Origin of the sequence: Pseudomonas sp. Pdm06 (genome assembly GCF_014851795.1) — a bacterium.
Lineage (GTDB): Bacteria > Pseudomonadota > Gammaproteobacteria > Pseudomonadales > Pseudomonadaceae > Aquipseudomonas > Aquipseudomonas fluorescens_AA.
Genome location: NZ_JACVAH010000018.1, coordinates 1 through 115,343 on the forward strand (window position 1 = coordinate 1; position 115,343 = coordinate 115,343).

At 56.1% G+C, this 115,343-nt stretch carries 109 protein-coding genes, 1 tRNA gene and 2 pseudogenes (1 of these 112 running past the window's edge); 70 read left to right on the forward strand and 42 right to left on the reverse strand.

From position 1 onward, the window contains the following. Both IB266_RS24985 and IB266_RS24990 read left to right on the forward strand, forming a co-directional pair. Positions 1–266 (forward strand): annotated as a pseudogene (locus tag IB266_RS24985) (pyrroloquinoline quinone biosynthesis protein PqqE); the annotation flags it as partial. A gap of 410 nt (positions 267–676) precedes the next feature. Beyond that, positions 677–1,072, forward strand: a complete 396-nt coding sequence (locus IB266_RS24990) for a hypothetical protein (protein ID WP_060743027.1) — start codon at positions 677–679, stop codon at positions 1,070–1,072. A gap of 119 nt (positions 1,073–1,191) precedes the next feature. Here the strand turns inward: IB266_RS24990 and adeC are convergent, their stop codons facing one another. The 7 genes from adeC to IB266_RS25025 all read right to left on the reverse strand — a co-directional run bounded on the left by adeC (position 1,192) and on the right by IB266_RS25025 (position 10,989). Further along, positions 1,192–2,616 (reverse strand): AdeC/AdeK/OprM family multidrug efflux complex outer membrane factor, encoded by a 1,425-nt coding sequence (gene adeC, locus IB266_RS24995; RefSeq protein WP_060743028.1) that lies wholly within the window; start codon positions 2,614–2,616, stop codon positions 1,192–1,194. After that, positions 2,613–5,768, reverse strand: coding sequence for an efflux RND transporter permease subunit (locus IB266_RS25000; protein ID WP_060743029.1), 3,156 nt, complete (start codon positions 5,766–5,768; stop codon positions 2,613–2,615). The genes adeC and IB266_RS25000 overlap by 4 nt, the downstream gene beginning before the upstream one ends. 3 nt (positions 5,769–5,771) lie before the next feature. Beyond that, positions 5,772–6,920, reverse strand: coding sequence for an efflux RND transporter periplasmic adaptor subunit (locus tag IB266_RS25005; protein ID WP_060743257.1), 1,149 nt, complete (start codon positions 6,918–6,920; stop codon positions 5,772–5,774). 431 nt (positions 6,921–7,351) lie between these two features. Next, on the reverse strand, positions 7,352–8,530 hold the full coding sequence (locus IB266_RS25010) for an XdhC family protein (protein ID WP_060743258.1): 1,179 nt from the start codon (positions 8,528–8,530) through the stop codon (positions 7,352–7,354). A 51-nt stretch (positions 8,531–8,581) separates the two neighbouring features. After that, entirely contained in the window at positions 8,582–9,487 is a 906-nt protein-coding gene (locus IB266_RS25015; RefSeq protein WP_060743030.1) for a LysR family transcriptional regulator, read from the reverse strand. 100 nt (positions 9,488–9,587) lie between these two features. Further along, positions 9,588–9,941, reverse strand: a complete 354-nt coding sequence (locus tag IB266_RS25020) for a cyclophilin-like fold protein (protein ID WP_060743031.1) — start codon at positions 9,939–9,941, stop codon at positions 9,588–9,590. 160 nt (positions 9,942–10,101) lie between these two features. Continuing rightward, on the reverse strand, positions 10,102–10,989 hold the full coding sequence (locus IB266_RS25025; protein WP_060743032.1) for a LysR family transcriptional regulator: 888 nt from the start codon (positions 10,987–10,989) through the stop codon (positions 10,102–10,104). 186 nt (positions 10,990–11,175) lie between these two features. On the opposite strand from IB266_RS25025, the gene IB266_RS25030 reads away from it, so the two are divergent. Genes IB266_RS25030 through IB266_RS25045 form a run of 4 tightly spaced genes read left to right on the forward strand, consistent with a single transcriptional unit; the run spans position 11,176 to position 15,285 of the window. Then, positions 11,176–12,066 (forward strand): SDR family NAD(P)-dependent oxidoreductase, encoded by an 891-nt coding sequence (locus IB266_RS25030; protein WP_086936618.1) that lies wholly within the window; start codon positions 11,176–11,178, stop codon positions 12,064–12,066. A gap of 22 nt (positions 12,067–12,088) precedes the next feature. Then, positions 12,089–13,252, forward strand: a complete 1,164-nt coding sequence (locus IB266_RS25035) for an MBL fold metallo-hydrolase (RefSeq protein WP_060743033.1) — start codon at positions 12,089–12,091, stop codon at positions 13,250–13,252. A 3-nt stretch (positions 13,253–13,255) separates the two neighbouring features. After that, positions 13,256–14,572: an NTP/NDP exchange transporter gene (locus IB266_RS25040; RefSeq protein WP_060743034.1), complete on the forward strand. Its 1,317-nt coding sequence runs from the start codon at positions 13,256–13,258 to the stop codon at positions 14,570–14,572. After that, complete coding sequence (locus tag IB266_RS25045) at positions 14,569–15,285, forward strand: NADPH-dependent F420 reductase (protein WP_060743035.1); 717 nt, start codon at positions 14,569–14,571, stop codon at positions 15,283–15,285. The genes IB266_RS25040 and IB266_RS25045 overlap by 4 nt, the downstream gene beginning before the upstream one ends. A gap of 187 nt (positions 15,286–15,472) precedes the next feature. Here the strand turns inward: IB266_RS25045 and IB266_RS25050 are convergent, their stop codons facing one another. Genes IB266_RS25050 through IB266_RS25070 form a run of 5 tightly spaced genes read right to left on the reverse strand, consistent with a single transcriptional unit; the run spans position 15,473 to position 20,599 of the window. Continuing rightward, positions 15,473–16,246 (reverse strand): L-iditol 2-dehydrogenase, encoded by a 774-nt coding sequence (locus IB266_RS25050; protein ID WP_013692788.1) that lies wholly within the window; start codon positions 16,244–16,246, stop codon positions 15,473–15,475. A 57-nt stretch (positions 16,247–16,303) separates the two neighbouring features. After that, on the reverse strand, positions 16,304–17,401 hold the full coding sequence (locus IB266_RS25055; protein WP_060738036.1) for an ABC transporter ATP-binding protein: 1,098 nt from the start codon (positions 17,399–17,401) through the stop codon (positions 16,304–16,306). A 57-nt stretch (positions 17,402–17,458) separates the two neighbouring features. Beyond that, positions 17,459–18,292, reverse strand: a complete 834-nt coding sequence (locus IB266_RS25060) for a carbohydrate ABC transporter permease (RefSeq protein ID WP_013692786.1) — start codon at positions 18,290–18,292, stop codon at positions 17,459–17,461. A gap of 10 nt (positions 18,293–18,302) precedes the next feature. Next, on the reverse strand, positions 18,303–19,229 hold the full coding sequence (locus IB266_RS25065; RefSeq protein WP_013692785.1) for a carbohydrate ABC transporter permease: 927 nt from the start codon (positions 19,227–19,229) through the stop codon (positions 18,303–18,305). A gap of 59 nt (positions 19,230–19,288) precedes the next feature. Beyond that, positions 19,289–20,599 carry an ABC transporter substrate-binding protein gene (locus IB266_RS25070; RefSeq protein ID WP_060738037.1) on the reverse strand — a complete coding sequence of 437 codons (1,311 nt, stop codon included), beginning with the start codon at positions 20,597–20,599 and terminating at the stop codon, positions 19,289–19,291. 292 nt (positions 20,600–20,891) lie between these two features. Between IB266_RS25070 and IB266_RS25075 the strand changes: the two genes are divergently transcribed. Together IB266_RS25075 and IB266_RS25080 are read left to right on the forward strand one after the other, a co-directional pair. Next, positions 20,892–21,842: an AraC family transcriptional regulator gene (locus IB266_RS25075; RefSeq protein WP_060743036.1), complete on the forward strand. Its 951-nt coding sequence runs from the start codon at positions 20,892–20,894 to the stop codon at positions 21,840–21,842. Positions 21,843–21,903: 61 nt separating this feature from the next. Further along, on the forward strand, positions 21,904–22,818 hold the full coding sequence (locus tag IB266_RS25080; RefSeq protein ID WP_060738038.1) for a carbohydrate kinase family protein: 915 nt from the start codon (positions 21,904–21,906) through the stop codon (positions 22,816–22,818). A gap of 207 nt (positions 22,819–23,025) precedes the next feature. Here IB266_RS25080 and IB266_RS25085 read toward each other — a convergent pair whose 3' ends face one another. Further along, positions 23,026–23,943, reverse strand: a complete 918-nt coding sequence (locus IB266_RS25085) for a LysR substrate-binding domain-containing protein (RefSeq protein ID WP_192263086.1) — start codon at positions 23,941–23,943, stop codon at positions 23,026–23,028. Between the two features lie 168 nt (positions 23,944–24,111). Here IB266_RS25085 and IB266_RS25090 point away from each other — a divergent pair, with 168 nt between their 5' ends. From IB266_RS25090 to IB266_RS25165, 16 genes are all read left to right on the forward strand, one after another. Continuing rightward, positions 24,112–24,975, forward strand: coding sequence for a glycine betaine ABC transporter substrate-binding protein (locus IB266_RS25090; protein WP_192263088.1), 864 nt, complete (start codon positions 24,112–24,114; stop codon positions 24,973–24,975). Positions 24,976–25,123: 148 nt separating this feature from the next. Beyond that, positions 25,124–25,867: an HAD-IA family hydrolase gene (locus tag IB266_RS25095; protein ID WP_192263090.1), complete on the forward strand. Its 744-nt coding sequence runs from the start codon at positions 25,124–25,126 to the stop codon at positions 25,865–25,867. An 11-nt stretch (positions 25,868–25,878) separates the two neighbouring features. Next, positions 25,879–27,180: an NAD(P)/FAD-dependent oxidoreductase gene (locus tag IB266_RS25100; protein ID WP_192263092.1), complete on the forward strand. Its 1,302-nt coding sequence runs from the start codon at positions 25,879–25,881 to the stop codon at positions 27,178–27,180. Positions 27,181–27,248: 68 nt separating this feature from the next. Further along, positions 27,249–27,539 (forward strand): hypothetical protein, encoded by a 291-nt coding sequence (locus IB266_RS25105; RefSeq protein ID WP_013692777.1) that lies wholly within the window; start codon positions 27,249–27,251, stop codon positions 27,537–27,539. 723 nt (positions 27,540–28,262) lie between these two features. Beyond that, positions 28,263–28,943 carry a class I SAM-dependent methyltransferase gene (locus IB266_RS25110; RefSeq protein ID WP_192263094.1) on the forward strand — a complete coding sequence of 227 codons (681 nt, stop codon included), beginning with the start codon at positions 28,263–28,265 and terminating at the stop codon, positions 28,941–28,943. A 932-nt stretch (positions 28,944–29,875) separates the two neighbouring features. Then, the gene (locus tag IB266_RS25115) at positions 29,876–30,625 is read left to right on the forward strand and encodes a hypothetical protein (protein WP_192263096.1); all 750 of its coding nucleotides are present in this window, start codon (positions 29,876–29,878) and stop codon (positions 30,623–30,625) included. Between the two features lie 110 nt (positions 30,626–30,735). Continuing rightward, positions 30,736–30,966, forward strand: coding sequence for an AlpA family transcriptional regulator (locus IB266_RS25120; RefSeq protein ID WP_192263098.1), 231 nt, complete (start codon positions 30,736–30,738; stop codon positions 30,964–30,966). A 4-nt stretch (positions 30,967–30,970) separates the two neighbouring features. Beyond that, positions 30,971–31,813, forward strand: a complete 843-nt coding sequence (locus IB266_RS25125; RefSeq protein ID WP_192263100.1) for a ParA family protein — start codon at positions 30,971–30,973, stop codon at positions 31,811–31,813. Between the two features lie 306 nt (positions 31,814–32,119). After that, a complete protein-coding gene (locus IB266_RS25130) occupies positions 32,120–33,691 on the forward strand; it encodes a ParB family protein (protein ID WP_192263102.1) in 1,572 nt (523 codons plus the stop codon). After that, positions 33,688–34,236, forward strand: a complete 549-nt coding sequence (locus tag IB266_RS25135; protein ID WP_192263104.1) for a DUF2857 domain-containing protein — start codon at positions 33,688–33,690, stop codon at positions 34,234–34,236. Before IB266_RS25130 ends, IB266_RS25135 begins: the two co-directional genes overlap by 4 nt. Continuing rightward, positions 34,233–35,420 carry an STY4528 family pathogenicity island replication protein gene (locus IB266_RS25140; protein WP_192263106.1) on the forward strand — a complete coding sequence of 396 codons (1,188 nt, stop codon included), beginning with the start codon at positions 34,233–34,235 and terminating at the stop codon, positions 35,418–35,420. Before IB266_RS25135 ends, IB266_RS25140 begins: the two co-directional genes overlap by 4 nt. Before the next feature lie 144 nt (positions 35,421–35,564). Next, the gene (locus tag IB266_RS25145; RefSeq protein WP_060738050.1) at positions 35,565–36,320 is read left to right on the forward strand and encodes a PFL_4669 family integrating conjugative element protein; all 756 of its coding nucleotides are present in this window, start codon (positions 35,565–35,567) and stop codon (positions 36,318–36,320) included. Then, positions 36,317–36,835 carry a DUF3158 family protein gene (locus IB266_RS25150; RefSeq protein WP_060738051.1) on the forward strand — a complete coding sequence of 173 codons (519 nt, stop codon included), beginning with the start codon at positions 36,317–36,319 and terminating at the stop codon, positions 36,833–36,835. The genes IB266_RS25145 and IB266_RS25150 overlap by 4 nt, the downstream gene beginning before the upstream one ends. Then, positions 36,832–37,299, forward strand: a complete 468-nt coding sequence (locus tag IB266_RS25155; RefSeq protein ID WP_081015298.1) for a single-stranded DNA-binding protein — start codon at positions 36,832–36,834, stop codon at positions 37,297–37,299. The genes IB266_RS25150 and IB266_RS25155 overlap by 4 nt, the downstream gene beginning before the upstream one ends. A gap of 207 nt (positions 37,300–37,506) precedes the next feature. Then, positions 37,507–38,517, forward strand: coding sequence for a hypothetical protein (locus tag IB266_RS25160; RefSeq protein WP_146042600.1), 1,011 nt, complete (start codon positions 37,507–37,509; stop codon positions 38,515–38,517). 152 nt (positions 38,518–38,669) lie between these two features. After that, entirely contained in the window at positions 38,670–40,637 is a 1,968-nt protein-coding gene (locus IB266_RS25165; protein WP_192263108.1) for a DNA topoisomerase III, read from the forward strand. 43 nt (positions 40,638–40,680) lie between these two features. Here IB266_RS25165 and IB266_RS25170 read toward each other — a convergent pair whose 3' ends face one another. After that, complete coding sequence (locus IB266_RS25170) at positions 40,681–40,938, reverse strand: hypothetical protein (RefSeq protein WP_060738055.1); 258 nt, start codon at positions 40,936–40,938, stop codon at positions 40,681–40,683. A gap of 208 nt (positions 40,939–41,146) precedes the next feature. Between IB266_RS25170 and IB266_RS25175 the strand changes: the two genes are divergently transcribed. The 12 genes from IB266_RS25175 to IB266_RS25225 all read left to right on the forward strand — a co-directional run bounded on the left by IB266_RS25175 (position 41,147) and on the right by IB266_RS25225 (position 50,714). Beyond that, positions 41,147–41,488: a helix-turn-helix domain-containing protein gene (locus IB266_RS25175; RefSeq protein ID WP_060738056.1), complete on the forward strand. Its 342-nt coding sequence runs from the start codon at positions 41,147–41,149 to the stop codon at positions 41,486–41,488. 899 nt (positions 41,489–42,387) lie between these two features. After that, positions 42,388–42,969: an STY4534 family ICE replication protein gene (locus tag IB266_RS25180; protein WP_060738057.1), complete on the forward strand. Its 582-nt coding sequence runs from the start codon at positions 42,388–42,390 to the stop codon at positions 42,967–42,969. 70 nt (positions 42,970–43,039) lie between these two features. After that, positions 43,040–43,297, forward strand: a complete 258-nt coding sequence (locus IB266_RS30800) for a hypothetical protein (RefSeq protein WP_060743037.1) — start codon at positions 43,040–43,042, stop codon at positions 43,295–43,297. A 99-nt stretch (positions 43,298–43,396) separates the two neighbouring features. Beyond that, on the forward strand, positions 43,397–43,891 hold the full coding sequence (gene radC / locus IB266_RS25185) for a RadC family protein (RefSeq protein ID WP_192263110.1): 495 nt from the start codon (positions 43,397–43,399) through the stop codon (positions 43,889–43,891). A gap of 54 nt (positions 43,892–43,945) precedes the next feature. Continuing rightward, positions 43,946–44,692, forward strand: coding sequence for an ABC transporter substrate-binding protein (locus IB266_RS25190; RefSeq protein ID WP_192263112.1), 747 nt, complete (start codon positions 43,946–43,948; stop codon positions 44,690–44,692). Positions 44,693–44,798: 106 nt separating this feature from the next. Then, positions 44,799–45,341, forward strand: coding sequence for a PilL N-terminal domain-containing protein (locus tag IB266_RS25195; protein ID WP_192263114.1), 543 nt, complete (start codon positions 44,799–44,801; stop codon positions 45,339–45,341). Further along, a complete protein-coding gene (locus IB266_RS25200) occupies positions 45,338–46,009 on the forward strand; it encodes a chemotaxis protein (protein ID WP_192263116.1) in 672 nt (223 codons plus the stop codon). Before IB266_RS25195 ends, IB266_RS25200 begins: the two co-directional genes overlap by 4 nt. A 9-nt stretch (positions 46,010–46,018) precedes the next feature. Further along, positions 46,019–46,738, forward strand: a complete 720-nt coding sequence (locus IB266_RS25205) for a TIGR03759 family integrating conjugative element protein (RefSeq protein WP_192263118.1) — start codon at positions 46,019–46,021, stop codon at positions 46,736–46,738. Further along, entirely contained in the window at positions 46,720–47,268 is a 549-nt protein-coding gene (locus IB266_RS25210) for a lytic transglycosylase (protein WP_192263120.1), read from the forward strand. The genes IB266_RS25205 and IB266_RS25210 overlap by 19 nt, the downstream gene beginning before the upstream one ends. Next, positions 47,265–47,780 carry an integrating conjugative element protein gene (locus tag IB266_RS25215; RefSeq protein ID WP_192263122.1) on the forward strand — a complete coding sequence of 172 codons (516 nt, stop codon included), beginning with the start codon at positions 47,265–47,267 and terminating at the stop codon, positions 47,778–47,780. The genes IB266_RS25210 and IB266_RS25215 overlap by 4 nt, the downstream gene beginning before the upstream one ends. Positions 47,781–47,788: 8 nt before the next feature. Further along, complete coding sequence (gene traD, locus IB266_RS25220; RefSeq protein WP_192263124.1) at positions 47,789–49,888, forward strand: type IV conjugative transfer system coupling protein TraD; 2,100 nt, start codon at positions 47,789–47,791, stop codon at positions 49,886–49,888. A gap of 94 nt (positions 49,889–49,982) precedes the next feature. Continuing rightward, a complete protein-coding gene (locus IB266_RS25225) occupies positions 49,983–50,714 on the forward strand; it encodes a TIGR03747 family integrating conjugative element membrane protein (RefSeq protein WP_192263126.1) in 732 nt (243 codons plus the stop codon). 95 nt (positions 50,715–50,809) lie between these two features. Here IB266_RS25225 and IB266_RS25230 read toward each other — a convergent pair whose 3' ends face one another. The 11 genes from IB266_RS25230 to IB266_RS25280 all read right to left on the reverse strand — a co-directional run bounded on the left by IB266_RS25230 (position 50,810) and on the right by IB266_RS25280 (position 62,866). Continuing rightward, positions 50,810–51,808, reverse strand: a complete 999-nt coding sequence (locus IB266_RS25230) for a LysR family transcriptional regulator (RefSeq protein ID WP_192263128.1) — start codon at positions 51,806–51,808, stop codon at positions 50,810–50,812. Positions 51,809–51,960: 152 nt separating this feature from the next. After that, positions 51,961–52,908 (reverse strand): arginase family protein, encoded by a 948-nt coding sequence (locus IB266_RS25235; RefSeq protein WP_225613649.1) that lies wholly within the window; start codon positions 52,906–52,908, stop codon positions 51,961–51,963. Between the two features lie 37 nt (positions 52,909–52,945). Then, a complete protein-coding gene (locus IB266_RS25240) occupies positions 52,946–54,754 on the reverse strand; it encodes an ABC transporter ATP-binding protein (RefSeq protein ID WP_192263130.1) in 1,809 nt (602 codons plus the stop codon). 5 nt (positions 54,755–54,759) lie between these two features. Further along, positions 54,760–55,590, reverse strand: a complete 831-nt coding sequence (locus IB266_RS25245; RefSeq protein ID WP_192263132.1) for an ABC transporter permease — start codon at positions 55,588–55,590, stop codon at positions 54,760–54,762. Positions 55,591–55,621: 31 nt separating this feature from the next. Further along, entirely contained in the window at positions 55,622–56,581 is a 960-nt protein-coding gene (locus IB266_RS25250) for an ABC transporter permease (RefSeq protein WP_192263135.1), read from the reverse strand. Positions 56,582–56,658: 77 nt separating this feature from the next. Then, the gene (locus IB266_RS25255) at positions 56,659–57,903 is read right to left on the reverse strand and encodes a M20 family metallo-hydrolase (protein WP_192263137.1); all 1,245 of its coding nucleotides are present in this window, start codon (positions 57,901–57,903) and stop codon (positions 56,659–56,661) included. Positions 57,904–57,917: 14 nt separating this feature from the next. Further along, positions 57,918–58,679 carry an SDR family NAD(P)-dependent oxidoreductase gene (locus tag IB266_RS25260; RefSeq protein ID WP_192263139.1) on the reverse strand — a complete coding sequence of 254 codons (762 nt, stop codon included), beginning with the start codon at positions 58,677–58,679 and terminating at the stop codon, positions 57,918–57,920. Beyond that, positions 58,676–59,956 (reverse strand): aspartate aminotransferase family protein, encoded by a 1,281-nt coding sequence (locus tag IB266_RS25265; protein WP_192263141.1) that lies wholly within the window; start codon positions 59,954–59,956, stop codon positions 58,676–58,678. The genes IB266_RS25260 and IB266_RS25265 overlap by 4 nt, the downstream gene beginning before the upstream one ends. Before the next feature lie 2 nt (positions 59,957–59,958). Next, positions 59,959–60,969: a phosphotransferase gene (locus tag IB266_RS25270; protein WP_192263143.1), complete on the reverse strand. Its 1,011-nt coding sequence runs from the start codon at positions 60,967–60,969 to the stop codon at positions 59,959–59,961. Between the two features lie 18 nt (positions 60,970–60,987). Next, entirely contained in the window at positions 60,988–62,277 is a 1,290-nt protein-coding gene (locus IB266_RS25275; RefSeq protein WP_225613650.1) for an aspartate aminotransferase family protein, read from the reverse strand. A gap of 1 nt (position 62,278) precedes the next feature. Next, a complete protein-coding gene (locus IB266_RS25280; RefSeq protein ID WP_192263145.1) occupies positions 62,279–62,866 on the reverse strand; it encodes a carboxymuconolactone decarboxylase family protein in 588 nt (195 codons plus the stop codon). 267 nt (positions 62,867–63,133) lie between these two features. Here IB266_RS25280 and IB266_RS25285 point away from each other — a divergent pair, with 267 nt between their 5' ends. The 11 genes from IB266_RS25285 to IB266_RS25335 all read left to right on the forward strand — a co-directional run bounded on the left by IB266_RS25285 (position 63,134) and on the right by IB266_RS25335 (position 74,084). Beyond that, positions 63,134–64,699 (forward strand): ABC transporter substrate-binding protein, encoded by a 1,566-nt coding sequence (locus tag IB266_RS25285; RefSeq protein WP_192263147.1) that lies wholly within the window; start codon positions 63,134–63,136, stop codon positions 64,697–64,699. Positions 64,700–64,730: 31 nt separating this feature from the next. Next, the gene (locus tag IB266_RS25290) at positions 64,731–66,026 is read left to right on the forward strand and encodes an OprD family outer membrane porin (RefSeq protein WP_192263149.1); all 1,296 of its coding nucleotides are present in this window, start codon (positions 64,731–64,733) and stop codon (positions 66,024–66,026) included. Between the two features lie 593 nt (positions 66,027–66,619). After that, the gene (locus tag IB266_RS25295) at positions 66,620–66,958 is read left to right on the forward strand and encodes an RAQPRD family integrative conjugative element protein (RefSeq protein WP_192263151.1); all 339 of its coding nucleotides are present in this window, start codon (positions 66,620–66,622) and stop codon (positions 66,956–66,958) included. Further along, positions 66,955–67,194, forward strand: coding sequence for a TIGR03758 family integrating conjugative element protein (locus IB266_RS25300; protein ID WP_192263153.1), 240 nt, complete (start codon positions 66,955–66,957; stop codon positions 67,192–67,194). Before IB266_RS25295 ends, IB266_RS25300 begins: the two co-directional genes overlap by 4 nt. A gap of 17 nt (positions 67,195–67,211) precedes the next feature. After that, positions 67,212–67,583 (forward strand): TIGR03745 family integrating conjugative element membrane protein, encoded by a 372-nt coding sequence (locus IB266_RS25305; protein WP_192263155.1) that lies wholly within the window; start codon positions 67,212–67,214, stop codon positions 67,581–67,583. A gap of 7 nt (positions 67,584–67,590) precedes the next feature. Continuing rightward, the gene (locus tag IB266_RS25310; RefSeq protein ID WP_192263157.1) at positions 67,591–68,004 is read left to right on the forward strand and encodes a TIGR03750 family conjugal transfer protein; all 414 of its coding nucleotides are present in this window, start codon (positions 67,591–67,593) and stop codon (positions 68,002–68,004) included. Then, entirely contained in the window at positions 68,001–68,642 is a 642-nt protein-coding gene (locus tag IB266_RS25315; RefSeq protein WP_192263159.1) for a PFL_4703 family integrating conjugative element protein, read from the forward strand. Before IB266_RS25310 ends, IB266_RS25315 begins: the two co-directional genes overlap by 4 nt. Beyond that, on the forward strand, positions 68,639–69,451 hold the full coding sequence (locus IB266_RS25320) for a TIGR03749 family integrating conjugative element protein (protein ID WP_192263160.1): 813 nt from the start codon (positions 68,639–68,641) through the stop codon (positions 69,449–69,451). The genes IB266_RS25315 and IB266_RS25320 overlap by 4 nt, the downstream gene beginning before the upstream one ends. Continuing rightward, entirely contained in the window at positions 69,441–70,958 is a 1,518-nt protein-coding gene (locus tag IB266_RS25325) for a TIGR03752 family integrating conjugative element protein (protein ID WP_192263281.1), read from the forward strand. The genes IB266_RS25320 and IB266_RS25325 overlap by 11 nt, the downstream gene beginning before the upstream one ends. After that, on the forward strand, positions 70,921–71,337 hold the full coding sequence (locus IB266_RS25330) for a TIGR03751 family conjugal transfer lipoprotein (RefSeq protein WP_103308188.1): 417 nt from the start codon (positions 70,921–70,923) through the stop codon (positions 71,335–71,337). Before IB266_RS25325 ends, IB266_RS25330 begins: the two co-directional genes overlap by 38 nt. Then, entirely contained in the window at positions 71,337–74,084 is a 2,748-nt protein-coding gene (locus tag IB266_RS25335) for a conjugative transfer ATPase (RefSeq protein ID WP_060738075.1), read from the forward strand. Before IB266_RS25330 ends, IB266_RS25335 begins: the two co-directional genes overlap by 1 nt. Before the next feature lie 24 nt (positions 74,085–74,108). On the opposite strand, the gene IB266_RS25340 is transcribed toward IB266_RS25335, so the two are convergent. From IB266_RS25340 to IB266_RS25350, 3 genes are all read right to left on the reverse strand, one after another. Then, positions 74,109–74,855: a zeta toxin family protein gene (locus IB266_RS25340; RefSeq protein WP_060738076.1), complete on the reverse strand. Its 747-nt coding sequence runs from the start codon at positions 74,853–74,855 to the stop codon at positions 74,109–74,111. Beyond that, the gene (locus tag IB266_RS25345; protein ID WP_017529804.1) at positions 74,852–75,100 is read right to left on the reverse strand and encodes a hypothetical protein; all 249 of its coding nucleotides are present in this window, start codon (positions 75,098–75,100) and stop codon (positions 74,852–74,854) included. The genes IB266_RS25340 and IB266_RS25345 overlap by 4 nt, the downstream gene beginning before the upstream one ends. Before the next feature lie 187 nt (positions 75,101–75,287). Further along, a complete protein-coding gene (locus IB266_RS25350; protein WP_081015300.1) occupies positions 75,288–75,545 on the reverse strand; it encodes a LasR-specific antiactivator QslA in 258 nt (85 codons plus the stop codon). A 159-nt stretch (positions 75,546–75,704) separates the two neighbouring features. Between IB266_RS25350 and IB266_RS25355 the strand changes: the two genes are divergently transcribed. The 5 genes from IB266_RS25355 (at position 75,705) to IB266_RS25375 (ending at position 80,275) form a co-directional block, all read left to right on the forward strand. After that, on the forward strand, positions 75,705–75,959 hold the full coding sequence (locus tag IB266_RS25355; RefSeq protein WP_047703579.1) for a helix-turn-helix domain-containing protein: 255 nt from the start codon (positions 75,705–75,707) through the stop codon (positions 75,957–75,959). A gap of 116 nt (positions 75,960–76,075) precedes the next feature. After that, on the forward strand, positions 76,076–77,032 hold the full coding sequence (locus tag IB266_RS25360; RefSeq protein WP_060738077.1) for a TIGR03756 family integrating conjugative element protein: 957 nt from the start codon (positions 76,076–76,078) through the stop codon (positions 77,030–77,032). A 32-nt stretch (positions 77,033–77,064) separates the two neighbouring features. After that, positions 77,065–78,411 (forward strand): integrating conjugative element protein, encoded by a 1,347-nt coding sequence (locus IB266_RS25365; protein ID WP_109791026.1) that lies wholly within the window; start codon positions 77,065–77,067, stop codon positions 78,409–78,411. A 3-nt stretch (positions 78,412–78,414) separates the two neighbouring features. Then, a complete protein-coding gene (locus IB266_RS25370; protein WP_060738079.1) occupies positions 78,415–78,723 on the forward strand; it encodes a hypothetical protein in 309 nt (102 codons plus the stop codon). A 10-nt stretch (positions 78,724–78,733) separates the two neighbouring features. Beyond that, on the forward strand, positions 78,734–80,275 hold the full coding sequence (locus IB266_RS25375) for a conjugal transfer protein TraG N-terminal domain-containing protein (protein ID WP_192263162.1): 1,542 nt from the start codon (positions 78,734–78,736) through the stop codon (positions 80,273–80,275). On the opposite strand, the gene IB266_RS25380 is transcribed toward IB266_RS25375, so the two are convergent. Beyond that, complete coding sequence (locus IB266_RS25380; RefSeq protein ID WP_060738081.1) at positions 80,264–80,659, reverse strand: hypothetical protein; 396 nt, start codon at positions 80,657–80,659, stop codon at positions 80,264–80,266. The genes IB266_RS25375 and IB266_RS25380 overlap by 12 nt on opposite strands. A 460-nt stretch (positions 80,660–81,119) precedes the next feature. Here IB266_RS25380 and IB266_RS25385 point away from each other — a divergent pair, with 460 nt between their 5' ends. Together IB266_RS25385 and IB266_RS25390 are read left to right on the forward strand one after the other, a co-directional pair. Next, positions 81,120–81,449, forward strand: a complete 330-nt coding sequence (locus IB266_RS25385) for a hypothetical protein (protein ID WP_060738082.1) — start codon at positions 81,120–81,122, stop codon at positions 81,447–81,449. A gap of 130 nt (positions 81,450–81,579) precedes the next feature. Beyond that, complete coding sequence (locus IB266_RS25390; protein ID WP_060738083.1) at positions 81,580–82,542, forward strand: ArdC family protein; 963 nt, start codon at positions 81,580–81,582, stop codon at positions 82,540–82,542. 132 nt (positions 82,543–82,674) lie between these two features. Here IB266_RS25390 and IB266_RS25395 read toward each other — a convergent pair whose 3' ends face one another. Beyond that, positions 82,675–82,869 carry a hypothetical protein gene (locus IB266_RS25395; RefSeq protein WP_060743038.1) on the reverse strand — a complete coding sequence of 65 codons (195 nt, stop codon included), beginning with the start codon at positions 82,867–82,869 and terminating at the stop codon, positions 82,675–82,677. Between the two features lie 229 nt (positions 82,870–83,098). Between IB266_RS25395 and mobH the strand changes: the two genes are divergently transcribed. The 9 genes from mobH to IB266_RS25440 all read left to right on the forward strand — a co-directional run bounded on the left by mobH (position 83,099) and on the right by IB266_RS25440 (position 92,739). Then, positions 83,099–84,823 (forward strand): MobH family relaxase, encoded by a 1,725-nt coding sequence (gene mobH, locus IB266_RS25400; RefSeq protein ID WP_192263178.1) that lies wholly within the window; start codon positions 83,099–83,101, stop codon positions 84,821–84,823. Positions 84,824–86,149: 1,326 nt separating this feature from the next. Continuing rightward, entirely contained in the window at positions 86,150–86,770 is a 621-nt protein-coding gene (locus tag IB266_RS25405; RefSeq protein ID WP_047703588.1) for an SLATT domain-containing protein, read from the forward strand. After that, entirely contained in the window at positions 86,763–88,046 is a 1,284-nt protein-coding gene (locus IB266_RS25410) for an SMODS domain-containing nucleotidyltransferase (RefSeq protein WP_060738085.1), read from the forward strand. Before IB266_RS25405 ends, IB266_RS25410 begins: the two co-directional genes overlap by 8 nt. A gap of 111 nt (positions 88,047–88,157) precedes the next feature. Further along, positions 88,158–89,363 carry an FRG domain-containing protein gene (locus IB266_RS25415; RefSeq protein ID WP_225613651.1) on the forward strand — a complete coding sequence of 402 codons (1,206 nt, stop codon included), beginning with the start codon at positions 88,158–88,160 and terminating at the stop codon, positions 89,361–89,363. A gap of 11 nt (positions 89,364–89,374) precedes the next feature. Then, the gene (tnpA, locus tag IB266_RS25420; RefSeq protein WP_192263179.1) at positions 89,375–89,707 is read left to right on the forward strand and encodes an IS66-like element accessory protein TnpA; all 333 of its coding nucleotides are present in this window, start codon (positions 89,375–89,377) and stop codon (positions 89,705–89,707) included. After that, positions 89,704–90,039: an IS66 family insertion sequence element accessory protein TnpB gene (tnpB, locus tag IB266_RS25425; RefSeq protein WP_192263180.1), complete on the forward strand. Its 336-nt coding sequence runs from the start codon at positions 89,704–89,706 to the stop codon at positions 90,037–90,039. The genes tnpA and tnpB overlap by 4 nt, the downstream gene beginning before the upstream one ends. A 61-nt stretch (positions 90,040–90,100) precedes the next feature. Continuing rightward, positions 90,101–91,648: an IS66 family transposase gene (tnpC, locus tag IB266_RS25430; protein WP_192263181.1), complete on the forward strand. Its 1,548-nt coding sequence runs from the start codon at positions 90,101–90,103 to the stop codon at positions 91,646–91,648. A gap of 25 nt (positions 91,649–91,673) precedes the next feature. Further along, positions 91,674–92,132: a GNAT family N-acetyltransferase gene (locus tag IB266_RS25435; protein ID WP_192263182.1), complete on the forward strand. Its 459-nt coding sequence runs from the start codon at positions 91,674–91,676 to the stop codon at positions 92,130–92,132. A 178-nt stretch (positions 92,133–92,310) separates the two neighbouring features. Further along, positions 92,311–92,739 (forward strand): DUF4304 domain-containing protein, encoded by a 429-nt coding sequence (locus IB266_RS25440; RefSeq protein WP_130903563.1) that lies wholly within the window; start codon positions 92,311–92,313, stop codon positions 92,737–92,739. 432 nt (positions 92,740–93,171) lie between these two features. On the opposite strand, the gene IB266_RS25445 is transcribed toward IB266_RS25440, so the two are convergent. The 9 genes from IB266_RS25445 to IB266_RS25485 all read right to left on the reverse strand — a co-directional run bounded on the left by IB266_RS25445 (position 93,172) and on the right by IB266_RS25485 (position 104,373). After that, positions 93,172–95,637 (reverse strand): DEAD/DEAH box helicase, encoded by a 2,466-nt coding sequence (locus IB266_RS25445; protein WP_060738087.1) that lies wholly within the window; start codon positions 95,635–95,637, stop codon positions 93,172–93,174. 1 nt (position 95,638) lies between these two features. Further along, positions 95,639–96,439, reverse strand: coding sequence for a hypothetical protein (locus IB266_RS25450; RefSeq protein WP_032875176.1), 801 nt, complete (start codon positions 96,437–96,439; stop codon positions 95,639–95,641). A 1,339-nt stretch (positions 96,440–97,778) separates the two neighbouring features. Continuing rightward, positions 97,779–99,620 (reverse strand): tyrosine-type recombinase/integrase, encoded by a 1,842-nt coding sequence (locus IB266_RS25455; RefSeq protein WP_048392768.1) that lies wholly within the window; start codon positions 99,618–99,620, stop codon positions 97,779–97,781. A 222-nt stretch (positions 99,621–99,842) separates the two neighbouring features. Beyond that, positions 99,843–99,918, reverse strand: a tRNA-Gly gene (locus IB266_RS25460). A 63-nt stretch (positions 99,919–99,981) separates the two neighbouring features. Then, entirely contained in the window at positions 99,982–100,542 is a 561-nt protein-coding gene (gene pgsA, locus IB266_RS25465) for a CDP-diacylglycerol--glycerol-3-phosphate 3-phosphatidyltransferase (RefSeq protein WP_018608070.1), read from the reverse strand. A gap of 32 nt (positions 100,543–100,574) precedes the next feature. Further along, the gene (gene uvrC, locus IB266_RS25470; RefSeq protein WP_192263183.1) at positions 100,575–102,398 is read right to left on the reverse strand and encodes an excinuclease ABC subunit UvrC; all 1,824 of its coding nucleotides are present in this window, start codon (positions 102,396–102,398) and stop codon (positions 100,575–100,577) included. A 2-nt stretch (positions 102,399–102,400) separates the two neighbouring features. Next, entirely contained in the window at positions 102,401–103,042 is a 642-nt protein-coding gene (uvrY, locus tag IB266_RS25475) for a UvrY/SirA/GacA family response regulator transcription factor (protein ID WP_003200277.1), read from the reverse strand. Between the two features lie 127 nt (positions 103,043–103,169). Continuing rightward, positions 103,170–103,604: a GNAT family N-acetyltransferase gene (locus IB266_RS25480; protein WP_192263184.1), complete on the reverse strand. Its 435-nt coding sequence runs from the start codon at positions 103,602–103,604 to the stop codon at positions 103,170–103,172. Between the two features lie 7 nt (positions 103,605–103,611). After that, complete coding sequence (locus IB266_RS25485; protein ID WP_192263185.1) at positions 103,612–104,373, reverse strand: carbon-nitrogen hydrolase family protein; 762 nt, start codon at positions 104,371–104,373, stop codon at positions 103,612–103,614. A gap of 614 nt (positions 104,374–104,987) precedes the next feature. Here IB266_RS25485 and IB266_RS25490 point away from each other — a divergent pair. Continuing rightward, the gene (locus tag IB266_RS25490; protein WP_192263186.1) at positions 104,988–106,058 is read left to right on the forward strand and encodes a 3-deoxy-7-phosphoheptulonate synthase; all 1,071 of its coding nucleotides are present in this window, start codon (positions 104,988–104,990) and stop codon (positions 106,056–106,058) included. Positions 106,059–106,215: 157 nt separating this feature from the next. Here the strand turns inward: IB266_RS25490 and IB266_RS25495 are convergent, their stop codons facing one another. After that, positions 106,216–107,277, reverse strand: a complete 1,062-nt coding sequence (locus tag IB266_RS25495) for a hypothetical protein (RefSeq protein WP_225613652.1) — start codon at positions 107,275–107,277, stop codon at positions 106,216–106,218. 323 nt (positions 107,278–107,600) lie between these two features. Between IB266_RS25495 and IB266_RS25500 the strand changes: the two genes are divergently transcribed. The 6 genes from IB266_RS25500 to IB266_RS25525 all read left to right on the forward strand — a co-directional run bounded on the left by IB266_RS25500 (position 107,601) and on the right by IB266_RS25525 (position 114,606). Then, positions 107,601–108,470, forward strand: a complete 870-nt coding sequence (locus IB266_RS25500) for an esterase/lipase family protein (RefSeq protein ID WP_192263187.1) — start codon at positions 107,601–107,603, stop codon at positions 108,468–108,470. A gap of 96 nt (positions 108,471–108,566) precedes the next feature. Next, on the forward strand, positions 108,567–108,848 hold the full coding sequence (locus IB266_RS25505; RefSeq protein WP_072405155.1) for a peptidylprolyl isomerase: 282 nt from the start codon (positions 108,567–108,569) through the stop codon (positions 108,846–108,848). 208 nt (positions 108,849–109,056) lie between these two features. Then, positions 109,057–110,925: an extracellular solute-binding protein gene (locus tag IB266_RS25510; RefSeq protein ID WP_060738095.1), complete on the forward strand. Its 1,869-nt coding sequence runs from the start codon at positions 109,057–109,059 to the stop codon at positions 110,923–110,925. Next, positions 110,925–111,983 carry a microcin C ABC transporter permease YejB gene (locus tag IB266_RS25515; RefSeq protein WP_192263188.1) on the forward strand — a complete coding sequence of 353 codons (1,059 nt, stop codon included), beginning with the start codon at positions 110,925–110,927 and terminating at the stop codon, positions 111,981–111,983. Before IB266_RS25510 ends, IB266_RS25515 begins: the two co-directional genes overlap by 1 nt. After that, the gene (locus IB266_RS25520) at positions 111,983–113,005 is read left to right on the forward strand and encodes an ABC transporter permease (RefSeq protein ID WP_092170264.1); all 1,023 of its coding nucleotides are present in this window, start codon (positions 111,983–111,985) and stop codon (positions 113,003–113,005) included. Before IB266_RS25515 ends, IB266_RS25520 begins: the two co-directional genes overlap by 1 nt. A 26-nt stretch (positions 113,006–113,031) precedes the next feature. Continuing rightward, positions 113,032–114,606, forward strand: a complete 1,575-nt coding sequence (locus tag IB266_RS25525) for an ABC transporter ATP-binding protein (RefSeq protein ID WP_192263285.1) — start codon at positions 113,032–113,034, stop codon at positions 114,604–114,606. A gap of 21 nt (positions 114,607–114,627) precedes the next feature. Here IB266_RS25525 and IB266_RS31280 read toward each other — a convergent pair whose 3' ends face one another. Then, positions 114,628–115,074: a methyl-accepting chemotaxis protein gene (locus IB266_RS31280; protein WP_371128533.1), complete on the reverse strand. Its 447-nt coding sequence runs from the start codon at positions 115,072–115,074 to the stop codon at positions 114,628–114,630. Positions 115,075–115,182: 108 nt separating this feature from the next. Beyond that, positions 115,183–115,343, reverse strand: a pseudogene (locus IB266_RS31285) (PAS domain-containing protein); its annotated part runs 619 nt beyond the window's last position; the annotation flags it as partial.

The window sequence follows — 115,343 nt, forward strand, 5'->3', positions numbered from 1 at the left end:
CGTTCGGTTTCAACCGTTTCCGCGGTTATGACTGGATGCCCGAACCGTGCCGCTCCTGCGATGAAAAAGAAAAGGACTTCGGTGGCTGTCGCTGCCAGGCGTTCATGCTCACGGGGGACGCCAGCAATGCTGATCCGGTGTGTAGTAAATCCGCACATCACGGGATAATCCTGCAGGCTCGCGAAGACGCAGAGTACGCCACGCAAACCATTGAAGAACTGGCCTTCCGCAATGAACGAAACTCGCGCCTCATCGTTAAAGGCTGATCGTCTCAGCGACAGAAACAACTGATTGGTCGACGATAGATTCGATGACGGTAACGTCCAACGCGCAGCAAATATCACCTGCAACACCTGAGGGATTCAGGCGCCCGGCGTCGTGGATGGCTCATCATTAGTGAGTAAAGCTCAGCACTGCATCAATAGCTCACAGGCTAATCAATTAAAAATCAGCCTGTAGAATATCCCCATACCGACAACAAATTCATTCCGGATATCGAGTAGGCATCTTAACCCTTGCCGCCCTCGATCATCTCGCGTCATCCACAGAAGCAACGGGCGCACGTTCCCAAACCAATGCGTTATTAGGCGGGAACAGCTTGCTTAAAACCTTCCCTATTTAACGGTTCAGAACAAGCTTATAGCTATTCTCGACCCCCAAAGAACTCAGGACACTTATGAACCTTGCCAAACTTACAGCTTCTATCATTTTAATCACCGGCCTGGCTGGCTGCGCGACTGAACTTCCGACGCTTAAGGATGGCGAATCCATTGTCAATCTTCACGAGCAGATCGGTGATGAAATGCTGGCCAGACGCCTGGATACGCAACGTGCAGAGAACCTGACTTATTTCAAAGTATCGCCAGGGGCGCATACGATGGAAGTTGGGGTAGTTACCAAGGGCTACCAGGAAAGCCAACACCGCTGTGTTGCCACCCTGTCCTATGACAATTTCTTACCGAATGAACGTTACACCTTGATGGAAAGTAGTGCGGGAAAAGAGGTAAAAATTGAACTTATTGACAGCAAAGGTAATACCTTGGCTCAAACTGACAAAATGCCCTGCTTGTAATTTCCCGCAGAGCAGGTGACAGCGAGGTACCACCTAAGTACACAGTAATCATGACAGTTTCACTCCACGCTAAAACAATAACGCCCGGCCTATCGCCGGGCGTTTTTGCTTAGTCGCCCTCAGAGTTTATGCGTGCCCCGCTCGTTCCATCCCCCACCCAGTGCACGATACAAGCTCACTTCAGCCTGCAACTGCGCAAGACGATCGTTGATCAGCCCTTGTTGGCTGCTAAACAGCGAGCGCTGCGCGTCCAGGAAAGTCAGGTGGCTGTCCACGCCGATTCGATAGCGACGCTCGGCAAGCTGATAATAATCTTGGCTGGCGTTAACGAGATCCTTCTGTGCCTGCAACTGGTCGACGTAAGTTTTACGTGCAGTCAACCCGTCGGAGACCTCCTGGAAAGCAGTCTGGATAGCTTTCTCGTAGTTGGCCACACCAATGTCTTTCTGGATCTTTGAGTAATCCAGACTAGCGCGTAACGCGCCAGCATTGAAAATCGGCAAGCTGATGGTAGGGGAAAACGCCCAACTGCCTGAGCCACTTTTGAACAGCCCATCCAGATTCGCGCTCGAGGTGCCAGCATTTGCCGTAAGGCTGATGCTAGGAAAAAACGCCGCTCGCGCCGCACCGATATTTGCGTTAGCCGCCAGGAGCGAATGCTCGGCAGCTAGGATGTCAGGACGGCGGACGAGTAAATCACTAGGCAGTCCGGCCGGTACGTTGGCGAGCAAGTCGCCATCCAAGGACTGTGGCTCTGGCAAATCGGCGGGCAGTCCTGTACCGAGAAGAAGCACCAAAGCATTCTCGTCTTCGGCTACCCGGCGCTGGTAGTTTGCCAAGCTCGCCCGCGCACCTTGCACCGAGGTACGCGCCTGTGCGAGATCAAGCGCAGAAGCCACACCCACCTGATTGCTCCGAGCGGTCAGACGCAAGCTCTCTTCATAGGCGCCCAATGTATTCTCGGTGAGCTTGAGCAATTCACGGTCAGCTTGCCAGGTGAGGTAGGCATTGGCCACGCTCGAAACGATGCTGATCTGGGTCGAGCGTCGGGCCTGGGCGGTAGACAGATACGTTTCCAATGCCTGCTGGCTGAGACTGGCGATGCGACCAAACAGATCCAACTCGTACGAACTGATTCCCAGGTTGACGTCATATTGGCTGGAAATACTGGCCTGACCGGACTGCGTCTGAGCACTCGGCAGTCGCTGTCGTGTTCCGCTGGCGTTGGCGCCAATCGCCGGAAACAGGTCAGCTCTCTGGATTCGGTATTGCGCCCGGTACGCCTCAACGTTCAGTGCCGCGACCTTCAGGTCGCGGTTATTGATCAAGGCAGTCTGGATCAATCGCTGCAATGCCGGATCGTGGAAAAACTCGCGCCACCCCTGCTCCACAGCGGCCTGGTCGGCAGCGTTGGTTGCCTGATAGGCAGGACCCTGCGGATATTGCGCCGCAACTGGAGCCTGCGGTCGCTGATACTCAGGGATCAGTGAGCAACCACTCAGAACAGCGGCGCTGATCGCGAGACCGATTAAAGAGCGAGTCATTGGCCTGCCTCCTCACGCATAGCAGTTTCGTCCTGCTTCTTGCGGCTGCCTTTAAACAAGGTTGAAACGGAAACGAAGAACAGGGGAACCCAAAAAATCGCCAGAACGGTGGCCGTTATCATGCCGCCGATCACCCCCGTGCCGATGGCGTGCTGACTGCCAGAGCCGGCTCCGCTGGAAATGGTCAGAGGCAGCACGCCGAGAATGAATGCCAAGGACGTCATCACGATCGGACGCAGACGCATACGACAAGCCTCGACCGTCGCTTCCAGCAACGGTGTACCTTTTTCATTCAATTCCTTGGCAAACTCGACGATCAGGATCGCATTCTTCGCCGCCAACCCCACAGTCACCAACAGACCCACTTGGAAGAACACGTCGTTGGACAGTCCCCGCAATGCCGTGGCCATTAGCGCGCCGATTACCCCAAGAGGCACGACCAAGATGACCGCAATCGGGATCGACCAGCTTTCATAGAGTGCCGCCAGACATAGAAACACGACGAGAATCGACAGCGCATACAGAGCAGGCGCTTGTGACCCTGAAAGACGCTCTTCATAGGACAACCCGGTAAAAGAGATGCCTACGCCGGGCGGCAGTTGTTCTGCAATTCGCTCGACCTCCGCCATCGCCTGGCCAGAGCTGTAACCCGGGGCGGGAGTCCCGAGAATTTGCTCGGCAGGAACGCCGTTGTAGCGCGACAGTTTTGGTGAGCCGAAGATCCACTCGGCACTCGCAAATGCCGAGAACGGGACCATCTGACCCTGGTTGTTACGCACGAACCATTTACTCAGATCCTCTGCGGTGCTGCGCGAGTCAGGCTGGCCCTGTACGTACACCCGCTTAACTCGGCCGCGATCAACGAAATCGTTCACATAACTACTGCCGTATGCCACTGACAGCGTGGTGTTGATATCGGCCAGAGAAATACCCATCGCCCGCGCGCGCTCGTCGTCGATGGTCAGGTGGTACTGTGGCTCGTCGGCCAAGCCGTTTGGGCGAACACCGGCGAGGACCGGGCTCTGGGCAGCCAGCTCAAGAAACTTGCCGCGCGCTTCCATGAGTTTTTGATGGCCCACGCTATCCTGGTCCTGCAGGTAGAAATCGAAGCCGGTGGCGTTACCCAACTCCAGTACCGAAGGCGGAACCACCGCATATACCAGGGCGTCGCGGTACTTCAGGAACTCTTGCTGGGCACGCTGGGCAATTTTGAACACAGTATTGTCACTGTCTCGTTCATCCCATGGCTTCAGGTTGACGAACGCAATCCCTGAATTCTGCCCGCGGCCGGCAAAGTTGAAGCCGTTAACGGTGAACACCGTCGCAACGGCTTTACCTTCTCCGTGCTCTTTGTCCAGCAAGTACTGACTCATGCGATCAAGCACTTTTTGCGTGGTCTCAGCCGAGCTGTTGGCCGGCGTCTGCACCTGCGTAAAAATCAAACCCTGGTCTTCATCGGGCAGGAACGAGGTCGGTATCCGGGCGAACATCCAGATCGTGCCGGCGACGATTACCAGGTAAACCATAAAGCCCGGCACCCTATGCCGAATGATCTGGCCTACGCCCTGCTCATATCCGTTGACGCAGGCATCGAACCGTCTGTTGAACCATCCAAAAAAACCGCGCTTGGGCTGACCGTGCTTTGTCGGATCGATGGGCTTGAGCAGCGTGGCGCAAAGCGCCGGGGTGAATACCAAAGCAACAAATACCGAAAGCGCCATGGCCGATACGATAGTGATCGAGAACTGCCGGTAGATCACGCCAGTGGAGCCACCAAAGAAAGCCATGGGCAACAGCACCGCCGAAAGCACCAAGGCAATACCCACCAGCGCTCCCTGGATCTGCCCCATCGATTTGCGCGTGGCCTCCCTGGGTGACAGGTGCTCCTCCGCCATCACCCGTTCGACGTTTTCAACCACCACAATCGCATCGTCGACGAGTAATCCAATCGCCAGGATCATGCCGAACATGGTCAAGGTATTGATAGAGAAGCCGGCCGCGGCAAGGACGCCGAACGTACCCAACAACACAACGGGCACTGTCAAAGTCGTAATGATGGTGGCGCGCAGATTTTGCAAAAACAGCAGCATGACCAGAAAGACCAGAACTACCGCCTCGCCCAGTGTATGCATCACTCCGCTGATGGATTCGGTGACCACCGGCGTCGTGTCATACGGGTACACCGCTTCAATCCCGGCCGGGAAGAATGGTTTCAGTCGGTCGACCGTGGCGCGAATCGCCCTGGCGGTATCAAGGGCGTTGGCGCCTGTGGCCAAGCGGATGGCGATACCCGAGGCAGGCTTGCCATTGGCTTGGGCGTTGATGCTGTAGTTTTCACCGCCCAAACTGATATCAGCCACATCACTCAGGCGCACCTGGGAGCCGTCGCTATTGACCTTAAGCAAAATGTCACCAAATTGCTCGGAGGTCTGCAGTCGCGTCTTGCCGATGATAGTTGCGGTAAACACCGTACCTTTGCGCGCAGGAAGACCACCGATCGTGCCCGAAGCTACCTGTACGTTCTGCGCCTCAATCGCCTCGGTCACGTCGACTGGCGTCAACTGGAACTGGTTCAGTTTGGCCGGGTCCAGCCAGACTCGCATGGCGTATTGCGTGCCCCAAATCTGAAAGTCACCAACACCTGAAGTCCTCGAAATCGGGTCCTGGATATTTGAGACGATGTAGTTGGATAGGTCCTCCTTGGTATGTTTTCCATCGGTGGAAACCAGACCGATGAACATCATGAAATTCTGTTGGAATTTTGTGACGCGCAGCCCTTGCTGCTGCACTTCCCGCGGCAACAGCGGCGTGGCCAGGTTCAGCTTGTTCTGTACCTGAACCTGGGCAATATCCGGGTTGGTACCCTGGTTGAAGGTCACGATGATTCGCATGCTGCCATCGGCATTACTCTCCGAAGAGATGTAGCGCAGATTGTCGATGCCGTTCATCTGCTGCTCGATCACTTGCACGACCGTATCTTGCACTGTCTGCGCGGAAGCACCGGGGTAAGAAACCTGAATCGCGACAGCGGGCGGTGCGATGTCAGGGTATTGATTGATCGGCAAATTGAGGATCGACAATGCCCCAACGAGCATGATGATCAGTGCAAGCACCCACGCGAAGATCGGTCTATCAATAAAATACTTCGACATGGTCTACTCCGCCTTAGCGCTGGTGTTTAGCGCTACAGGGGCTCTGTTCGCCTCATCTGTCATCGCTTCCTGAGCGACCACGGTGATCCCCGGCTTAATGAACTGAAGCCCTTCGACGATGATTTTGTCTCCGGCGCTCAAGCCGCTTTCCACCAGCACATTCGCACCGACGGTGCGGCCAACCTTGAGCTGGCGTTGCTCGACTTTGTTATCGGCGGTAACGACCATGGCGGTCGGGGTGCCCTTGAGATCCCGGGTCACACCAATCTGTGGAGCAAGAATGGCCTGCTCGGCGACCCCCTCCTGCAACCGCGCATGCACAAAAATCCCGGGCAGCAGCAAGTGATCGGGGTTGGGGAACACGGCGCGCAGGGTGACCGAGCCGGTTGCTTCGTCGACGGAGACTTCTGAAAACTCCAGCGAACCCTGCAGCGGATACTGGCTACCGTCCTGAAGTGTCAGGCTGACTTTCGCAGCCCTGTCAGCAGTTTTCTGCAACTGCCCGCTTTCAAGAGCCCGACGCAGTTTGAGCACCTCGCCATAAGGCTGAGTGACATCGACATAAATGGGGTCGAGTTGCTGGATAATCGCAAGGGGGGCTGCTTGGCCATTAGAAACTAGCGCACCCTCGGTCACAGCCGAACGTCCAATTCGCCCGCTGATGGGCGCGAACATTTTGGTATATCTCAGATTGATCTGGGCGCCCTTGACTTGTGCCTCTGCCTGCATCTGCTGAGATCGAGCGGTGTCATACTCCTGCTTGCTCACCGCCTGCTCATCGATCAGTTGCCGATACCGGGTGGTCAGCGAGCGAGATTGCTCCAAACTGGCCTGCGCACTGGCGAGCGTCACCTCGTAAGTTGATGGATCGATCTGATAAAGCTGCTGACCAGCCTTGATATCTGCGCCTTCCTTGAACAAGCGTTTCAGGACGATGCCATCCACCTGCGGCCGAACCTCAGCAAGGCGGTAGGCACTGGTACGCCCGGGCAGGTCGTTGAACAAGGTCACCGCCTGAGGTTTCAGGGTCACCACACTGACTTGAGGGGCTTGCGCCGGGGTAGCAGCAGCCTGCTCCTTGTTGCATCCACTGAGCATCGTGGCAAAAGCAATGGCGGTCACCAAAGCAGGAAAGATAGGCTTGAATGGCATAAAGTCCTCGAACATCGCGCTGAAAAATGCGCGCATGAGTTTGCAAACTGCCGCAGCACAGGCTGAAACAGCTGCTGACGGCAATGGGGAGACAGAGTTCGGCAAGTACGCGCAAGAGGCGCGGTGCGAAGATCAAGCTTATTGACCGGGTTAATAAACCCGATGAGCCAATGCGCTGCGCATTGGATTGTTATGTGAGCATGCTAACAATGGAGGGGCCTGAGGATTAGCCCGACTTTACTGAAATCACCAATGAGTGATATTCAGCAATAAAATGTTTTCAGAATTTTGCAGATTACTCACAACGCTCTATATCCAGCGATTAACGGAGGACAGCATTTCGATTAGTGAGTTTTTATCAGTTTTGGCCTCGAATGCGTGCAGCGCATCGGCGAGGCTCATATCCTGCCGGAGCTTCCAACTCAAGCCTTCTACGACTCTGCCATGGATAATTCACGGGAACATCTGGGCTCAAGCTGACAAGTTTCGTGGATCGTTGACGTCCGCAACTTCAGACTTCCACCCGCTCGCCCATTCAGGACGGCCTGCATCTCCCCAAGCACCGCCATCGCCACACTTTCCGGGGTGTCTCCACCCAAATCCAAACCCATTGGATAGTGCAATCGGTCCAGCGCAGGCAGGCTGTTTGTCTGTCGCGTTATTTCATCAAGCAGACGCTCGGTTCGATCACGCGGCCCGAGCTGACCGACGTAACGGGGATTACCTTGTAACGCGCCTTTCAACCAATGCGCATCCTGGCTCAGGCTATGGGACATTACCGCCACACACGCCCCCTCCACAAATTTTCGAAATTCGAAAGGCCCGCCTATATCGGCGCTCAACACCCGATCCGCTTCGGGAAAACGTTCCGGACGGGCGAAATGTGGGCGACTATCAACAACGGTGACATGCCACCCCAAGATTTTTGCGATCCGTACCAACGGCTGCGCATCATGGCCCGCCCCAAAGATCATCAGACGCGGTGGTGGCGCGACGTATTCTAGAAAAACCTCTACCTCTGCGTAGCCTTCGGTATAGCGTTGCCGCGTAGATTTTTGCTGGTCCAATGTGAGACGCAGATCAGCGGTAATTCGCTCGTTCAGTGCAGGATGGTAGAGTCCCCCGAAGGGCGCCGCGCCAGATTCCAGGAACACACGGTCTCCAACATCTGCACGGCTATTGCGTGAGCCCGCTATTACCGTTGCGATTGCTACGGGTCTCTGGTTGCTTCTTACTTTGCGTAAAGCATCAAGCACAGCGCATTGCTTTGTAGCTGGTATTCGCTCAAACAACACATATACCTTGCCGTTGCAGCCCAGCCCGAAACCAAGGGACTCTTCACCGCCCTCTTCGTCTGTGGCCTCGGCCGTGCTGTAGCTACGAATCACCGGGCCCGACTCACTTAGCCACCAGGCCTTTCGCACCACATCAGCCTCCAGACAGCCACCACTGATAGTGCCCTCCGGACGTCCATATTGTGAAACGAGCATGCGCGCCCCCGGACGGCGATACGCCGAACCCTCGACTTTCACAACGGTGGCGAGTACAGACTCTCGACCCTCGTTCTGTTCGACGTGGATGGCATCGAGCAATGCGTTCAAACTGGACATATCAGATCTCTCTCCCAAAGCGAATCCGGCAAAGTCGCGGTCGATCGCCAACTATCCAAGCGGGTGCAACTCTCTGATCAAGTCGATCAGCAAACGCAGCGTGATCGGCACCTGCCGGTAGCTTGAGTAATAGATATGGAAGCCTGGACCAACACTGACCCAATCCTCCAAAACCACTTGTAAAGTTCCTTCCGCTACAAGCGGCGCGACAATGGGTTCGGCACAATAAGTCAGCCCAGCGCCCTGGGTGACCATGGCGAGCATCATCCGCGTCTCATCCAACACGACATTACCGGACACTGGGATCTCTAATTTTTCACCCTCTTTCTCAAACTCCCAGTTGTACATCCGACCGTTGCCTAGCCGAAACCTTAAACAACTGTGCTGTTTCAAATCCTCTGGGTGCAGAGGCATGCCACATCGGTCGAGGTAATCGGGGGTTCCTACCACGACCCATCGAACAGGGGGGGAGAGGCTTTGGGCAATCATGCCTTCAGGTACGGTAGCGCCATACCTGATCCCAGCGTCGAAGCCTCCTTCAACAATGTCGACCATACTGTTGGTGGTTGAGACTTCCACTTCGATATCGGGATAACGATGGGCAAATGTCGATAAAACGGGTGCCAACAAAAGAAGCGCCGCGTCGCTGAAAACATTCAGCCGTATACGACCCGTGGGCTCATCACGGAACTTATTCAACAGCTCAATGGCCTGGTCGATTTTGTCGACAGGTTCGCTTATCAGTGCCAGCAGTTCTTCACCGGCTGCCGTCAGGGTGACGCTGCGGGTCGTGCGATTGAGCAAACGAACCCCCAATCTCGCCTCCAGCCCCTTGATAGCGTGGCTCAGCGCAGACGCACTTATCCCCACCTCAACACCCGCACGACTGAAGCTGGAATGGCGGGCGACGGCTAAAAAGTAGATAAAATCGCCAAAGTTGGCACGAGTCAGCTGCATTGGTTCTCTGCCATTGGTGTGAAACGTATGAACGAAAAGACCTCACCGCCCCCTACGCCACAGACAGTTTTACCGGCATGGTTCTGATCGCTTTGGGGGATCACTCATCGACCAATGTGATCTTCACTTCGAGGGGGCCTGGGCGCGCGAGTATGTCCAGACCGGAATCAACTCTGCCGAGTTTGATAAGGCCGCTCGAATACTTGAAGCCTTTATAAAAAATGGCGAGATTTCCCCATGGCACATAGAAGGCAATGTCACCCGCCGAAGGCGTGAAGCCAGCTGGCGCGCCCTGTGTCGATAATGGCTCGGGCAGGACGCTGATCTTCTCGGTCGAGGCGTAGTCGTCCAGTGTCAGTTTCATCGGCAGCTGCTTAACGAAATCTATGGAGGAATCGTTGTTGTCGAGCGTTGCCGTAACCGGGCCGCCTGAAACATCGATGCGTATTTTCATAGTTGCTCCACTTTGCTCCGATGGGCTGCGGGGCACGCCCTACCCCCGACCCGAATTGATCTGACAGCCAAATTGCTTTCCTGCCAGAAGGTATCAGCTGACAGAAAAACTGAAATACCTTACAGCGATTGAAGTCATGAATGAGATTTATCAATCTTCCTTACACACGCAGTGCATTCATGACGAGCGTGAAAGCCCGCGATGGCTGCCTGCGACTTGGGTAATACAAATGGTAACCCGGGAATGGAGCACACCAATCCTCCAACACACGAACCAGGCGGCCATTTTCCAGATGCGGTGCGAATTCTTCTTCAGGAAGATAGGCGATGCCTAAGCCAGCCAAAGCCGCATCCACCATGCTGGGAGAGGTGTTGAAAACGAGTTGGCCATCCACCCGTACATTCAACGGTTGACCGCGACGTTCAAACTCCCAAACGTACAACCCCCCTGCTGTTTGCATACGCTGATTGATACAACTGTGCTTTAGCAGGTCACGTGGTTTTTTGGGCGTTGGATGCCTTTCGAAATACTTCGGGGAGGCCGCAGCGGCCATGCGCAGTTGAGGACCGATGGGTACCGCAACCATATCCTTGTCGATGGTATCGCCCAAACGAACGCCTGCATCGAAACGGTCGGCGACGATGTCTCGAAAACCATAATTGATATCGAACTCTATCTTGATATCCGGATAATCGAGCAAAAGCGGCGTGAGCTTGGGAAGCAAATGTGCCCGAAGAATGTGCTCACCACAGGTAATACGCACGGTGCCGGCAGGCTTATCACGCATCTCAGTCAGCTCGTCGAGTTCTGCCTCGATTTCGTCAAAGCGATGACCAATGGCTTTTAGTAAACGCTCGCCAGCTACCGTAGGTGATACGCTACGCGTGGTTCGTGTAAGCAAGCGAATCTCCAGCCTGGCCTCTAACCCACTCATTGCCTGGCTGAGGGCAGATTGAGTCACCCCTAGTACGGAAGCAGCCCGAGTGAAGCTGCCTTCACGGGCGATCGTTACGAACGATAAGAGATCATTGAGGTTACGTCTGACCATCGTCCAAGTCTCTCATGAATCATTAATTAGCAGGCCTTATAGCCCCTTTAAGGACTGATTAGCTAGTGGCGCCGAAGCGGGACGGTTACATTAACAACCTCGTTAACCAACACTTCGTTATATTCAACGCGAGCAATCGCCATGGCGCTCGGGACGAAAGGCGCGAAGTAGCCCGAGGGGACGCCCATGGATCGTAGAGACTTTCTCATCAGAGGCGCCGGACTGGGTTCGGCGTTGGTCGCAGGCTCCCTTCTGGAAGCAGCGGCATCCTGGGCAGAGACCCCAGCCAATTCCCGAAGGAAAGCTCCCGCGTCCAGCGCACAACGGGACAACAATACAGGCGGCAAAGCCCGCGTATTCATTACCGGCTCGGCAGATGGACTGGGCCATGCCACCGCCAAGACTCTGCTTGCCCAAGGCCACGATGTTGTCGTGCATGTGCGCTCACCTGCTCGGTTGTCTGCCGTGCAAGAACTCGTGGACCAGGGCGCCATCGCGACAGTCGGGGACTTGGGCGATCTTGAACAGGTTCGCGATCTTGCCCGTCAGGTCAATGCCATCGGCGCGATGGATGCCATTGTTCACAACGCAGGCATCCTTAGCGGGGCGCAACTGCTAGTCGTCAACGTCGTCGCCCCCTATATGCTGACGGCCCTGATTCAGCGCCCCAAGCGTCTGATCTACCTGAGCAGCAGCATGCATAGGGGGGGACGAGCCAGCCTGACGGGATTGGACTGGTCGGGCAGCACCCCCACAGGCAGCTATTCGGACAGCAAACTCTTTGTAACCGCACTCGCAGCAGCCGTTGCGCGGTTGTACCCCGATGTCCTCAGTAATGCGGTCGATCCGGGCTGGGTCCCAACGAAGATGGGAGGTCCCAACGCACCTGACGACCTGCGCCTGGGACACCTGACCCAGGAATGGCTTGCCACCAGCAATGACCCTGAGGCACTCACCAGCGGCGGCTATTGGCACCATCAGCGACGCGAACAGCCGCATTCCGCGGTCCAAGACTCCCGATTCCAAGACTTGCTGCTGGCTGAACTCACGCGCGCCAGCGGCACGAACCTGTCGTGACCACCTCCACGGTAACTACTGCATGAAATTATTCTGGGGTCGTCTTCTCATGGCCGTTGTCGGTATCGCTCTGCTAGGCATCGTTGGCGCCTTCGCCTATTTACAGCAGCCGGTCTTCGGCGACCTGCCCAGCGGCGAGCGGCTGACGCGCATCGAACATTCGCCCAATCATGCCGACGGAGTGTTCCGCAACCAGATCGACACGCCCATGAAGACCACGGACCAATCCGAGATATCGATGTGGATGCAGACCCTTTTCGGGCAAGAGGGGCAGCCTCGACCGCCAAGCCCGATTCCCGCCGTCAAGACCGACCTCAAAGCACTCGACCCTACACAGGATATAGTCGTTTGGCTGGGCCATTCCTCCTACTTCGTGCAACTGGGCGGACAACGCATCCTGATCGATCCGGTGTTCAGCACTTACGCCGCGCCGATCCCCGGAGTGAACAAGGCATTCGAGGGCACCAGCCTCTACACGGCCGATGACATACCCGAGATCGACGCTTTGTTGATCAGCCACGATCATTACGATCACTTGGACTATCCAACCGTTCTGGCGCTTCAGCCCAAAGTCAGAAAGGTTATCGTGGGGTTGGGTGTAGGCGCGCATTTTGAGCGCTGGGGCTACGACATGGGAGTCGTACGCGAAGCCGACTGGAACGAAGTCATCGCGCTGACACCGAACGTCAGAGTCCACGTCACCACAGCTCGACACTACTCTGGACGCACCTTTACCCGCGATCAGTCGCTGTGGGTCGGCTTTGCACTTGTGTCTCCTGAGCAGCGGTTGTTCTTCAGTGGCGACTCGGGTTATGGCCCGCACTTTGCCGAGATCGGCCAGCGAATGGGGCCGTTCGACTATGTCGCCATTGATGCCGGTCAGTACGATCCGCGCTGGGCGAATGTCCACATGAATCCGGAACAGGCCGCGCAGGCAGCCAAGGACCTGCACGCCCGAGTGCTGATGCAGACGCATGTGGGCCGCTTCTCCATCGCCCCTCACGATTGGGATGATCCGTTCAAGCGCATGCAAGTCGCCAGTCAGGGGCAAACCTTCGCGCTGTGGACGCCCGAAATCGGCCGAACGGTCTACCTTGACGGCCGTGCGCAGTCGTTCACGGCATGGTGGGAAGACGACGTGGTGAAGACTCCGCCTCAGCTCGCGGCTGGAGCCAGGGAGGAGTAAGTCGTGCAGTCTCCCTTATCGCTGTTGCAGCGCCAGGCCAAGGTGCGCCCCGAAGAAGCTCCCGCAGTCCTGTGGTCGATGCTCTACGTCATCGCGCTGTTTCTGGCGTATTACTTGTTGCGACCTATTCGCGACGAGCTCGGTGTGGCGGGCGGAGTCCAGAACTTGCCCTGGCTATTCACTGGTACGTTGTTGGCGATGCTGGTAGCCAGCCCGTTGTTCGCGCTGGCCGTGCGCAAACTGCCACGCAAGCAGTTCATCGTCGTGTCCTATCGCTTCTTCGCTGCCAACCTGATGTTGTTTGCACTGCTGCTGCATCTCGCCGATCCACAGTGGCAGATCTGGCTGGGACGTGCCTTTTTCATCTGGGTCTCGGTGTTTAACCTGTTCGTCGTCTCGGTGTTCTGGTCGTTCATGGTGGATATCTTCGACAGCGAGCAGGGCAAACGGCTGTTCGGGCTACTCGCGGCAGGAGCAACGATTGGCGGCCTCTTGGGCTCGGCTATCACTTCCAGCCTGATCCAACAGTTGGACCGCTCCTGGCTGATGGTGATTGCCATCCTGTTTCTGGAAGTGGCGGTGCTTGCATCACGCCGTTTATCTCGCCTTGCTCCGATGTTCAGCCACACCACGCACAAGGAAAACCCGGACCAGCCCTTGGGTGGCGGCATCTTTACCGGCATGGTCCACACGCTGCGTTCGCCCTACTTGGTCGGGTTGGCACTATTCATTCTGCTGTACTCGGTCACGTCGACTTTCTTGTATTTTCAGCAGGCCAGCATCGCCGAGTCCTCGCTCCCTGATCGTGCGACCCGCACGGCGTTCTTTGCCAATATCGACCTGATCGTCAATGCGATCACACTGGTATTCCAGCTGTTCATCACCGGCAGGATGATCGCCACCGTGGGCATCGTGGCAACGCTGTGTGTCCTGCCGCTGGTCAGCCTGTTCGGCTTCGCTGCCTTGGCCGCCAGCCCTAGCGTCGCGGTCATCGTGGCCGCGCAGGTCGCCCGCCGGGTAGCGAACTTCGCACTGGCCAGACCCGCCAGGGAAATCCTGTTTACCTCCAGCACACGTGAAGATCGCTACAAAGCCAAGAACTTCATCGACACGGTCGTTTATCGTGGCGGTGACCAAATCGCCAGTTGGGGATACGCAAGCCTGATGGGCCTTGGCCTGACCCTGGCGCAGATTCCCATGATCTCGGTCCCCCTCTCAGCTATCTGGCTGGGCTTGAGTGTCTGGTTGGGACGAACCCACCTGAAGCAGGAACAGCGAGATGCTACGGTCTCACCATCATTGATTGAGGACAGGACATGAAGTCTACCCGCCGCTCCATAGTGAAATCCCTTGGCGTATTGGCCGCTCTGCCTTGGCTCATCCCCGCGAGTCGCGCCTTTGCAGTCGCGCCAACACGCATCGGCGTGATCGGTAGCGGCTCGCTGGGCGGCACGGTAGGTCGGCTGTGGGTCGAGGCTGGACATGAGGTCATGTTCTCTTCCCGCCATCCAGAGCAATTGCAAGACATGGTTGAGGAGTTAGGGCCACGCGCTTCGGCCGGCCTGCCGATGGCGGCAGCGGAGTTCGGCACCGTGCTTCTGTTGGCTATTCCGTTTGAGGCGCTGCCCCAGGTCGGGCGAGACCTGCACAGTGCCTACCGCGGCAAGATCGTTCTGGACTCCACCAATCCTTGGGGCACAAGCAGCAGCGATGTATACCGCGAAGCGCATAACCTGGGTGTTGCTCAAACCGTCGCGAAGTACATGACCGGCGCGCGACTGGTGCGCGCATTCAGTGCCGTCGATGCCACCGTAGTGGCAACGTCTGCCTCACGACCGGGCGGGCGCATTGGCATGCCCATCGCAGGAGATGACGCCGAGGCCATGCGGGTCGCCGCCGACCTGGTACGCGATGTCGGTTGCGATCCAGTCGTCGTGGGCAACCTGGCTGCCTCCACCTCGTTCCAGCCCGGCAGGCCGGGCTTTCGCGCCCATCTGACCGCACCGGAACTGCGCCGCCTCCTCGGCCTGTAGCGCAGAGCACGGGTGGCCGCGCAGATAAGCAAGAAACCTTGCTGCTAGCACCCACCTCAACAATCGGCCGGTGGATCACACTGCCGGGCTCTCATGAGTCGGGCAGTATGATCGCGAGGAAGCTGAATTGAACCGCCGGGTGATCGGAAATATGCCGCTCTCCTGTCACCCGAACACCCTTCTGCACTCAGCTCATCCAGTTCCCGCCATCAACGTTGTACGTTTGTGCGACGATGTAATCGCTCTCCGAGCCCGCCAGGAAAATAGCCATTCCTACCAGATCCTCTGCCGTCCCCATTCTCCCATACGGAACTTCAAGGCCGACGAGCCGCTTCTTCTCACCTAGAGGTCGGTTCTCGTGTTTGGCGAAGAGCGCGTCGACACCGTCCCAGTGTTCGCCATCGACAACCCCCGGGGCGATCGCATTGACATTGATTTTGTGCTTGATGAGGTTGAGGCCAGCAGACTGCGTAAGGCTGATGACCGCCGCCTTGGTGGCGCAGTAGACGCCTACCAGCGCCTCACCGCGGCGACCCGCCTGGCTAGCCATGTTGATGATCTTCCCGCCATGCCCCTGACTGATCATCTGCTTCGCCGCTGCCTGAAGCGTGAACAGCGTCCCGCTGACGTTGATTGCAAAAAGCTTGTCGTAGCTTTCCCGAGTGATCTCGGTGATCGGTGCAAGATCGAACAACGCCGCATTGTTCACAAGGATGTCCAGCTTTCCTGCGTGGGCAACGACCTCAGCGATTGCTGCATCAATGGACGCCTGGCGGGTAACGTCCATCTCCACCGCGTAAGCTTGCGGCCCTAGCTCGGAGGCCGTCGCTTGAGCTCTTTCCAAATTGATGTCGGCTATAGCGACCGTAGCGCCTTCACCGATATAGGCCTGGGCAAACGAGCGGCCAATACCGCGTGCGGAACCCGTGATCAAAGCGCTTTTACCTTCGAGACGTTTCATTGAATCTACCTTTGTGGTTCGTGGCGCGCTTCATCGAAAGAGCGCGCCTGATGGAAGTCAGGCCGCGCGTGATGCCGCAGGGCTTACTGAAAGACCGCTCTCATCAAATAGATGGCAATGAGCGACATCGAGGGTGAGATAACGCCGGGCGGCGTACGGCACTTCGCAATCCCCCTGGACACGTACCGTCAGGCTTTCTCCTGAATCGACATTCACGTGGCAGAAGGTATCGCTGCCCAGGCGCTCGGTGACATCCGTCGTGACCAGCACTTGGCCTTCAGCGCCCAGGGTCAAATGCTCCGGCCGTATCCCGATCGTCACGGATTGCCCAACCGACAACGCACTGCTGTCGCGTGGAATGAGCAAAGTGGTTCCAGAGGCGAATCTAACCTCCACCCCCGATGCATGCACGGCATGCACAGTCGCCTGCAAGAATCCCATTTTTGGTGTCCCAAGGAAGCCGGCAACGAACAGGTTAGCAGGGTGATGGTAGAGCTCGAGCGGCGAACCAATCTGCTCGATCCGCCCAGCGTTAAGCACAACGACCTTGGTGGCGAGCGTCATGGCTTCGACCTGGTCATGGGTCACGTAGATCATGGTCGCCTGCAGCTCCTTATGCAGTCGGGACAGCTCCAAGCGCGTCTGTACACGCAGCGCAGCATCAAGGTTCGACAGTGGTTCATCGAAAAGGAAAATTTTCGGGTTTCGGACAATCGCACGCCCAATAGCGACTCGTTGGCGCTGACCACCTGACAACTGCTTAGGCTTGCGGTCGAGCAGAGAACCAAGTTCGAGAATCCTTGCGGCCTCGGCGACCTTCCTTTCCACATCCGGCTTCTTCTCACCGGCCAGATCCAAGGCAAATGACAAATTCTTGCGTACCGTCATGTGCGGATACAGAGCATAGGTTTGGAATACCATGGCCAGGTCTCGTTTGGCAGGAGTCACCTCAGTGATGTCTCGGCCGTCGAGCTCGATCGTGCCGCTCGTGACGTCTTCCAAACCTGCAATCAGGCGCAACAGGGTCGACTTTCCACACCCCGACGGCCCTACGAACACCACAAATTCCTTGTCCTTAACCTCGAGATCGATGCCCTTGATGATGGACAGTCCCTCGAAACCTTTCTTGAGATTTTCTATTTTCAAAGTGGCCATGCGTAAAGTCCTGTATGAAATTGGAGCCTTCGCGAAATCATTGAATGCTCGACGTCGTCATTTGACGGCGCCAAAGGACAGCCCACGAACCAATTGCTTCTGACTGATCCAGCCGAAGATCAAGATAGGTGCGCAGGCCAATGTGGAAACCGCGGAAAGCTTCGCCCAGAACAGACCCTCAGGGCTCGAGTAGGAAGCGATCAGCGCGGTCAGAGGTGCGGCGCTGGAGCTCGTCAGGTTGAGCGACCAAAAGGCCTCGTTCCAGCACAGGATCATCGAGAGCAGCATGGTCGAGGCCAGCCCACCCTTGCTGATGGGCAGCAGCACGCGCAGCATCTCCTGCCCCAGAGTCGCGCCGTCCAGCCTGGCCGCCTCCAGAATCTCCCGGGGAATATCTTTGAAGTACGTGTAAATCATCCACACCACGATGGGCAGGTTGATCAGGGTGTAGATCACGATCAGCGCGATCCGGGTGTCCAGCAACCCCGCCCCCTTCGCCAGAAGGTAGATAGGCATGAGCACCCCAACTGGAGGAAGCATCTTGGTCGATAGCATCCAAAGCAGCGTCTGCTTAGTGCGCTTGGTCTCATAGAACGCCATCGAGTAGGCCGCCGGCACCGCGATCAGCATGCACAACGCTGTAGCGGAGAAGGAAATCAGCACCGAGTTCCACGCAAAGTGGAAGTAGTCACTGCGCTCCTGGATGTGCAAGTAATTCTCCAGCGTAGGCATGAAGATGAACTGTGGCGGCGTAGCGAAGGCGTCGATCTCGGTCTTGAAACTGGTAAGCACCATCCAAAAGATCGGAAAGAACAACAGCAAAGCGGTGACCCAGGCCAAGGTGCCGAGCAGTACGCTTTGCAGAGACCGGGATTGTTTAAGCGTCATCATGGCGTTGTCCTCAGGCTTTGTCGGTCAGGTTCTTGCCAATCATGCGCACCAGCACAATCGCCGCGATGTTGGCGATCACCACCGCAATCAGACCACCGGCCGAGGCCATGCCCACATCGAACTGCACCAGTGCCTGGTTGTAGATCAGATAGGCGAGGTTGGTCGAAGCGAACCCAGGTCCGCCATTTGTCGTGGTGAAGATTTCTGCAAATACCGACAGCAGGAAAATCGTCTCGATCATCACCACCACCGCGATGGGCCTGGCCAAATGTGGCAGGGTCAAATGCCAGAAGATGGCCAGGGCACCCGCCCCATCCAATCGAGCGGCCTCTTTCTGCTCTTGATCGAGCGACTGCATGGCTGTCATCAGCAACAAGATCGCAAAAGGCAGCCACTGCCAGGAAACGATGACGATGATCGAGAAGAGTGGGTAATGAGCTAGCCAATCGACGGGCTGTGCCCCGAAGAACTTCCATACCGCCGCGAGGATCCCGGAGACAGGGTGGAAGATCAGGTTCTTGAAGATCAGCGAACCCACGGTCGGCATGATAAAAAACGGCGAAATGAGCAGCACCCTGACTATACCGCGTCCAAAGAACTCGCTTGCCTCAAGCAAGGCTGCAATCAAGACACCAAAAATCACGCTGATCAGCAGCACGCTGCCCACCAATATCAACGTGTTAAGCGCTCCGGGAAGAAAACCCGAATCTGTCACGAAATAGGCAAAGTTCTCCAGGCCAACGAACTCGTTTTCCCCTGGATTGAGCAGGTTGTACCGGATCACCGAAAAATAAACGGTCATGGCCAGCGGCACGATCATCCAGAGCAACAAAAGTGCAACCGATGGCGACACCAGAAACCATCCTGGATTGATCAAACGGCGTGCGCGTGATGGCGCCGAGGCCGCAAGCTGGGCTCGAATAATGGACGTGTTCATGATTATTTACCTGTGCGGCTGTGACCGCCGGCGCTAAGCCGGCGGAGGTAAGGGGCTATTTATTTTTTGGGATAGCCCGCACGCTTCATCTCGCGCTCGGTTGTGGACTGGGCAGAAGCCAGCGCTTGCTCAACCGACATTTGTCCTGTCAATGCTGCGGAGAAAAGCTTGCCTACCGATGTACCGATCGACTGAAACTCGGGGATCACCACGTATTGAATGCCCACGTACGGAACAGGTTTGGCTGAAGGCTGCGACGGGTCAGCGTGCTTCATCATCTGCAACGTTACCTGAGCAAACGGCGCGGCCTTGAGGTAAGCGTCACTGTAGGTCGAGATGCGTGTACCGGGTGGCACGTTCGTGATGCCATCCTTATCGGTAACTAGCTGGATGTACTCTTTGGAGGTGGCCCAGGTGACGAACGATTTGGCGGCCTCTTTGTGCTTGGAGGTGGCAGGAATTGCCAATGACCAGGCGTACAACCATGAGGACCCCTTGTCGGTAACCTCAATAGGCGCAGGAGCGAAACCTACGCTGTCCACCACCCGGCTCTGCTCCTTATCGGTGGTGAAAGATCCAGCCACGCTTGCATCAACCCAAATCGCGCATTTTCCACTGTTGAAAAGGGCCAGTGTTTCGTTGAACCCGTTACTGGATACTCCGGGAGGGCCATATTTCTTCAGGGTATCAACATAAAACGTCGCTGCTGCCTTCCACTCAGGACCATTGAGTTCAGGCTGCCATTTCTCATCGAACCAGCGCGCCCCGAAGGCGTTGGCCATCGTGGTAAGCAAAGCCATGTTTTCGCCCCAGCCAGCTTTGCCACGCAAGCACATGCCATATTGATCCTTCGAAGGATCATTGAGCTTGGCAGCGAACTCGCCCAGTTGCGACCAGGTCGGCTGCCCCGGCATCGTCAGCCCAGCAGCCTTGAACAGATCGGTGCGGTAGTACGTGATGGTGCTTTCGCCGTAGAACGGCAGTGCGTAGAGCGTATCGTTAACAGAAAGGCCCTGACGCACGGCAGGAAAGATATCGTCGACGTCGTAGCCGGCCGGGAGGTCCTTCATCGGCTCTAGCCAGTTCTTAGCACCCCACATCGGGGTCTCGTAGGTGCCAATGGTCAACACGTCGAACTGACCACCTTGAGTGGCAATGTCAGTGGTCAGGCGCTGACGCAGAACGTTCTCTTCGAGCACGACCCAGTTCAGTTTGATGTCGGGATGCTGCTGCTCGAAGACCTTGGATAGCCGTTGCATTCGGATCATGTCACCGTTGTTGACCGTCGCGATGGTCAGCGTCTCAGCGGCATGGCTAGCAAGGGCGAATGACAGACCAGTAGAAAGAATTAGCGCATTCGTAATCTTCATGGGGCTCTCCACTCCAAGCCAGATGACCGGAGCTATTATTGTTGTTGTTCACCACTTGTGAGCAAAACAAGACCGCATTGCAGTGGTGGGCGAATTGATTAGATCACCTACCCGCCCCGCCCTCAAACGAATCGCGGACGCCGAATCGATACTTTTTTGATCGCGACAACCGGCGGCCACAAGAGTTAAAAAAGTATCAACAATCTGCAATAGTTGGGCTAGCAGTCCCGGACGAATTCGGCGTATGGTTGGCGCATTCGATCCACCGCATAACTATAAAAAGGGGCACGAGATGCCTGATAACCGCGCTGCTTTGTTCGAGCACCGACCAGCCGACCTTGAAGTCATCCTTCCTGAACCCGATCAGAGCTTTCGATGGTACGAGCACGACTATCCATACGCCCTCGCCCGCTGGAACCACCATCCAGAATATGAAATCCACCTGATTCGACAAGGAAGTGGCAAGCTTTTGGCTGGGGATTACATCGGGCCCTTCACCGCAGGACATGTCGCACTGATTGGCCCAGGTCTTCCCCATGATTGGATGGGAGATATCGCGCCGGGAGAACAGCTCGTAGGCCGCGACGTGGTGCTGCAGTTTGACGGCGCTGCCCTGCTCGACCTCCAAGGTTCATTGCCTGAGCTATCGGAGCTGAAAACGCTGTTTGAGCTGGCACAACGTGGGATCGAATTTACTGGGGGGACGGCCGCCGAGGCCGCTTTGCTGCTTGAGAGAATCGGCGAGGCGACGGGGCTTCAGCGCCTGATCATGTTCCTGCAATTGATAGGCACCCTCGCAAGGGCGCCAAAGCGCGAAATTCGGGTATTGGCCAGCGCCTGCTACTCGCCTTCGTTGAACGAGCGCAGCTCGGAGCGAATTAATCAGGCATTCGACTACTTGATCAATGAGCTCACGTCTGACGTCCGGCTATCTGTCATCGCCGAGCGAGTTGGGATGAGCGAGGCCGGTTTTTCACGCTTTTTCAAACGAATCACTGGCCACGGATTCATGGACCTGATGCGCAAGCTGCGCATCCAGCGTGCATGTCGGCTACTCGTCCAGACACAACTCTCGGTCGCCGAAATCTGCTTCGAGGTAGGCTACGAAAACGTCTCCAATTTCAATCGCCACTTCCGTCATGAAATGCATCAGACCCCGAGCGACTACCGGCGTACTACTGCCGTGAAGCTCTTCAACCGAGACAGTCTTCACCCATCGCTACCGATCACGCAGGTGCGGTGAGACCGCGCCTATTCATGTGACGCACGATAGTGTCCCCAGCCCGATACAAGAGAGAATGAATATGCAATTGCCGAGCGTTGTTGTGTTTGGTGAAGCACTGACCGACGTGGTTCAACACTCGCCCGGACGATGGCAGGGCTATCCAGGTGGCGCGCCCTGGAACGTGGCCCGCGCAATGAGCCGCCTCGGCGTACCCACTGCATTCGCCGGCTCGATCAGTACCGACTCATTGGGCGATGAGCTCGCACAGCAATCGAAGGCTGCCGGCCTGGACATGAGATTCCTCCAGAGAGTTGACGCTGACCCTCTGGTAGCGATCGTGCCCTCCAGCCACCCTCCCCGGTATTTCTTTGCGGGCGAGGCCGATCTACTTTTTGATGTGGACCAACTCCCGGCAGGTTGGTTGGATGCGGTTCGACTCTGTCACTTCAGCTGTATCAGCCTTGCCCGTCAGCCATTGGGGGACAGGCTTGTTGAGGTGGCCAGGAGGGTGAAGGAAGAAGACAAGCTGATTAGCTATGACCCGAACTGGCGCAACCTGATGGACACCCGCTACCGCGAGCTGACTTTCCCGGCCATGGTGGAGCTTGCAGACATCATCAAGCTCTCGGATGAAGATCTTCGCCAGATATACCCTGGATTGAACGAAGAACAGGCGCTTCACACGTTGCGGACGATGAATGCTAGTGCGCAGATTCTTTTCACCCGTGGAGCGAAAGGTATGGCGTTGTATGCTGCCGACGTGAAGTTTGAACAGCCCGCGATCGCCGTTGAGGTCGCTGATACGGTGGGTGCCGGCGATTCGAGTATGGCCGGATGGCTGGCCTCGACGTTGTTAGGCATCCAAGAGCCCCATGCACGATTGGAGTTCTCCGCTGCTTGTGCCTCGGTGTCTTGCTCGCATGCCGGGGCTTACGCGCCTAGTCGTGAAGAGGTGGAGGATTTGCTGTCAAACCGCATGCAACATCAGCGCTGAAGTTCGCATTGCGTACCGCCATTTTGTCAGGAAGGCGGGACTCAAGAAGCACTGGATGGACTTTAGATCCCGAATGACGACTACCCCCCTGCACGGGGCGTTTAATCCAAAATCATTCGAATCGCACTGTTCGTGCCAGGCAGCCGTCCAGAGCGTTTTGCCAGGGCTGTTGCTTCTAAGCGGCCACCTGTTTCGCCCAATGCTTGCTCAGATCACCACTGAGCGTTCCCACCACCCCAGAAATACCTGCAAAGCCGCCTCGTTAGTGCTGGCCTGATTAACCGCCATGTAATAACCACGCGCGGTTCTGTGCTCCAATGCCAGAGGCTGCACCAATTGGCCACTGTCCAGATACGTCTTGAGCATACCGATACATGCCAGCCCTATGCCGCGCCCATCCAGGGTCGCCTGAATCTGCTGCGCGTAGTTATTGTAGGCCATGCGCGAGGGCGGCAACGGGCCTTCATAGCCCATCTGGTTGAGCCAGGTGGACCAGTCCACCACTGGCCAGTTGAAGCCGCGCCAGTGTTCGTGGTCCAAGTGCAACAAACGCTCCCCCACCAGTTGCTGCAAGTTCTTGATCTGGCGCCCAGCGAGGTAGCCAGGGCTACACAGCGGCACCATATTTTCATCGAATAGGCGGGTCATGCGAATATGCTGCGACTGCCCCTCATCGCCGCAGGTGAAGGCCACGTCAATTTGTTCCTCGCGTAAATCCACCTCCCGGTCCAGCGCCAGCAACCGGATCGCCACCTCAGGGTGCTCGGCCTGAAAGGCCTCCAAGTGGGGCATCAGCCAATAGGTCGATAAGCCAATGGTGGCCGTGATCGTCAACGCCTCCTGCGTGCCGCTGCGGATATCACCGGCTGCCTGGGCAATGCGCTCCATTCCTTGATCCACCGCTGCATACAGACGCCTCCCAGAAGGGGTAAGGCTGACCCGACGGTGTTCACGCACGAATAGCTCGTGACCGAGAAACTCTTCTACGAGCCGAATTTGCCGGCTGACGGCCGCCTGAGTAATACATATTTCATGGGCCGCCGCAGTAAAACTCAGCAGCCGCGCGGCGGCTTCGAACACCACAAGACCGTTGAGAGGAGGAAGGCGCCGCCGAAGCTTTTCCATTACAAAAAGTTATCCAAAGGTCGTGAATTAGTTGTTTGTTCCGCCCGCAGAATCATGGCCATATGGCAACCAGGCCGGCGTATACGACCGTCCATGTCTGCGATGACCAGTCTTGATCTGCCTCTATTCCATTACCTAAGCTTTATCGTAATTTCAGGAGAGACGCAAATGCGCTTGATGCACACATTCAAGGTTCTGATGGGAGGCTTGGCGCTTTCCCTTTTGCAGGTACTGCCGGTCTCCGCCGAGCAGGCACCGATCCGTATCGGCTGGATCAACTGGGCAGATGCAGAAATCACTGCAAAACTGGCCGCCAAGGTGATCGAAGACGTGACTGGCCATCCGGTCAAACTCGTCATGGCCGACCTGGGCATCCAATTCCAGGCATTAGCCAACAAGAGCGTCGACTTCATTCCAATGGTCTGGCTGCCAGGGGCGCACAAAACCTTCTGGGACAAGTACAGCTCTCAAGTTGAAGACTTGGGGACCGTGTACGACGGCAAGATTGGCTGGGCGATTCCAGACAGCATTCCGGCCAGTGAGGTGTCGAGTATTGAAGACCTGAACAAGCCGGGCATTGCGGCGAAATTCGGCAACCGAATCCTGTCGGCAGGAGCGGGAAATGGGCAATACAAACTGTCCGAAAAAGCCATCGCCGAATATGGCCTCAAAGACTACAAGCTGGTGGCTTCCTCCGAAGCCGGCATGCTCTCGGAATTAGCGCGGGATCAGTCCCGTGACAAATGGTCGATCATCAACGCCTGGAACCCGCACTGGATGTTTGCTAAATGGAAATTGCGCTATCTCGTCGACTCGAAGAACATCTTCGGCGGCACTGAGCATATCCATGTGGTTTCCCGCCTGGGCTTCAAGGCGGACGAGCCGAAGATCGCCACCTTCCTCGAGCATTACACGTTGCCTTTGAACGATCTGGAAACCATGCAGATGCAAGCCAAGGATAGTTCGGTCGATGAAGTAGTGAACGCTTACTACTTGAAGAACCGCGCACGCTTCGCTGCCATGTTCCAGTGACCTGACATTTGCGTCCAGTTTCAAACGCTGCGTTTTATCCCACTACCTGAACCTGATCCACCGCATGCGGCAACCCGCCTGTGCGCAGATATGTGCCCGTCATTTGCTGAATTGCCATTTAACTAATAAAACACCCTGGAGAACCGCAATGAAACTGACTGATTTCAAAGTCCTGACCTTTGACGTAGTAGGCACCCTGATCAATTTCGAAGCCGGCATCTTGGCGGCCGTACGCAGTATCGGCGGACCTGAAGCCCATAACGTTTCTGACGACGCCATTTTCGACGCTTACAAAACCGCAGATGACGTGTACCGCGGCGACATGCGTGCTCCCAATCGATTCATGTACACCATGAGCGATATTTATCAAAAGTTCGCAGCCGAATTGGGACTGATCAGCGATAAGGCCGCCGGTGATCGCTTTCAGGCTTCAGTGGTCTCCTGGCCAGCCTTTGCCGATTCCGTGGATGCCCTGGCTCGCCTGCGCAAGCATTTCCGTCTAGTCGCCATGACCAACGTCGATCGCACTTCCTTCTCCGCTTACCAATTCACCCTGGGCTATCCGTTCCATGACTCGCTCACCAGCGAAGAGACCGGCGTACATAAGCCCGACCCACTGTATTTCGCTTACAACCAAGGACGTCAGTCGGCTTCAGGTTTCCAGAAACGTGACATTTTGCATGTCGCTCAGAGCCAGTATCACGACATCGGTGTGGCGCACGAGGCGGGCTATACCACTTGCTGGATCGAACGTCGTCACGACATCCTGGGCTATGGCGCCACGCCCGTGCCTGAAAAGGTCACTCAACCCGACTTCCACTTCCACTCAATGAAAGAGCTGGCTGACGCAGTGGAAGCCGAGTTGAGCAACCCAGCCATGAAATATTCCTGAGGAAGCGAGCCATGGCCGTCAGTCCTTTTGCAGCCGAAATTGCTTCACTGTGGCAATCCACGGCCGTTGACGCTCCGTCATTTCCAGCGCTGGAAGGTGATCGAAGCTATGACGTGGTCGTGGTGGGGGGAGGCTACACCGGGTTGTCCACGGCGCATTATTTGGCGAAAAAAGGGCTGGCAACAGTGGTGCTGGAAGCCAGTCGCATCGGCTGGGGGGCGAGCGGTCGAAATGGTGGCGTGGTGTCGGCCAAGTATCGTATCTCGCTGAGCAAGGTGGCGGCGCGATACGGACTGGAGATGGCTCAGACTATGCGTCGTCTATCCCTTGAGTCGGTGGAACACCTTGAGGAGCTGGTGGCGGTTTATTCGCTGGAAGCGGCGCAATATCGGCGTAGCGGCAGCCTGCATTGCGCGCACAACGAGGCCACGCTGGACTACTGTGTGCGGGAGGCGCAGTGGTTGCATGAGCATTTGGGGGATAGCTCCTTCGAAGTGCTTTGCGCCGGTCAGATGCAGGAGGAAACCGGCTCTGGCGATTTTGTCGGCGGCGTCCTCGACAGAGGTGGAGGCTTGTTACACCCGTTGAACTTCGTCCGGGGGTTGGCCGACGGTGTGAGCGCGGCGGGAGTCAGTATTCATGAGGGAGCGCCCGTCATGGGCATTCGGCGGATGGGGACGGGCGTCAGGGTGGAGACACCTACTGGCACTGTCCGTGCCAAGCAAGTCGTGTTGGCTACTAACGGTTACTCGAGCCTAACGCCAGCTACTGCGCCTGTGCGCAAATCGGTTGTGCCTTTTCGTTCGGCAATGCTGGCCACCGAGCCTCTCACCGGCCCGCAGCTGGAGTTGTTGCGCCACGGCCGCAGCTACACCGAAACGCGGCGGATGATGCGCTGGTTTCGGATGGCCGAGGACCGTCTGTTGTACGGCGGTCGCGGTGCGTTCGGCACGGATGACTCCGAGGCGGCTTTCAATGCCTTGCACGAAGCGATGGTCAAGCAGTTTCCCCTACTCGCCCGGGCGACCATCACCCATCGTTGGTCGGGGCTAGTGGCGCTCACAATTGACAGTGTGCCGCACGTCGGACGGATTGATGACCGCGTGGTCTATGCCATGGGTTACAACGGCACGGGAGTGGCCATGTCCTCATACATCGGTAAGCATGTCGCAGATGTCATTGTTGGGCGGAAACCAGAATTGGGGTTGATGTGGGCGGACAAAATACGCCGTATACCTTTTTATTCGCTGCGAGTACCCGTGGTTCGAATGGTCGCCGGTTGGTATCAGTTTTTGGACGCCATCGGACGCTGAACGTATCCCGAAAGAAATGACAGTCCCAGGCAGCTACACAGCCTCGGTCCGGAAGGAGTGATACTGCCATGCTGTTGGAGAATGAAATTCAATGCTTGAAACTAGGCCGGGAATTATCGACCAAACTATCGAAGTGCCGGGATGACCCTCTCGCCATGTGGCTGGCCAGTTACATTCGCAGGTTGATGTGCGAATTATTGGAGGCTGAAGATCCGAGCCAGCTGGCGCGAGCAAGTAGCGCCTGCATGGACGCCATATTGAAGCTCTGGGAGCACCGCGGGTTGCTGCCCTGCGCGAATCAACGTCGTCCTGCGGACGGTGTCACGAGCCAGAGTTTTAAAGCGAAGTCAGACAAATGAATACATAGATAATCTCGCCATTGACCGCTCTAGGACTTGGCAAAAGTCCTTTGGCGCTCAAGATTTTCTCATAGAGCCCAGTGAGCATGTGCTCTCTGGTCACGCCACGTCGTAGCGTCGTTTAATGCTCAAGTTGATCAAGTGGGAGAACGTAAGGCATTCGGTCGGTCAGGACCAAGGCCAAGGCCAGGCCTGCTCCGTGCGGGAAAAACCCGAAGGTTAAAAACAGTGTACCGGCCCCCAACTGTCAAACCCTTATCCGTCAGATCTCTTTGCTTACTCCGTCTGTCGACGTCAAAAGCCGCCTTTCTTTCAAAGCTGACATCGCCAAAATTGATTCTCAGCAAGCAGGTATCAGTTGACAGTAAAACTTGAAGTACATCGCAGCGATTGAAGCCATGAATGAGAGTTATCAGTCACCCCCGGCAACGCGATGGCGTTATTGACGCCCAGCCATCAATACAGCTCATGGTTATATGCGATCACGCAGCTAGCTCTTCGTCATCCCTGTCGTAAAATCACGCCACGGTTACGCAGCCCCCTGCGTCATCGTCAATAGGCTCCACGCCCATTCTGATAGAAGCCATAAGGTTTTTTGATTGACCTGAAAGCTCCCATAGTCAAGCAGCCCCCCCAGCCAGAGCCATGACCGCACCAAGTCAGAATGAGGATTACAGTTCATACCCTCTGGAATTATTCGCCGCAACAAATGGAGCCCCATTGATGCCCGATCCGATCAAGCTTGAATTTTCCGAAAAGTACGACGATAAGCACGCGCAGAGTTATTTACTCAAGCATCAGGACAATCTGTCCCGCCGTTTATCCCACAAACGCGACGAGCAATTGGCGCGTAGTGCGTTGGTCGCCGCTGGCGAACCTGGCTTGGTGCTGGACTTGCCGTGTGGGGCCGGGCGTTTCTGGCCGTTACTGGCGCAAAAGCCTGGTCGCGTGATCATCGGCGCAGACAATTCTGAGTCAATGTTGAAGGTCGCAACCATCGCCCAACCGGCGGAGGTGGTGAAACGGGTTCGCCCGTTGCAGACCTCTGCCTTTGCTATCGATTTACCGGACAACGCGGTCGACAACATATTCTGCATGCGCTTGATGCACCACATCGGTGCCCCCGAGCATAGGCTGGCGATACTGCGTGAGTTTCAGCGTGTTACCCGCGACAGCGTAATTATCTCACTATGGGTGGACGGAAACTTCAAGGCCTGGAAACGCAAGCGTACCGAAGTGCGTCGTCGCAACAAAGGAGAACAGGACGGCTACCAAAATCGGTTCGTGTTACCGGCTACTACTGTCGAGGCAGAATTTGAACAGGCCGGGTTCCGCGTTCAGAAATCGCTGGACTTCATTCCGCTGTACGCCATGTGGCGAGTGTATGTTTTGCGCAAAAAATAATAGGATGGCTATCGGTCGCTTATTCAAGCTTGATGGTGTTTATAGTTCACGCCCCCTCGAATCATAGGCCACATGATCAGCTCCGTGGATGGGCGCCTCGTGTCTTTCCGATGTACATTTCTCCCCAACGGAGACAGTGAGCGAACGATTAGCAACCATTACGAGCGGATTGCAGCCGGTGTGGGCGAAGACGGTTTCATCATAGGTCGAAAGACCATAGAAGGTAACAGCAGGATTACCGGACAGCGCATAGAGGCCTCGGGGGTCTGCTTCTCAGAGCCAACGGTAGAGGTGGAGGTGGAGATGGCAGGTGTCTGCCACTTTCCACTTGCGCGCAGCGTCAACGACTTATTCGTCAGCGCCTGGGCAAACGATGGCTTACAGCGATAGTAGTTTAGGGAGCGCACCACGTGCGCTGCACGTAGGTCTGCGCAGCACGTAGTTCGCGTATTATCGCTACGATTGATCTGCGGCCCACACATTCGCAATTTATCTTTTTCGTGCATAGCAGTATTCTGCCCCACCAACTTTCAAGAGTAATCCCGCCCAGCTATTATCTCCGCGCGAAGCCACAACCACCATGAAGCCAGGCTGCACAACACTTATCCACCATCAAATAATGATCCAAAGACTCGTCTGGACGCATTCAGAATGTGGGATCGTTACATAGGAGCCACGCAATTAGGCTTCTCAGCCACATTCTTCCACATCTGAAAATAACACGACGGTTCTGGATCATAGAGCTATCCAACAAATAGAAGTTAATAATAGCTAAAAGCTCTTCGTTAGATCTCCCCGGCCCAGACCAACATCAGGACGGAGGTTATCAAGGGATCGATCTGAACCAAGAGACAGGCACCGCAAGGAAGCAAAGGCCAGTACAGGCGTCTGAAAAGGTACCTAGCGGTTGCATCCCGGATGAGGCCGCTAGCATGTACACAGCTCACAGTTTCAATCCATGGGAAAAATCGTTTTACCGGCCGATTGATGCTGCCATACGCTGGTGTGGGTTAATGGATCACGAGGCTCGAATTCTAGACAGCGCCTGGGATTGTCCAGGTTTGCTGTCAAAGCAATTTCCCCAATGGCCATGTCTGCATATCAACATGGGGAAAATTCTCGATGCCATACGAAACGACGAGATCCCTTATGGTTATTTCGGTGTGACGACTCGGCCAGGTAGCCCCGTCGACTACAGACTCGTAACTGTCAGGCATACGGATCTCAAATATTGGATGATTCACCATTATCCAGACCAATGCCCCGCATTTCTATTTGGAAGGAAGACGTCTGATGAGTCAAAAATAACTATTGATACATACCTGACGCTTCGAGCTGATCGAGATGCTCTCGAAGTCAAGCTTAGGGCGATAGAGATCGCTCATGAGGCCCTTCTGGAGGAGCTCAAGGCGATAGGCCTAGAAAGAGAACGCTTACACTATCTAGTTGAGACACGAGGCGAGCTAAATGACCGTAGCGAGGCTGGATATCTGTGCGTCATCGGCGCTTTACTCGAAACCCTTCTTGGATCATCACCAAGAGGAATACCTAACTCGGTGTTTAAGTCGCAAGCCGCTATCGTTGACTCAATCACTGCGCACTTTGAAGGTGTTCCAGGATTGAGCAAACGCTCCCTTGATAAAAAATTTGCTGCAGCAAAACGTAGCCTCTCTCAAGGTTGAAGCATTGCATTGCAATCTTATCTATTGCAATGCAATGACACTCTCCCATTAGTACTATTCAATTCAGGTCACTTCCCACTATGCGCCAACCCCCGCCAGGAGTGACCACTATGCCCAGCCAGCCTTTCCCAATAGCTGAAGCGCCTCAACCACTTAACGAGCGTCACATCATGCGACGTGAAGAAGTGGAGCGGAAAACCGGGTTCAAACGAGCACACATTTATAACTTGATGAAAGAAGGTAACTTCCCTCAAGCCAAACGCATTGGATTGCGCGCAGTCGGCTGGGATTCGCTGGAAATCGAGCAGTGGGTCACCGAGCGCTTGGCGCAGCAGAGCTGATGCCATGCGCGTGGTATCGGTGGTTTCCACTAAAGGTGGAGTTGGCAAAACCACGGTCGCCGCCAACCTCGGCGGGCTACTAGCCGATGCTGGCCTGCGTGTCTTGCTACTGGATCTGGATAGCCAACCCACCCTCTCGAGCTACTACTCGTTGCGCCACGAGTCTGCCGCAGGCGCGTATGAGCTCATTGCGCTAAACCTGACAGACCCCGCACAAATAATTTCCACGACTACGGTTGTCGGGCTCGACCTGATCCTCTCCAACGACGATCACGGCCGACTGAGCACCTTGTTGCTGCATGCCCCTGATGGTCGACTGCGCCTACGCAATCTACTGGACTCCTTTCGCCCGAGATACGACCTGCTTCTGATTGACACCCAAGGCGCGCGCAGCGTTTTGCTGGAGATGGCTATTCTCGCCTCCGATCTCACTCTCTCTCCTATAACGCCGGAAATGCTCGCCGCTCGCGAACTGCGCCGCGGCACTTTGAGGCTGCTCAGTGAACTCGAACCATTCCGTCACTTAGGTATTACACCACCACCGTTGCGACTGCTGTTAAACCAAGTAAATAACATCCGGATAGACACGCGAATGATCATCCGTGGCCTGCGGGAGACCTCTGCCGAGGCGATCAACATTTCGGTACTAGACACCATAGTTCCAGACCGAGTGGTGTATCTCAATGCTGCCTCCCTCGGCCTTCCCGCCCATCGAATCGAGACAAACCGGTCACGCGAACGACGATCACCATCAGCGCTGGAAACCATGCAAGCGTTGGCCATCGAGCTGTTTCCGGAATGGCGCGAAGCGATCTCTACGGTCAGCAGCCGCACTGGGATTCAATGAGTCGAATCACCAAACAGGCACTTCTCGCTCGGTCATTTTTTATCGGCCTGAAAGCCAACAGCGTTTAGCAAGGAGTGTTGCGATGTTCAATCAGCGTCCCATCAGCATTCAGCCATCCATTTCCCCCCACTCCCCGCCTTGCGAAGAGCACTGCACCGTGGTCTTTCGTCTGCAAGGTGGGAGCTCCGCTACGGGTTGGTTTCTCGCAGAACTGTCACAACACTTCGAAGGTTCAGGCACTGCCAAGATCGTCAAGTTCGAGGTTGGTGACCATTTGCGCACCCGGCGTTAACTGAGGTTGCTCCAATGAAGAAGCTCACTCAGGAGGACATTACCGACAAACTGCACCAGGACCACTTCCCTCGCGGTCCGGAAATGGAGCGACTGTCCGATCCACTCACTGACACACCGATGCTGGTCACTCTGGAGCAGCTACGTCCCTATGAGCACAACCCGCGGTTCGTCCGTAATCCCCTTTATGACGATATCAAGGCCTCGATCCGTGAACGCGGGCTGGATCAACCGCCGCCGATTACTCGCCGCCCAGGAGAAACCTATTTCATCATCCGCAACGGCGGCAATACACGCTTGGCGATTCTCGGCGAGCTATGGCAGGAAACCCGCGACGAGCGTTTCTTCCGCATCCATTGCCTGTTCCGGCCGTGGGCCAATGAGATCACTGCCCTACTCGGTCATCTGGCTGAAAGCGACCTGCACGGTCAACTCATCTTCATCGAACGTGCTCTGGCAGTGGCCAAACTCAAAACCATGTTCGAATCAGATGGAGCAACACTCTCGCAACGAGAGCTGGCAAGACATCTTGCCGCTGGAGGCTACCCCATTTCACAGTCGCACATCAGCCGGATGCTCGACACCCTCGAACACCTACTGCCCGCCATTCCACAAACCCTGTATGCCGGATTAGGTAAACCCAAAATTGAACGCCTGATCGGTCTGCGTAGCCAGGCTGAACGAACCTGGAATCGTTATCCAACCGACAACATTGCGTTCCCCGAATTTTGGCTCGACACCTTGGGCCAATTTGATGCGGATCCCGAGTCCTTCGATCTTGAGCAAATCCAGGATGAACTGCTCGAACGCATGAGCCGCTTACTCGGACAGTCCTATCGCATGTTGGCCTTGGAGCTGAGCGCCACACAACGGCCCGGCATTGTCATCACGCCCTCAGAGGCCAGCCATCTGCCGAGCGTTGATGAAACCGCCGCAGAACCTCCCACCTCCGAGTCCCGCCCCCCATCAGTTGAAACTAGAATCCGGACCGAAAAAGCGCGAGAGGAGAAGCTCACGCTGCCCGAAACGAATGTCGCATCAGAAGTCAGCCCTCCGTCACGTATCCAACAGATTCGCGAACAGATTGATCGCGCTACTGCCACCGAACCAGCACCGACCATCGAAACCTGCACGATCGACGACATCTGGATCATCGCACCAGCACTGGATACCCCTGAACACTTGCGTTCAGCTATAGCCGGCCTGGCTCGGGAAATGGCGGCCTATGCCGGACAGCCCGAGTGCATCATCGACCAGAAGCAAGGCTTGGGCTTCGCCCTCAACATCGAGCAACTTGATCTTGCAGCGCCTCGTGCGGCCGGCGTTCACCTATTGCTCCTGGCCCTGCTGCGTGCTCAAGACGAAGTGAACTGGGAGGATCGCAAGCAATTACCCTCAGCTTTGTTTGGACAACTGCTATTAGGGGTTTATCAACTCCCGCTGACAGATCGCCCCGCCGTGAACATAGGTCTGGAGAGACTACCCGATGGTCTGTTAATCAAACTGTATCGCCTTATACGCCTATCCCGACGTTTGATCGACTTAACGCTTCCCCCTGAAGGTGGCTCAACAAGGGAGGTGCCATGAACCTGTCCTTCAATGTCCTCAACCAGGCCATGCTGACCCAGGTCCTTCACGAGTTGCGCCTGGGTAATCTGCAGCGCTGCAAAGCACTCGGGTTGGATGAGGAAGACATCTACCTGCTGCAATCCCTACCGCCCACCACACTGTCACGCCTGGCCCACGCCACCGTCCCCTGGGTTGAGGTCAAGATTGATTCGCCGGTGCTGCACCGGTTGATCGACCAGGCCGAACGCGACGAACAGAACGAGCGCCTGATCAACCGAGCTCTCAAACTCGGTGCCAGCAGTACCATCATGTATCAATGCTTCGGCTTGGCGCATTCGGAAACCGCCCTGCGCCGACGTCTGCTCAAGATAGAAACCCGTAAGGGGCGCCCCCAGAACTTAAGCGAAGCGCAGGAACATGCACTCTGGCAGCGTTGGTGCCAACTACGCGCTCAGGAAGGTGCTGAGGATCAGCTCGACGCCATGATGATGTTGGCGGAGGAACAACAGATCAGCTTGACCATTGTTTGGCAGCAGATCGACCAGTACAGCAACGGAACATGAACACTTCCACTTTCGGTCGCTGGCAGCGCGTCCTGCAGCAATGCACCCAACAGCTGAGTGAACGCTGGCCCGCACGCCAGACCACGGAACCACCCTCCAACCAGACTCTACAGGCAGGCTTTCTGTTCAGTGGCCAATCACACGAGGTCGTGCCGCGTCGCCTGCTGCTGGATTGTCGGCTGACTCCGTTGGAACGTAATGCATGGCAAGTATTTCGACTCATGCTGCAGGGCCAGGGGGTGGTCACCCCGCGCTATGAAGATCTGCAACCTTACCTGTCGAGCGTGCCCTATGGTGTATCAGCATCCCGTGAAACCATCGCTCGCGCCTTGACGATGCTCAGGTTGACGCGCTGGCTTAGCTTGGTGAGTCGTGGCCGCGATCAGCTCAGCGGGCGCCTACAAGGTTCTCTGTATGTCCTGCACGATGAACCGTTAACCCCAACCGAAGCCATGGAGCTGGATCAGAACTATCTGGAGCTGGTCGGACATGCCCTCGGTCATGCGACCAAAGCTGTACGTATTGTCGCGCAGCACATAGTGGAAGAAATCCGCCAAGACACGGATATCGATCTGGGTCGACTCCCCACCCGGCTCGACAGTTGGGGCGAACATTGGACACATCAAGTATTGGGTCAAGGGACCGATGAAGCGTTACACGATTCCGAACTAGGTGGCGATCACCACATTCGGAATCGTGTGGGACCTCGTTCGGATTTCGAACCGGGTCTGAACGCCAATGTTTCTGGCTCAGTTCGGAATCCGAACGCCGCCTGTACTGTATTAAAAGAAAGTACTTGTACAGTACCGCGCGCGACCCCAGCAGTGGATAACCTGCACTGGCCCGATCCACTGCAGCTGAGCCCAAGCGAACGTCAGGCGGTTGCCGTGGCGCTGAATAAGCTTAAATCAGCGGAACGGCAGGCAGTGCTCAACGAAGCGGGCGCGCGATGTGCGGCCGGCGGTATCCGTAAGCCAGCGGCCTATCTGATGGGCTTGATCCAGCGAGCGCTTAAGGGGGATTTTCGTCCTTGGGCAGGTCAGGCTGAATCGCTACCTATTGCAGAACCGCCACCCGCCCCGTCACGTCCACTTAGAAAACAGAGCGAACCCGCCTCTGCACTGGCCCAAGCGTGCCTGAATGAGTTGCGCGAGCTGCGCGACAAACGCCCTGGACGTCAGTAGATTTGATGCCACTGGCATCATCGTCGAGCGTCTCGAAAATTAACCATCTCGAACCAAACCGAACAGACCGCATTCAGCTTTTTGGCTGTCCTTGACCTTTATCTGTCGCAACGTTCCCGTCCAAGCAGATGCGAGGACAACACCGTGGCCGATCACTATCAGCTTAACCTGGGCTCATTGCGCAGCAGCATCACCCTGACACTGCACACCCACCACGCCGCCCGTATCTGGCAAGGACGAACCGCACGTGAAGGCGTCCATTCGATCATGGGCATGGCCGGCTACATCAGTGTCACCAACCTGATGAAACACACTGCGGCCCAGGACGACCCCTATGCCGATTGGGCCATCGTGCAACTCGAAGAAAAATTGACTCAGGCCAAAGCCGGGATGCTGGAACTGACCCAACAATTGGATCGGATCAGACAGGATCTGCCGACGCAGATCGACATGAGCGATAACCTCAATATCCACCCCGTCACCTTGCCCTTGTACATCGGCAGCCAACTGGGGTTCCTCGCCGTCTACCTGCTGACTGACTACGACACGCTGGTGCGCCACACCCTGCTTGCTCATCACACCGCCTTGATTGGTCGCAGAGACATGGAAGCCTGGATAGACGACGGTGCTCATCTGCTGCGCAGCCTGTTCGGCCAGGCGCAGCGTTATCGACTTGCAGGTGTCACACGCGATGATATGGCCGCAAACAATGCCCGCGCCCTAGCGGCCATGGAGAAGTTTGGATTGCCCCCCATGGACATCCTTGAAGGCCATCGCCGCTCCCAGTTCGCGCCACCGATCACTCGTCGTGGAGCTTTGGCAGCGGATGACGCTGATGCGTTGGTGGAGGACGTGGTAGTCCCATCTGCGGCAGAGGGTGGGGCGGAGGAAGAAGCATGAGTCCCGTGACACCGGCTCAACCATTGCCCCTTGAAGCATTGACACCGGATGCCTATCGACAACTCGAACACGCTGCCTCCCTAAAAGGCCTTTTAAAGCCATTTAAGGGTAAGGGGGAACTGGAACACCTGGCGCAGATGGCGAGGGAAATCGAGGCGCAGTTATGTCACCTGATGGAGACTGTGGTGCAGCAGGCCGGACAACCTCCTTACTCACTACTGGATATTCGACTGGTACTGCAGAACACCAGTGCTGGCAGTACCTTTTTGCGTTGGCGCACCCGTGACTTCACTCGTATGGGGGTTGTGGTCTGGGAACGCCAGGTCTCCAACAAGACCTTGCCGCAAGCCATACGCGAAGGATTGCACCGTTTCGAATGCGACCGCATTGCACTGAACTTGCAGATGAGCGTGGTGCATTCGCTCTACCGCCAGGCATCGACCTGCGCGATCAAAATGGCCAGTGCCGAAAGGCTACTGCGCCAGCTCACAACCGCAGTGGGGGTATCAGGATGAGTACTTTTTTTGTCGGCGAAGGCAACATTGGCAGTACGCCAGAGTTCCAGGAATTTTCCTCAGGCAATGACGAGCCACGGCGTTTGCTACGGCTGAATGTGTACTTTGACAACCCCGTGCCACGCGAGGGTAGCTATGAAGATCGAGGCGGCTATTGGGCGCCAGTTGAGCTCTGGCACCGCGAGGCTGAACACTGGAGTACGCTGTACCAGAAAGGTATGCGTGTGTTGGTCGAAGGCCGGACAGTGCGCGATGAGTGGGAGGACGCCGAAGATAACGCCCGGGTGACCTTCAAAATCGAAGCCCGTCGAGTCGGCATCCTGCCTCATCGCGTGCAGAACGTGGTCATGCGGGAACGATCCAGTGAACAGACGACGGCTGCAAAACAGGTCGAGCAAAGTGCAGAGCGGACCAACAATCAGAGTTCGTCAGCGACCTCAAAACCCAGAAAACGTAAAGAGTAATTGGTCAATAAATGATGTAACTAGGTATGTAATTGCGCCCCTGCGCGATACAACAGTACGAGGTACCATTGCCCCATCGACATCATGCAATGGATACGCACTGTGGGACTGCTTGCCTATAGGTTGGATGGGACACCCGTTGCCTCGGTATTCCTAACGGACGAAGAATGGAAAACCGAAGCACTGAACAAATCCCGGGATCTCTTCATGCCCGAGACCAAAAGCCGAGCGGTGCTCAAGGTCTCACGGCTTGGGCATCGTTTCTTTTCCCACAAGCCAGGTGAGCGCAAACTCAGTCAAACAGGCGGCGAAAGCGATGATCATGTCATGCTTAAAATTAAAACGCTTTTTGCTGCCACAGCCGCGGGTTGGTCTGCACTTCCTGAGCAGTCAGGGGTAACAGCTTCCGGCAAATTCTATCGGGCTGACGTTCTTTGTACTCATCCGAATGGCAAGACCAAGGTGGCTGTCGAAATACAACGATCAACACAGCGTGATGTCGACTACGAGGAGCGTCAGAGAGTCTACGTGGAAGCAGGTATTCGCTGTATCTGGATCGACATTTCCAAGAAAGCGTATCGTCATCACATCAGCAAGCCAACCAAAGCACTTCCTCGATTTGAGTGCAAGCGTCAGTCTCCCGACAGTACTGGCACCTACCTCGTATCCATCGAAAAGCAAGACATCGACTTCCCTGAATTTATTCAAGGAGCACTCACGGGAAAACTCAGATTCATTGAGCACGAAGTGAATACCTCCCTTCACCACATCAGAATCCATCGAAAGCGGTGCTGGAGCTGCAAAATTCACATCTGTTTACTAGACCCGGAATTTACTGAGGATCTAGTACGGCAGATGCCGAAAATCGTCTCCACGATCCATCGCAAGACCACGCACATTCAAGATATGTGCAGGATCAAGCTGATTCACTTCAAAAAAAGAGGAGTCAAAGAGCACGTCTCGTGCTGCCCACACTGTGGTATTGCGCAATCCTATTCTGAACTGGACCACAGGTTTGAATTGGCTGATCACGTGGCGTTTCTCGCCATTGCCCGACCTACCGGTCTTTTACCCAGAAGGTTCTGGTCTTGGGAGACTCACCCGAAACTTGAAATGCTTCCGGTCCCAGGAGCCGCATTTCTTATCACAGGAGAGCCTGACGACGACTCCGCATTGCTTGAGATCCTGCGCGAAAACCTTAAAGGGTGCCATTGGTAAAATCTGTACTTATTGATGACTGCAGACCTGGCAGTTTTCCGGTTCTTGGCTTCCCGTCAAAATTAATATGGGTAACTTAGCAATCCGGTTTCCCATATCTCGCCATTGCTGTTTCCAACAACGCTGCTCCGAACTCAATCCGGAGCAGTTCTATGCGCCTCTTTCTTTGCGAGAAACCTTCCCAAGGTCGTGACATAGCCAAGGTTCTCGGAGCCAACCGGCGCAGTGATGGCTGCCTGATCGGCCCCGAAATAACCGTTACCTGGTGTGTCGGCCACCTGCTTGAGGCCGCCCCACCCGAAGCCTATGGCGAGCATCTCAAATCCTGGTCACTGGACCACCTACCGATCATTCCCAAGCAATGGCAGGTCGAGGTCAAGCCCAAGACAGCGGCACAGTTCAACGTCATCAAACGTCTGCTCAGCGAAGCTCGCACCGTTGTCATCGCCACCGATGCCGATCGAGAAGGCGAAATGATTGCCCGCGAGCTACTGGAACTCTGCAATTACCGAGGCCCCGTTCAACGCCTCTGGTTGTCGGCACTCAATGAGGCGTCGATTCGCAAGGCATTGTCCTCGCTCAAGTCTGGTCAGGAGACTTTTCCACTCTACCACTCAGCCCTCGCCCGCAGCCGGGCTGACTGGCTGATCGGCATGAACCTCAGTCGTTTGTTCACCCTTCTCGGACGGCGGGCGGGCTACGAGGGCGTATTGTCCGTTGGACGCGTACAGACACCCACATTGCGTCTGGTAGTCGATCGAGATCGTGCAATTGCCAGCTTCGTCTCCGAGCCCTACTGGGAAGTGGATGTGCACCTGTCCTCAATGGGACAACCATTCATCGCGTCGTGGTTACCACCCAGCTCAGGGAGTGACGAGGCCGGCCGTTGCCTAGAGCAGGCGCTTGCCAGTCAGACCGTCGAAGCGATCTTCAGCAGTAAAACCGCCACAGTACTCTCGCTGCAGACTGAGCATTTCCGCGAAGCGCCACCCCTACCCTTCGACCTGAGCACACTGCAAGAAGTCTGTTCACGCAAGCTGGGGCTTGGCGTTCAAGAAACCCTGAACATAGCCCAAGCCCTATATGAAACGCACAAAGCCACCAGCTATCCGCGCAGCGATTGCCGCTATTTGCCAGTGAGTATGTTTAACGAGGTACCCACAGTTTTCGATGCCCTGCTCAAAACGGATCCCGCACTACGGCCTGGGCTCCGAAGCCTCGATCAATCATTGCACTCCCGCGTTTGGAACGATGCCAAGGTCACCGCGCACCACGCCATTATCCCCACCAGCGAGCCGGCGAACCTTGCGCGGATGTCCGAACAAGAACGCCAAGTCTACGAACTGATTCGCAGCCACTACCTTGTGCAGTTTCTTCCACATCATGAGTTTGATCGGCCCCACGTAGAACTGGAGTGTGGTGAAGAACGACTGACCGCCGTTGGCAAACAGATCCTGGTTCAGGGTTGGAAAGGTTTGCTCTACGAAAACACCGAGGAGGATGAATCCCATCAAAAAGCCCAAGTTTTACCGGTCTTGCAACAGGGTACTCAGTGCGCCGTAGACCACGTCGAACTCAAGCCCATGCGCACCGCAGCTCCCAAATCGCTCACCGAGGGAGATCTGATCAAGGCCATGAAAAACGTGGCCAAGCTGGTCAACGACCCACGCCTGAAACAGAAACTTCGGGACACCACCGGTATCGGTACCGAAGCCACACGAGCCGGCATCATCAAGGGATTGATTGATCGTGGTTATTTGCTAAAGAAAAAACGCGCTTTAATAGCCTCGGCGGCGGCCCATACCCTGATCGAGTCGGTACCCGTTGCAGTCACTGATCCGGGTATGACCGCGATCTGGGAGCAGGCTCTGGACGAAATCGAAGCGGGACGTCTGAGCCTGGATGCGTTCGTCGCCAAGCAAGTGAATTGGATAGCGCAGCTGGTCGCAAGCTGCGGCTCACTTACTTTAGCCATGCCTATCGAAGCCGGTCCGGTCTGCCCCATTTGCGATGCCTCAATGCTCAGGCGTAAGGGAAAATCAGGGCCGTTCTGGTCATGCTCGCACTATCCGGACTGTAAGGGCACTGTGCCCATCAGAAAAGATACGCGTCGCCCGTGACGCGCCATTGGAGATCAATATGAGTGTTGGGGCGATGTAAGGGTCAGTGCATCATTAACGGCGGCTGATCCCTCTCCAACTCACTTAGTGGTTGTCCAATTTCACGGGCCAAGGCGAGACCTGTCGCAATCCATATCTGCCCCAGTTCGTTGAACGCTTCCAGGTGAGCAGGATCTTCATTGAGCCAATGGACAAGGCTGTCGAAATGCTCGGGATTCTCAGGGCAATCATGAATCTTGATGAACAGCTCCAGTGTTCGCTCCCAGATCCGATCCATAACATCCTTGCTCTCCTCTTCCATGCTCAACCAATCCTCAGCTTGTCCTTATCAGACCGTTCATTCTCACTGGCCATCTTGGAGTCTGACCCTGGAGGAACAGAACCCTCGTCGCATTACACAGCTATTTCAGCCAATATAGCAACCTTACAAGTCGATACACAACCTTTAAGGATGTTCATGTCAACGGGTCTTTGCTCAACCATTCGGGTTGAACTGGAGAACTCATCACTTGGCACATAAACATCCGACCCAAGCCCAAATCGGGCGCATGATCGCTAAGCACCGAACCCAGCGTAATCTGACCCAGGAAGAGGTGGCTGAACGCCTGGGTATTGGCAGTGAAGCCATCTCGCGCCTGGAGCGAGGCGTGGTGGAGCTCTCCGTGGTCAAGCTGATGCAGTTAGCAGATATTTTCGACTGCCGGATGGATGAACTGCTGACGGAGTCGAGCAATCGCCCCAATGACCAAGGCCAGATGATCGCGGGTTTGCTGCGTGGACTGAAAGAAAACGACCGTGCCTTTATCCTGGCTACTGTCGAACAACTGGCTGCTCATCTCGCCAACAAATGAGCTTATGCGCTGGTATTCGATATTCGGGCCTTTGAGGGGAGGCTCTCTGCCTTGACGTCATCTCCCCTCTCTGCTGTAGTGCCTCAGGATCATCGCCAACGGCGACCCAAGACCGATTCGCTCCGGGTAGCTCGGTCGAACTCCTTGAGTTCGGAGCCTTCTCTTCTGCGGAATTTTTCATTCCCGTTTTGTGCTCGTCCTGATCGTGGTAGCGGATGACCACTGTTGCCTCCAAGACAACAGTGGTCATCCGCTTCGGCAATCATATTCAGTCCCGGAGCCCGCCGGGGAATCACTGGGCACCCTTTGTGCGCGGATGCGTGCCAGCGTGTTCCGACCCAGGCCACGACAAGGGTCGGTTGGCGGGTCATGGCGCAGTTAAATCAAGTTTTGCGAGGAGCTTGTCGACTGCGTCAGACCACCTAAGGTGGCTTTTCTATTTCTCGCCTGGCCCCCAGCCAGGCCCACTCTTCACTTTCTTCAGTCCAGTAATTTCCACTGTATTCTGGCCATAAAAAACCGGCTTGCGGCATCTTGACGCTCCCCTATGACAGGCTTATACAAAGGGTGTGGTTCGCTGTCGTTGACAGCCCAGCCCAGGTAGCTTGAACCTTCAAGGCTACGCCACGCTTGTGGTGGTTTACCCAAGTGCGATCAGCGTTCGGAGGCTCGCACGATTGCCGCTTCAGCGGTGATGAATGCCTACTACACCAAGTCCGCAGACCGCTGCTGCGGATTCTCTTTTGCTGCACCGCCATTCCCACGGTGCATTGTTCTGTTTGTCATTGGCTTGCCGGTGGCGTGTGGTCATCGCTTGCCTTCACCTTACCCACCCTGACGGGGCTCACTTCCCCGTCAGGGGTCGTGCGTCGCCGTTTTCCCCTGAAAGGAGAACCACCATGGCCCACGCCAACCAATCCCAAGAAGCGACCTCTTACTTCAATCTGCACACCATCGGTATCGGCTACCTGAACCGTGTTCGTGAAGTACAAGTCCGCCGTGGCCAGCCGTTCATGGCCTGCGATATCGCCGCCCTGCACGGTGCCACAGATGCGGTCGAGTACACTCGCTTCGACTGCAAAGTCGCTGGAGGCGAAGCTGAACGCTTGATTCGTCTCTATATGGACGCCGTCAAAGCCGAGAAAAAGGTCTTGCTGTCGTTCCGTATCGGCGACCTGTGGATCGACCCATTTCTCTATGAGAAAGGCGATAAACAAGGCCAACCGGGCGCTAGCCTGAAAGGTCGTCTGCTGTACATCGACTGGATCAAGGTCAACGGCACATTCGAATACAAAGCGCCTGCCAGGCAGGAGGCAACAGCACCTGCTGAGCAAGCGCCAAGCAGTGAGCCATCCCCAACGTCGGCTGATGCCGAAGCTGAGGATACCGACAACCCAACAGAATCCAGGATTGAACCTGAATCTCCACTCACTCCCCGCACGGCCCGCCGTGTCGCCACACGTACTGTTCAGTCCGCCTGAACAATCCACGATGTTTACATCAAGGCGCTCAATCGAGCGCCTTTTCTTCAATCAGCACAGGGGAACCAACATGGAGTCCTTCTGGCTTTGCGACGACTGCCTGTTCGCTGCGGCTTACGAGGACTACAGCACGTTATCGCTCTACTACACGAAGGATGAGATCGAGAAACGCATCGCCAGTCTCCCTCATGGGCTGGTTCGGCTAATGCCCATCAGTGCCGACTTCGATCCCGAAACAGGCTGTGGAATAAGAACCTTCTCCCCATTGCCCTGCGACGGTTGTGACTTACACCTGCACGGACAACGCCACCGATTCACTCGGCTGTAAACAGCGCGTCATCGGGCAATGCCCGTGACTCGATATCCACCTCGGGGGACACCACTCCCCTCGAGGGTGTACCCCGGATTGTTCCCTCGGAGGTACCCCATGAGCACCCAACTTACCCTGATTGAAACCTCAGCTGTCGAGGCTGACCGTATCGCCCAGGAAAACAAGCTGATCGACGAAGCGTTGCACATTCTGGATCGTCGGCTGTTCACCCGCGGCCCCAACCTGACATCACCTGACGCCGTGGCCTCATATCTGAAACTTCATCTTGCGCAACAAGAGCATGAAGTCTTCGGTGTGATTTTTCTCGATGCCCGCCATCGCGCCCTGGCATTCGAAATCCTCTTTCACGGCAGCATCGATGGCGCCAGTGTTTACCCCCGCCAAGTCGTCAAGCGCTCCCTAGCACATAACGCAGCAGCTGCCATTGTCGTTCACAACCACCCCTCTGGTTGCACGGAACCCAGCCTGGCAGATCGCGCCTTGACCGCACGGTTGAAAGAGGCCTTGGACTTGATCGAAGTGCGCTTATTGGATCACTTCATCGTAGGCGAAGGTCGTCCTCTCTCCCTTGCCGAGCATAACTGGCTGTAACCCCCTCAATAGGCGTCTTCGGACGCCTTGTTCATTTCCTTGTGGAGAACCCTCATGAACCCCACACCCCAAGCCCCTACTCTGCTGGAGGCCTCAAATCCATTTGCTCGCGGTTACGACAACTTGCATATCGAACGACTGCTACAGATCACCTACGCAAATGACTGCCCTCCCTGCTTTCGCCCCGTGCACGACGCACAAGCGCATCTGCCCGATGATGCGTTAGAGCTGTTCCCCTGCCTGTTCAACGACGACTTCGCTCTGATCAGCGAGGGCCAGTCCATTCCAGATGAATTGAATGAACGCTTCCAGTCTACAGGGCTGGTGCGGCAAGTGATCTATGCCTTGACTGGCGAAATGCTCAACGAGCGACATCACGTCGGTGACCTGTACTCCCTGGAAGAAGCACACGCCATGGTCCATCGTTTGAGCTTCGACACAGGGCACTACAGTCGAGCCTGGGAGATCAGTACCGCACACCTGACTGACGAAGCCCTGCACCACTTGGCAAGCTGGGTTGGCAATGTCGACTCCAAGCCAACCGGACTGCTGTTTGAACCCTTTGCCCTGCCAGACTGCAATGGCGTCGGGTGCAAGCTGATCGGCACTCCCTGGACCGACGAGAACTTGGTGAAGATCGAGGGCAATCCTTACGCGTCGCTGAGGCAAGAGCAGCTTCACGCCGGTACGCCGGAGGCCTTGGTCAACGTACTGTATCTAGCGGCATTGGCGGATGTGAGGTTGTTGATTTTCGACCCCGACGCGGCCGTCTTGGATGGGCTAACCATTTTTGATGAGTAGCAATGCCTTCGGCGTTAACACGACTCGCTTTGAATCAACTTTCTCACTGAATGACTCCTTCACCTCATGTCAGGTTCTGCACTGAATCTGACATGAGGTTTGTTCCATGGAGCGTTTTTTCACGCCTGTCTGCCTGCTGGGCTTGTTGAGTGCCTGCACCGCGCACATCCCAACCCCATTACCGACTAATCCAGAGACTGACAGTGGCTCCAATCGGCCCCAGTTATCGAGAATCCCGGCCGACGAAAGCCATCCGTCAGAGCTCCGCTATGGCCGCTATACGCTGGTCAGCACCGAGCCCACCACAGAACAACGTGATCTTCTCGCTCAAATCGTTGACGTGAGCATTCCGTCCAACCTGAATCCTTCGGTACAGGAAGCAATGCACTACGTGCTGCAGCGCTCGGGTTATTCGCTCTGCCCTGCCGAAGAACCAGTGAAAATACTGTTTACCCGGGCTCTGCCCGCCGCCCATTACCGACTCGGCCCGATCTCATTACGCAACGCGCTACAAGTGCTGGCAGGCCCCGTATGGCAACTCACGACCGATGAGGTCAGCCGTTCGGTCTGCTTCGAACGGGAGAAAAATGATGCTGGCAAGGTGCGGGTCACACCAACCTCGCCCCATCAGTCGGAGGTACGCCCATGAAAGCCTCGACATTTCAAACTCTCATTGTCGGCTCCCTTTGTCTGGCGGTCTCCGGGCTTAGTGGTGGCTTGTATAACCAGTATCAACGCGTGACCGAGCTGGAAAATGCGAACGCCCAACGCTTACAGACCCTGGATACCCTGCAACGTGATTCAAGCACCCTCATGGATGCACAGGAGAAGCTGCAGTACGCACTGAAAGACCTGAAGCAGATGGTCGATACCGGTGAGCAACAGGCCAATACCCTCGATCCGATGTTGGATCAATGGGCGCAAGAGATTCAGGAGCTACGCGACGGTCTGGCAGACCGTGCCACCGAAGCCGACATGATCGCGCTAAGCGCACGACTTGAGCACGTCGAGCAGCAACTCCCGGACATCAAGACCCAGCCACCACCCCCACCACCGACGCCCTCCTCGGCCAAGCCGAAAAAAGTCGCTCGCCCCAAGCCTGTCCCGCTCTCGCCGCCATTCTCAGTGCTGGGTGTTGAATCTCGCGGTGGCGAGCGCTTTCTGGCCGTAGCTCCTCCTGATAGTCGCTCGCTCACAGATATCCGGCTGCTGCACAACGGCGAGCAGCTCGGCACATGGCAGTTGAAGGCGCTGGAGCCGAACGCGGCCGTCTTCGCGGTGAACACTCAGCCAGACCAGACCGTACAACTCCCTTGAGAAACGATCATGAACCGAGCGCTACTGTCCCCTGTCGTCTGTCTCGTTTCACTGCTTATCACGGGCGCTGCGATGGGTAACCCTGTCACGACACCGTCACGGGTCCAGGACACACAGTCCACTCCGCTGGGGCGCTCGCACTCTGAACAGGCGGCAAGCTGGGATCTCACGGAGCAAGAGTGGACACGCTTCGAACAGATCCAAGCCGGCCCGCGCGGTTTCTGGAGCCCGAATATCGATCCGCTGACTGCGCTCGGCGTCGAGGCAGAGACCGACCAAGAGCGCCAGCGCTATGCCGAATTGCAGGTAGCGCTGGAAGCCAAACGCGCCGAGCGCGAGTTGGCTTACCAAAACGCTTACACCGCGGCTTGGGCCAAGCTGTTTCCTGGGCTGTTGCCGATTCAAGGTATGGCATCCCCGCCCCCTGCCAGCTCATCGGTAGAGCCGCGCCAAGCTCTGTTTGTCGAGGACCATTGCCCAGCGTGCACCGCTGAAGCGCAGCGTCTGCAAAGCAGTGATACGGCGTTTGATATTTACATGGTGGGCAGCCAGGGCGAGGATGAACGCGTCCGTCGCTGGGCTCGGCAAGCGGACATCGATCCGGCCAAGGTTCAGCGCCAGCAGATTACCCTGAACCATGACCGAGGTCGCTGGTTCAGCCTGGGTGCTGCGGGGCCATTGCCCGCCACATTTCAACAGGTGAATGGACAATGGCAACGCCTAGACTGAGCGGACTTGCGCTCATACTGACGATGCTCGCAGCCCAGGCTGACGAACTTCCGCCGCCTGCCTATCAACTAGCGGCGCATGACGCCAGCATCCCTTCAACGGTGCTATTCGCGATTGCGCTGCAGGAGAGTGGTATCCGCATCCGTGATCAACTGCTGCCCTGGCCCTGGACCCTGAACATCGCAGGAATACCTTACCGATTCACCACCCGAGCGGCCGCCTGTCACGTCTTGCTTCAAGCACTCGCCCGGCATGACGCCAAGCGAGTTGATGTCGGCCTTGGACAAACCAACCTGGGTTACCACGGACAACGTTTCCCCAGCCCTTGCGAGGCCCTCGATCCCTACCGAAATCTCGCCGTGACTGCCGCGCTGTTGCAGGAGCATCACGCCGCTACCGGTGATTGGGTGTCAGCTGCCGGCCGATATCACCGCCCGGCAGGAGGAACGCCGGCCGCGCGTTACCGCGCCGGCTTTTCCCGCCAACTCGAACGACTGCAGGTTTCCTTCAAACAGGGCACACCACCATGAAGCGAATACCCCTTATCTGCTATTTCATCCTGCTCTTGGCTACTTTCGCCCAGCCGGAACTGACCGTAGCCGAGGATCAGCCTAGCGACTTCACCCGCCTCCATTTCCAGGTCGCCAGGCCGCCAATAAACAACGAGATCCAGCCTAATCGGGCCATGCATGCGGACCTGTCCACTTTTGCCGATGATGCCTGGATACTACCCGTCCGCAGCTCTCACTTGAGCCCCGGCCAAATCACGTCTCGCACCCTGAACATGCCGGGCTTACGGCCATTTTTCCTGGTAGGTGAGGATCCCCAGTCACTGGCTTGGTTGCATCAACGCGCGACTGAACTGCAGGAAATGGGCGCGGCCGGTCTAGCGGTTGAAGTAACCGATACCGGAGCTTTGGCCCGAATTCGAGCAGCCGCTCCGGACATCACCATCCTGCCGGTCAACGGCAACGACATCGCCACCCGCCTGCAGATTGAGCACTACCCCGTCCTGATCACCGCCACCTCATTGGAACAGTGAGTCAGGTCATGGCCGAGCATGCGATGGAGTCCAAGCTCCGGCCAGCAGTGGAACTGTACACCGTAGCGATCTGCATCGCCGCCGGGGTGTTGTGCGTGTACTCGCCCTGGGCTGTGGCCCTCTCACCCGAGATCGGACTGGCTGCGGCGCTGGCCTATACCCTGTTCGGCCTTATCCGCCTGCGACAAGCCTGGGAGGTGCTGCGCTATCGGCGCAATATCCGCCGGCTGCCCCGCTACGAACTGACCAGCAAGCAGATTCCGGTCAGCCGTACGCGTTTGTTTATGGGTCGCGGCTTTCGCTGGACCCGCCTGCACACCCAGCGCTTGGTCGAGGCCCAGGATCCGGCGGTCGCCCACTATGTCGATCAACCGACCAGCTATCGCCTGGCCCGTGAACTCGAACGACGCCTGGAACATGCACCGTTTCCGCTCTCGACATTGGCCCAAGTCACGGCTTGGAACAGTGCCTTCAATCCGTTGCGCCCTTTGCCCCCGGTAGGTGGCTCGTCGCTGTTGCATGGGGTCGAGCCCAATGAAACGGAAGTTAGTCTGCCGTTGGGCGAACGGGTCGGACACACCTTGGTGCTCGGCACGACCCGTGTTGGCAAGACGCGACTCGCCGAGGTGTACATCACCCAGGACATTCACCGCGTCGAACATGAGGTGGTCATCGTTTTCGATCCGAAGGGTGATGCCGACCTACTCAAACGCATGTACGTCGAAGCCAAACGCGCCGGTCGGGAAAAGGAATTCTATGTTTTCCATCTAGGCTGGCCAGAGATCTCCGCGCGTTACAACGCCGTTGGGCGTTTCGGACGCATTTCGGAAGTGGCATCACGTATTGCTGGGCAACTCAGTGGTGAAGGCAACTCCGCAGCCTTTCGTGAGTTCGCCTGGCGTTTCGTCAATATCATCGCCCGCGCCTTGATCGAGTTGGGTCGGCGTCCGGACTACCTGCAGATCCAGCGACATGTCGTCAACATCGACGCGCTGTTCATCGAATACGCCCAGCAGTTTTTCGCCAAGACCGACCCGAAGGCGTGGGAAGTGATCGTCCAGCTCGAAAGCAAGCTCACCGAGAAGAACATTCCCCGGCATATGGTGGGACGCGAAAAGCGCGTGGTGGCCATCGAGCAGTACCTGGCGGCCAAACGGGTATTTGATCCGGTAATGGACGGACTGCGTTCGGCAGTGCGCTACGACCGTACTTACTTCGACAAGATCGTTGCCTCGCTACTGCCGCTGCTGGAGAAACTCACCTCCGGCAAGACCGCCCAACTACTCGCGCCCAACTACACCGACCTGGATGACCCGCGGCCGATCTTCGACTGGATGCAGATCATCCGAAAACGCGGCATCGTCTACGTCGGTCTGGATGCGCTGACCGATGCTGAGGTCGCTGCTGCCGTGGGCAACTCCATGTTCGCTGATTTAGTCTCGGTCGCCGGACACATCTACAAACACGGCATTGACCATGGCCTGCCCCAATCGGGCAACAACAGCAGCGCCAAGCTACCCATCAACCTGCACGCTGACGAGTTCAACGAGTTGATGGGCGATGAGTTCATCCCACTGATCAATAAGGGTGGCGGTGCCGGCATCCAGGTGACGGCCTACACCCAGACCCTCAGCGATATCGAAGCGCGCATAGGTAACCGCGCCAAGGCCGGCCAAGTCATTGGTAATTTCAACACCCTGCAAATGCTCCGCGTGCGCGAAACCGCCACCGCTGAACTGCTCACCCAGCAGTTGCCCAAGGTTAACGTGCTGACCAAAACCCTCGTGTCGGGCGCCACCGACACCTCCGATCCTGAGACCAATACGGACTTCACCTCGTCCTCACAGGACCGTGTCAGCAGCGCCAGCGTGCCGTTGATCGAACCCGCGCATATCGTCAGCTTGCCCAAGGGGCAGATGTTCTCCTTCCAGGCCGGTGGGCAGCTCTGGAAAGTCCGTGTGCCTTTGCCTAAGCCCTCAAACGACGATGCCATGCCCAAGGATCTGCAGGAGCTTACCCAGCGGATGCGAGCCACTTACAACGAACAGGTGGGCCAATGGTGGAGTGCGAGCGGTGGTGGCCCAACAACCAACTTCGATCTGGATTAGGTGGGGTAGCCAGCCCCGCTCCAAGTTTTGATTCATCGGAAAACAATCCAGAAGACATCGTTACGACATTGGCTTGCAACGCATGGAGTGAACGATGACGACTTCCGCACCTAACACGCCGCCACAACCGATCCAGCACCCAGGATTAATCGTCTCGGGGATTGGCTTGGTTCTACGCATCATCGGTTTGCTGATCACCTCGTTGCTGTTCTCGATCCTCATCGAGTTTGCCGGTCTACTGTTGTTCTGGAGCGACCAAGGTTGGCGACACAGCCAAGACATGTTGAATAGCGAACTGGGATGGCTCAGCGAGCACTTCAAAGCTTCACTCATCCTCCAACACCCCGGGCAAATGATTATCCGGGCGCTGGATTTGCTCAATCAGTGGTTGTTGGTGAAGACTGGCTTTGCTGGTTTTGCCCAGCAAGCGCGTGTGTCGAGCAATGACAACAGTTTCTGGGGCTGGATCAATTCTCTCTACGTGAGCATCGAGGATTTTGTGCTGGCAGCGGTGTATGTCAGCTTCACCTTCGTAGTGCGCCTGACCATTCTAGTTTTGTCGACACCCTTGTTTCTACTGGCCGCGCTAACCGGTTTTGTCGATGGTTTGATGCGCCGCGACCTACGGAAATTTGGAGCAGGACGAGAGAGCAGTTTTGTCTATCACCGCGCTAAACGAGCAGTGATACCCCTGGTGATTGTACCCTGGGTCCTCTACCTATCTCTGCCCTTTTCGCTCAACCCGATTACTATTCTTTTGCCTTGCGCAGTGCTACTTGGAGTGACGGTAGCAATCACAGCGGCGACGTTCAAAAAATATCTCTAAATGCTTAGTTAGGCTGTTTCCCTCAAAATGCGATACAAGGCAGCACGTGCCGCATTACTCAAAAGTCAGCCCCCAAAACCTTGGCCTAAGGAGCATCAAGAGGGGCTGCCACCTTGAGCAATACGTTGCTTGCTTAGGCTAGAGCTAAACGATCTTTTTGAGATACCCGCCGGTGAGTCGCCGATGGCCATATCAGTAGAATGTACTTCGATGAGCGACTTCACGAACTCTCGGAGAACTCGATGATCTAGATGGTTTGAGTTCACGGCTGCGGCAGCTTGAACTACTTGTCGGGAGGTAACGGTGTCGATGCGCTTCATTTGCCCCATGGCCACATATGGATTGGCAGTGTGCTCGGAAAGGTATCCGAGGTCTCGACCACTCAAAATAAGAGCCAATTGTGCATCTCCGCCAAGCCCCACATCAATTACTTTTTCGCCGCGACCTGTACGTAACACTTCCAAGTTACCTCGACTGCAGTATGGGTATTTGGCTATCAGCTGTTCGTCAAAGTCCCTACCCACCACCTCAAATGCAGGATGGCCCTTAGCGCAGTATAAATTCAACACTTCATCAAACAACTCGGTATAGTTGAGATTGTCTACCCGATGATTAGGCAATCCGATCCCCACTCCTAGGAAACCCTCACTGAGCTTGGTGATCATCTGATTGCCGAGCATGAGTTCAACCTTGAGTTTCACTAGCGGGAATTTGGAGGTAAAGTTTTGTATGGCCAACGGGATTTTGGAGCGTGGGTTATTTATTATGCCATCCTGAATTATAATATTTAACTCTCCAGCAACAGCCTCCCCAATATCAAAAACCTTATCTTTAAAGCGGTCTATGCTTTCAAATAAAACTTGTGCCGCTTGATAAACCTGGCGCCCCTCCTCATAGAGAACGAAGCCTTTTGGCCCACGTTGACATAAGGTTAATCCAAGTCTAACTTCAAGTGACTTGAGATACTCACTAAGGCTAGACTGGGAAATGTTGAGCTTAGCCTGCGCAGCAGTGAAACTGTTCTCTTCGACTATGGTGCAAAAATATCGAAGAAGTTTAAGATCAACTTCATGCAATTGAGCGAGCCTAGCCATCGTAAACCACCTACTGCAACCATTTTCGGATACAAGTGATAGGCAAAATCCACGCCACAGTGCATTAGCCATTCATTAGCCAGAAATAACGAAGCCCCTGCACCATAGGGGTGCAAGGGCTTGGAAGGTCGCCAGCTGATGGTGCTGCGAACCTATTTTTTGCGCTTATTGCGCAGGATGTCACCAATAACGGTTGCAGTCAGTCGCGCGGCAGTGTTAGCTGCAATACCGGATGGGTCGCGCTCTTCAACATACTCTACAACCGCGAAGCTGACGATGTTGGCCTTTTCCGCCACTCCTCGGAATAGTTTCATTGCCTGCCAATAGGTGAGTCCACCTGGCGTAGGAACCCAGACGGAAGGCATTACGGAAGGATCAAGACCATCTAGGTCGAAGTTAACATGAACGTTCGCACCTTCAGGGATAGCGTCCAGAATAGGCTGGATCCCATCGTCGTGAACCATCTCACCGGTGAAAATCTTAGCCCCCCATTTGCGAGCGTCCTCAATCTCTTGAGGTCCGGCTGAGCTAGGCCCGCGAGTTCCTACCTGAACGATGTTCTTAACGTAAGGAAACTCAGATGCCCGGCGCATACCGCTAGACAGTCCCCAGCGCTCGCCGCCGTTTTCTTCACGCCAATCCATGTGAGCATCGATCTGAAGCACGGTGACTTCTTCTAACTGACTCAGCCCCATTAGCATTGCGGTGGGAACTGAGTCCTCTCCTCCCAGGCCAATGGCGACCGCCCCTTGGGCTATAACCTTCTCTACAGTCGTTTTGATTACCTCGCGGTTCCTTTCAGCCTCGTAGAAGCTCACCGGTAGATCTCCGATATCAATAACGCGATCCTGCTGGTTATCGAGCATCGGGGTGCCAACATCCCAGTCAATGCGATCATGCATTTTTGCCCATTGTGCGGTCGCTCGGCGCAGTGCCAGAGGGCCAGCCAAGTTGGACAAACCGTACTGCTCAACGAACAGGTAAGGGGTCGCACAAGGAATACCCATTACAACTACATCGGCATCAATTGCGTCGAGGTCACTAACTGCTTTTACACCTAAAAAAGTCAACGGGGACGGTATGCACTTAATGTTGCTCATATATTCACCTGCTTTTATAGAATTAAACGACAAACAATCAGAATTCAGGAACCGCTGATATCAATGATTGAGTATATGGATGTTTAGGGCGACAGAAGATTTCCTCCGACGTTCCAATTTCGACTACTTGTCCTTTCCGCATGACGATCACGCGATCTGCGATAGCACGAACGACAGGAAGATCGTGACTAACAAAGATGACTGACGCTCCGTTAGCAGCGGTGAGCTCAGCCAACAATGTCATAACGCTTGCTTGCACCGAAACATCTAACGCTGACGTAATCTCATCACAGAGAACGAGTTTCGGCTTGGCAAGAAAACAGCGACCAATAGCAACTCTTTGTCGCTGACCGCCTGATAGGGCGGAAGGTGATACATCTAGAACGCGCTCTGGCAGTCCAATGAGCCTGAGCATGTTCGATATACATGAGTCATAGCTGGGCTCTCGTATCTCAGGTCTGAATAAAATCAAAGATCGTCGCAATAGCTTTCTAACCGTATGCTTTGGATTCAGCGACGAGTCCGCATTTTGAAAAATTAACTGTATGGAACTACAGAGCTGCTTTGTTCTGGTAGTTACCAATCCGAGGCGTTGATTATCAAAGGAAAGGTAGCCATCAGAAGCGGCCGAGATACCAGCAATAACTCTTAGCACAGATGATTTCCCGCTTCCACTTTCTCCAACAATGGCGACTCTCTCTCCACGCATAAGCTTGAAAGAAAGCTTATCTATTGAGAGAAATTTTGCGCCCGGATACCTCAGCTCCAGTTGATCGACAATGAGCAGTGGCTGATTGCTCGAGGTAATCGGGCGAGCCAAGCTCGAACCATCCGGAGGCGCCAATGGGATCTCGTTGACCCGTATGCATCTGACATTACAACTGTCTTTAGCTACCAGCGGAATGACACCTGCCTCACAGGCAGGCCGAGCATGCTCGCATCGGGGAGCGAATGCACAACTGTCAAGAATAGAATGGGGGGGAGGAGCCCCCGGGATACCAGGTATCAACCTTGAGTCGCTGAGTTTGGGTGTGATACCCACCAGCAATCTGGTGTACGGATGTTTCGGCGTTTCTAGAACTTTATGGACAACACCTGACTCAACTATTTGGCCCGCATACATAACAGAAATGTAGCTGGCAATCGACTTCAGGAGAGCCAAGTCATGGCTGATGTATAAAATGGAGATGCCGTCATCTTGGGCGATCTTTTTAAGCAGTGCAGAGATCACCTCCTGCGTAGTCACATCCAAGCCAGTCGTTGGCTCATCAAGGATCAACACTTGCGGCCTACACGCTAAAGCCAACGCGAGCGCAACGCGCTGGAGCTGCCCCCCACTAAACTGAAATGGATAGCGCTTAACTGCTTGCTCTGGCAGAGGTACACCCATATCCGAAAGAAGACTCAGGATCCGAGTATTGATTTCACTGCGATCAAGGTGAGTATGTGTCCGTAATACCTGCTCGATTTGACTACCGATGGTTAGGCTGGGGTTTAGAGCCTGGAAAGCACTCTGCGCAACAAACGCAACCTTGCCGCCCCAAAGTGAGAGTAGTTCACGATGGGTGTAAGTGAAAAGATCTTTTCCTGCGAACAATGCCTTGCCATCGATTATTTCCTGTGATCGACGAAACGCAATGGATGCGAGAGCAGTTGTAGACTTACCACAACCCGACTCGCCCATGAGGCCATGAATGGTGCCTCTGACGAGCTCAAGATCAACGCCATGAACAGTATAGGTTCCCTCCTTCATCCCAGGATAACGGACGCTCAATCCTTCTATTTTGAGAACAACTTCTTCGCTTTCATTCGGCGCTACGAGCTTCGCAATCGCTTGAGTATGCATACTGATCACCTTTTAGCCGGGCTGTCCCAGTGAGCTGAAATCGCGTCCGCGAGAAAACTGAAGCCCAACGAAAGAGCTCCAATCGCGAGCGCAGGAACCAATGCTGCCCAAGGATTATCCTGAAGTGAGGCCCGTGCTTCTTGGATCATAAGTCCCCAGTCTGGAGTAGGTGGCTGCACCCCCAACCCTAAGAAGCTCAACGTGGACAGCGCAATGATTGCCCAGGTGATCCGCATTGAGTAATCGGCAGCAACAGGCCCAAGGATGTTCGGAATCAATTCTGAAAATATTATGTATGCCAGCGACTCTCCCCGTGTTTTGGCCGCCCAGACGTAATCTCTAGATACCTCGTCTAGCACCACCCCACGAACCACACGGTTGGCACCGGGCATAGTGGAAATAACCAACGAAGTGATCAACACCCAAGTGTGGGCGCCAAAGGCAGCGACAAACAAAAGTGTTTTGAGCAGCGTCGGAAAGGTCATCAAAACTTCGAACACTCGAGTAACCAATGAATCTATTACCCCCCCCTTGTAGGAGGCATAGACGGTCAAGGTGCCAGCCAACACATATCCAATGGATACCGAAACCAGAGGCAGCACCACGATACTCTGTCCTCCACACAAAAGCCGACTAAGCACATCACGGCCAAGCCCATCAGTTCCTAACCAATGAACTGCGCTAATGGAAGCCCTTGCAGGAGCTAAGTTAACTGCAGTCGGGTCAAACGGAGCAAAATAGGGGCCAGCTATAATAAGAGCCATAATTGATGAGACTAGGATCAGACCGTAACGCCCCTGTCTGGAGCTCATAAGGGATGCTATCAGGCCGGCCATAGTGTTTCCTCAAAATTTGAATAGTCCTTGCTCATTTAGAAAACCTAACTCGCGGATTCAAGAAATAAGTACCCACATCGATGGCAATATTCGTGAAGGCAACGAGCACCCCAAAAACGAGCAGCAGTGACATTGTGGTGAATAGTTCGCCACTACCGATTGACTCCACTAGTAAAGCCCCAATCCCAGGAAAACTGAAAAGATACTCAATGGCTACCGCACCAGAAAATGCGTATACAAGACTTAAACCAGCGGCGCTCAAAATTGGCGTGGCGCAATTGATAAGCGCATGCTGCCATACAACTTTATACTCAGGTAAACCCCGCAATTTTGCTGACACAATATATTGTGATTTAAACGCCTCCGACATGGTCGCTCTTGTAACACGAGATATATGGGGCAGTATTATCAGAGCGATACTCAACGCCGGAAGGATGTAGGCCAGTGCCCTATCGGAGGCATTTCCAAACGCAAATGCGAACGAGGACTGCGCCGGAACCCACTCTAGCCACACCGAAAATACTGAGTAAATCATCAACCCCACTAAAAACTCTGGCACAGCCGCAAGCAGTAACAGCGCACTGGTACCTCGCAAGTCCGTTGGGCTGCCGAATCGTCTTGCCAGCAAGGTGCCTATAAATATTCCACTGATAATTCCAATGAACGCACCGATTGTCGCCAGTATGATACTGCGGGTGACTCTAGGTGCAACGATGTCGACAACGGGCTGCTCCGTGACGATAGTCGTACCAAAGTCACCCTTGACCACAGCCAAAGACCAACTTAAAAAACGCTCAAGTGTGGGCTTGTCTAGATGATGATCCTTTACGAACGCGTCAATTTGGGCAGCAGAAGCTTCCCGCCCCAGAGACGACACCGCAATTTCTTGAGGCCCTTTGAAATTCAAAAGGACAAAGGAAATCGCACTTAGTATCAACAGGGTAGCGAAGTTTGAAAGTAGCCTTCCAAACAAGCGAGCGACCAGTTTCATAAAATGACCTTTCAAGGCTACAAAACTCCCGCGGGGGCGACAGACATCTGCTCTGTTAAGACTGGCCATACGCAGACTCAGACTATGCCAACACGGCTTGCAACCGCGGCCAGTAGAACCTGCGCTCCAGCGGTTACATGCTCTTCGGAACACCATTCTTCTTCGCAATGAGACAGGCCGCCCTCACATGGCACAAAAATAATCGCAGTAGGACACACGTGATGCATTTGCAAAGCATCATGGCCAGTGAGCGTCGACAGACGCATCGACTTGTAGCCTAAGCTTTCTGCAGCGTTCTCAGTCAGATCTAGCAGTTCAGGAGAAAAATCGAGACGGTCCAGGCTTAACTCGGACTCATCGTCGACTAGTAGGCCTGTCTCTTGTTTAACCGTCGCGATGATCTCTTTGATCTGCTCAATGATTTGCGAACGACCTGCCTCGGTGTCGTGCACGATCAAGTATTTGAGGTTGCAGTAGTGCGGCAAATTGATCATGTTATTAGGAAGGCACTCGATCTCAGTAACGCTCACCATTCCATGAGGCTCATGACTAAGTCCGACTTGCTCGATTCGGGAAATTAGCTGAGCGGCTCCGTATAATGCATTCTTACGATGTGACATCGGCGCGGTCTGTGCATGTCCGTTGGAACCATGAACGGTCAAGTTCCCGATAGCCCACCAGGAACTATTAGTCACTGCTCCAATCGTTACATTAGCCTTCTCAAGTAAAGCTCCTTGCTCGATGTGCAGCTCGATATAACTGTCCAGAGCCCTATCGCCTACCGGCTCTTGGCCGGCATAACCGATCCGCTTGAGCTCCGTAGCGACGGAAATTCCGTTTTTATCAACATCAGCAAGAGCTTGCTCAACACTCTTCAGTTTGGCGAACACAGACGATCCCATGAGGCCTGGAAAGCGAACGCCTTCCTCATTCGTCCAAACGGCGACCTCTACAGAGCGTCGGAACGGAAGTTTCGATCGATTCATAGCCCGGACAACTTCCAGTCCGGCCAACACTCCCAGAATTCCGTCGAACTTTCCCCCCGGAGTCTGGGTATCGAGATGGCTTCCGATCATCACTGGTGGAAGCTCCGGCTCTCGCCCCTCTCTCCGTGCGAAAACATTGCCAATGCGGTCAACCTTGATAGTCATTCCGGCCTCTTTGGCCCAATAGACAAATAGGTTTCGAGCATCTCTATCAGCATCAGACAACGCAACTCTTGAGCTTCCGCCCTTGGGCGTAACACCAATAGCACCTAACGTCATGAGATCGGACCAAAGACGGCTAGGATCTAGATTATGCTTCAAAGATTCGATATTCATGATTTCAATCACCTCTACTTACATTCTTGAATAGTGTTTCCACCGTCAACGACGATTAGCTGACCCGTGATGTAACTTGAAGACGGCGACGCTAAATATTTAACTAGGGAGGCCACTTCATAAGGATGTCCTGCCCTTCCGACAGGTGTATTCCTGCCATGATCAACGATCATTTGTTCATTACCGTTGTTGATCCATCCTGGAGCAACAGCGTTCGCGGTAACACCAAATTTCGCTAGCTCTAGAGCAAGTACCTTGGTATAACCCGCCACGGCTGCTTTAGCTGCACAATAGCCCGCGCCACCCTCGAATACAGCTACAGTCCCAGAGACCGAAGAGATATTTACAATCCGCCCATATCCCGCTGCGACCATATGAGGCACGGCTGCCGTAGTTACGTTAAAGCATGTGTCAAGTGAACACGAAAACGTCTTATGCCAAGTTTCTAAAGTTACCTTGTCTACAGGAGACCAATCTGTATCAACCCCCGTCTGAGCCATCCCCGCGTTGTTAACAAGAATATCGATACGTCCGTATTTCGCAATTACATAGGCTATAAGTGCGGCACCGCCTGCGGCAGAGCTCAAGTCGCCTACCCAGGAATCCACTATGCCGCCACATGCAATCAATTCGGCTTTTCTGTCCTCGATCCGCTCGGAGGTAGAGCAGACGATCACAGTTAATCCTGACTCGATCAAGGCGTGGGCGATAGCGAAGCCGATCCCTTTAGGATTTCCGGCACCAGTGACAATTGCTACTTCATTTTCCCCGATCATTTGGCATTCTCACGGTGATGATTAGTCAAGCTTTCCGCTAAATACTTTAGAAAATAAGAAATGTGCGAACTCTTGATGGTGAGCGGCGGGCGGATTTTTAAAACATTGTTGTTAGGTCCAGTTGCACTGATCAATATGCCGCGCGATTTGAGATCCTCGACTAAAAGCGCCCCAACATCTTGGCCTTGATGTACGTCAAGTCCTTGTAACTCAACGCCAACGAATAGTCCTTCCCCCCTTACGTCTTTGATTAAGGCGAAGCGGTTTTTAAGCTGAAGCAAGCCGTTACGCAGCTCTTCACCTATAGCGGACGAGTTTTTGGCTAATTCGTCGCGCTCAATAACATCCAGTACGGCCAGCGCTGCTTCTGCCGCGACATTCCCACCTGCGAAAGTATTGAAGTAAAGAGACTTATTACGGAAAGCATCAAATATGACAGCAGTTCCGATGAGTGCAGCAATTGGATATCCATTGCCCATGGGCTTACCTAGAGTGACCAGATCAGGTTCAAAGCCATGGTGCTGAAAGCCCCACATGCTGGTACCGAATCGATGAAAGCCGGATTGCACTTCGTCCGCTACGACGAGCCCACCAGCCGCGCGCACTAGCTCCGTAGCGATTCTCAACTCTGAGCCGAGGTGGGTATAAATACCGTCACTTGAGAATGCGCTATCCAAAAAAATTCCAGCGGGCTTGATTCCGCGTTCAGTCATGGACACTAGCGCTGCACCGACAGACTCAATGAACTTACCCGGCACCTCACCGATACCGGAAGCTAAAAACGTATGCTCTCCCAACCCTTCTAAGCCGCAAAGCGAAGGCGACAAACCCACTAGCGCCGCCGTTCCGCCGTGATAGGCATTGGTAGTGACGATGAAGCCGTCATTTCCAGTCACTGCCTTTGCGACTCTGTACGCCAAATCGTTGGATTCGCTTCCAGTACAGGTGAAAATGATGCGGTCTAGGGGCGCGGGCACCTTGGTCAATAGCCGCTCGGAGAGTTCTATGATATTGCGCGTCAGGTAACGAGTGTGTGTATTAACTTGAGTGAGCTGATTAAAAATGCGGGTCGCAACCGTTGGATTGCTATGTCCAACCACTGGTACATTGTTATAGAAGTCGAGATAAGCTTTACCTGCCGAATCATACATCCAGACATCATCAGCTCGAACGATTTCCAAAGGCTCTGCATAAAATGATGTATACGTGGAGGCAAAAGACTTCTTCCTACGTTGAAGTAGTGTCTCTAAGGAGTTCTCGGCATTTACAAAAGACATCTCTATCCCCTAGTGGCGCTGTGATCAAGCAGGTCTGACTTCCGCAGAATAAGTTGTTGCCACTGCCACACTCTTGAATACGCTTGTTCTGACGATATCACAGGAAAATGAGTGCTATCCGGAAACTTCTTCCTGTGCGAAGTAAGAAACAATATACCGGCAGCAAACCGGGCGCCTATCTGATACGGCAGAGCGTTAGCCTCCGCAGCAGTAAGATTTTTTTTAGGGCGATAGCCATCAAGCACTTGTAGAACACCTTTCAGTGCATCGTCCTTGTAGTCTAGCTGCCCAGCACACGCAATCGCCAAGTCACCAGATCGCGATGACAACACCACATCACCAAAGTCAATCACCCCCTTTATACTTTTATCCACAGGCTCTATAAGTATATTTCCAGGATGTAAGTCACCGTGGATGATTTGCTTTGGCAGCTGGTTGATAAGTGGCATTACATTTTTTACGTATCCATCGACCATGCTAGCGATTAGTTTCCGTAAGTTCTGATCATCGATCACTTTCAAGTGGTCTGTCAGTGCGTGAGAATTCTTAATATCCCACTTGACGTACCGGGATGCACGGCTGTGATAAAAATTCTCGGTAGCATCATGTAGCTTTGCTACCATTCCACCTATCTTAGGTCTTACACACCCATGTTTTGGAACATCATTCAACAAAATACCGGGAAGAAAATTATAGAGGCGAAAGATGAATCCTTCATTTTCTATCCCTTTCCCCTCGACCACATCACCCCCACCTACCGAAGGTATAACCTTCGGGATAGAAAATCCTAGATCATGGTTCCCTAGCCATCTCAAAGTGTCTGCTTGAAAAACAGCATCCAAATAGTTTTCCTGAGTCCGGCGAGTCATTTTTAGCAAATAATCGTTTCCGTCACTGCAGCTAACGCGGTAGTTAACGTCCGCTTCTCCCGTTAACTTATAGATATTTGCTTCTACCCCGTACTCACGGAAGAGCATCGAGACAAGTGCATCGCTCGGTGGATATTCGGACATGACTGGGACTCTCTTTTTCTACTTATGACTTAGCACTTGACCAAGCGACTCATCCATTATGTGTACAACATGATCAATATCAGCATTTGAGAACGCTAGTGACAGATAGAATTTACCGTGTGTTAGCACGCCATTCTCGACCATTCGTGCCAAAAATCTTTTTTGTAGGTTGATATCCCCTTTAACACTTGTACGATAGTCAGTAACCTCATCTTTAGAGATTACGACTGTAGTAAGGGGGCCGGTGCCAGGCAATTGGACGTCCATTCCTCTGTCTCGAAAAATTTCTCGGACACCAGCCCGAAAACGATCCCCGATCTCGTACAGGCGTTCGTACACACCATCCCGTGAGAGCACGTTCAGCGTGGCGATGCCAGCGGAAGCCGGGAGAGCGTGTCCGCTCATGGTGCTGCTGATGTAGCAATAATCTGGATTGCTCGCTTTATTTGGATCACAGCGCGAGAGGAGTTCAGCACTCCCAGCCACTGCCGAAAGGGGCAATCCTCCCCCCACGACTTTCCCGTATGTGGCGAGATCCGGTACCACGCCATAGCGCTGCTGAGCTCCACCGTAGGCAAGGCGGAATCCTGTTACTACCTCATCAAAGATCAGAAGAATTCCGGCTTTTTTTGTGACATCTCGCAAAGCCTCTAGAAATCCAGGAGCTGGATCAATGCAGCGGTGCTGGGGCTCAATAATTACTGCTGCTATTTCGGAGCCATGGCGTTCAATGATTTCGCGGGCAAGTGCTATGTTATTGAAAGGAACCACAAATACTTCCGACTCTAGGACCGCAGGTATTCCTGCACTGTCTGGTACAGCCTGAGGATAATGTGCCTCAATGTCGGGCGATGGGCCCATTCCCATTAGGGCATAATCATTAACGCCTAAAAATCCACCTTCAAACTTCAGTATTTTGCTTCGGCCGGTGACTGCCCGCGCAATACGCATCGCAAAAAAGGTAGCATCGGATCCCGATACGCCATATTTGATTTGCTCAGCGCAAGGAATCGCGTCGACCAGTTTTTCTGCAAGTTCAATTCCCTTGTCATTGAGAACATAAAAATTAGAAGGGCATTCAGCTGCTTTACGGACTGCCTCGACGACTTCAGGATGAGCGTGCCCAAGCAACATAGGGCCAGAGCCGTTTATACAATCGAAATATTCTCGACCAGAAATATCGGTGATTTTGCAGCCTACGCCACTTTTGACGATGATGTTGCTCGCTGCACCGAATGCAACAGAATTGAAACTACCACCAGGGAGCACCCTGTTTGCAATATCCATCATGTTTTTTGATGTGCCCATCTTATTCATCCTCTGCTAGCTGGTGGCAATCGTCGGAATAATTCGGAAGCGGAAATCTTTGATCCCAACCTTGTTCATTACAAGCAACATCAATAGCCAAGAGATCAATCAAATGGGCGAGTCCGATGTACATGCCAACAAGGCCGGCGAATTCAACGAAGAATTTTTGACCCTGATTTTCAATGACATACTGGGCATCTGCATCATCTACCGCTTTAAACTTTAATTTTTTATCCACCATGGCGAGGAGAACCTGCTCCAAACTATTGATGCTTTCTACTGACTGTTCCGCACCTACTGCGATTGCCTCAACCTCGACTTCAGAGAGTATTTGTTTACTTAAAGACATTCCGACGTGAGCCGACCACTCGAACCGTGAACCGTGGATAGACGCCACCTTTAGGATTACAAGCTCCTGAATCCGATTCGACAGCGAAGAACGTGTGTTTAACCAAAAACCATATGTCGCAAAGGTAGCAGCAAATTCTGGTGAATTTGCCAATGCGCGATAAAGATTTCCCCGACGCCATATTATCTGTCTGTCAGCATCTGGGAGGTCATCTGGGGTTAAAAGCGGTACTCGTGCCATGTATTTACCATTATAAGATCAGGCGGTGATGTTATGCACTCCGGATGGCAACGCACTCCGGATGCCAACAGGTAACCATGCAAATTCAAAAGTTACCATTGGTTGCAGCCGATGCTTGCATCGGAGAATTGCGAAGCAGATAGATTCTTTCATCGGTATATTAGCTATGCGATAAAGATCCTACTGGTGTTGGCCCAGAAAAAATATAAAAATAGTAACGCCTTTAATTAGACCCTGCCCGTCATAATCAGATCAAGGATACGAAAATTGTCTAGAGATTATTTAACGTTAGGGGTTGGTCGTCGGCGTTTTCTCCGCGATGCGGCGCTGTTAAGCTCGGCTTTTGCATTGCCGAGTCTCAGCTTTGCTGAAAGCCTTCTGTCCAAGATAAAGGGCGGGACACTCCGCTATGGAGCCGCGGATGGTAGAAGTAGCGAGAAGCTAGATCCGGCGACGGCCACGAATGGCAGTTCAACCCTGATCACTCAGCTCATTTTTGAGACATTGGTCGTTCGCGACCCAAACCTCGCCGTCGCTCCCGGGTTGGCCGAGTCTTGGAATCTCTCCGAAGACGGGCTCAGTTGGACATTCAAGCTCCGTCCCAATGTGCTATTTCACGATGGGAGCGCTTTCACCGCAGACGATGTTAAATGGTCGCTTTCTCGTATTCTGGACGAGAAAATCGGCTCGCCTTCTCGCGGCAGACTGATTGCAAGCTTTGATGCTGACGGCATTCAAGTAAAAGACAACCTTACACTTACGATCCACACAAAACGGGTGGACACCCTCCTTCCGCTTGCGCTGACCAGGCCCTATTGCGCGGTCGTCAAAAACAACACATCCCCTCTAGCATCGGTCGCTAGCGCTGTCGGCACCGGGCCTTTCAAAGTCAAGTCGTTTACGCCGGGACAAGCTTGGGAGACATCCCGTTGGGAGAAGCATTGGCAGGTTGGATACGCTTCCCTTGATGCCATCCAATGCGTTGCGATTCTGGATCAGAATACACGTGTGCAGGCGGTTAAATCCGGAGCAGTGGATATTGTAGATGGCATCGAACCGGTCATCCTAAAGAAGCTGGCCAATGACTCATCTGTCACGTTGGCTCGTATGCCATCCAACCTTTGGTATGGGATTTTTCTAGATGAAACGGTTAAACCTTTTGACGACATCCGAGTTCGACAAGCCATCAAATATGCATTAGATCGCAACTTGCTCCTAGATGTCGTATATGGAGGGTTCGGATCAGTGAGCCCCGATGTTCCTGTCCCTAATTTCGACAAGCTATTCCCCTCGACCGCCACGCTTCCAAGCTATGACATAGCTAAAGCCAAGGCATTGCTGTCCGAGGCTGGTTACCCTAATGGATTGGAGTTTGAGATTTTCACCTCTGATACGACCACCGGCTTCGTGAACCTGGCTGTCGTATTTGGAGAATCCCTCAAGGCAGCTGGTATTAAGGTAAAAATCAATCAATGGCCCAAAGAAACGTATTGGGATCAAGTATGGGGTAAGCGCCCAGCCTATATCGATTTTATGCTTCGCCGTCATGCACATGACACATTGGACGCTGCCTACGTCAAAGGAGCCCCTTTCAACGGTTCAAAATTCGACGGCAATGGGGCGATGCGGTCGGCCATCAACGATGCACTGGCGGAAAGAGACGAGGAAAAACAGGCCATTGCTTACAAAAAACTCTTGGCCGAGGCTGCAAATCAGTCAGGTGTGATAATCCCTGCGTTCATAGATCGGACGCTGGTTATGCACAAAGGGGTAGAAGGTAATCCATTCGCCACTGAAGACCCCATCGCACTTGGGTCAGTTTGGAAAAAATAGCTACTCAGCCTATACTCATCGGGAATTTATCATGCGCTTTTCCTCAGAATCGCTTGCTGTGCTTCTTGCTTTTGGGTCGCTTTCGTACGCTGGAAATATACTTGCAGAAGAACACAATGGTTTTCTTCAGGACGGCTCCCTTACACTAAACTTGAAGAACTATTACTATAACCATGATGGAAAAAATGGTGGAGCCGACGGGCGAGATTGGTCGCAAGCGGCACAGTTCAATTACACGTCCGGCTTTAGCACGGGTATGGTTGGTCTGGGTGTTGACGCTTTCCTCTACTCCGGCTTGAAACTGGATAAGCGTTTCAGTGGCGCAGGCAATGTCCCAAACAACGATAACACCACCTGGACTCAAGGGGGCGGTACCCTCAAGGCGAAAGTCTCCAATACAACGCTGAAATACGGAACTCAGCAGACATCGGCTCCTGTGTTCGCCGTTGCAGGCTCTCGCATTACTCCCCAAACAGCTACTGGCTTTAGCCTGCTTAGTAAAGATATCAAAGATTTAACTCTGGATGCAGGCCACTTTACATCTGGTAACGGGCCGAGAGGAACAACTTCTCGAGGAGAGCTAGGCGCCGCCTATGCGGGTGTCAGCGCGTCGAAAATAGACTATCTTGGTGGCAAATACTCTCCTCTTCCAAATGTTTCACTGGCATTGTACGGAGCAAACCTAGAGAACATCTGGAATCAATATTATTTGAGCGCTCAGTATGTCCATGCAATTGATACAAAACAAGCTCTGACGTTTAACTTTAATGGCTACCGCACCATGGATTCTGGATCTGCCCAAGCCGGCGGCATCGATACCAAAGCGCTCTCGCTGGCGGTTAGTTATAGCTATATTGGTCATAAGTTAATGCTCGCGTATCAAACAGTAGATGGGGACACACCGTTTGACTATATCGGGGTAGGCAACGAGGGAAGTTTTGGCGACTCCATCTATTTGATGAACGCCGTGCAAGTGTCGGATTTCAATGGCCCCGGTGAGCAATCCCTGCAAGTGCGCTATGACTATGATTTCAGCACCTCAGGCTTACCCGGTCTGACGTTTTTGGCTCGCTACCTGAAAGGTTGGGGATCCGATGGACGGCATATGAGTTCGGACAGCGAATATCAATACCTGAATTACGGATCTGACGGGAAAGAACAAGAGATCGATGTCGAGTTAGGTTATGTGGTTCAGAGTGGACCGGCCAAGGATCTAGCCTTAAGGCTCCGCCAGGCGTTTTATAACGCCAACGGAGACCTAAACGGTGTGACACCCGATACCATCCAGACACGGATCCACGTGAGTTACCCACTCAACATTTTTTAAGCAACTCTGGCTAGGGCCTCGTAGCCTTAGCCAGAGCTATGGAAAAGCTCATTACCATGCTCAAGACTTTTCGTTTATATGTTGGCGCTTTGATTTTCTTTGCCGGCACATCGATACTGTTTCTCAATTTTTTAGGCACGCTGCTTGCAAAGTAGTCGGAACCTCCCTACCAAGCCTGGCACCACGAAGATCTGGCGCAATCCCCATGGAACGCGGATTGATAATTGAAGGGGTTTTGCTACAGAACATACGTATCATAGGCGTCCTGCAAATAAGTAACAAAGGTTTGCGCTCGGGAATTACATCCGCCCCTTCTTTTGCGCACGCAACTTCAACACATTGAGTGATTCAAGTGTCTGTATAACCAATTGAACCACAACAGTGTCGAAACCCTAGCGATTGAAGCTCATAGAGCGTGAAGTATCCCTAGAGCCTCAACAACTTCCCCCGCGCAAGGCCGAAGGGCCATATTAGCTGTAACGCAAGCACCCTGAGTCTTTCCCAGAAAAAGCGATTTATCAGACCTCAGGTTTCTTACAGAAAAATTCGGCGCCTGACTTGATTCTGCTCACAGATCCATATGGGCCAGCATCATGCCAACTACCGTATTTCGCTGCTTGTTACTGTCCTCGCTTGCTATCGTCAATGGCAGCAGTTATGCCGCATCTGTTCATGAGCGCGAACAGCTCAGCCTAGTCCAACAGCAGTTCGACACTCTCGAACGCCTTGCAACGCAAGCTGAGGCAGAAGCCCGCACGCCTGAACCCGCCGATCGCTATCGTTTCGACTACCCCCGATTGATTCGAGACATACAGCGCATCCGCCTTGGTGTGCAGGGCTATCTCTCTCCTTCCCGCGCTCAACCCCGTAACCCCACTGAATTGGTCGGCGATTACCGCCTCGACACTCCGTCCGCGGAGCCGTCGCCATGAGCATGACCGACTCCCAGACCGCGGCCTTCCAAAACGCCTCCGGTTTTTCGGCGCAGAGCAGTTCGAGGCTCTTGCTGTCCCTGGTTATCGTCCTAACTTTGCTGTGGTGCGCCTGGGTAATGTGGACGGCCTACCGGGGTTGGGCCACCGGTAATGTGCGCTTCGGAGCCTTCGGCGGCAGCGCCGCGCGCGTGCTGCTCACCTTAATGGTTTTGATGTTCTTCACCCTGTCTTAACAACGGAGATCACCGTCATGCTCAGGTGCCTTTACCCCCTGAAAAACAATCTGCGTGACCGTGCCAGCCAGCGCTTGATCGGTCTGCTGCTGGTGCTTGGTCCGAGCCTAGCTTTCGCCGAGCTCCCCACTATGGAAGCCCCCTCTCGCGGCGAAGGGTCCGGATTAATCGAGACGATCAAAAACTATGCCTACGACGGCGGCATCTTGCTCGGTCTGCTGATCGCCTTACTCGCTTTCCTGGGGGTGGCCTGGCACTCATTGACCGTGTACGCCGACGTGCAAAACCAGCGCAAGACCTGGAAGGACTTGGGTGCAGTGGTCGGCATCGGTGCCTTGCTGGTGGTAATCATCATCTGGTTCCTGACCAAGGCAGCCGCGATTCTGTGAGATCGACATGAACGACACTATCGAACGCCTTGCCGACGGCACCTTGGTCTTTTTGCCTGAGCGACTCAATCGTGATCCCGCCGTGTTGCGCGGTTTGACCAATGATGAGATGTGGGTAGCGCTCGGCACCGGCGCCGTCATTGGCCTGCTGTTTGGCGTTCCTCTGGCGATCGCTACCGCCTCCATTGCCGTGGCGCCGACCAGCATGATCGCAGGCATGGCCGTGGTGTTATTGGCCGGTGGCACGCTTTTGCGTCGAGCCAAACGGGCCCGTCCCGAGACCTGGCTGTACCGCAAGCTCGAATGGGTACTGGCTAGCCGTTGGCGCTTGGGTCGCGGCAATCTGATTCTCCACTCCGGCGCCTGGACGGTTCGCCGTTCGCGTCGACTGCGACCTGCCCTGTCCCGGTGGCAACCATGAGTCGTTTTCGGAACAAGGTCGATGCCCAACAGGCCCATATCTTCAGCCTGCGTCTGGCGGTAATGATCCTTGCCCTGGTCTGTACCGGGCTCTGGTACGGCTGGCGCTCAGCACCGACCGATCTGACCGTGCATGTACCGCCGGATCTGCGCTCGGGCAGCACTCGCAAGTGGTGGGATATCCCCTCAGAGAATGTGTATGCCTTTGCCCTGTATATCTTTGGTCAGCTCAACCGCTGGCCCTCGGATGGCGAGCAGGACTATCGCCGCGCCATCTATGGCTTGCAGTCCTACCTGACACCCTCCTGCAAGGCCTTCCTCGATGGCGACTACGAGTACCGCAAGGCCGCCGGCGAACTGCGTCAGAGGGTGCGTGGCGTCTACGAAATTCTGGGCCGAGGCTACAGCGAAGATCCGGAACTGCGGGTCAAGCAACTCGATCGCGACAGCTGGCTGGTCACGCTCGACCTCAACGCCGATGAGTATTACGCCGCCGAACCGGTGAAACGGGTGGTGGTGCGTTATCCGTTACGCGTGGTGCGTTTCGATCTGGACCCCGAACGCAATAAGTGGGGGCTGGCACTGGATTGTTATCAGGGCACGCCGCAAAAAATCTCCCTGCCAGGAAGTGACCCATGAAGCGGATTTCTACCCTGGGACTCACCGTCGCACTGACGCTGTGGGGAGTCGCGGCACAGGCCGTCGAGCTGATGCACTGGGAACGCCTACCCCTCGCGGTCCCACTGGTGATCAATCAGGAGCGGGTGGTCTTTGTCGATGAGGATGTTCGAGTCGGCGTGCCCTCAACCCTGACGGGCAAGCTGCGCGTGCAATCCACCGGTGGCACACTGTACCTGCGCGCGTCGGAAGCCATTGCCCCGACCCGCCTGCAACTGCAATCGGTCGCGACGGGCGAGATCATCCTGCTGGATATCGCGGCCACGCCTGGCGATCAACCGCTGGAGCCCGTGCGTATTCTCAAGAACGCCCAGGCGCAGGCTACCGAGGTTGAATCGAGCGCCGCCCCTGTTGCACAACGTACACCGATCCCGGTCGCTTTGACGCGCTACGCCGCGCAAAGCCTGTACGCGCCTCTGCGCACCGTGGAGTCCCTGCCCGGTGTACGCCGCGTCCCGCTCAAGCTGCGCACCGAATTGCCGACCCTGCTGCCGACCGAAAACGTGTCCAGCACACCCATCGCCGCCTGGCGATTCGGTGACTACTGGGTGACGGCGGTGAAGTTGCGCAATCGTGGTTCAGAGAGGGTGCAACTCGATCCACGCCGACTTCAGGCCAAGCTGTTCGCCGCGGCCTTCCAGCATGCTTTCCTCGGGCCTGTCGGCAGCCCTGAAGACACCACGGTTGCCTACCTCGTCACCCACGGTGCCGGCCTCGAACGCGCCGTGCTGCTTCCGCCCGTTGCACGAGATGCTGACGATGAAAGCTAACGCCTTGCTCAAATGGCTGGTGCCGGCTGCGCTGTTGGGCGTGGCGCTGATCATCCTGAAAACCTGGGTCGCGGGGAGTACCACGCCCTCTCCACAGCACTCGGTTGATCAGGGCAACCTTCAGTTATCCGCCGAGCAAGCCAAGTCGCTCGGTATTGCGGGTGATACCCCACGCGACACGGTTGCCACCTTGGTCGGCCAGGTGAAGGCCATGCGTAGCGACATGCTCGGCCTGAAAAAACACAACGATTCGCTGCAGACGGAGAACAACCGCCTTCGTGAACGGGAAAATAGTGTCGATTCGCGCATCCAGACCGCGCTTGGCAGCGTAACCCAACAAGTCGACGAAGGCCGCCGACAAGCCAACGAGGCCCGACTCAAAGCGGAACAAGACAGTCGCCAGGCCCGTGGTCTGCTGACGCAATTGCAGGAACAGCTGTCGGGGCTGACCGGCAAAGGCAAGGAAATGCCGGTTGGATTGGGGCTTGAGCCGGGCGACGGGGCGCAGTTCGACGGGCAGCACTCAGCCGATGATGCGCTGCAGTGGATTGAGCCCTCGGATGCTCCGTCCACCGACGCCCGAGGCAAAACCAAGACCGAGTCCGCCCTGAGTCCGCCTACTGCCTTCAACTCACTGGAGGGTTTGAAGGACAACGCCATCGACCGCAGCCAGAAGCAGTTACGCGAGGTCGCCAAGGGTGAACGTGATCTGACACGCTCCGCTGATCGTACCGAAGGCGCGAAGCCGGTCTACACCATTCCCGAAAACGCGACATTGATGGGCTCGGTCGCCATGACCGCGCTGATCGGTCGGGTCCCGGTGGACGGCACCGTGAATGATCCCTACCCCTTTAAGGTGCTGGTCGGTCCGGAGAACCTGACAGCCAACGGCATCGACCTACCGGACGTTGCAGGGGCCGTGATGAGCGGTACAGCCTCCGGCGACTGGACCCTGTCGTGCGTACGCGGACAGGTCGAGTCAATTACCTTTGTGTTTACCGACGGAACTATCCGCACGGTGCCTCAGCCGAAGGCAGTAGCCAGCCGCAACGCCTCCACCGCCCAGAGTTCGAACACCGACAAGATTCGTGGCGGGCTCGGTTACCTGTCCGATCCGTACGGTATTCCTTGCATTGCCGGTGAGCGCCGCTCAAACGCTCAACAGTACCTCGGCAGCCAGAGCTTGATCACCGCCGCCGGCGCCGGCGTCGCCGCCTTGCTCGGGGATGAGCAGAACAACAGCAGCGTGATCAGTTCAGGCGGCAGCACGCTCGGGGTTACCAACAGCACGGGCAACAGCGCGCTGAATTCAATTCTCAGTGGTGGGGTCAGCGACATCCGCGAGTGGGTCAACAAGCTGTATGGCGAGGCCTTTGCTGCCGTGTACGTGCCACCGGCCGCCCGAGTCGCCCTGCACCTCGACCATGAGATCACCATCGACTACGAGCCCAAGGGCCGGAGCGTTCGCCATGAAAAAGACCATGCTTCTCTGCCTGACCTGGATTAGCGTGCTCTGCTGGGTCCTGACGGGGTGTTCCACCGACAAAGACACGCTGCTGCCCCATGGCGAGCAAACCATGATGGATATCTGGAACGGCGCCGGTTCGCAAGGTACTCAGCAGCAACTGCTGGATGCTCGACAGCAGTTACGCCGCCCGCTGGCTCAGGCAGATGTCTCCGCGGCTCTCCAGGAACCGTACACGCGCACAGCGGCGAACGAGATCCGCAACTTGTTCCCGCGCCTGCCCAATCCCGACCTGGTGCTGTACGTGTATCCGCATTTGAGTGGTACCGAGCAGGCACCGGTTCCTGGTTACTCGACCGTCTTTCCGTTCTACCAACGTGTGCAGTACGCATTACCCGGTGAACGTCAGGAAGACTTGTAGTGCGTACCGGCGATGCGGGCAACCGCACTTCTGGTTGGAAAGCCTGGCGCCACCCAGCGCGCCCTCGCGCAACCTTGGCCGATGAAGCTGCACTCTATGCACACAACCCCAGCTTCACCGACCACTTGCCTTGGGTCGAGTACCTCGAGACCGAGCAGTGTTTTCTACTCGATGACAATCGCTCGGTGGGGGCAGTGTTCGAGTTGCTGCCCATCGGTACCGAAGGGCGCGAACCCGATTGGCTGATGGCCGCCCGCGATGCCCTCGAAGACGCCCTGCAGGATAGCTTTGACGAACTGGATCAAACGCCTTGGGTGGCGCAGTTTTTCTGCCAGGACGACAACGACTTCGCCCCCTACCTGACGCGGCTCACCGATTATATTCAAGACAGCGCGCGAGGCACGGTCTTCACCGAGACGTTTTTTGAACTCAGTCGTCGCCATTTGAAAGCCATCGCCAAACCGGGAGGTCTGTTCGAGGACAAGGCCGTCACGCGCCTACCCTGGCGCGGCAATAATCGACGGGTGCGCCTGGTGATCTATCGTTGGATTGAGTCTGGCGCCGAGGAGACGGGGCTTACCCCAGTGCAATCCCTGCAGCAGGCTTGCGAACGTATCGCGGCCTCGTTGCACGCATGCGGAGTGCAATCGGCGCGAGTCGATGACCACGGTCTGTATGCTTGGTTATTGCCCTGGTTCAATCCGGCACCCAGGCTCACCGATGAAGCACCCGAGGATTTCTACCAATGCGTGGCCTATCCGGAGTCAGGTGATGGTGAGTCGCTGGAGTTGCCCTTCGATCACGACTTCACCGAGCGGCTATTTTTCAACGAACCGCGTTCGGATGTACAACAGGGACTTTGGTACTTCGATGGGCAACCCCATCGGGTGATGGTGGTGGACAAACTGCGGCGGCCTCCCTTGATTGGTCAACTCACTGGTGAAACTCGCAAGGGCGACGCGGTGAACGCGCTGTTCGACCAGTTACCCGAAGGCACGGTGATGGGTCTGACGCTGGTGGTCAAACCCCAAGATGTGCTCGAGGAGCAGTTGAACCGTCTGGCGCGCAAAGCCATCGGCGAAAACCTGGCCTCGACCCAGGCCCGCCAAGATGTCGAAGAGGCTCGTGCAATCATCGGTCGCCAGCACAAACTGTACCGGGGAACCCTGGCCTTCTACGTGCGCGGTCACGATGAGCAACAACTGCACCAGCGCTCGATCAGCCTGGCCAACGCGCTGTTGGGTGCGGGGCTGCAACCAGTACGTGAGAGTGATGAAGTCGCCGCCTGCAACAGCTACCTGCGTTGGTTACCGATGACTTACAACCCGGCCCGCGACACGCGCAACTGGTACACACGCCTGATGTTCGCCCAGCACCTGGCAAACCTGGTTCCGGTGTGGGGCCGCAGCACCGGCACCGGCCACCCGGGCATCACCCTGTTCAATCGTGGTGGCTCGCCGTTGAGCTTTGATCCGTTGTCACGACTAGACCGGGCCATGAACGGCCATCTGCTGTTGTTCGGCCCGACCGGCGCCGGTAAGTCGGCCACCCTGGTCACCCTGCTGATGCAGGTCATGGCCGTGTACCGCCCTCGCCTGTTTATCGTCGAGGCCGGCAACTCATTCGGCTTGCAGGGCGACTACTTCGCAACACAGGGCCTGTCGGTCAACAAGGTCCAATTAAAACCTGGCGCCTCGGTCAGGCTCGCCCCGTTCGCCGATGCTTGGCGCCTGGTCGAGCAACCGGATCAGGTGGCGAGTCTGTCGATCGATGAGTGGGACGATGAGCTGATAACCAGTCGCGAAGACCAGCGCGATGTTCTCGGAGAACTGGAAATCACCGCCCGGCTGATGATCACCGGCGGCGAAACCAAGGAAGAGGCGCGCCTGAGTCGAGCCGATCGCAGTCTGATCCGCGAGTGCATTCTCGATGCAGCGCAGACCAGTGTCGCGTCGGGTCGCCAGGTATTGACCCGCGGCGTGCGCGACGCGTTGCTGCGCGTCGCTGCCGACCCGCACTTGCCGGAGAAGCGTCGTGAGCGTGCCCAGGAAATGGGAGAGTCCATCGACCTGTTTTGCCAGGGTTTCGAGGGTGAACTGTTCGATCGTGAAGGCACGCCTTGGCCCGAGAGCGATGTGACCATTGTCGATCTGGCCACCTACGCTCGCGAAGGCTACGAGGCACAGATGTCCATCAGCTACATCAGCCTGATGAACACAGTGAATAACCTTGCCGAACGCGACCAGTACCTGGGCCGACCGATCATCATGGTCACCGACGAGGGCCATATCATCACCAAGAACCCGTTGCTGGCGCCGTTCGTGGTCAAGGGAACGAAGATGTGGCGCAAGCTCGGCGCGTGGTTCTGGCTGGCGACGCAAAACCTTGCCGACTTTCCCACTGCCGCGCAGACCATGCTCAACATGATCGAATGGTGGATTTGCTTGAACATGCCGCCGGCGGAAATTGAAGAAATCGCACGGTTCAAGAAACTCACGCCAGCACAGAAAGCCTTGTTGCTCTCCGCCAGCAAGGAGCCGGGCAAATACACCGAGGGGGTCGTGCTGTCGAAAAAACTCGAAACGCTGTTTCGGGCCGTGCCGCCGAGTCTTTATCTCGCCCTGGCCATGACGGAGCCCGAGGAAAAAGCCGAACGCTGGACACTGATGCAGAGCACCGGCTGCTCGGAATTGGAGGCGGCTTACCGGGTAGCTGAACGGATCGATAGGATGCGAGGAATTAAGTGAAACGGAGCTGATCCTAGGTTTCGATCAACCCGGCAGCAAATCCTTGAACACCTTCTCCACGTAGGCTTGCATGAACCAGTCAGGGATCTCATCAGCCCTGAATTCAAGGTCAGTCCCGTCTGTTACTTCAGCGAGCAGCACCAGATCAGCGCCGGAGTTATCAAAGATGTAAGCCCGGTTCGAGGCTGCGATGGCTGCTGGCAATAGGTTCAGGCAACGACCGTAGCGCTGCACAATTTTTTCCGTGGGGACTGGGTGCCCACCTGCCGCAACACGGTTCTTGACCCTGTTGATATTGATGTCAGGATCTTCAGTGGCGACAAAGTAGAGGTAGGTTCGATATCCCGACGCTTTTGCCTTAAGCATAAAAGCGACTTTGTCCTCGCTAGACATCACCGTTTCGAAGGTGAAAGACAACTGGGCTTCAAGGAGCTTGTGCCGCATGAAATCAGAGAGCACGGAAGCAAAATAGGAGTTCATCGCGACGGACTGGAAATTCAGGCCGTTATTGCTGAAGCCTATTTTGGCTGCCTCTTCAACGAGCTGGGTCGACCGAATCAGTCGGTGCACCTTGATAAAGCCGAGAACCTCGTCACCCTCGACTTCCAGTTGAAAATCGCTGAACTCCAGGCGTCCGCCCTCTTTGGCAGCCTTTTCGATTTCATCCGGGTTGATGTAGATCCCGATCAGGTGGGAAGGGACGGCACTTTTCATTGTGCTTTTACCGGAACCATTAGGGCCGGCAAACACCCTCAGCCGAGGGACGGTCATGAGCAGCGGTGCACCTTGATAATCCCGCCCAAGGTCACTTTATGCTTGGGCTTGGCCACTCGAATAACCTTGTGCTTACCGTCGGCAGTCGTCTCAACGAGCTTGCCGTCCATGACTTCCATCACGCTGCGTCCGGCCGCCAGCGCGTTGATATAGGCCGTATTGATCGCACCTTCAGCCATGGCTGGGATTTTACCCTCCAGTCGGCTCACCAGATCGTCACTCAACACTTGGTCGGCTTTCATATCGCGCTCCACGTTCTCAGAGCGTGCAGAATCTGCACTTATCAGAATCCTAGCTACGTAAATCTGTTGATCACAGACCAACGACACTTCTGTCAGATCTCCATTCTAGAGGAATGGAGCCTGGAACCATACCTTCCAACAGATTTTCGTGCCGTAAGCCCATATCACCAGGACTGGAGCCGTATGGTTACGATGACACGCCCCGAAGCCGTTGCTGAATTCTCAATAAAAAACCGGCTTCGAAGGCATCCTGGCAGTCTCCTGCAGGACAGGTCTTACGTGCCTGCGCCAGCTCCCACCACAGAGGTATATCACCCGGTGTTTCGAGCCAAGTTTGGGCGCATTGCACGCCACGTTCGATCATAGGCGCAAATTCGCTGCCCCACGGCGTCAGAAGGCTCGGGCAACCATCCGCCGCCGGAATTGAAACGTAATTTTCGTCCATAGACACCTTAGCTTTCGATTTAATTATTAATGCTGGGTCTGTCCCAAGCAGCATAGAAACAAAACTGGCACTTCGCTTAAGCATCAAAAAAGAGCCCAATCAGGCCAATGTAGACTATATCCCGTGGATTGAGAGTCCCTCAAGGCGCAGTTTGCGCGCATGACTCAAGACTACGAACAGCTTCGTCTGCAACTGGCGGAAAATATCCGCTCGATGCGACGCGTGAAGAACCTTACCCAGGAGCAATTGGCGCTCATGGCCGAGGTGGATCGTACCTACGTGAGTCAAATCGAACGAGGGGTAGGCAACCCGTCGTTATTGGTCCTCTGCAAACTCGCCAACATTTTCGAGATCAAAACGGATCAGCTGCTCATTGAGTCTGACGTGCTTGCTCGTACACTGAGCGCTGAATGACCCGCTGCTGAATCTAGAAGGTCGCTGTAAACCGACTATCCTGCGTTCGGCTTTCTCACTGACACCCCTCTCTCGATCATTGAACCTGTCCAGGCCATACACCCAGAGCCTGGATCATGTCTGCTGCCTGCCCGCACATTTCGCCCCAGAAGTTGCATCCTTTGGTGCTGAGCATTCTGCTGGCATCCGGGCCAAGCGTAGCGTTGGATACCGGCAGCATTGCCGCCTCCGTGCTCACTCCGGACTGTCTCGAATACAAGGTCGTCGGCATCTGCTTCTGGTTGCACTGCACCCCCTTCGGCTGCACTGTGAAAACCTCAACCAAGGTTCGTCACTTCATTCCTGAGCTGGTGGTCTCGAGCTATGCCACAACTGGTGCCAATCCTTGGACCGAGATGGCCACGCTCTCCTCTCCCACCAGCGGTGCGGAAGGTGGCGGAAACCTGATCACGCCAAACACGCAACGCGACAACCTGCCTCGTTTCAAAAACGTTGACGGTATCGGCCATCCCGGTGGTTGGGCCGCCACACAACTTGCCTCGCAATCCGGCTATGCCTGCGCCAGCGGTGCCACTGCGTTCATGCCCTACTACCTGAGCACTTTGGACTCACTGGCCTGGCGCCATGGCATCCCGGAAAGCCTTTACCCAGAATCGCTCGTGCCGGGGATCCGTGAAATCGGTCGTCAGCTTGCGGGAAACATGTGGGGCAACGTCTATCCCAGGCAAGGATTTCTGGTACAACCTGACGACTTCAAAGCCGCTGCGGTGATGGCGCAGCGAGCGGGCGATTTTATTACTCGCGCCTGGCAACCACACGTATATGTCCCGCTCACACCCGCACCGCGCGATGGTTATTGGCCCCCTGGTCCAATCGTTGAAAACGACGCGTCGACTCACAAATGGCAATTGCTCTCCCCCTTGGTTCAGCCAACATGCGCCATCTTCCCTAGCGATTCGGTACAGAGCGCGGATGGCGGCTACGCCTGGTCGCTGTGGCGTCCCTATAGCTGCTGCAAGCGCGAGGGCCAGACGCTTCTGTTCAGCATCGACTTCGAAGGCAGTGCGTCATGAGTGGTTTTTTCGCGCAACTACGGTTTAGCGTGATGAGTCTGTTGCTCTGTGGACTGCTGGCCATTGCGCCCCATGTCCCCGCCGCCGAGGATAATTACCGGCTGGGCACGCAGGGCGAAGTGCTCGACGACAGGGTGATGTACACCATCGGTGGCGGTTCGGCAGTGGGCTCACCGAGCACGCTTTACCGACCCAGCGGTCTCGGGGTCGGCGGGTCCTGGCGAGCCAACATGATGTGCGGAAACATGAGCCTCACCAATACCCTGCAGAACCAGTTGAACGGCGTCACCGAAGGTTTCCAGCAGATCATGGGCAGCGTTGTACAAAACGCGACCCAAGCGGTGATGTCGCTGCCAGCGTTGATCATCCAACGCGCCAATCCCGGCCTTTATGAGTTGCTCAGTAACGGGGTGTTGCAGGGGCGTATCGACTTCGACCGTTCCAAGCTGACCTGCCAGGCCATGGCCGAAAAGATGGCAGACAAGGTCGGTCAAGCCGGCTGGGGCGCGCTGGCCAAGAACCAGGAGATGCAGGGCAATCTGGAGCAAACCGGCGGTGATGCGGTGGCTGCGGTGAAAAACACCGAGGCTCGTAATGGCGATAATGGGGTGTCCTGGATTGGTGGTTCGAAAGCAGGAGGTAATGGGCAGACACCCATTCGTGTGACCGCCGACGTGGTGCACGCGGGCTATAATCTGCTGCATAACCGGTCGGTGGACGACAGCACCTCAATCAGTAGCAGCGACTGCCTGGGTGGGGCTATTTGCCAAACATGGACTTCACCCCAAGGGGAATCCGAATGGGCCGTTCGCGTGTTAGGCGAGAGCGAAGTCTCGACCTGCGACACCTGCGAATCCCTGCGTGCGACCGCTGGCAGCGGATTGACGCCTCTGATCCAGGAAGCCTACAGCGAACGCCTTAAAGCCCTGCAAGGGTTGCTGTCTGGCTCTCTGCCGCTTACCCCAGACAATCTGGCTAAAGCCTCCAGCTCAATGCTGCCGGTGACACGAGGTGTGGTTGAAGCTCTGCGCGACGATCCTGATCAGGATGTGTTGGCGCAGCGCCTGGCCAGTGAGACGGCCTTGTCCAGTGTACTCGACAAGGCACTGCTGCTACTGCGCACGCTGCTGGCGGGCAGTCACGAACCGAACATCGCCTCCGCCGAGCCGGCCCAAACCGCCTTGACGAAAAACATTGAAGCCCTGGAGCGCGAAATACGCCTGCTGCAGACCGAACTGCAGGTCCGGCAGATGCTGACGACCAATACCGCCAGCCTGGTGCTCGATCGGCATGCCGGCGGTGCCGATGCTTCGCGTACTGTCGAGCAAGGCGACCCGGAGCCCGGTCGACTTAATGATGCTGACGCCAGGCGCAAGTAAGCCATGAAACGCTCACCGCTATTCACTCTGCTTTCAGGTCTGGGGGTTGCCGCGCTGATGATCCTGACCGCCGCACTGGCCGCCTGGATCGGCCGCACTGCGCTGGGTAGTTTCGAGACCTGGCAGCAGGCACTCGAATCCGTACGGCCTAATCTCCGATGGTGGCGTGCCCTGCTCTACGGCGCTATCTCTGCTCTCTGGTGGGATCTGCTTCGGCGCTACCGCCATCGACCAGAGGATCGACTGCGCGTGAAACGCATCGGGACACTAGGGCTCGTGTTCTTTGCCTGCGTCGAACTCACCCGACTGTGAGGTCACCACCATGCTCATGAGCACCAACAGCTACCTGGAGTTTTACCTCTCCCTGCTGGCCTGGATCATCAACAACCGCCTCTGGAGTGTCCTGTCCGACACTGGGCTATTCGCCGCGCCCTTTGGTGCAATCATCTTGCAAGAATGGTTGTCGGCCCGTCAGCAAGGCGCGGATGAAGGTAACAAGGGATTGCTCTCGGTACCGCGGATCGAGAACCGGTTGTGGCTGGCCTACATCGTCGTGTTATTCGGTTGCGCGCCGGTCTTTCCGTTGAGCCTCACGTCAATGGCGTTCGATGATGCGACGAGTCAGCGCTGCGGCGTGAGCGTGGCTAAGCCAGCGGAAACCGCCTGGGGGACGACCTTCAATACCATTGGCGAACGCTCCGCCAACGTACCGATCTGGTGGTTTTTGGTGCATGCCTTGAGCAAAGGCATCACCGCGGCGGCCACCGCCTCCATCCCTTGCGCACCGGATATTCGACAAATACGCATGGAGATTGACACATCGCGCATCGACAGCCAGGTACTGCTGCAGGAAGCCGCCGACTTCACTCGCGACTGCTATGGCTATTCCCGTTCTCGGCTGTTCACTAACCGCCCACAGTTGGATAAGGCACAAAGTCATGACGCCTCTTGGATAGGCTCAAGCTATTTTCTCGACACGCCCGGCTACTACGATACGGATCGTTCACGCACACCGCGCGTCGACTGGCCCTATGATGAAAACCGCGATGTCTCCTTGCCTCGGTTAGAGAATGGCGCGGGCTACCCCACCTGCAAGCAGTGGTGGAGCGACAGCGGTGTCGGCTTGCGCGGGCGCTTGATCGAGCAGGTCGATCCTTCGCTGCTGACTCAGTTGAAAGGCTGGTTGACTGGCCGCTCAAGCAACGAGATCGAAGACGCTACCTTGCGCGAACTGGTCAGCCCGCGCCAACAATCAATGTCCATGTCGCCAGGACAGGTCTACCAGGACTATGGCTCCAGTGCCCGCGGTGGGTCGATCAATCAGGGGCTCAATAACCTGGCGACCAACACTGGGCTGGCCCTCGGTTCCTTCAGCAACTTCCCGGCGATGAATGCGCTACGCGCCGCCCTGCCGATGGTGCAGGCTTTCTTGATCATGGGTGTCATCATCAGCTTGCCGCTGATCCTGCTGGTCAGTACCTACCAACTGAAGACTGTCATGACGGTGACGTTCGCACTGTTCACGCTGCACATGCTCACCTTCTGGTGGGAGTTGGCCCGCTGGGTCGACTCCAGCATGCTCGATACCTTGTACAACCAGGTGTCGGCGTCCAATCAGGTGCTGTTGTCGCTGCCGACATCCGGATTTATGGATGGAACGGTCACGGCGCAGGTGATTGAGTATGTGATGGGGGCAATGTTCATCGTACTGCCTATGCTGTTCCTTGGAGCTATGAGCTGGACAGGATATGCAGTAGGAAACGGGATTCAAGGCATGTTGGCGAACGGCAGCAAAGCAGCAAGTGATTCAGCAAGCAAAGGTACGGATCAAATAGTGGGGGCGGCTAGCCGCTCAATTAGATGATTTGCTGTCGCCGATGTAATGCCCGTTGTCGTCGAAGTCACCGATGTAGAGGTCGGCACCAAGGTAGTCTGGCCCGGGTGCCGCCTCTTTAATATCCGCATCAATGGCAGCTTTGGACACCAGAAGACCAATTACAGCAACCATCGTCACCACAGAAGCGACCAGCCAGAAACCGATAAAGAGCAATCCAAGGACGAATGCCAGCTTCGTAACCAGAAAGCTCCCGCGAACCAATAGCCCACCGGCGGGCATACCCGCCGCCGCACGTTTAGCCACACGAGATTCAAACCCTTTCAACTTGCGATAACCACGTTTTGCCGACGTACCGCATGCGTATGCCCAGCGATGCGCGCGGGAAATTTGAACTGGCTGTTGAGCCTGCATGATTGCGCCCTCTTCCGAGCGTATTTCTGTGGTAATCGAGATTACAGACTACTACTGAAAACCGCCCATGCTTAACCGTTTATCAGCTTGCTCGGTCGAAAAACTCTTCACTGGAAGACAGAAGACGCAGCTCGTGCACCAGCGCCTCTATGGCCGTTGACCCATCCATATTATCCAGCTACATAGAGGATACGGATCGCTGTTATCGGCAGCACCTTCCCAGGTAGCCAGAGCCTTCAAAGCTACGTCACTCCGGTGATGGCTCCCCCCAAGTGCGATTAGCGTTCGGTGGCTCGCACGGTCATCGTTTTAGTTTTATACGGTGATGAACGCCTACTGCCCTTCTGAGCGCTTTTCGAGCTCTGCTCGCCCCAAAACCTTTTGTTTTTTCTTCAACCCACCGCGGGAAATTCTTTCCCGCACGGGACAGGTTTCTTCGCGCCTTCAACGGAGGTACACCATGTCCGATTTACTCACATCAGAAACGCTGAACACGCTGCGCTTGTCCGTTGTGTTTACCCCAGACGCGTGGCAACACGCAGTATTGCTCGATGATTCAAATCATCCTGAAAAGCTGCAGCTCGATAGGCTGAGCAACGTGGTACGCGCAGCCTTCAAAGCTCACCTGGCCGATCCAAACGCACCCTACGTGGTGTTCGAGATAGCCAAGTTCGGCTCAGTTAGTGATGCAGAACATGAACCATTGCTGCGACTGAGCCTCAGCCTGCTTCAGGCATCAGACCAACCTAACGCCTTACTGATAGCGCTTGCGGAAGAGCAGCAACGCTGAACGCAAACGGCCATACCCGGCCACTGATTCAACTCAGGCTATACGCAGTCCTGTACCAATCCAATCAACACCCACCGGGGAACCCTCCCCGACGGGCAAGGCGTTCCTCCGATTTTTCGAGGGAAATGCCATGCGCAATATCTACCAAGACGTGACAGACAAGATCGTTACCGCGTTAGACCAAGGCGTAGCGCCCTGGATCAAACCCTGGTCCTCAAGTGGCTCATCTGACGTCGGTCATCACCAACCCTACCCCATAAACGCCATCACCCAGCGTCCCTATTCGGGCATCAATTTACCATTGCTCTGGGCCGAGGCCAGGTTGCGGGGGTTCACTCAAGATCGCTGGTTGACCTTCAATCAAGCCAAAAAAGCCGGCGGGCACATCCGCAAGGGTGAACACAGCACCCTAGCAGTGCTCTACAAACCGATGGAGCGCGAGGAACAGACCGAATCAGGCCAACCCGTACTCGATGAAAACGGTCAGCCCAAGGTTGCTCATTTCGGGATTCTCAGGACGCATTTTCTGTTCAACATCGAGCAAACGGAGGGGCTCGAAACGCTCAACGAAACGGTGCTCGAGACGGAATCGAGCGATCCCTTCTTCCCCAACAGGGCTGCCGAAAGCCTGTTGCTAAGTTCGGACGCGAATATCATTCATCGATTTGCCGACGAAGCCTTTTACCACCCGATCAGGGATCTCATTCAATTGCCGACAAAATCGCAATTCCACGATCAAGGTGGATACTACGCCACGGCGCTTCACGAGCTGACGCACTGGACCGGACACCACTCTCGATTGCAGCGCGAAGGCGTGACCTCTCCGTGTCCATTTGGCTCGCCAGGCTATGCATTTGAAGAGTTGATCGCCGAAATGGGTGCTGCTTTTTTATGTGCTTATGCCGGCATTCAGGGAGAGCTGAGGCACGAGGGCTACATCGATTCCTGGCTCGGCCTGCTCAAGGCTGACAATCGCGCGATTTTCCGCGCCAGTGGCCAGGCCCGATGCGCTTCGGAGTATGTGCTCAACCTGGAGCAGCAACGGAAGCAGACGGGAATGGATGACTCGCGATGCATGAACGACGGAGCTTGATCGTCACCTCACCGCTGCACATGCTTCACAGGGTCCAACGCGAGTTGGACCTTTTTTTGTGCTCAGAAAAATCCCCATACCGCTGGGCGCTGCCCCGAAGAACATGAGCAATTCCATAACCGCAGAACGCCGTTACGTATCCAGATTCTCAGCCAGGTAATCCACCAAATCGAGCGGACTCCGACTGTCGATCACCTTGTAGATCAGATCGCGTTTGCTGCGCGGAAGCTTCTTGACCACGCTCTTCGCCGAGGCCCTAACGGCTTCGTCTGCTCCATGGATACGTGCCGCGAGCAGCAGTATGAGCGTGGCGTCAGTGAGGTTCATGGTAAGACCCAATAAAATTCGCACCGCAGTGTACCGACACTTTCCTTTTTCGTACCAGCATGCGTATCCAACAAAACGGCGCCAGGACATATCGATATTCCGATTGCCGCACAAAGGGAAACGCGTCAAAAGGACCGGTAAGGGTTGGAAGGGAATGGGGAGTCAAGGGTAAGAGCCCTATCCGAAAAGGCTAAAAGGCCACTGACCCAGCCACTTCCCGGAGGTCACGATGTTCAGTCTTTATCGCCACAAAAGGCGGAAGCCCTCTCCGCCACCGACCGTCAACGTCGCCGAAGGTTACCTGCCCATCGAGTCGGCTCACAGCTTGCTAGCAGCGGAGCACCGCCGTCAGTTGCTCGATCGCATCTGGCAGTACACCGCCCTCTCCCACGCGCAGTTCATCCAGCTCTATCTAAATCCGATCCATCGCTACGCTGAACAGGTCCAGCAACTCCCGGCCAGCGAGACACACCACCATGCGTATCTCGGTGGCATGCTCGACCATGGCCTGGAGCTGGTCGCTTGCAGTTTGAAACTGCGCCAATCCTATCTGCTTCCCACTGGCTACGCGCCCGAAGACCAGGCCGCCCAGACCGACGCCTGGTCAGCCGGCATCGCCTACGGCGCCCTGCTGCATGATATCGGCAAGATCGCTGTGGACCTGCTGGTCGAACGCCAGGATGGTCGTGTTTGGCATCCTTGGCAGGGCTCCCTGGATCAGCCCTACCGTTTTCGTTACATCAAGGGTCGTGACTACCACCTGCACAGCGCCGCTGCAGGTTTGCTCTACACCCAAATTCTCGACCGCCCAATCCTCGATTGGCTCAGTGGATTTCCGCCACTGTGGGCAAGTCTGCTGTATGTCCTCGCGGGCCAGTACGAACGTGCCGGCGTGCTCGGTGAGTTGGTGATGCAGGCCGACCGTGTTTCCACCGCACAGAACATCGGTGGTAACCCGAGCAAGGCGCTGCAAGCACCAACTCACTCGCTACAACACCATTTGATAAGCGGACTGCGTTATCTGGTTCAACACGAGCTGAAACTCAACCAGCCGGGTGCCGCCGGATGGCTGACCCGGGATGCCCTGTGGCTGGTCAGCAAGACGGTCACGGATAAGCTGCGAGCTTATCTCCTGTCGCAATCGATTGAAGGCATTCCCTCATCCAACCTCGCGGTGTTCGACGAGCTGCAGTCACATGGATTGGTTGAGTCCACGCCGGAAGGCAAAGCCATCTGGACCGCACTTGTGGCACAAGGAAATTGGCAGCAGAGTTTCACCTTTCTTCGCCTTCAGCCGGTGTTGATTTGGGGGAATGAAGACCGGCCTGAGGCTTTCAGCGGAACGGTGAACATTGCAGCACATGACCACCCAACTGACGCTCCGGTATCACTATCAGCGCCCAAGGCAGGCGGAACAGGATCGCACCAAAGCCAATCGCAGCCAGATCCCATGGCGATGGAGGATGCTGACTACCTCGGAACGCTGCTGGATATGTTCGAAATGGGAGAACCCGAGCCGAGTGAAACGTCGTCAGAAAATGTTCTCGAAGTCTCAAGCCCACCGTCGGATGACCCAGGCCAGGTCTTCCTGAATTGGGTCAAGGAAGGCATCCAGAATCAGAAGCTGATCATCAATGACAGCAAGGCCAAAATCCACACGGTGTGTGGCAGCGTAATTCTGGTCACACCTGGCCTCTTCCAACGCTACGCGCAGGAGTTTCCTGGTATCTCACAGGGGGCCGATCAAGAAATTGAAGAATGGCGCTGGGTGCAGAAGCAGTTCGAAAAACTGAAGGTCCACAGGAAACGAGAAGATGGCTTGAACATCTGGATCTGTCAGGTCGAAGGTCCTCGGAAGAAAGCAAATCTTAAAGGTTATTTGCTCGAAACTCCGGAGTTGCTATTCAACATTGTGCCAGCCGATAATCCTTTTCTTAAAATCGTAAATGCTTAAGTTTCCATAGTAATCTATTGGATCCTACGACATTCTGCACCGCGAGTATTAGGACTGCCGAACTTATGGCCGGCCACAATACTGTGACGCAACTGCAGTTTGAGAGCCAGCACACTACAGCCTACACCGACGCGGTGAAATTATGACAGCGTGCCCCGGTTTGACAGAGGGTCGGCCAGGGCGGGCTCGGTCTCTCTTCGCCCCCTTTCTATCTCATCCCTGAACCCGCAGATGATCACTAGTAAGGATGTTTGTCCACGCAGTTCTGAAGTCTCTCAACGCCTGGTTCGATGCTGGCTTCCCATGGAAAATCTTGGTGAGCTAGGCTCGTGCCAAGCTCACAGCCAAAAGCGCGCATTCGCACCGAAGGAACTGTCAAACACAAATGACTTTGTATTTGATGACGGTATGGCTACAGAAGAGCTCACCTTAAGCGATCCATTGAGTCTCCTGTTTTGCTCTCACCAAACCGAGCTGGGTGGAAAAAACAAGTCTCAGATGGATAGGCGTTCTTCTGGCAGAGATTCATACCGAATCACACCTCGTGCCCATAGATCGCCTTTGTGAGCGGCCCTCCGGATGGATGAAGGCGAGATCACGAGCCACTTCCCAATTTTCGGCTTAACCAAAGGCCTCCCCATTCGGGCGTGACAGGCCGCAAGGAACGGCTCCATCTTTTCGATGATATGCGGTGCAAGCTGGGCTACCTCCGACGATGCATAGCTGGCTTCGGGTGCATAGGTCAGTCCTTTCGGAAAAGCGTACGCTGTATCCCAAAATACTGCCGGCATTTCGCACGCTAAGAAACCTGCACCCGCAGGTAGGTAGTACGTACCCAAGTCGATAATCGAGCCATCGAGTTCCACCCAATAATGAGAATGCTCGCCGGACTCAGATGCATACCCGTGAACGAAGCCCCTTCGCTGATCCTGCGAAACCACAAAGGCTGAAAATCTACCCCCCAGCACCTCTGGGCTATGTCCCAGCGACTGCAAGAGACTGTGCACACCAAAAGATGCGTACAAGCATCGTTTGTAGTAGTCATCGGGAAACTGGGCCTTCAAGCATCTATCAACTACACAGAGAACGCGCTCAACAACCGTAGCATCGACCAAAGCAAGCTCCTTCTCAGATTTGGTGCTTGAAGATAAATATAGTGGCCATTACATGACATAACATGACTAAAATCCACCCCGGCACCTGATGGATCGCCTTGCGCTGGAACGCCTAATTACCACGCCCAGCGCAACATGCGACGTCAGGGCCGTCTATATACCTCTCTCAGCGGTAGCAGGCGACTGATGAGACTCTCTGCAGGTAAGCTATATGGATGAGCAGGTTGCGCTGAAGTTGATCGCCGAGAAGGCCTATGACGTCGGGTACTCCGCCAAACTTCACTTCTCCACCTACGACATTGTGGAGAAAGCTCCAGGCTGGATCGGCCTGATCTCCCTGGTGATTGGCGTGCTAGCGCTCTACATCGATTTCTTGGCGGCAAAACACATCTCGGCGCTCATTACGGTGATCGGCATCTGCAGCCTCTACATCACCTATTATGGCGATACCAAAGAGCAGTATTTCCAGGCTGGGAACAAGCTGACGCAGTTGCTGGATCAGCTGAAGAGCATGTCTGCCCGGTGCAAATCCAACCACCAGTTCACCTCCGCCGATCAAGCCGAACTAGATCAAATCACCACCGATTTCCGCTCAGCCTGTCAGAGGAAGCACATCCTGTTCTCGGGCTGGCTTGCTCACAAGAAATTCTTCTGGGATCAACAGGTCGACTGGATCGCTGAGCACCGTGAGTTTTCGTTTTTCAGGGACAAGATCCCGTTTTCAGTTTACGCGCTAATCGTGGTGATTCTGATCGCTTTTGCCGGCGGGTCATGGCTTGCAGCGCATCCAGATCTTCTGCTCTCCCTAAAGGACGTCTGCACCCATGAGTAAAGAGCTTTTCGAGCAGTTTCGTAGAAACCTGGCGGTTAAGAATGCCGACGAGATCTCCAAAAGCTACCGGCAGATCACCGAGAAGCTGAACGGGAAATACTACGATAGCACCTCAGACATCCTCCACTGCCGCCAGGTAGGTTCGTACGGTCGCCATACCGCCGTCCACGGCGTAAGCGATCTGGACATGGCATTCGTGCTGCCGTGGTCGGAGTATGATCGCTTTCAGCGTTACGAAAACAACAAACAGTCGGCATTGCTCGGTGAGATACGCCTCGCCCTGAAGGAGCGCTTTCCGAACCATGAGGTCAGGGCTCAGCAGCAGGTAGTGTCGATCAACTTCACGGACTACGTGGTCGAGGTGCTACCTGCATTCGAGCATGAGGATGGCAGCTACACCTATCCGGATGCGAATGACGGAGGCAGCTGGGAAACCTGCAACCCGGTCGCTGAAATCGATGAGATCAACACGCTAAACCAGGCCAAAAACCATAACCTCAAGCGTCTGTGCAAAATGGTGCGGGCCTGGAAGAACGACCATGGCGTGCCGCTAAAAGGGATGATGATCGACACCCTCTGCTACCAATTCCTCAAGAGCACCGCGGACTACGACGCCAAGTCCTATTCCGCTTACGGCGAAATGACTCGGGATTTCTTCGCATACCTGGTGGATATTGACGAGGTCAAGGAGCAATGGCGTGCTCCTGGAAGCGGCTCGATCATCACGAAGTCAGGTAACTTCCACCCCAAAGCCAAGAAGGCCCTGAGGCGTTTACAGGAGGCTTTGGACGATGCTGAGGTAGCCCATGAGCGATGGAGTACCGTCTTTGGCGAACATTTCCCAGAGTATGTCGAGCAGGAAAAGAAGCAGGCAATAGCGGAAAATCGGGTCAAAAATGGCGAACAGTTCATTGGCCGCAAATTCAGTCTCGACATCCAGTACACCCTTCGTATCGATTGTTCGGTCAAAAATGAGGGTGACCGGCTTCGCAACCTCATGTCACGCGTTATTACCTACCGGATCCCGAAACAGCGTGAGCTGACATTCTGGGTAGCCGAGATCGATGTGCCGCCACCTTATAAAATCTACTGGAAGGTGAAGAATCTCGGCCCGGAGGCCATCGAGCGGAACATGATTCGCGGGGAAATCCGTATCGACAGCGGCCACCATCAAATCACCGAGCACTCCACCTTCCAAGGCGATCATTACGTGGAATGCTATGCGGTGAAAGACAACGTGTGCGTTGCCCGCAGCCGAATCATCGTGCCGATATGAGTACTGTCGAAGTGTTTCAGGAGATAGTCCGCACTTACGCAACTTTTTGCGACGAAGCTACAAAGCATCGGTAAAAAACAATGCCATACGCTATAGGCGAGGGAGGCAGCTTTGAAGCAATATGCAGCGAATAGCGTCGACGAGTTAAACCAGCTCATTGGGAGCTTCGGTGAGGATATTTTGTTTCGTGGCCAGACCTCCCATTACGGTGAGGTGGGAGCCCCCTCCATAGGAACGTCCTTCGACAGGAAGGGGTGCATACCGAGCGAAATGCTCAAGTGGTGTCGCTACTCCCAAGGCGTGTTGGATGCCTACATCGCCCAGCACCGATCAGACTTTGCCTACCAGCAGGCCCTCCTTCAGCACTACGGGTGGCATTCGTTTTACGTCGATTGCACTTCAAGTGCAGCCGTAGCTGCATGGTTCGCCAGCCACAAATACAGTGAAGCAACCACGCTGGAGCTGTGCGAGGACTGTGACGAGGTGGCGGTGATGGTCAGAAAGCGCATGGCCCGCTATGCACCTGTGATCGGCACTGGCCATCTGTATGTGCTCAGTAAGCAGGCCGCTAATCATGTAGGCCTGGTCAACTTGGCTACGTTGACGGTTGAGGGCTACAGGCCGCGCACCGTGGCTCAGTCAGCTTGGCTTCTCGGCCCTCTGCACAATCCGATTCCACAGAATTGCTATCTCGCACAAATCACTGTCCCGAGCGACGTTCTGCAGGCGTATGCCGCTGCCCGTGGCTTAACCGACACGAACACGCTCTTTCCCTCTCCCGCAGACGATCCGATCTTAAGATCACTGCTGGGCTTACCGTGGGAGGAGATCAAGTTTGAAGCAAGCCTCAAAAATCTGCCTGCGTTCAAGCGAGCACTGGAGCTTCCGGAATACCATCCAAGCTCAGTGAAAATCGCAAGTGCGCAAACGGCGTTCTATCGTGGTGCAAGGATTCTGGATACCCAGGGTTCGATTGATGGTAACCCTCACAGTGGAATCTTCGTCGAAATCCCGGACATGGTGCTCTATGGCTCAGCCGACCCGAGCACCCCCCTTCGCTTCCCTGAGATCGAGAAGCTAATCAACGAGAATGGCACGATAGCATTCGAAGCAGACACGTTGATCAAGCATCCAACCCTCGATCACCTGACGCTCTACCAGAAGGGCGTCGGCGTCATACCTCGCGGGCCCGACCTATTTGAGGTTTGTGAACTCACCGTCAACCGTAACCGTCCGGTCAAGTCATCTACCCAGCCCTGCAAAGCCAAGACATGGTGTGCACTTAAATTTAAGTGGACACCAGTTCTAGCCTTTTAAGCGGGTATTTCATGCAGCCGACACGCCGTACCTATTCCAAGTCCTTCAAAGCCCAAGTCATTCAAGAGTGTGCCCAGCCCGGTGCTTCGATTGCCAGCGTCGCACTCAGCCATAATCTCAACGCAAACCTCGTCCACAAATGGATTCGTCTGCAATCTCAGAAAAGCACAGCGCTGCAACCTGCATTTATTCCATTACCCGTGTCGCTGGCTGGGGCAAAATCCCACCCATCATCATCGAATATCTGCGTTGAAATACAGCACACGCGCGGCACCGTAAAAGTGAGCTGGCCCACTGAAAATGCTGCTGCCTGCGCGACCTTTCTTCGAGACCTTCTGCGATGATTCGCATCGACTCCATCTGGCTCGCCACCGAACCGATGGACATGCGCGCAGGCACCGAAACGGCGCTAGCCAAGGTGATCGCGGTGTTCGGTGCGGCGCAGCCGCACTGCGCTTATCTGTTCGCCAACCGCCGCGCCAATCGCATGAAAGTGCTGGTGCATGACGGCTTCGGAATATGGCTGGCGGCGCGCCGGTTAAACCAAGGCAAGTTTGACTGGCCTGGCATTCGCCATGGTTCTGAGATGGAGTTGGATACCGAGCAACTTCAAGCCTTGGTGCTGGGGCTGCCATGGCAGCGCGCAGGTGCTGGAGGCTCGATCACACTGCTTTAACGGCGGCCATTAGCCTATCGATCTATCGTCGCGAATTGACTGCTCTGGCAAAATCGCCCCCATGACTTCGCTACCCAATCTCGATCACCTGACCCCTGAACAACTGCGCGCCTTGGCGGCGCAGTTGATTCAGCGTGTCGAGACGCTCGACCAACAAGTTGAGACGATGGGCAAGAAGATCAACCGTGATCAAACGCTGATCGAGAAACTGACCCACGAAATCGCCCAGCTCAAGCGTTTGAAATTTGCCAAACGCAGCGAGCAAATGAATCCCGAGCAGGCCAGCCTGCTCGATGACCTGATCGATACCGATATCGCAGCGATTGAAGCAGAGCTTCAAAGCTTGCAGGCAGTGATAACTCCGTCTGAGAAAAAGCAGAAGCCCAAGCGCACCGCATTACCGGTTGAGTTTCCACGCACGCTGATCCATCACGAACCGGACAACACTTACTGCCCATGTGGCTGTGCCCTCAAGCGCATCGGCGAGGATGTCAGCGAGAAGCTGGACTACACGCCCGGCGTATTTACCGTTGAACGCCATATACGTGGCAAATGGGTCTGCGATGACTGCGAAACGCTGACCCAGGCGCCCGTACCGGCGCAGGTTATTGACAAAGGCATACCGACTGCGGGCCTGCTGGCCCACGTCATGATCGCCAAGTTTGCCGACCACCTGCCGCTTTACCGTCAGGAATCGATCTTCGGTCGAGCGGGCCTGGCGATTCCACGCTCAACCCTGGCTCAATGGGTTGGTGTAACTGGGGTTCAGTTGCAGCCGCTGGTCGATGCGCTGCGCGACGTGGTGCTCGGGCAGCAGGTTATTCATGCCGATGAAACACCCGTGCAAATGCTCATGCCGGGAACGAAGAAGACTCACCGCTCCTATGTGTGGGCCTACGCCACCAGCCAATTCTGCGAAACAGCGGCAGTCGTTTACGACTTCAGCCCCAGCCGCGCCGGTGAGCATGCTCGCAACTTCCTGCAAGACTGGAAGGGCAAACTGGTCTGCGATGATTTTGGTGGTTACAAGGCCAGCTTCGAACTTGGCGTGACCGAGATCGGCTGCATGGCCCATGCACGGCGCCAGTTCTTCGAACTGCACGCTACGAATAAAAGCACGCTCGCCGAGCAAGCCCTGCGCTATATCCAGTTGTTGTACGAAATCGAAAGAGAAGTCAGAGACCTAGAGCCGGATTTACGGCGCCGAATACGGCAAGAAAAAGCCGTCCCAGTGATGAATATGCTGCATGCCTGGATGATCGCCCAGCGTGGCCTCGTGCCCGAAGGATCGGCCATCAGCAGAACACTCGATTACAGCCTGAAACGCTGGGCAGCGCTGTCGCGCTACCTGGATGACGGGGCAGTACCCATAGACAACAATTGGGCAGAGAACCAGATCCGGCCATGGGCTCTTGGACGCAAGAACTGGCTCTTTGCTGGATCACTACGCAGTGGACAACGGGCGGCGGCAATCATGAGCTTGATCCAGTCTGCGCGCATGAACGGGCATGATCCGTATACTTACCTGAAGGACGTTTTGACTCGTCTGCCCACGCAGCGGGCAAGTGACGCTACCAACTTGTTACCACATCGTTGGGCGCCCGTTTAATCACAAACTACTCAAGGAGAAAGCTGTGGACTTACGGATAGAGATACATGAGACGCCTCAAGAGGCGGATTACCAAGCGATTTTGGCACCGTTGCGCGAATACAACCAAGCACAAACGGGGCTCATCGGAACTGAAAAACTTGCGATCTTAATCAAGGATGACGCGGGGGCTACGCAAGGTGGGCTATACGCAAAAATTTCTGGGCAGTGGTTATTTGTTGAGTTGCTGGTAGTACCTGAAGTCGCCCGAGGGCAAGGGTTGGGCGCAAAGTTGATGAACAAGGCGGAAGCTCTGGCGCGTGAGAAAGGCTGTCAAGGTATCTGGCTGGACACATTCTCTTTTCAAGCTCCGGACTTTTACCTCCGGCTCGGCTTCAGCATATTTGGAGAACTTAAAGATTACCCGGTCGTTGGATACAACCGGTTTTTTATGCAGAAAAGATTTGATCTCAACAAGCATAACGCTAGTAATACTCAGCCTTGAGGCAATAACAGCAAAAACCCAAGCAAGGTGTATTACCCGGACGCTTACGATGTTCTTACACGCCTGCCTACACAGCGGGCGAGCGAGATTACTGAGCTTCTGCCGCATAAGTGGACGTCCCCCTAATCGCTGAGCGTATTACCGAACACCTTCCTCTTTTGCCAAATAGAGTAATGCAATGGAACGTGAAAAAATCGATGCAGCATTAAAGGAGCATGTCATCCCTATCCTTCGCAGCATGGGGTTTAAGGGATCGCCTCCCCATTTTCGCCGCAATACAGGACAGCAAATTGATCTGATCACGTTTCAATTTGATAGGCATGGAGGGGGATTTGCCATTGAGGTAGCTGTTAGCCCCGCAGAGGGAGTGACTATGTCTTGGGGTGAACAGATCCCGCCAACAAAAGTGGTCGCGGCACACCTGCATCCGAATAAGCGTATCCGTTTAGGGGCGGTTATGGGAGGCGATCACTGGTTCAGATATGACAATAAAGGAAACAGTACTACTCGGTTCGCAGATACGGCCCGCGAGGTTCAGCCTTACCTGAGCGGCGAAGCATCTGATCACTGGGCCAAAGGCCCCCTCCCGGACACCAAAAGCTCATAAATGCTCCACCGCAACCGTCAACAGGGGCGTCTTGCTCGCGCCATCGGCCTAAGATGATTCCGTCAAGACGTGTCTACCGGACGGTTACCGTCAACCACCCAGGGCTCCGACTGAGCGGCGCCGGCTTCATCACGGGCTGGACATATCGGAGGCAGGCAAGCGGAGTGTGGACACGGGAAGCTCAGACCACAGATTGCTCATGCGGCAATCCCATCGTCCATGCACAGCACATCAGCGCACTGCACATCGCCGAAGAGTTCCTGAAAGATCCCAAAGGCTTCGATTGACGAAGCTCGCGCACTCAGCCGTGCCGATCACTTAGGAGCACGGACGGCTAGCCTCGACGAATGTCGAGATGAATCTCGACTCATCGCTGTAACCGACTCACTACGCTATCCTGATCGAACTCGCAGCCGCTTCCAAGATCCTCAATCAGATGGGTTTGAGGTTCATCTTGGCTTCAAAAATCAGCAGATCGCTTTCCTCGTTGTTGATCATCATGTTGACTAGGCGAGGGCTCACTTCGATCTCGCCGCCAAGCGTCGCACGCACAGTTTCGGGGTACCGTTCGAGCATCAGATCCGCTAGGCCATGGCTGTAGCCATCGCGGATGAGCTTGATCTTCGTGTCATCCGCAGTACCGTATTTGATGAGTTTGTAGAAGCCTGGATCCAGGGCACCTACCCCATTCAGCACCTCGACGAACTTGAAAATCTTGTTGTCGAAGAAATCGTCCTCGTCCTTGAGACGGACGATTGCCAGGTTAATACGCTCGCCGTCATCCTTTTGGGAGATTCTTACCCAGTTCTCGTACTTGCTGTCGCGATATTTGGTATCACCCCATTTACCCACGAATACGTGATCGCTATGGCTAGTCTCGACCAGCTTTTTCCAGTACGCGAGCGTCTGTCGGATCGTCTGCTTGACGCTGAGTTTCTTCAGCTTCCAATCCAGGATCATGGCGTAGAAATTCCGGGCAGGCTCTTGCTTGAGACGCACCAGGTCGCTGTACTCTCGGCTGTCGTCGAAGTGATCGACGAACGATTTGGAGATCGCAAGCATCAGCCTGTCAACGGTATTGATGACGCCGTTCGCCTCGATGCCTCGTCTGATCTTCCGTTCAATAGCCTCCTCCTCTGAGAACACGTCAATTTCACTGACACTGTTCGCGATGAGGAGCTTGCCCACCTGAGTGGTAACGTACCGACACTCTCGATCTTTAACCACGCCAGGATGCAGATTCTCAAGACGAGCCACGGCGTCGTCGTAGAGAACCGACACCTTCCCATCGATGATCTTGGTGGCTTCAAGCAGAACGTTGCTGACAGTGTCCTTGACCACCTTTGAGACGTTGACGGATTTATCGTAGAAAGTCTCAAGCGCTGCATTGTCGCGTGTGTAGCCATTTACGCCCAACAGGTAGATGCTGGACTCCAGCTTTCTCAACGCAGCCTTAGCTCCAGGCGCAAAGACCTCACTGAACCGGTTGACGCGTCCGACCAGGTTCTTGAATTGAGATGGCGTCAGCTTTTGCTTCCCTTTGAAAAAATCAAAAACGAAGAGTCGTTCGATCGGCAGGTTCACCCCTTCCAGAAGCGTGGAGTTGCAGACCAGAAACCTCATCTGCTTGGAGCTACTGAAGAGGTTCTCCAAGTAAAGACGGATGGTGTCAGGGATCGAACCATGGTGGTACATAACCCCTTTGCGCAGGCAGCCGATCAGTTTGTAGCGTCGGTCAAAAAGCTCTCCTAGCTCGGCACAGGCCGTCTGGATCAGCGGACAATCTACGGGCGGCAGCACGGCTGCCAGTTCAACCGCAAATGACTCAATGCTTTTCTTCCTGTTGCCGTAAACGATGTTTTTGGACAGTGCTTCGCCTTTGATGAGCTCGAAGCAGTTGGCATACCTCCGATCGAACTCCATCCAGTCATTCAGGAAATGGTCATAGAGCTTGAGCTTCGTCTGGCCCCTCCCTGCCCTAAAATCCCTGATGTAGAAGCGCTCAGACTTGATGTACTCGTCGATCTTGAATCCGCTCGGGATCATGTCCAGGAAGCGCACACGGACGTTGAGTTCATCGCATAGGAAGGGAGTCAGGAACTTGAATGATGTTTCCGGATTACGAGCCCCCAGGATGCACAGCATGGCAGCCAGTAACTCACTTCTGCGGTCGCTCTGCAGCAGGTTGTGGGCCTCGTCGACGAAGACCATATCGAAGCTCAGCCCGGCGTTCTCGTTCAAGAGCCTGTTGAGCCGCTCCTGGGTCAGGACAAATGCCCTGTTCTTTCGCTCAACCGAATACATCTCGGGGTGGGTCACCACCTTGCCCAACCCCTCAATGTCCGCGTAGATCAACCGTTTTTTCGTCTGGGCCAGCAGAGCCTTAGAAGGCACGAGGATCAGGATCCGCTGCCCTGGATTTTCCCTCACCGATTGGATGATGAGCTCAGATTTACCGTAACTGGTCGGAGCAACCACGACTGACGACTTACGGTACTCCGACTGAACGAATGTCCGCAGGGCATCTTGTTGCTCAGTCAGCACGATGCCTTGATCACGGAAGGTATCGATGTAGCTGCCCACGATGTTTCGGATGAACGACTCGCTGCGGTGATCATCCTCCGGAAAGTAGCTGCTGATTACTGCTGAGACAGGGTGCAGACCACTGTTGAGTGCTACATCGTACAGCGCCTGGTACTGACCCGAAGCGTTACCGTAAAACAGGATAATGCGGTAGCCGAGACGCCGAATTTCGAGGCTCTTGTGGTTAAGGAGCAGCACGGCGATCGCCAAAAGTTTCACAATCTCTGTGTTACCCAGTTCGTCTCCCTTGAGGAGTTGGAAATACAGATCCTTGAACTTGGTGTTGCCCAGTTTCCTGATAGTCAGCTCTTCCATGCTACTGCTCCGCCTCCTGCCTCAAAAACTCTTCCAGCTTTTCCATGGTGCCTTTGTGGAGGGACAGCACCCACACCGTTTTGAACACAGCTTCAGCTACCAGCTTGGTGGTGAAATTTGACACAGTATTTTCGGCGATAGCCTGGGACACTTCGCTGAACAGGGCAGAGACCAGAAACACATTGTTGTCCGAAGCACTCGCCCCGTCTTCTTCAGCCAAATCACCTTCCATCTCCAAGATCTCAATAACCGAGTCCCGGTAATTAGCTTTGTTGTGGATCGCATTTTTCGCAGCATTGATCGCGTTGAGCCAGTGATTGAGCTCCGGCTCAGCCAAACGCCTCTTGAGGTCATCCCGAGCCAAACGCAATTGCGCACTTGTGGCCGAGCAAGAAGTCTTGTCTGCCCCTCTGCCGCCCGACTTGACCTCGGTGATCCAGACGTTGTTGGTTGAGGTCTCGTATAGGAGGAGATCGAAGCCCTTCCGGATACTCTTCTCTTCCATATTGAAGAACGGGGAGACCACATCGAAGTTGGGGAAGAGCTTCAGAATGATGACGTGAGACAGGAGCTCACCCAGCATACCAATCCGGGTTTCCCAAGTTTTCTTGGAATAGCGCTCGTTCCAGAAGTGCTTAATCGTCGCAGGGTATTTGTAGATCGCCCTGTCCTTGCTGGCCTGATCAGCACCATGGCAGATACGGGTGAGGTTTTCCCTCAGCGCGAGCTTAAGCTCATCAGAAAAATTCTCGACACAACACAGCGCATACTGGTCTACCTGCTTGAAGCTCACGCCATCCATAACACTTCCTACAAACACTAAACCGCAGAATCCTCTTGCGGTTGCTGCGCGCGATCAATGATCCCGCCCTGAATAAGGGTAGGCACCAGCTGAGCAGCCGTGCGCGCGAGTGAGATCTAGTCAGGGATGACCGATAGCGGCACTGTGCCAGCGTTACCGCAAGTTAGCGTGATTGACGGGACCGGTAAACAAGATCGGAGACTATTTTTGGTGCAAATCGTCGGAGTTTGCGTAACAGCTGTATAAATATCCAATTGTTCGTAGGTCAATCAGCGTCGGACTGAAAGATACGCAGCACTGTAGACAGCCCCATCCAACGCCGCTGGTCATTCCCGACTGAGAGGTAGGCAGCGTGAGCCACTCCCCCGCACTTATGAACTACTGAAAGCCATCTGAATCCATCTGGCTCTGTCGGAAATCGCCACTCGCGAACCTGATGCACTGGGGCAAAATTGGGGGCACATTTGAATTTTTTCCGCCTGAAAATACCTTCCTAGAGCCAAGTCAAAATGTTTTTCGGATATAACGACCTTGACTGTATTTACAGGCTTGGGATTCATCAAGCTTTCCGACGGGCTCAGCATCAACCTCAATCACGTAAGGACGGCATCCATAGCTCTAGCAATTAGGTTAATGCGTGTGATCGCGGCCCGAGCTTCCATCACCAGGAAGTTGATAGCCCCCATCGAAAAGAACCTCCGCCGTGGGAAGCATGTGCTATCCGATGACTCTACCGGAGTCTGAGCGACTGTCCGGATCACCTCACCAGCAATAGAAAGCTCCGCGCTCCCTACAGCCGTAACCCTAAGCTTGCCTTGCGGAATGTCCAGATAGGCAACCCACTGATGAATGTCTTCGCATCTTCAGACTCTCGAACGCCATCTGAGACGGCATACCGAGATCCACGATATCCGTGGGAGTAAATGTGGGAGTAATTTTCAGATATGAAAAAGCCGAACTGATTAGAGTTCGGCTAAGTCATTGAATTAAATGGTCGGGACGGAGTGATTCGAACACTCGACCTCTAGCACCCCATGCGAGGGGTAGATTAATTCCATGTTTATCCGCCGGCCGTATCTGCCGAACGCATAAAAAACCCGGCACGAAGCCGGGTGATTACCCGCCCCTCAAAAACACAGCCCCCAAATGAGAGGGATGGAGAGCTGATAAGAGAACGCGGGAACGGAATATTGCCAAATGGTGTCTTCCTGCGCAATAGAATCCTCTAGCCGACCAACTCCGAAACATCAGGCGACGTGTGTAGTCCACGCATTCAGGAGTAGCGCTAGATGACCCCAAGGAAGCAGCCACATTCGTTATCACCGCACGAGACAGCACCTCAGCTTGAGCCTAGGGCACTGCAAACGATCCGCGCGGTTACATCGAAATTCTCCTTAGTAAGCACATCGATTGGCGCGCGACCTTTTAATCGCTCATGAGGTTTACAAAGAGCGCCATAAAGCCTCCACCCATCAACATCCGGAAACCGCGCTAACGCAGCAAGTACCAACTTGTGCCGCAGTGGATCAAGCTGCCAATCAGGAATGCGCTGACCGCGATTCCCAAGGCTCAGAGACAGCAGGTGCCGAGCCTTGATATCGCGGTTGATCTGATCTCGGGATTTGCCTGCCAGCTTGGCGAAGACAAGCAGCGGCAGACTACTCGAAGCTTCATAAGTGGCGAGCATCTCGGCGCGCTGACGTTGTATGTCTGATACCTGGGGTTCGCGCAGCTGTCCAGTCTGCGTTGGAGCAGGTAGGACAGGTGGATGCTGAGCCGCATTAAGGACCGGTTCGTTGCTGATGGACATTGTGGAGACTGGGACGGTCGTCGCGGGGGAGCCGCTGTTGTACAGAACGGCGTTTGCGTTCGCGTTTTCCAACGAAGGTAACGAAGCTGCCCCCTCTAAACGAATAGTCAGCGGAGAACTTGCCGCTTTTAGCTGGCCCTGCCCCCATAGATCCAGACGGTTCGCCCAATCCTGCATCATGGTCCGGCGCTGCTCGACGTACTCCGCGTGGTTGTAAGCCGCACTCACCTTATCCGGATCAGCATGAGAAAGCTGAGCATCCACCCACACCTTCGGGTAGCCGATCTCGTTCAGCGCCGTCGAGATCGTCGCCCTCATCCCATGACCCGTGAGTTGATCGGCGTACCCCATCCGGCGTAACGCGCCGTTCAGCGTGTTTTCGCTGATGCGCTTGCTCAGGTCGCTTCGATGCGCAAACAAGTAGCGCTGTGCGGGGACAACCTGGTCCAGCAAGTGACGCACGATCTCCAGCGCCTGAACCGACAGCGGGACAATGTACGGCGGCACATTTTGAATCTGCTTACCTGGCTTCCGCATCGCTAGCTGGAGTTGTTTCACCACTTCCGCCGGTATGACCCACAAGCGCTTCTCCAGATCGAACTGGTCTGGTGTCGCCAACCGCAACTCGCCCGTGCGGACACCGGTCAGCAGCAACAACCGAAGGCCAAGCCGCGTTTGGCTGGCGCCACCGTAATTTCGAAGAGCAACCATCAATCCTGGGAGCTCGTCCATTCGGAGAAATGGATTGTGCGTAACAGGAGGTTTGGGAAGTGCGACCACATCAAGGTCTGAAGCCGGGTTGTGTTCCAGTCCCTCGATTTTCACCAGCGCATAGCGGAACAATTGGTTGAACCAGGTCCGGCATTTTTCGGCGGTCGTTAAGGCCTTGCGCTGTTCGATCCTGCTCAGTAAATCTAGCAGATCGTGACGATTGATATCGTAGATAGACCGCCCGCCCAGGCTGGGCAGGACGTCTTTATTGAAGATTCTCAATATCTGCGAGAGCGTGCTTTGACGCCCTTCCTTCAGGCTCAGCCTGCGGAACTCCACCCACTGATTGAACACCGCCTCGAAGGTGTGCTCCTTCGCAGCATGAACAGCAAGCCGCTGTTGTTTGCGATGCTCATAGGGATTGATGCCTTGGGCAACCAAGGTACGGGCTTCATCACGACGGGTACGGGCTTCTTTAAGCCCAATTTGGGGATAACTACCGAGGGACATGCGCTTCTGCTTGCCCGCCCAGTAGTAGCGGAAGAGCCAGACTTTGCCGCCTCTGGCCGTCACATTGAGTGTGAGACCATCACTGTCGCCGAGGGTGTAGTCATTACCGGTGATTCGGGCGTGCCGAACTGTCATTTCTGAGAGTGCCATCGCGAGCTCCTGAACAGAGTCAGGGCCAGATGCTCGTCTCGTTGCGCAAACTGCTCCAGCAACAAACCGATTCAGTGCTCGTCAGAATTCTGGACTCAATTCTGGACTTAAACGCACCGGATAGTGCTGGATTTCAGTGGTTCCCGCTGGAACGAAAAAAGGGCCTAAAGGCCCTGATTTCAATCACTTACAGAATTCAGTGGAACTCTGTAGCGCAATATTTGGAGCGGGAAACGAGACTCGAACTCGCGACCCCGACCTTGGCAAGGTCGTGCTCTACCAACTGAGCTATTCCCGCGTCTTGGTGTGGCGCATTCTATAGATTCAGATTACGCCGTCAACCCTTTGATTCAAAAAAGTTTTATTTCGGCTCTACATCCGTCCGCAGATGCGGCCAGGCGGCGCGCAGGTATTGGACCATCGACCACAACGTCAGCCCAGCGGAAACCAGCAGTAGTGCGTAACCCAGCAGCACCCAGAAGCTGAAGTCCGACGGGTTGGCCAGCAGGATCACCAGCGCGAGCATCTGCGCGGCGGTTTTCCATTTGCCGAGGTTCGACACAGCAACCTGGGCGCGCGCCCCCAGCTCGGCCATCCATTCCCGGAGCGCCGAGACGACGATTTCGCGGCCAATGATCACCGCCGCCGGCAAGGTCAGCCAGAGGTTGCCATGTTCCTGCACCAGCAGCACCAGGGCCACCGCGACCATCAGCTTGTCGGCCACCGGATCGAGGAACGCGCCGAAGGGCGTGCTCTGCTCCAGGCGTCGGGCCAGGTAACCATCCAGCCAGTCCGTCGCGGCGGCGAAGGCGAAGACCGAGGCGGAGGCCACGTAGCTCCAGTGGTACGGCAAATAGAACAGCAATATGAAGATCGGGATGAGCAGGACGCGTAGAACGGTAATCAGGTTTGGGATATTCATCGGCACAACTGGCTACGAGGTTGACGGGCATTCTACTCGCTATGCAGGTTTGCATAAATCGACTCTGCGAGCTTTTTACTGATACCGGGTGCTTTGGCTATCTCCTCGATGCTGGCACGAGACAGTTCCTGCAATCCACCAAAATGTTTCAACAAGTCGCGACGGCGGGTCGGGCCGACGCCTGCCACACCCTCAAGTGTAGACGTACGGCGGGTCTTGCCACGGCGGGCACGGTGTCCGGTGATGGCGAAACGGTGGGCTTCGTCGCGAATCTGTTGGATCAGGTGCAGCGCTGGCGAATCGCCCTTGAGGGTGAATTCATGGGCGGCATCGTTCAGGTACAAGGTCTCGAAACCGGCCTTGCGCGTCGCGCCCTTGGCCACGCCGAGCAGGATCAGGTCGGGGACCATCAGCTCATTGAGCACATCGCGGGCCATGGACAACTGGCCTTTGCCGCCGTCCACCAGGAGGATATCCGGCAACTTGCCCTCCCCGTCCTTCAGCTTGCCGAAGCGCCGCATCAATGCCTGATGCATCGCGGCATAGTCATCGCCCGGTGTGACGCCTTCGATGTTGTAACGGCGGTAGTCGGACTTGATCGGGCCTTCCGGACCGAACACCACGCAGGACGCCACGGTCGCCTCGCCGCTGGAGTGACTGATGTCGTAGCATTCCAGCCGCTGCGGCGGCTCATCCAGGTTGAGGACATCGGCCAGGGCATCGAACCGCGCCGCCACGTGCTGACGATTGGCCAGGCGCGCGCCCAGGGCCTGTTCGGCGTTGGTCACGGCCAGTTGCTGCCAACGGGCACGGGTGCCGCGAACGCGGTGGCTGATGGTCAGTTCACGACCGCGGAGCTTGTCGATGGCTTCGATCAGGGCCGGGAAATCTTCATGGACCACGTTGACGATCAACTCGGCCGGCAAGTCCCGTTCCGGACTGCTGATGTAGTACTGGCCCAGGAAAGCCGCCATGACCTCGGCTACGTCCTCCTCGATACCCACTTGGGGAAAGAAGTTCTTGCTGCCCAGCACACGACCACCGCGCACGCTGATCAAATGCACGCAGGCGCCGCCCGGGTTGATGAACGCGGCGATCACATCGACATCGCCGCTGCCGCCTTCCATGCTTTGCTGGTCCTGCACGCGCCGCAGCAGGCCGATCTGGTCGCGCAGCTCGGCGGCGCGTTCGAATTCAAGGTTGACCGCCGCGTCCTCCATGGCTGCTGACAGCTCGTCGGTCAGCGCATTGCTGCGACCCTCCAGGAACATCACCGAGTGACGCACATCCTCGGCGTAGACCTGGGGCTCGACAAACCCCACGCAAGGCGCCTTGCAGCGCTTGATCTGGTACTGCAGGCAGGGCCGGGTGCGGTTCTTGTAGTAGCTGTCTTCACACTGGCGAACGAAGAAGGTCTTCTGCAGCAGGCTGAGGCTTTCACGAATCGCCCCGGCGCTGGGATAAGGGCCGAAATACCTGCCCTTGGCCTTCTTGGCACCCCGATGAATGCTCAGGCGCGGAAACGCCCCGTCGGACAGAAACACGTAGGGGTAGGATTTGTCGTCGCGCAGCAGGATGTTGTACGGCGGGCGCCATTCCTTGATCAGCGTCTGTTCGAGCAGCAGGGCCTCGGTTTCATTGGCGGTGATCGTCGTTTCGATTTGCGCGATGCGCCCCACCAGGGCAGAGGTCTTCGGGGCGAGGCCGGTCTTGCGAAAGTAGCTGGCCAGGCGTTTCTTGAGGTTCTTGGCCTTGCCGACATAAAGCAGGCGCGCCTCGCTGTCGAACATGCGGTACACGCCGGGACGACCGCTGCAGGTGGAGAGGAACGCGCTGGGATCAAACAATTCAGTCATTTTCAGGCGCTGGCATCGACCATGCCGTGGCGCACCGCCAACAGTGTCAATTCGACGTCACTGCTGATCGAAAGCTTCTCGAAGATACGGTAACGGTAGGTGTTGACGGTCTTGGGGGACAGGCACAGCTTGTCGGAGATGATCTGTACCTTCTGGCAACCGACAATCATCAGGGCAATCTGGATTTCCCGTTCCGACAGCGCATCGAAAGGCGAATCGTTGGTCGGCTGGAACGACTTGATCGCCAACTGCTGGGCGATTTGCGGGCTGATGTAGCGTTGCCCGGCAAAAACCAGACGAATGGCCTGGACCATTTCGTTCAAGCCAGCGCCCTTGGTGAGGTAGCCCGCCGCGCCCGCTTGCAACAGCCGGGTGGGGAATGGGTCCTCTTCGCAGACGGTTACCGCGACCACCTTGATGTCCGGGTGACTGCGCAGCAGCTTGCGCGTGGCTTCAAGGCCGCCGATGCCAGGCATCTTGACGTCCATCAATACCACGTCGGGTTTCAATTCACGTGCCTTGATCAGGGACTCTTCCCCGGATTCAGCCTGACCAACTACCTGCAGGCCGTCGATGTCAGCCAGCATTCGTGTAATGCCCGTACGGACGAGATCATGGTCATCGACCACTAACACCCTAATCAAGCAGACACCTCACGATTTGGTCTTATTTGGGTTGCACAACACCTTAGCAAAAAGCATCCGGCAGACCTAGCGCAAAGGGACAGATAAAAGTTACAACGCATCTTTAATCGGCACGACATCCGAGGCGTCAAGCACCGATGTCTCGCTGCATCCTCAGGAAACACTCGTCCTCGCCCACGACACGCAGGCCCATGCGTTCGTATAACGCCCTGGCGGGATTGTCCTTGAACACCGTCAGGCGCAGCGCCGGGCGCCGTTCCAGCACCACCAGGTCCCAAACCTGTCCGATCGTCCAGGTACCGGCGCCCTGCCCGCGGAACGCCTCGTTTATCTGCAGCTCACGGATATACAACGCCCGGGCATCACGACTGAGGCTGACAAAACCCAACACCTGGCCTTCACGACTGATTATCCAGTTCTGGCGAATGATCCAGGCCAGGTCGAACGCTTCGTCCTGCCAGAGCAAATCATGCCTGAGGTAATAAGGAAGCATGTTGTCGCAGGTCAGTTGCCGGGCGAAGTCGATGTCCCCGTTCGTTGCAGCACGCCACTCGAAGCTCATGAAGACCTCATTGAAGCGCTGTCACCGGCACGACTTGCCCGGCCCAACCGTTGACGTCGCGGCGGGCAATCACCAACAGCTCGCCCGTACCCGGCGCCGCCGCGAGCAGCGAACCGTCCGGGCCCCAGATGGCACTGCGGCCAGCCGACTCCCAGCCTCCGGTGACGCCGCCATGGTTAGCCATCAGCACGGTCATGGCATGCTGCCGGGCATAGCCTTGCAGCAACGTCGTATCGGGCACGTAGCCACCCTCGGTGATCAACACCCCTGCTGCATAGAGCGTAGCGCCCTGCCCGGCTGCCGCAGCCGCATGACTGGCATGGGAAAAATCGGCACACACCGCCAGCGCGATGCGATCCTGCCCCATTGTCAGCGTCGAGCCACCGTGACCTGGGGCAAAGGCGACTTCTTCCCCAGGGTGCAGATGCTGCTTGCTGTAGACCCCGAGGGAGCCGTCGGCACCGAGGACCAACGCGCCGATCAACACCGGAGCGTCGGCCGACAGCCGAATGGGCATGCCCACCACGGCGGTCAGGCCGAGCGCTTGCGCCAGGTCACGCAGCGGTTGCAGTACGGCATCCTCCGGCAGGATCGCCAGCTCCGCAGCCAGGCTGCGTTCGTAGCCGGTGAGCGACAGTTCAGGGAATACCAGCAACTGCACGTTTTGCTCAGCGGCAGCCTGCATGAAACGCTGATGAGACACGAGGTTGGCGCGAAGGTCCCCCGCGACGGAAATCGACTGGGCGGCGGCGAAGACTGGAGCGGTCATGGGTCATCCCTGGGAGGCGGTGCAAACCTGAAGTTTGTCATAAAGCCCATCGGACTCAAGCCAAGGCGAACAATTGCATGCCCTCGATAGAATTTTCTGATTGAACCGCCGCCCTGCCCTCTAGTAAGCTCAGGGCCATTCATCGGAGACAGACCATGTTCAACGCCCTCTCACCGCTAGACACCGCCAGCGCCCCGCGCTCGGTTGCGGCTGCCCGGGCGAACAGCGTTCAAACTCCGGTCAGCTTTTATTTTGGGTATTGGTTTAGCCACTGGCGCGCCTGATACCCAACCGGCGCCCACTTTAAAACGGGTCGCCTTCCAGAGTTTTCCAAACCCCCGGTCGGCCTCCCGACCGGGGGTTTTGTTTTTCCGGCCCCATACATTTGCAGCACCAGACAACTTGAGGATTGAGCCATGAACTACGCCACTTATTACCGTTACGACAGTTTTTCCGCCTGGCGATTTACCAGCCACCGCTCGGGACAGCCTGCCGCCTCCGATCGGTCACCTACCGGTGGCAAGCCTCAATTGCGGGCCCATACGGCCAATTGTCGAACACCCCACTAGGACCGGCGCGGGAACGAACCCGCTGCCCGTCCAGGAAGCCAGATCATGAATTCGTCCGTCTCTGCTTTGCCGCTGTCCACGCTCAACCCTGCCAACGAAGCCCTGACCCTGCGTCTGCCAAGCTCGTTGCAACTCAAGCATCAATTGCCGCTCAGCACCGCGTTGAGCCACCAAGTGAGCGTCCATCGCCAGGCCATCCGCGCGATCATCAACGGTGAAGACGCCCGCCTGCTGGTCATCGTCGGCCCCTGCTCGATCCATGACCCCAAATCCGCCCTCGAATATGCCGCCAACCTGGCTCGCGTAGCCCACGAAGTGAGCGACAGCATGCTCTTGGTCATGCGCGCCTACGTGGAAAAGCCCCGCACGACTGTGGGTTGGAAAGGCCTGGCCTACGATCCCGGCCTGGATGGCAGCGACGACATGGCCGCCGGCCTGACCTTGTCCCGGGAGTTGATGCGCGAAATGCTGCAACTGGGCCTGCCCGTCGCCACCGAACTGTTGCAACCCATGGCCGCCAGTTACTTCGATGACCTGCTCAGTTGGGTCGCCATTGGCGCTCGCACCACCGAATCGCAGATCCACCGGGAGATGGCCAGCGGGCTGGGCATGCCGGTGGGGTTCAAGAACGGCACGGACGGCGGGGTCGGCATTGCCTGCGACGCCATGCGCTCCGCCGCCCACCCCCATCGGCATTTCGGCGTCGACAGCCAGGGCCATCCGGCGATCATCCAGACCCCAGGCAACCCCGACACCCACCTGGTGCTGCGCGGCGGCCATCGCGGACCGAACTATGACCGCCAGAGCGTCACGCAGATACACAGCGACCTGACCCGCCTCAAGATACCAGCCCGGATCATGGTGGACTGCAGCCACGCCAACAGCGGCAAGGACCCGCTGCGTCAGCCGCAGGTGTTCAATGACGTGCTGGAACAACGGCTGCAAGGGAACCGCTCCCTGATCGGCATGATGCTCGAAAGCCACCTGTTCGAAGGCTGCCAGCCGCTGGGCCCGTCGATGCGCTACGGCGTCTCGGTCACCGATGGCTGCCTGGGCTGGGAGTCCACCGAGCAGCTGTTGCGCGAGGCTCATCGCCGGTTGCAATTGCCCGCCTGAGGTCCCGAACCCACCTGTTCCTGGAACCAGGGGCAGCATGGGGCCTTTTGTGGGAGCGAGCTTGCTCGCGATGGCGTCAGTTCAGCCAGCCTTGGGTTGCCTGACACACCGTCATCGCGAGCAAGCTCACTCCCACCAGGGTTGCCCGGGACTGCGCTCAACCTGACGTACTGGAACGCACCCGGACCGTCACCCACTCGGAGCGCTGGCTGACGTCATCCAGGCGCTCGACCTGATAGAACACGCTCACCGAGCTGTCGCGCTGGTCCTGCCAGTAACTTGCGGGAATCACGAACATGAGCGGCTTACCTGCCGTGGCCTCGGTGATTTCGCGCTCAAGCACGTAAGCGGAGTTGCCATTGCACTGCAACCAGACCAGCTCGCCCGCCTCAAGCCCGGGATTATCGATGACAATCGTCACCCCCTCTTGCAGGTCGTCGACCTCCAGCCAGCCGTCGTTCATCTCCCGAATCTGAAGGGCCTTCAGCGCAGGGCGCTGCAACGGGCCGATGTGCAACGACAAGGGCTCAGCCCGACGCACCGAGTGTCCACGCCTGACGACATAGGTCAGGGCCAGGTCGTGTCCAGAATGGGGCGCGATCAGCGAATGATCGATCCAGAGCGATACCTCACGACCCACTGCATGGGCTTCTATGTCCAGCACATCGCGCCACAGCGCTTTGAAATCCTTGCTGGCAGTCAGGATCAGCCGATCGCCGGCCGCCATCCTGGCGTAGGGCCGAATGCTCACCCACGTTCCTTCAGGCACCCGACTCGGATCGAGGCTGCCCCTCACCGCATCGTTGGCAATGGCGGGCAGCAGTTGCGGCGATGCATCGCCGATCTCCAGTTGCAGGTGTTCCGAAAGCAGCGTGGCCGGCAACCGCTTGCCCGTTACCTCGTAGGAGATCTCCAGCGAGCCGCCGTCCAACTCGGCGATATGCGGTTCGCGCACGACGAACACGACGTCTCGCCCCACTTGCCGCTCAGTGACAAACCCGGCCACTTCATGCCGGTAGGGTTCGCCATCGTTGTTGAGGCCGTGCCAACGCAGCACCACTTCATCCCCGCAGGTCATCATGGGATAAGGCTTGACGGTCACCACGGCGTTGCGCCAGGCCGGGTTGATCACCCCGTCCCTGGCCGCTGCCAGGACCGGTGGCGGCAGCCTTGTTGCTGGGGTTGAACGGGATCGTTGAAGCGATGGATAGGTGATCATGTACAGGCTCCAGTCCTTGGATGAAGGCACCGTTTGAATAACGGCGCCCGACGGAGCCATTAAAACCCGCTCGCGCCAACCCCGCAGCCAGACAAGACGACAGCGCGAGTGGTCCTTGGCGCTCGAACCTGTAGCTGCAAACCACAGCGGTTATAGGAGACCTCCTACATCCTCAAGTACCGCCCGGGTACCTCCCACTCTTCCCACTTTTTTTATTCCGGTTTCCCTGGATCAGGGCGGTTTCTTCCTACACCGTACAGAATGAGCCTGCATTAGAGTGAAGTCGCAAATTCAAGGTGAACCTCTTCGAAAAAGGTACCAACATGCAACGGAATGCAACCACTCAATTTCCCATCCTCTTGGTTCATGGGTTGTTCGGGTTTGACAAGATCGGCGGCTTCGAACTTTTCCATGGCATCAAACAGGCCCTGCGTGCAGGCGGTGCCCGGGTGTTCATCCCGCACTTGTCGGCCACCCACTCCAACGAAGCCAGGGGCGAACAATTGCTGGTTCAGATCGATCGGGTTCTGGCTGGCACCGGCGCCACCCGGGTCAATCTGATCGGCCACAGCCAGGGTGCGCTGGCCGCCCGGTATGCCGCCGCGCTGGCACCCGACAGGGTGGCCTCGGTCACCTCGGTCAGCGGCCCCAACCATGGTTCCGAACTGGCAGACTTCCTGCGCAAGGCCCTCACGCCCGGACGGCTGCCAGGGCACGTGGCAAGGGGCGTCGCCACGCTGTTCGCCGATTTCATCTCGCTGCTGGACGGCCAGGCGCAGCTATCGCCGGCCGCTGTCGCCGCGCTGCCGGCGCTGACCACCGAGGGCGTGGGCGCCTTTAATGACAAATACCCCCAGGGCCTGCCGAAGTGCTGGGGCGGGAACGGTCCGGACCGGGTCAACGGCGTGCGCTACTACTCATGGAGCGGCACGTTGCCAGAGACGACGGATAAAGCACGAGAGCCTTCGCAGGTTTTCTGCCGCGCCTTTTCCGAATACTTCATCACCGAAGCCGGGCAGAACGACGGCCTGGTCGGGCGCTTCAGTTCGCACCTGGGCAAGGTCATCCGCTCCGACTACCCCATGGACCACATGGAGGCGATCAGCCCGGGAGGCGGCAAGGCATGCAAGGGAACAGACGCCACAGAGCTTTACCTGCGCCACGCCGAGCGCCTGCGCAAAGCCGGCCTTTGATCGCCAGGCCCAAGGTTTTGACGCAATTTTGACAACACCCCGTCAGTGAATCCGGTAGGCTCAACACCTTTAAACACATCGAAAGGAATTTGCCCCATGGCCAAAGCCACTGCCCGCCACATCCTGGTTTCCACCGAAGACAAGTGCAACGAACTCAAGGCCCAGATCGAAGCCGGTGCCGACTTCGCCGAAGTGGCCAAGGCCAACTCCTCCTGCCCGTCCAGCCGTCAGGGCGGCGACCTGGGTTCGTTCGGCCCGGGCCAGATGGTCAAGGAATTCGACACCGTGGTGTTCAGCGCACCGATCAATACCGTCCAAGGCCCGGTCAAGACCCAGTTCGGCTACCACCTGCTGGAAGTCACCAGCCGCCAGGATTGATGGCCCCTTGTGGGAGCAAGGCTTGCCCGCGATGAAACGATAACGCGGTTTAGCTGTTGGACCGCGGCGCGGCCATCGCGGGCAAGCCTTACTCCCACAGGTTTTGTTCCCACCTGGCAGGGACAATCCCCTCGCTACAGGGGACTGGCCATTCAGGCACCGCTCGCGTACAAATCGTGTCATCGATCACCCGGCTCTAAGGCTGACAATGCGACTGGCGTTCCCTTCACTGCTATTGATTGCCGTGGTCCTGCTGACAGGCGCCGCCGGCGTCGATGCAGCACCGCAACATGCCCTGACCGTCTATGGCGAACCCGCCAAATATGCCGAAGGCTTCGGCCACTTCGCCTACGCCAACCCCCAGGCCCCAAAAGGCGGGACCATGCGCCGCTCGGCCGTGGAGATTGGCCACTTCGACCACATCCTGCCCTACATCGACAAGGGCATCGGCGTCAGCCAGATCGACGGGATGCTCTACTCGCCACTGGCCCAGCGCTCGCTGGATGAACCCTATACCGTCTATGGCCTGGTGGCGCAGAAGATGGAACGTGCCGACGATGGCCTGTCCCTGCGCTTCTACCTCAACCCCAAGGCCCGCTTCGCCGATGGCAAGCCCATCACCGCCCAGGACGTGCGCTACAGCTTCGAGCTGTTGATGACCCAAGGCAGCCTGCGCTATCGCACCCAGTTCGCGGCGGTCAAGGACGTCGTGGTCGAGGACGAGCGCACCGTACGCTTCAACTTCAAGAACAACGAAAGCCGTACCCTGCCCCTGGACATCGCCACCCTGCCGGTCTTTCCCGAACATTGGTGGAAGACGCGCGACTTCGCCAACGGCGGCGGCTACGAGGCGCCACTGGGCAGTGGCCCCTACCGGGTGAGCAAAGTCGATTCCGGGCGCAGCATCACGTTCGAGCGCAATGCCGATTGGTGGGGCAAGGATTTGCCGGTCAGCCGCGGGCTCTACAATTTCGACCATTTCAGCATCGAGTATTTTGGCGACACTGACGTCGCCCGCCAGGTGCTGCGCGGTGGCGCCTATGACTACAATCGTGAATTTTCCGCCACCGGCTATTCCATCGGCTACGACGGCCCGGCCCTGCAGGACGGCCGCCTGCAAAAGGCCCACCTGGCCAAAGAGGCACCCCAGAGCGCCCAGGGCTTTGTCTTCAACCTGCAAAAACCGCAGTTCCAGGACCGTCGCGTGCGCCAGGCCCTGGCCATGCTCTGGGATTTCGAATGGAGCAACCGCCAGATGATGCGCAACGTCTATGTGCGTCAGCAGAGTTACTTCTCCAACACTGACCTCGCCGCTCGAAAACTGCCCGATGCCGGCGAGCTGGCGATTCTGGAGCCGTTGCGCGGGCAGATTCCCGACGAAGTCTTCACCCAGGTCTTCCAGGCCCCGAAAACCGATGGCAGCGGCGTGATCCGCGACAAACAATTGCAAGCCCTGGCCCTGTTGGAACAGGCTGGCTGGAAACCCGACGGCGACCGCCTGGTGAATGCCGAGGGCGAACCGCTGAGCTTTACCTTCCTGAACAGCCAGAACGGTATCGACCGCCTGCTGCTGCCCTACAAACGTACCCTGGCGCAAATCGGCATCGACATGAGCATTCGCCGCATCGACGCCTCCCAGTACGTCAATCGCCTGATGAGTCGCGACTACGACATGATCATCACCGGCTACCCCGTCAGCACCTCGCCGGGCATGGAACTCTACAATTACTTCGGTTCGGCGGCCGCCAATGACCCGGGGGCCAACAACTACATGGCCTTGAAGAACCCGGCGGTGGACGCGCTGATCGACGGTTTGGTCAAGGCCAGCACCCAAGCCGACATGCTGCGCCATGCCCACGCCCTGGACCGGGTGCTGCAATGGAATTACTACTGGATCCCCAACTATTACCCGCCGGGCAGCTCGACCGTGTGGTGGAATCGCTTCGGCATGCCCAAGGTTCAGGCCAGCAATGACGAAGCCATCGAAAGCTGGTGGGAAGTGAGCACCACACCGTTGACCAACGAACAAATGCGCGCCGAACGCATCAGGCGCGGCACACCTGGAGGGCCGCATTGATGTGGGCTTATATCGTGCGGCGCCTGCTGCTGATCATTCCCACACTGGTGATTATCCTGCTGGTGAACTTCGTCATCGTGCAGGCCGCACCCGGCGGGCCGGTGGAACAGGCCATCGCCCACCTGCAAGGCATCGGCGGCAGCAGCGTCGGCGGTTCGGGCAGTGAGATGAGCGGCAATTCCCGCGCCAGTCGCGGCCTGGACCCGCAACTGATCAAGGACATCGAGAAACAGTACGGCTTCGATAAACCGGCCCACGAGCGCCTGTGGCTGATGCTCAGCAGCTATGCGCGCCTCGACTTCGGCAAGAGCTTCTTCCGCGGCGCCACGGTCACCGACCTGATCCTGGAAAAGATGCCGGTGACCATTTCCCTCGGGCTCTGGGCGACCTTGATCACCTACCTGGTGTCGATTCCCCTGGGCATTCGCAAGGCCGTGCGCCACGGCTCGGCATTCGACGTGTGGAGCAGCACCGCGATCATCATTGGCTACGCCATGCCGGCGTTCCTCTTCGCGATGTTCCTGATCGTGGTGTTCGCTGGCGGCACCTCGCTGAACTGGTTTCCGGTGCGCGGGCTGGTGTCGGACAACTTCGAGTCGCTGTCGACGCTGGGCAAGATCGCCGATTATTTCTGGCACCTGGTGCTGCCGGTCACCTCGCTGGTGATCGGCGGCTTCGCCACCCTGACGATCCTGACCAAGAACTCGTTCCTCAATGAAATCACCCGCCAGTACGTGGTCACGGCGCGGGCCAAGGGCATGAGCGAACAGCGGGTGCTCTACGGTCACGTGTTCCGCAATGCGATGCTGCTGGTGGTCTCCGGCATTCCCCAGGCGTTCATCAGCGTGTTCTTTGCCGGCTCCTTGCTGATCGAGGTGATCTTTTCCCTCGACGGGCTGGGGCGCATGAGCTACGAGGCCGCGGTGTCCCGGGATTATCCGGTGGTGTTCGGCTCGCTGTTCATCTTCACGCTGTTCGGCCTGCTGATCAAACTCATCGGCGACCTCTGCTACACCCTGGTGGACCCGCGCATCGACTTCGCCGCGAGGAACGCCTGATGTTCAAGCTTTCCCCCTTGGGCCGCCGACGCTTCGAGCGTTTCAGGAAAAACCGCCGGGGCTGGTGGTCGTTGTGGCTGTTCATCGGCCTGTTCATCCTGAGCCTGGGCGGCGAGCTGATCGCCAATGACAAGCCACTGGTGGTGAGCTACCAGGGCTCGCTGTATTTCCCGGTATTCAAGCGCCACACCGAGCAGGAATTTGGCGGGCAACTGCCGTTCCAGGCCGACTACCGCAGCAGCTACGTGCAGAACCTGATCCACAAGGACGGCGGCTGGCTGTGGTTTCCACCGATCCCGTTCAGCGACGACACCCCCAACTACGACCTCAACCAACCCGCCCCGAGCCCACCCTCATCGGTGAACTGGCTAGGCACCGATGACCAGTCCCGGGACGTGCTGGCCCGGGTGATCTTCGGCGCGCGGGTGTCGATCCTGTTCGCCCTGGCCCTGACCGCCATCAGTGCGCTGATCGGCATCGCCGCCGGTGCGTTGCAGGGCTATTACGGCGGCTGGGTGGATCTGCTCGGGCAACGCCTGCTGGAAGTCTGGTCCGGGCTGCCAGTGCTCTATCTGTTGATCATCCTGTCCGGCTTCGTCGAACCGAATTTCTGGTGGCTGCTGGGGATCATGGCGCTGTTTTCCTGGCTGGCCCTGGTGGACGTGGTCCGCGCCGAGTTCCTGCGCGGGCGCAACCTGGAGTACGTCAAGGCGGCCAGGGCCCTGGGCTTATCCGATCGCAAGGTGATCGTGCGGCATATCCTGCCCAACGCGATGAACGCCACCCTGAGCTACCTGCCCTTCATCCTCACCGGGGCAATCTCCACCCTCACCGCCCTGGATTTTCTTGGCTTCGGCATGCCGGCCGGTAGCGCCTCCCTGGGCGAGTTGATCGCCCAGGGCAAACAGAACCTGCAAGCGCCGTGGTTGGGGCTGACGGCGTTTTTCACCCTGGCCCTGATTCTTTCCCTGTTGGTGTTTATCGGCGAAGCGTTGCGAGACGCGTTCGACCCACGCTCTTGAAAACAACCATGAAGCGGAACCTTGAGATGAGCGACAACCTGATCGAAATCCGCGACCTGAGCGTGGCCTTCAACGACCAGACGGTGGTGCGCAACCTGTGCCTGGACATCCGCCCCGGCGAATGCCTGGCCTTGGTGGGCGAGTCGGGCTCCGGCAAGTCGGTGACGGCCCATTCGATCCTGCAATTGCTACCCGAGACCGGCACCCGCACCACCGGCAGCATTCGCTATCGCGGCCAGGAACTGCTGGGCGCCGAGGCCAAGACCCTGCGGGAGTTGCGCGGCAACCGCATCGCCATGATCTTCCAGGAACCGATGACCTCGCTGAACCCGCTGCACAGCGTCGAGAAGCAGATCGGTGAAACCCTGATGCTGCACCGGGGCCTGGGCGGCAAGGCGGCGCGCCAGCGCATTCTGGAGCTGCTGGCCCTGGTGGGCATTCAGAAACCCGCCGAGCGGCTCAAGGCCTACCCCCATCAACTGTCCGGCGGCCAACGGCAACGGGTGATGATCGCCATGGCCCTGGCCTGCGAGCCGGAGCTGTTGATCGCCGACGAACCGACCACGGCGCTGGACGTGACGGTGCAACGCAAGATCCTGCTGTTGCTCAAGTCCTTGCAGCAACGGCTCGGCATGTCCTTGCTGCTGATCAGTCACGACCTCAACCTGGTGCGCAGCATCGCCCAACGTGTGTGTGTGATGAAGGCCGGGGAAATCGTCGAGCAGGCGCCTTGCGAAACCCTGTTCAGCGCACCGAAACATCCCTACAGCTGCGTGCTGCTGCACGCCGAACCGGAAGGCGAAGCCCTGCCCCGGGACGAGCGCGAAGACGTGTTGCAGGTGCGGGACCTGCGCGTGAGCTTTGCCCTGGGCGGCGGGCTGTTCCGGCGCAAGGAATACTTGCGCGCCGTGGACGGTATCAGCCTGAGCATCCAGCGCGGCAAGACCCTGGGCATCGTCGGCGAATCCGGTTCCGGCAAATCCACCCTCGGCCAGGCGATCCTGCGGCTGATCGAATCCGAAGGCAGCATCCATTTCCAGGGCCAGGCCCTCGAGCAGTTATCCCACAAGGCATTGCGGCCGTGGCGCAGGAAGATGCAGGTGGTGTTCCAGGACCCATTCGGCAGCCTCAGCCCGCGAATGTCGGTGCAGCAGATCATCAGCGAAGGACTGGAGGTGCACAGCCCGTCCAGCCCTGAAGAATGCGAAGCCCAGGTGATCCAGGCGCTCAAGGAAGTCGGCCTCGACCCGCAGAGCCGCCACCGCTACCCCCATGAGTTTTCCGGCGGCCAGCGCCAACGCATCGCCATCGCCCGGGCCCTGGTGCTCAAGCCGGCCCTGATCCTGTTGGACGAACCGACCTCGGCCCTGGACCGCACCGTGCAGAAACAAGTGGTCGCCCTGCTGCGCCAGCTCCAGGAAAAACACGGCCTGACCTACCTGTTCATCAGCCATGACCTGGCGGTGGTCCGCGCCCTGGCCCACGACATGATCGTGATCAAGGATGGCAAGGTGGTCGAGCAAGGCGCCAGTCACGACGTGTTCGATTCACCCCAGCATCCCTATACCAAGGAGCTGTTGGCGGCGGCACTTCCCAGGTAAAGGCCGCCGCGACTCTAGCGCTCAACTGTCGCGGCGCTGATCCAGCGCTTGGGCAAATTCGCCAATGGCCTCCACGACCTGCTGCGCCCCTCGGTGGATGTCGAGGATAACGGTGCCCGCCTGGTTCGCCAGCTTCACGCCCTGCTCCGCCTTGAGGGTGCTGGACTGCATGCTGGTCACCGCTTGCCTGGCGAGGTCGCGGTTCTTGCCGACGACTTCGGTGATGGCCACCGTGGCCTGGCTCGTGCGCCGTGCCAGGTTGCGCACTTCATCGGCGACCACGGCGAACCCCCGCCCCTGTTCCCCGGCGCGCGCCGCTTCGATGGCCGCATTGAGCGCGAGCAGGTTGGTCTGTTCGGCGATCCCCCGGATGGCATCGACGATGCTGCCGATTTCCTCGGACTGGGCACTCAGCGCACTGATTCCCGTGGCCACTCGCTGGAGTTCATCGGCGATGCTTTGCACCACGGTGACCGTTTCCTGGACAACCGCCGTGCCAAGCTGGGTGTGCTCATCGGTCTGCCGGGACGTCTCGAAGGCCAGCCGCGCCGCGTTGGATTCGCTCTGGCGCTGCTCGACCTCGCGAGTGTGATCGGTGGCGAACTTGACCACCCCATACAATCTTCCCTGGGCGTCGTAGAGCGGATTGTAGGTTGCCTGCAACCAGACCGTGACGCCTTGCTTGTCGATACGCTGGAACAGGCCGGTCACATACTCCCCCCGATTCAATCCAGCCC

Bases quoted from the DNA above. Each gene is read 5' to 3' on its own strand.
- IB266_RS25270 (WP_192263143.1), bottom strand. From the start codon at position 60,969: ATGTCCGAATATCCACCGAGCGATGCACTTGTCTCGATGCTCTTCCGT.
- tnpC (WP_192263181.1), top strand. From the start codon at position 90,101: ATGACTTCGCTACCCAATCTCGATCACCTGACCCCTGAACAACTGCGC.
- IB266_RS25070 (WP_060738037.1), bottom strand. From the start codon at position 20,599: ATGAAGATTACGAATGCGCTAATTCTTTCTACTGGTCTGTCATTCGCC.
- IB266_RS25165 (WP_192263108.1), top strand. From the start codon at position 38,670: ATGCGCCTCTTTCTTTGCGAGAAACCTTCCCAAGGTCGTGACATAGCC.
- IB266_RS25030 (WP_086936618.1), top strand. From the start codon at position 11,176: ATGGATCGTAGAGACTTTCTCATCAGAGGCGCCGGACTGGGTTCGGCG.
- IB266_RS25005 (WP_060743257.1), bottom strand. From the start codon at position 6,920: ATGCCATTCAAGCCTATCTTTCCTGCTTTGGTGACCGCCATTGCTTTT.
- IB266_RS25390 (WP_060738083.1), top strand. From the start codon at position 81,580: ATGCGCAATATCTACCAAGACGTGACAGACAAGATCGTTACCGCGTTA.
- IB266_RS24990 (WP_060743027.1), top strand. From the start codon at position 677: ATGAACCTTGCCAAACTTACAGCTTCTATCATTTTAATCACCGGCCTG.
- IB266_RS25490 (WP_192263186.1), top strand. From the start codon at position 104,988: ATGAATTCGTCCGTCTCTGCTTTGCCGCTGTCCACGCTCAACCCTGCC.
- IB266_RS25305 (WP_192263155.1), top strand. From the start codon at position 67,212: ATGCTCAGGTGCCTTTACCCCCTGAAAAACAATCTGCGTGACCGTGCC.
- IB266_RS25170 (WP_060738055.1), bottom strand. From the start codon at position 40,938: ATGGAAGAGGAGAGCAAGGATGTTATGGATCGGATCTGGGAGCGAACA.
- IB266_RS25190 (WP_192263112.1), top strand. From the start codon at position 43,946: ATGAACCCCACACCCCAAGCCCCTACTCTGCTGGAGGCCTCAAATCCA.
- IB266_RS25350 (WP_081015300.1), bottom strand. From the start codon at position 75,545: ATGGACGAAAATTACGTTTCAATTCCGGCGGCGGATGGTTGCCCGAGC.
- IB266_RS25115 (WP_192263096.1), top strand. From the start codon at position 29,876: ATGTACACAGCTCACAGTTTCAATCCATGGGAAAAATCGTTTTACCGG.
- IB266_RS25370 (WP_060738079.1), top strand. From the start codon at position 78,415: ATGAAACGCTCACCGCTATTCACTCTGCTTTCAGGTCTGGGGGTTGCC.
- IB266_RS25245 (WP_192263132.1), bottom strand. From the start codon at position 55,590: ATGGCCGGCCTGATAGCATCCCTTATGAGCTCCAGACAGGGGCGTTAC.
- IB266_RS25265 (WP_192263141.1), bottom strand. From the start codon at position 59,956: ATGTCTTTTGTAAATGCCGAGAACTCCTTAGAGACACTACTTCAACGT.
- IB266_RS25280 (WP_192263145.1), bottom strand. From the start codon at position 62,866: ATGGCACGAGTACCGCTTTTAACCCCAGATGACCTCCCAGATGCTGAC.
- IB266_RS25295 (WP_192263151.1), top strand. From the start codon at position 66,620: ATGCCAACTACCGTATTTCGCTGCTTGTTACTGTCCTCGCTTGCTATC.
- IB266_RS25255 (WP_192263137.1), bottom strand. From the start codon at position 57,903: ATGAATATCGAATCTTTGAAGCATAATCTAGATCCTAGCCGTCTTTGG.
- IB266_RS25275 (WP_225613650.1), bottom strand. From the start codon at position 62,277: ATGGGCACATCAAAAAACATGATGGATATTGCAAACAGGGTGCTCCCT.
- IB266_RS25225 (WP_192263126.1), top strand. From the start codon at position 49,983: ATGACGACTTCCGCACCTAACACGCCGCCACAACCGATCCAGCACCCA.
- IB266_RS25025 (WP_060743032.1), bottom strand. From the start codon at position 10,989: ATGGTCAGACGTAACCTCAATGATCTCTTATCGTTCGTAACGATCGCC.
- radC (WP_192263110.1), top strand. From the start codon at position 43,397: ATGAGCACCCAACTTACCCTGATTGAAACCTCAGCTGTCGAGGCTGAC.
- IB266_RS25060 (WP_013692786.1), bottom strand. From the start codon at position 18,292: ATGATGACGCTTAAACAATCCCGGTCTCTGCAAAGCGTACTGCTCGGC.
- IB266_RS25340 (WP_060738076.1), bottom strand. From the start codon at position 74,855: ATGACCGTCCCTCGGCTGAGGGTGTTTGCCGGCCCTAATGGTTCCGGT.
- IB266_RS25180 (WP_060738057.1), top strand. From the start codon at position 42,388: ATGGCCCACGCCAACCAATCCCAAGAAGCGACCTCTTACTTCAATCTG.
- IB266_RS25235 (WP_225613649.1), bottom strand. From the start codon at position 52,908: ATGAGCAACATTAAGTGCATACCGTCCCCGTTGACTTTTTTAGGTGTA.
- tnpA (WP_192263179.1), top strand. From the start codon at position 89,375: ATGCAGCCGACACGCCGTACCTATTCCAAGTCCTTCAAAGCCCAAGTC.
- IB266_RS25360 (WP_060738077.1), top strand. From the start codon at position 76,076: ATGTCTGCTGCCTGCCCGCACATTTCGCCCCAGAAGTTGCATCCTTTG.
- mobH (WP_192263178.1), top strand. From the start codon at position 83,099: ATGTTCAGTCTTTATCGCCACAAAAGGCGGAAGCCCTCTCCGCCACCG.
- pgsA (WP_018608070.1), bottom strand. From the start codon at position 100,542: ATGAATATCCCAAACCTGATTACCGTTCTACGCGTCCTGCTCATCCCG.
- IB266_RS25380 (WP_060738081.1), bottom strand. From the start codon at position 80,659: ATGCAGGCTCAACAGCCAGTTCAAATTTCCCGCGCGCATCGCTGGGCA.
- IB266_RS25395 (WP_060743038.1), bottom strand. From the start codon at position 82,869: ATGAACCTCACTGACGCCACGCTCATACTGCTGCTCGCGGCACGTATC.
- IB266_RS25320 (WP_192263160.1), top strand. From the start codon at position 68,639: ATGAAGCGGATTTCTACCCTGGGACTCACCGTCGCACTGACGCTGTGG.
- IB266_RS25015 (WP_060743030.1), bottom strand. From the start codon at position 9,487: ATGCAGCTGACTCGTGCCAACTTTGGCGATTTTATCTACTTTTTAGCC.
- IB266_RS25315 (WP_192263159.1), top strand. From the start codon at position 68,001: ATGAGTCGTTTTCGGAACAAGGTCGATGCCCAACAGGCCCATATCTTC.
- IB266_RS25450 (WP_032875176.1), bottom strand. From the start codon at position 96,439: ATGGATGGCGTGAGCTTCAAGCAGGTAGACCAGTATGCGCTGTGTTGT.
- IB266_RS25300 (WP_192263153.1), top strand. From the start codon at position 66,955: ATGAGCATGACCGACTCCCAGACCGCGGCCTTCCAAAACGCCTCCGGT.
- IB266_RS25100 (WP_192263092.1), top strand. From the start codon at position 25,879: ATGGCCGTCAGTCCTTTTGCAGCCGAAATTGCTTCACTGTGGCAATCC.
- IB266_RS25520 (WP_092170264.1), top strand. From the start codon at position 111,983: ATGTTCAAGCTTTCCCCCTTGGGCCGCCGACGCTTCGAGCGTTTCAGG.
- IB266_RS25455 (WP_048392768.1), bottom strand. From the start codon at position 99,620: ATGGCACTCTCAGAAATGACAGTTCGGCACGCCCGAATCACCGGTAAT.
- tnpB (WP_192263180.1), top strand. From the start codon at position 89,704: ATGATTCGCATCGACTCCATCTGGCTCGCCACCGAACCGATGGACATG.
- IB266_RS25355 (WP_047703579.1), top strand. From the start codon at position 75,705: ATGACTCAAGACTACGAACAGCTTCGTCTGCAACTGGCGGAAAATATC.
- IB266_RS25345 (WP_017529804.1), bottom strand. From the start codon at position 75,100: ATGAAAGCCGACCAAGTGTTGAGTGACGATCTGGTGAGCCGACTGGAG.
- IB266_RS25525 (WP_192263285.1), top strand. From the start codon at position 113,032: ATGAGCGACAACCTGATCGAAATCCGCGACCTGAGCGTGGCCTTCAAC.
- IB266_RS25250 (WP_192263135.1), bottom strand. From the start codon at position 56,581: ATGAAACTGGTCGCTCGCTTGTTTGGAAGGCTACTTTCAAACTTCGCT.
- IB266_RS25105 (WP_013692777.1), top strand. From the start codon at position 27,249: ATGCTGTTGGAGAATGAAATTCAATGCTTGAAACTAGGCCGGGAATTA.
- IB266_RS25080 (WP_060738038.1), top strand. From the start codon at position 21,904: ATGCAATTGCCGAGCGTTGTTGTGTTTGGTGAAGCACTGACCGACGTG.
- IB266_RS25215 (WP_192263122.1), top strand. From the start codon at position 47,265: ATGAAGCGAATACCCCTTATCTGCTATTTCATCCTGCTCTTGGCTACT.
- IB266_RS25035 (WP_060743033.1), top strand. From the start codon at position 12,089: ATGAAATTATTCTGGGGTCGTCTTCTCATGGCCGTTGTCGGTATCGCT.
- IB266_RS25500 (WP_192263187.1), top strand. From the start codon at position 107,601: ATGCAACGGAATGCAACCACTCAATTTCCCATCCTCTTGGTTCATGGG.
- IB266_RS25150 (WP_060738051.1), top strand. From the start codon at position 36,317: ATGAGTCCCGTGACACCGGCTCAACCATTGCCCCTTGAAGCATTGACA.
- IB266_RS25195 (WP_192263114.1), top strand. From the start codon at position 44,799: ATGGAGCGTTTTTTCACGCCTGTCTGCCTGCTGGGCTTGTTGAGTGCC.
- IB266_RS25505 (WP_072405155.1), top strand. From the start codon at position 108,567: ATGGCCAAAGCCACTGCCCGCCACATCCTGGTTTCCACCGAAGACAAG.
- IB266_RS30800 (WP_060743037.1), top strand. From the start codon at position 43,040: ATGGAGTCCTTCTGGCTTTGCGACGACTGCCTGTTCGCTGCGGCTTAC.
- IB266_RS25200 (WP_192263116.1), top strand. From the start codon at position 45,338: ATGAAAGCCTCGACATTTCAAACTCTCATTGTCGGCTCCCTTTGTCTG.
- IB266_RS25230 (WP_192263128.1), bottom strand. From the start codon at position 51,808: ATGGCTAGGCTCGCTCAATTGCATGAAGTTGATCTTAAACTTCTTCGA.
- IB266_RS25010 (WP_060743258.1), bottom strand. From the start codon at position 8,530: ATGTCCAGTTTGAACGCATTGCTCGATGCCATCCACGTCGAACAGAAC.
- IB266_RS25020 (WP_060743031.1), bottom strand. From the start codon at position 9,941: ATGAAAATACGCATCGATGTTTCAGGCGGCCCGGTTACGGCAACGCTC.
- IB266_RS25210 (WP_192263120.1), top strand. From the start codon at position 46,720: ATGGCAACGCCTAGACTGAGCGGACTTGCGCTCATACTGACGATGCTC.
- IB266_RS25515 (WP_192263188.1), top strand. From the start codon at position 110,925: ATGTGGGCTTATATCGTGCGGCGCCTGCTGCTGATCATTCCCACACTG.
- IB266_RS25405 (WP_047703588.1), top strand. From the start codon at position 86,150: ATGGATGAGCAGGTTGCGCTGAAGTTGATCGCCGAGAAGGCCTATGAC.
- IB266_RS25120 (WP_192263098.1), top strand. From the start codon at position 30,736: ATGCCCAGCCAGCCTTTCCCAATAGCTGAAGCGCCTCAACCACTTAAC.
- IB266_RS25480 (WP_192263184.1), bottom strand. From the start codon at position 103,604: ATGAGCTTCGAGTGGCGTGCTGCAACGAACGGGGACATCGACTTCGCC.
- IB266_RS25240 (WP_192263130.1), bottom strand. From the start codon at position 54,754: ATGCATACTCAAGCGATTGCGAAGCTCGTAGCGCCGAATGAAAGCGAA.
- IB266_RS25045 (WP_060743035.1), top strand. From the start codon at position 14,569: ATGAAGTCTACCCGCCGCTCCATAGTGAAATCCCTTGGCGTATTGGCC.
- IB266_RS25410 (WP_060738085.1), top strand. From the start codon at position 86,763: ATGAGTAAAGAGCTTTTCGAGCAGTTTCGTAGAAACCTGGCGGTTAAG.
- IB266_RS25325 (WP_192263281.1), top strand. From the start codon at position 69,441: ATGAAAGCTAACGCCTTGCTCAAATGGCTGGTGCCGGCTGCGCTGTTG.
- IB266_RS25095 (WP_192263090.1), top strand. From the start codon at position 25,124: ATGAAACTGACTGATTTCAAAGTCCTGACCTTTGACGTAGTAGGCACC.
- IB266_RS25155 (WP_081015298.1), top strand. From the start codon at position 36,832: ATGAGTACTTTTTTTGTCGGCGAAGGCAACATTGGCAGTACGCCAGAG.
- IB266_RS25050 (WP_013692788.1), bottom strand. From the start codon at position 16,246: ATGAAACGTCTCGAAGGTAAAAGCGCTTTGATCACGGGTTCCGCACGC.
- IB266_RS25375 (WP_192263162.1), top strand. From the start codon at position 78,734: ATGCTCATGAGCACCAACAGCTACCTGGAGTTTTACCTCTCCCTGCTG.
- IB266_RS25495 (WP_225613652.1), bottom strand. From the start codon at position 107,277: ATGATCACCTATCCATCGCTTCAACGATCCCGTTCAACCCCAGCAACA.
- IB266_RS25260 (WP_192263139.1), bottom strand. From the start codon at position 58,679: ATGATCGGGGAAAATGAAGTAGCAATTGTCACTGGTGCCGGAAATCCT.
- IB266_RS25445 (WP_060738087.1), bottom strand. From the start codon at position 95,637: ATGGAAGAGCTGACTATCAGGAAACTGGGCAACACCAAGTTCAAGGAT.
- IB266_RS25055 (WP_060738036.1), bottom strand. From the start codon at position 17,401: ATGGCCACTTTGAAAATAGAAAATCTCAAGAAAGGTTTCGAGGGACTG.
- IB266_RS25205 (WP_192263118.1), top strand. From the start codon at position 46,019: ATGAACCGAGCGCTACTGTCCCCTGTCGTCTGTCTCGTTTCACTGCTT.
- IB266_RS25140 (WP_192263106.1), top strand. From the start codon at position 34,233: ATGAACACTTCCACTTTCGGTCGCTGGCAGCGCGTCCTGCAGCAATGC.
- IB266_RS25130 (WP_192263102.1), top strand. From the start codon at position 32,120: ATGAAGAAGCTCACTCAGGAGGACATTACCGACAAACTGCACCAGGAC.
- IB266_RS25090 (WP_192263088.1), top strand. From the start codon at position 24,112: ATGCGCTTGATGCACACATTCAAGGTTCTGATGGGAGGCTTGGCGCTT.
- uvrC (WP_192263183.1), bottom strand. From the start codon at position 102,398: ATGACTGAATTGTTTGATCCCAGCGCGTTCCTCTCCACCTGCAGCGGT.
- IB266_RS25485 (WP_192263185.1), bottom strand. From the start codon at position 104,373: ATGACCGCTCCAGTCTTCGCCGCCGCCCAGTCGATTTCCGTCGCGGGG.
- IB266_RS25065 (WP_013692785.1), bottom strand. From the start codon at position 19,229: ATGAACACGTCCATTATTCGAGCCCAGCTTGCGGCCTCGGCGCCATCA.
- adeC (WP_060743028.1), bottom strand. From the start codon at position 2,616: ATGACTCGCTCTTTAATCGGTCTCGCGATCAGCGCCGCTGTTCTGAGT.
- IB266_RS25365 (WP_109791026.1), top strand. From the start codon at position 77,065: ATGAGTCTGTTGCTCTGTGGACTGCTGGCCATTGCGCCCCATGTCCCC.
- IB266_RS25290 (WP_192263149.1), top strand. From the start codon at position 64,731: ATGCGCTTTTCCTCAGAATCGCTTGCTGTGCTTCTTGCTTTTGGGTCG.
- IB266_RS25000 (WP_060743029.1), bottom strand. From the start codon at position 5,768: ATGTCGAAGTATTTTATTGATAGACCGATCTTCGCGTGGGTGCTTGCA.
- IB266_RS25160 (WP_146042600.1), top strand. From the start codon at position 37,507: ATGCCCGAGACCAAAAGCCGAGCGGTGCTCAAGGTCTCACGGCTTGGG.
- IB266_RS25110 (WP_192263094.1), top strand. From the start codon at position 28,263: ATGCCCGATCCGATCAAGCTTGAATTTTCCGAAAAGTACGACGATAAG.
- IB266_RS25510 (WP_060738095.1), top strand. From the start codon at position 109,057: ATGCGACTGGCGTTCCCTTCACTGCTATTGATTGCCGTGGTCCTGCTG.
- IB266_RS25440 (WP_130903563.1), top strand. From the start codon at position 92,311: ATGGAACGTGAAAAAATCGATGCAGCATTAAAGGAGCATGTCATCCCT.
- IB266_RS25135 (WP_192263104.1), top strand. From the start codon at position 33,688: ATGAACCTGTCCTTCAATGTCCTCAACCAGGCCATGCTGACCCAGGTC.
- IB266_RS25075 (WP_060743036.1), top strand. From the start codon at position 20,892: ATGCCTGATAACCGCGCTGCTTTGTTCGAGCACCGACCAGCCGACCTT.
- IB266_RS25330 (WP_103308188.1), top strand. From the start codon at position 70,921: ATGAAAAAGACCATGCTTCTCTGCCTGACCTGGATTAGCGTGCTCTGC.
- IB266_RS25310 (WP_192263157.1), top strand. From the start codon at position 67,591: ATGAACGACACTATCGAACGCCTTGCCGACGGCACCTTGGTCTTTTTG.
- IB266_RS25125 (WP_192263100.1), top strand. From the start codon at position 30,971: ATGCGCGTGGTATCGGTGGTTTCCACTAAAGGTGGAGTTGGCAAAACC.
- traD (WP_192263124.1), top strand. From the start codon at position 47,789: ATGGCCGAGCATGCGATGGAGTCCAAGCTCCGGCCAGCAGTGGAACTG.
- IB266_RS25085 (WP_192263086.1), bottom strand. From the start codon at position 23,943: ATGGAAAAGCTTCGGCGGCGCCTTCCTCCTCTCAACGGTCTTGTGGTG.
- IB266_RS25385 (WP_060738082.1), top strand. From the start codon at position 81,120: ATGTCCGATTTACTCACATCAGAAACGCTGAACACGCTGCGCTTGTCC.